Here is a 113,097-nt window from a genome sequence, read left to right as displayed (position 1 = left end):
GCTCATGGCTGCTGATAGTGGCCGGGGACGTTGTCGCCTTCGTCGAGCCTGATGCGTTTCTGCACCTGGACGTCGCTCAGTGAAGCGGCCTTCAATTCGGGAAAAGCGGTCTTGACCAGCGTTTCAGCGAGACCCGGATCAAGGGTGTCGCCATCGTGGATCAGCGTGCGGCTTTGCGGCTGGTTGTCGACGATGAAACTGATGAGGTAGCGGTGCTCATGGGACATGGCTGAAATCCTTGGGTGCATGGCAGCAAAAATTGCAGTACATGCACCTTTGATGAACACCGCTGGCAAGCATTCAAATAAACGCCTTGAAGGGCGACAAACGGTGCCGGTTTGCAGATGAACCGGACGTCGCTCAAATTTCCTTGATTGGCGTCTCGTCCTGTACGGCTTTGATCAGGTTGATCACGTGCAGGCAATCAGCCTTGTTCACATACGATTCGCCACTGGCCACTGTCTCGTGGTTGCGCGCGCGCAGACGCCAGCGCCACTGGCCTTTGCCTGTGCTTGGGGTGCCTCGGGTTTGTCGGTAGATTTCGAAATACATGGGGTTCGCTCCCTGCGATAGAAAGGTGCGCCAACCAGTGTGGCGCATCGACGCAAGCCTAGCGCAGCGGGTTTTTTTGGCTATCGGGGATTTGTTTCCAATCGTTCGCGGATGTTTCTCAAAGACGCTGGCCAGAGCGCCGCGACTGCCCGGCGAATTGGCCGATATGACGCCGTGTCATGCTTGCACGTGCGTGCCTGCTACTGCTTAATACGGGACGGCTCATGGCCTCGAAATACTTTCGATGACCGACAAACCATAAAAAGAGCACTCCTTTGACTGAGCACGGAACGCAACAGGCCGGGCAGGTGACGTTGTCGCTGGTGATCCCCGTTTTCAATGAGGCCGACAGCCTCGACAGCTTTCTTTCGCGCATCGACGATGTCTTTCAGGCGCAGGCGCTGATCGATCTTGAACTGGTCTTCATCAACGATGGCAGCACCGACACGACCCTTGAGCGCTTGCTTGAACGGCAACGGCAGGATTCGCGTCTGCGCATCGTTGATCTGAGTCGCAACTTCGGCAAGGAAGCGGCGTTGTCGGCCGGTCTGCAAATGGCCACCGGGCAGATCGTAGTGCCGATCGACGCCGATCTGCAGGACCCGCCGGAAGTCATCTTGCAGATGATCGAGCGCTGGCGCGAAGGTTACGAAGTGGTGCTGGGGCATCGCGTCAGCCGCCGCAGCGACACTTGGGCCAAATCGACCTCGGCCCACTGGTTCTATCGCCTGCACAACCGCATCGCCGAACAGCCGTTACCGGAAAATGTCGGCGACTTCCGCTTGATGGACCGCTGCGTGGTCGATGCCTTGCTGACCCTGCCCGAGTCGCGCCGCTTCATGAAAGGTCTGTTCGCCTGGGTCGGTTTCCGCACCACGCATGTCGACTACGAGCGCCCCGAGCGCGTGGCCGGACAGAGCAAGTTCAATGGCTGGCGCCTGTGGAATTTCGCTCTGGAGGGCATCACCAGTTTCAGCACCGAACCGCTGCGAGTCTGGACTTACCTGGGAGCGACGGTTTCGCTGGTGTCGTTTGCCTTCGCGATGTTCATTGTCTTGCGCACGCTGATCCACGGTATCGATCTGCCCGGTTATGCGTCTTTAATGGTCGCGGTCACGTTTCTCGGCGGTCTGCAATTGATCGGCATCGGCGTACTTGGCGAATACCTCGGCCGCACTTATATCGAATCCAAACGCCGGCCGGTTTTTCTGGTGCGTCGCGTCTACGACCCCAAGGACTGACAGATGGATCTCAAGGAAACCGACATCCTCGGCGACAGCATCGATGAGCATTGGTATTACTGCTCAAAAGCGGCGGCGACCCGGCAATTGCTGGGTGACATGCCGATCCGACGAATACTCGATGTCGGTGCCGGCTCGGGGTTTTTCTCGCATCATCTGCTGACCCACACCGACGCGCATGAGGCGTGGTGCGTCGACATCAGTTACCCCGCCGATTCAAGCGCCACCACTGCGGGCAAACCGGTGCATTACCGACGCAACATCGACAGCATTGATGCCGATCTGGTGTTACTGATGGATGTGCTCGAGCATGTCGACGACGACCTCGGCCTGCTCAAAAGCTACGTCGATAAAGTGCCTTCGGGCAGTCGTTTTCTGCTGACGGTGCCGGCGTTTCAGTTTCTCTGGAGCGGTCACGACGATTTCCTCGAGCACAAGCGCCGCTACACCCTCGCGCAATTCGAAACCCTGGCGGGCGATGCCGGTTTGACCGTGCAGCGCGGCGCCTACTATTTCGGTGCGGTGTTTCCTATCGCCGCTGCGTTGCGCCTGATGCCTCAAGGTTCGCAAACCGCAGAGCCGCAGTCGCAACTCAAGCGTCATCACCCGTGGGTGAACAGTGTGCTCAAGACCCTGTGCCGCCTTGAGCTGCCGTTGATGAGGAGAAACCGGCTGGCCGGTTTGAGCGTTTTCGTGCTGGCGCAGAAACCGTGATCGCCGGCGACAAATCTGCGCTTGTCCGGCGCGGTCTGCGCTTTGCCGTAACCGGGCTGTTCGTCACCGCGTTGCATGCGCTGGTGGCTGTGCTGTTCATCCGCTTCATCGCGCCCGAACCGCCGCTGGCCAATGGTTTAGCCTTTGCCGTGGCGACTGTGGTTTCTTATGTGATCAATACCGCCTGGAGCTTCTCCGCGCGTCTGCATGGACGCACGTTGCTGCGCTTTCTGACGGTGTCGGCGGGTGGTTTTCTGCTGGCGATGCTGGTGGCCTGGGCTGCGCAGATGGCCGGGTTGAATTATCTGTTCGGCATCGGTGCAGTGGCCCTGACGATTCCGGCGTTCACTTTCGTTTTGCATAATTTCTGGACGTATCGATGAAGCCCTGGAACAGATCTTCAGCGTTGACGATTCTGCCGTTGCTGTTGGGCGTGCTTGCTTTTTTCATGGTGATCGGTCCGCGCGCACTCGATCCGCAGAACATTGCCTGGCTCAGCGAGGGCGATCCGGCTACGCATTATCTGGGCTGGGTTTTTTTCCGCCAGTCACCGTGGACTTTTCCCCTCGGGCTCAACCCGTCCTACGGCATGGAGTTGGGCAGTGCGATCATCTTTTCTGACTCCAATCCGCTGCTGGCACTGCTGTTCAAACCGTTCAACGCCTGGCTGCCAGAAACGTTCCAGTATTTTGGCTTGTGGTTGCTCATCTGTTTCGTACTGCAAGCGTGGTTCGGCTGGAAGCTGCTCGGCTTGATCACGGATAACGTCGTAATCCGGCTTCTGGCCACGGGACTGTTGCTGTTTTCCCCGCCGATGTTTGTTCGTGCCGGAGGACATCTGTCTCTGGCCGGGCACTTTCTGCTACTGGCGGCACTTTACCTGGCGCTGCATCCTGCGTTGCAACGGCGGCGGCTGGCCTGGGGCTGTCTGCTGGCGGCGACAGCGCTGGTGCATGCGTATCTGTTGGTCATGGTGGCGTTGATCTGGTTTGCCGATCTGCTCGGCAAAGTCATTTTTGACCGATTGACTCGCCGTCAGGGGCTGATCGAGTTCGGCGGTCTGTTCGCACTGGTCAGCGTGTGTTGCTGGCAGGCCGGATACTTCAGCATTGCCGACGGCGCTGGCAGTGGGGGGTTCGGTTTTTACCGGATGAATCTGCTGGCGCCATTCGATTCGGATGGCTGGTCGCAGGTATTGCCGGACATCCGCACGGGCGGCGGCGATTATGAAGGCTTCAATTATTTCGGCCTCGGTGTGCTGATGCTGTTACCGCTGGCGGCGGTGGCAGGGTTGCGCGGCGGGATTTCGCCGAGGGCTGCGCTGGGCGAGCGAGGGTGGCTGGTGTTCGCAATGATCGGCCTGACCCTGTTCGCGTTGTCCCATCACATCGGTGTTGGGACGCAGACTTTCAACTATCCGTTGCCGACATTCATCGAGCGGCTGGCCAGTATTTTTCGCGCTTCGGGGCGCATGTTCTGGCCGGTGTTTTATGCAATCGAACTGTTCCTCGTGTACCTGCTTGTGCGGGGCTTTCGCGCGCCAGTTGCCATGGGGTTACTCGCCTTGGCGCTGGTGGTGCAGGTGGCAGATACGCACAACGGCTGGGCGGGGCTGCGCGCATCAAGGATGGTAGCCCCCGCATCGGACTGGGTCAGTCCGATGCGCGACCCCTTCTGGAACAGCGCGGCCGGGCACTACAGGAATGTTCGCGGGTTGCTGCCGCAAAACCAGCCCGAACGCTGGCAAGCGATCGCTGATTTCGCTGGAACACATGGACTGAAAACCGACGCGGTGTACATGGGGCGCATGAGCATTTCGGCGCTCGACAAGGCGCAGCGCGTGGCTCGGCATCGGCTGCAAACCGGAGAGTACGAAGCCGATTCTCTATATATCCTGGACGATGAAGCGCAGGCTCTGGCGGCCAAAAGCGTTCACAGCGATAGCGATCTGCTGACCCGGGTCGATGACTTCGTTGTGCTTGCACCAGGCTGGAAGCGTTGTCAGCAATGTCTGCCGATGATCGATGAGGGGCGGGCGCTGGCATCCATCGCGCTGAGCCGTCCTGGCGTTGTCTACACATTCGATCGCAAGAGTCGACAACTGATCAAAGGCTGGGGAGCGCCGGAAGCGTGGGGCACCTGGAGTGAGGGCCATGACGCGGAAATGGCGCTGCGCGTGCCAGCGCAAGCCAAATCGATTTCGATCCAGGCGCTGGCGTTCGTCATGCCGCCAACTCTTGCTCAGCGAGTCATCGTCAGGCTCAACGGCGTTGAAGTTCTTTCGACTCGGCTGACAGCCTTTCAGGGCAATTCTCTGGAAATCCCGTTGAATGAACAGGTCAGGCAAACCCTGCCGGAGGATGGCGCGCTGAGACTTGAACTGCATTTGCCCGACGCCGTCAGCCCGCGCAGTCTCGGAATGAGCGATGACGCACGCATCATGGGCCTGGGCGTGAAATCCGTGAGTGTGCAGTAAACCGCGTAACCGTTGATGGACGCCGGGTCCCGGGCTTTTCTACACTGCCGCTATTCCGGGGGAGCAGGGGGCAATGGATGAACCGCAATGAACTACGCAAGGCCGACATCAACCTGATGGTGGTCTTCGAGACCCTGATGCTCGAACGCAACGTGACTCGCGCGGCGGAGAAGCTGTTTCTTGGCCAGCCGACCATCAGTTCGGCGCTCAACCGTTTGCGCACGATGCTCAACGACCCGCTGTTCATCCGCGTCGGCCATCGGATGGAGCCGACGGCCCGCGCCGAAGACATTTACCGCCATCTCAAACCGGCACTGGATTCACTCTCGGCGGCGCTGAGCCTGACCCGCGATTTCGATCCCGCCACCAGCACCATGACCTTTCGCATCGGTCTGTCCGACGACGTCGAATTCGGCCTGCTGCCGCCGCTGTTGCGCGCGCTGCGCCAAGAGGCGCCGAGCGTGGTGTTCGTGGTGCAGCATGTCGATTACTGGCGCATTCCCGACCTGCTCGCTGCCGGCGATATCACCGTCGGCATCAGCCAGACCCGCGGCCTGCCGGCCAACGCCAAACGCAAACTGCTGCGGCACATCCAGCCGAGCATCCTGCGTGCCGATGCCTCTGATACGCCGCTGACCCTCGACGAATATTGCGCTCGCCCGCATGTATTGGTGTCGCACACGGCCAATGTCAGTGGCTACGCCGATGAGTGGCTGGCGGAACTCGGTCGCACGCGGCAGGTGGTGCTGTCGGTGCCGCAGTACAGCGCACTGCCGGCGCTGCTGGCGGGCACTGATCTGATTGCCAGCCTGCCGGATTACACCGCAGCGGCCATGGCGGCGTCAGGGTTGTTGTTCCAGGAACCGTTCCCGTTCAAGACGCCGACGCTGGACCTGTCGATGGTCTGGCTCAGCCACGTCGACAGTGACCCGGCCGAACGCTGGCTGCGCTCGCGGCTCGAAGCGTTCATGAGTGAAAGGTCGCTGATTCCGTCCTGACAAGCACCACACAACCCTGTGGGAGCGAGCCTGCTCGCGAAGCGGTTCGGCAGGCGCGGATGTGCAAACTGAAAGGACGCTTTCGCGAGCAGGCTCGCTCCCACAAATGACGCTGTGTGATTGTGGTATATGTACGCCCCCCGCATCCGTCGACTGGAGATCCGCAATGCCACACCTGCACATGGAATACACCGCCAACCTGACGCAGTTGAACGCCGACATCGCCCTGATCCGGCTCAACAACACGCTGGTCGGTTCCGGTCAGTTCGGCGCAGAGTTCGATATCAAGAGCCGCGCGATCAAGATCGACAACTTCAAGGTCGGCACGGCGCAAGGCGAGCGTGCCTTCGTCCATGTGAAGCTGGCCTTGCTCAGCGGGCGCTCGGCGGAGATCAAGAAGCAGCTCTCGCAAAGTCTGCTGGCAGTGTTGCAGGAACTCTGCGAATGGCCGGCCGGGCTCGAAGTGCAACTGTGTGTCGAACTGCTCGACATCGATCGCGAGTCCTACAGCAAAGCCGCGATCGGCGTCTGACGCTCAGGCGTTTTCCAGCTCGCTGCACACTTGAATCACCTGTTCGCGCAGCCAGACGTTGGCGCTGTCCTGATCGGCGTTCTGGCTCCACTGCATGTCGAGGGTGAAACCCGGCAAGCCATTGGGCGCCTCGCAGTGGTTGAACACCGCGTCGTTGGTCAGCAAACGCTGGATACGCCGGGGCAGGGTGAGGATGAAATCGGTGCCGGTGATCATCTTCAACGCGGCGCTGTAGCTATTCGAGCGCGCGACGATCTGGCGTTTCTGCGCCTGCCGCGCCAGCCAGCCATCGACCATGTTGGTGCTCGAGGTCCACGGCGTCGGGAACACATGCCGACGTTCGGTGAATGCTTGCAGGCTCAAACGCGGTTCCAGTGGCGTGGCGCGTTTGTCGAAGACGCAGACCAGGTCATCTTCCAGCAGCATCCGTGATTTCAGATCCGCATGCTGGCGGTGAAAGTGCGGGCCGAAACTGATCACCAGATCGAGGCTGCCGTCGCGCAACTCTTCGGCCGGAACGTCGGTTTCAAACTTGTGCATGTTGACCATCACCGGCAAATCGTCGAAGTCGAAGCGCTTCAACAGTCGCGGCAGAATCAGTTGCTCGAAGTATTCCGGTGCGCAAATGTTGAAAGTCACCGCCTGCCGGCTCGGGTCGAAGGCCGGGGCACCGGCGTGGCAGAGGTTGATGCTTTCGAGGATTTTCTGCACATGGCCGTACATGCTGCAGGCCTTGTAGGTCGGGCGCATGCCGGTGCGGGTGTTGATGAACAGTTCGTCTTCGAAACTGGTGCGCAGTTTCTTCAGGCAATAACTGACGGTGGACTGGCTGACGAACAAAGTTTCCGAGACATCGGTGACACTGCTCTGCTCGTACACGGCCACAAATACCATCAAGTCCTGCATGTCGAGCTTGCGAAGCAAATTACTGTTCAGCATGAGTTCCGTCTCGCTGTGCCCCCTTGCGCAGATTTCGCGCAAACGTGTGCGTACGATCCTAACGGAACGATGGTGCCAGGAGAAACCCTTGTAGGACATTTCACGGACACATGTGGGACAGAAACTTTTAGTAACACGACGTTGCCAATCTCGTGCGCAAAAGATGGCCAGAGGCCTCTAGCCCGGGCGAGGCAAGTGGCGTGCGTAGTGGCGAGGGTCGAAGCGCATCACCATCAACAGCATGATCACCATCACCGCCGTCAGCGCCCACCACGCGCCTTCGAAACTGCCCAGTCGATCGCGGATCATCCCTGCCAACAGCGGCGACAGGCCTGCGATCAGATAACCGATCCCCTGCACAAACGCGGTCAGGCCACCGGCGCGCTGCGGCTCGTCGCAGTGATCAAGCGCTACGATCAGGCTCATCGGAAACAGACCGCCAATCCCCAGGCCCAACAGACAAGGCCACAGCAGGGCCAAATATTGCGGGACGAGTATCAGCCCGCAGAAACCGCCGATGATCAGCAACAGCAGAATCGCCACTATCCCACGTCGATCACGGCTGCGATTGGCGATCGCAGGCACTGCCAGGCCGGAAATGACCTCCATCGCTGTAAGAAAACCCAACAGCAGCCCGGCGCTCTGTTCACTCCAGCCTTTTTCCACGTAATACGGGGCGAGCCAGGCGAGGACACAGGTGTAGGACGCAGTGCCTAGGCCAAAGAAAATCGCCAGCAACCAGGCGCGACGGCGGGTGATGAAAGACTCCCGCTTGGTCACTGTCGATATGGCTGGCGCGGGCTGCAAGCACCAGACCAGCAAGGCGACTAAAGCCAGCCCCGCCCAAATGGCCAGCCCCATGCGCCAACTGCCGGTTCGCGTCATCACCAGCGGCGCGAACGATGCGGCAATCGCAGCGCCGCCCATGATCGAAGTCACGTAGACGCCCATGTACAACGCCACGTTGTCAGCAAAGCGCGTCTTGATCAGCGCCGGCATCAATGCCTGAATCAGCGCGATGCCGATGCCAGCCACGATCGCGCTGACGATCAGTTCGACCGCCGAATCGATAAACAGCCGTGACAACGTCGCCAGCCCGATGATCAGCAATGACAGCAGGACCGTGCGCTGCTCGCCCAGGCGCCGGCTGAGGCCCAGGCCGAAAAACATCGCCAGCCCCATGGCCATCACCGGCAGCATCGTCAGCAGTGAGGCGAGGCTGAAGCTCAACGGTGTATCGCCACGGATCGCCGACAGCAGCGGCCCGATGGCTGCCATTGATGGGCGCAGATTAAGTGCGACAAGAATGATTGCGAGCATCAGCCAAGCGGCGGGGCGGGAGTGATTCATCAGCGGGCCTTCAAATGCAGGGGCTGAAGATTAGGCGTCGCGACGCGCGCATCGGCAAATCAGAAAACCCCGGGCCAGACCTAAAAACTCGATAACACCCTGTCCCGATGTGGGAGCGAGCCTGCTCGCGAATGCGTTCCTCCAGACAGACATTCATTTTGCTGACACTGCGCTTTCTCGAGCAGGCTCGCTCCCACAGAGGACATTGCGAAGTGCCTGAAACTGAATAAAACCTGAACCATTCTCAAATACTCGCAAACTTTCACGTTCGTACTCCGAAGCAACTAATCATTAGCATCTTTTTCACGAAAAATTGATCCATGGCTGCCTAAAGTTTGGCATGCCTCGGTGAATGAAATTTTCACAATCGACGAGGCTCTTCTTTCAGGAACAGTCACTCATCATGTTGAAGTTAAAAGCCGTGCGCCCGGAATGGGTGACGTTGTTTGCCAGCGCCTTTTTATTGCTCGGTTTCAATCTGGTGCTTTGGCAACATCTGTTCGAGATCACCGCCGCCGATGGCAAGGGCATCGCCATGCGCGTGGCGTTCGGCGTGATGATCTTCGCCGCGTTCAACATAGTCCTGACGTTATTCGCTTTCCGGCCACTGCTTAAACCACTATTGACCCTGTTGTTTTTAGTCAGCGCCGGCGTGGCTTATTTCATGAGCCAATATGGCGTGATGATCGATGCCGGCATGTTGCGCAACTTTGCCGAGACCAACGTCACGGAAGTGCGCGATCTGCTCTCGTTGAAGTTGTTTGCTTATATTCTCTTGCTGGGTATTTTGCCGTGTTTGTTGTTGTGGAAAGTACCGGTCAATTATCGCCGCTGGCATCGTGAGTTGTTCAGCAAAGTTATTGTCAGTGTTGCCTCGGCGGCGGTGATCGGCGTTGTGGCATTGGCCAACTATCAAGGCTTGTCGTCGCTGTTTCGCAATCACCACGAAATTCGCCTGATGCTGGTGCCGAGCAATTACATCGGCGCATCCATTGGTTATCTGCAAGAGCAAGTGGTCTCGGCGCAGCAGCCGTTCATCAAGATCGGCGAAGATGCCCAGCGCAACCCCGACTTGCAGTTACAGCCACGCAAATCCCTCACGGTGCTGGTGGTGGGGGAGAGTGCGCGGGCGCAGAACTTCGGCATTCTCGGTTACGACCGAGACACCACCCCGCAACTGGACAAGGAAGCGGGGCTGATCGCTTTCACTGACGTGCATTCCTGCGGCACGGAAACCGCAGTCTCGGTACCGTGCATGTTCTCCAACATGGGCCGCAAGGATTACAACGCCAGCAAGGCCAGGAATGAAGAAGGCTTGCTCGATGTGCTCAAGCGTGCCGGCATCGATGTGATCTGGCGCGATAACCAGTCCGGCTGCAAAGGCACTTGCGACCGCGTCACGGTGCAGGATGTCAGCAAGTTGCAGGATCCGGCGTTGTGCGCCAACAGCGAATGCCGCGATGAAATCCTCCTGCAAGGTCTGCAAGGTTTTATCGATCACCTGGACAAGGACACCGTGCTGGTTCTGCATCAGATGGGCAGTCATGGCCCGGATTACTTCAAGCGGTATCCCAAGGAGTACGAACACTTCACTCCGGTCTGTGAAAGTAACGCGCTGAACAATTGCAGCCGCGAAAGTATCGTCAACGGTTACGACAATACGCTGGTGTACACCGACCATGTGCTGGCGAGCCTGATCGATGTGCTGCGCAGCAATCAGGACAAAGTCGACACCGCCATGCTTTATCTGTCGGACCACGGCGAATCGCTGGGCGAGTACAACCTGTTTCTGCACGGCACGCCGTACATGCTGGCGCCCGAGCAACAAAAGCATGTAGCGATGCTGGCGTGGTTCTCCGACAGCTATCAGAAGGCCTACTCGGTCGACACCCATTGCCTGCAACTGAGCCGTGACAAACCGCTGAGCCAGGACAATCTGTTTCACTCGATGCTCGGCCTGCTGGAAGTGCGCAGCAGCGTGTATCAGCCGGCGCTGGACATGTTTGCCGGTTGTCGCGGCGCGGTGATCGACGGCGTGTTGGCCAAGCAGTGAAGTGTTTCCTGCCCGTCGCGCCAATGCGACGGGCTTTTCTGTTTCTGCTGTCAGACTATTCTTGCTGACAGGCAAGACATTTCCTTACAGCTCTTGCCCTTCAAAGGCGCGTAAATCGCCGGTGGCGATATATACTGCGCGCCATTCTTCAAGGGAGAGCCGTGTGGCTATCGATATTCACTGGATTCGCGACAACGAAAGCCTCGCGCAGTTTTGCGCCGAGTGGCAGCAGCTGCCGTTCGTTGCCCTCGACACCGAATTCATGCGGGTCGACACCTTCTACCCGATTGCCGGCCTGTTGCAGATCGGCGATGGCAAACGCGCCTACCTGATCGATCCGCTGACCATCAACGCCTGGCAACCGCTGGCCGCGTTGCTGGAGAACCCGGCGGTGCTGAAAGTCCTGCACGCCTGCAGCGAAGACCTCGAAGTGCTGTTGCGCCTGACCGGCAGCCTGCCGGCGCCGCTGTTCGACACGCAACTGGCCGCCGCTTACCTGAACCTCGGCTTTTCGATGGGCTACTCGCGACTGGTGCAGGAAGTACTCGGCATCGACCTGCCCAAGGGCGAAACCCGCTCCGACTGGTTGCAGCGCCCGCTGTCCGAAACCCAGATCAGCTACGCCGCCGAAGACGCCGTGCATCTGGCCGAGGTGTTCGTCGAGTTGCGTCCCAAGCTATCCGCCGACAAGTTCGCCTGGGTGCTGGAGGATGGCGCCGAACTGGTTGCCAACCTGCGCCGCGAAACCGATCCGTACGAGGTCTATCGCGAGGCGAAACTGGCGTGGAAGCTGTCCCGGGCGCAACTCGCCGTGCTGCGTGAACTGTGCGCCTGGCGCGAAAAAGAAGCCCGCGCCCGCGATCTGCCGCGCAACCGCATCGTCCGGGAACACTCGCTGTGGCCCTTGGCCCGCACGCAGCCGGATAACCTCGCAGCGCTGGGCAAGATCGAAGACATGCACCCGCGTACCGTACGTCAGGACGGTCAGTTTCTGCTTGATCTGATCAAGCGCTCTGGCAGTGTGGGGCCGGATCAATGGCCGCCGGCAGTGCCGGAGCCGTTGCCGATCGAAGCCGCTGCGTTGATCAAACAATTGCGCGCGCTGGGTCAGGCCGAGGCCGAACGCCTCGGGATCGCCCCGGAACTGATGCTGCGCAAGAAAACCCTCGAAGCTCTGATCAAGAGCGGCTTCCCCGAGGGTCCTTACCAATTGCCCGATTCGCTGCGTGGCTGGCGCCGCGAATTGCTCGGCCAGAAGCTGCTCGACAGCCTGGCCACCGCCGGAGAACAGCCTTGAAACGTATTTGCTCCATCTACCAAAGCTCCAAGCGCAGCGGCATGTATCTCTACGTGCTCAAGAGCGATGCGCTCGAGCGCGTGCCGGATGCGCTGATGACGGCTTTCGGCAAAGCGAAGCATTCCTTCGATCTGGTGCTGTCGCCCGAGCGCAAACTGGCCAGCGAAGACATCACCGTGGTCCTGGAAAACCTCGACAAGCAGGGCTATCACCTGCAAATGCCGCCGGCCGAGGACGAGTACATCGAGCACCTGCCCGAAGAGTTGCTGCGACGCAACGACCCGGTCTGACCCGCGAGGCCCTGTCCTGGGCCTCGGTTAACCCTGGAACTGTTTTTACCGCGATGGCCGGCCCCAACCCGGCGGCCGTCTGCACGGTTTGCGAAAGGTTTGAAGATGCGCGTTCTGATTGCTGAACACGACCACGCGATATACGCCCGCCTGCTGCGTCAGGCACTCCCCGAGCTTGACGTCCTGACCAGCGGCGACTCCGCCGAACTGGCGCGGCAGGCCGCCGATTGCCCGGTGTGGCTGGGCCAGCCGGATCTGCTCGCGACCCTGCTGCGCCAGGGCCATCAACCGCAATGGCTGCAATCGACCTGGGCCGGCATCACGCCGCTGCTCGCCGACGGCCTGCGCCGCGACTATCGCCTGACCCGCGCCGTGGGGATTTTCGGTCAGGTCATGGCCGAATACGTGCTGACCTACATCCTCGGCCACGAACGCGAAGTGCTGGCGCGGCTGGTCAGCCAGGTCGAGCGCAAGTGGGACAACCGCAGCGGCCAGAGTCTGGTAGGGCGCAAGGTGCTGATCGTCGGCACCGGTGACATCGGCCAGAGCGTTGCGCAGTTTCTGCGGCCGTTCGGCGTCGAACTGTACGGCATCGCCAGCAGCGCCCGCGAACAGGCGCCGTTTGTCGAAGTCGGCGCGCTGGCGGATCTTCCGCGATTGGTGGGCGAGGTGGACTACGTGGTCAATCTGCTGCCGAACACCGAACACACCCACGATATCTACGACGCGGCACTGTTCAAGCAATTCAAGCCGACCGGCTTGTTCATCAATGCCGGGCGTGGTGTCGCGGTGGTTGATGCCGATCTGGTCGAAGCTTTGAAAGAAGGGCACCTGGCCGGCGCGGTAATCGACGTCTGCCGTCAGGAACCATTGCCGCAACGTCACCCGTTCTGGACCGCGTGGGGCTTGCTGCTGACCGGGCACAGCTCGGCACCGACCTCGCCGGCGCTGATGGTGGATTTGTTTGTGCAGAACCTGAAGGCGTATGAGACGGGTGAAGCGTTGCGTGGCGAGGTGGATTTCAGCCGCGGATATTGAGGTGTCATCAAAAGATCGCAGCCTTCGGCAGCTCCTACATTTGGAATGCAGTCCCATGTAGGAGCTGCCGAAGGCTGCGATCTTTTGCTTTCAAAGGGTGAAATCGCCCTCAGCCACCAGCTCGCTCAGCGGGCGACGCGGGCTCGGCATTTCGCGGGCTTGCAGGTACTCGGCCAGGGTGGCCTTGTCACCGAGTTTGCCCACCGCCACTGCCGCGTGCAGGGCGTATTCCTCAGGAATGTTCAGTTCCTTGCGGGTCAACTCCTGATCGAAGCCGGCCATGCCGTGGGTGTGCCAGCCGCTGAGGCTCGCTTGCAACGCCAGATGGCCCCACGCCGAACCGGTATCGAAGGTGTGCCACAGGGCAGGGGATTCTTCCGTCGCACCCGGTGCAGTGAACGTGGTCTTGGAAATAACGATCACCAGCGCCGAAGCGTGCTGTGCCCAGCTGCGGTTGAATTCGTTGAGCAGGCCCAGATAACGCTCCCAGTTCGGTGTATCGCGACGTGCATAGAGGAAGCGCCACGGTTGCGAGTTGTACGCCGACGGCGCCCAGCGCGCGGCTTCGAAAAAGCTCAGCAGGGTTTCTTCAGCAATCGCTTCGCCGGTGAAGGCGCGGGGCGACCAGCGCTCGGTGAACTGCGGGTGAATGGCGTAATCGGCAACGCGAGGGTTGGCACTCATGCAGGATTCCTTGCAACGGAGGGGGAAGAAGTTCGCTGCAAAACCCTACTGGGCGGCGCTGGGGCTGACAAGCGGATTTACCGACAGTCGCCAGCGCTTGGCCCCCGCGCCTGCTGGCACTAGACTGGCGGCCTTTTCACCACCTTGATGTTGATGCTTGAGCCATGGCCGCGATAGTCGAACCGTTCTGGAAACGCAAAACCCTCGATCAACTCGATCATGAGGAATGGGAATCGCTGTGCGACGGCTGCGGTCTGTGCTGCCTGCAAAAGCTCGAGGACGAAGAAGACAACAGCGTCTATTACACGCGCATCGCCTGCAAACTGCTGGATCTGAAGACCTGCCAGTGCAGCGATTATCCGAACCGGATCAAGTTTGTCCCCGACTGCATTCAGCTAACGCCAGGGCAGGCGGAAGAATTCAAATGGCTGCCGCCAACCTGCGGTTATCGGCTGGTCAGCGAGGGCAAGGATCTGCCGTTATGGCATCACCTGGTGTGTGGCGACCGCGACGCGGTGCACCATGAGCGGATTTCCCAGTCCGGGCGCATGCTCGCCGAAGGCAGCGTGCCGGAGGATGACTGGGAAGATCATCTGATTTTTCGCGCGGGCTGATGAAGTGGTGGGTTCTTGAACCCGTAAAGATCAAAAGATCGCAGCCTTCGGCAGCTCCTACCATGGAAAACGTGATTCCGTGTAAAAGCTGCCGGAGGCTGCGATCTTTTGCTTTAAAACCTCAAACCCCAGCCTTCGGCGAGGTCAGCGAATCATTGCCGGTAACGGTCGCCGTTTCGGTGGCCACCTCGGCATTGGTTTTCAGCTTGCTCAGTTCTTCCCCGGCGCGTTCGATCTTCGCCCGCACGTTGCTCATGTCCTGACGGCCTTTTTCCAGCAGGCTTTTCGCCGAGCAGTGCCCGGTAATGCCACGGGCCACGGCCATGCCGCCGAGCGCCACTTGAATCAGGCCGAACACGCCGCCACGGCGCAGGCCCTTGCCGACCATCAGGACGCCGCCGGTCAACGAGCCGACGCGCTCCCAGCCGTGCACATTTTTATGCGAAGGCGACTGGAACGGGGTGGATTCGATGCGTTCTACGCGTTTGAGCTCGCTCATGATCTATCTCCAGGCAGGGTGCGATTGATAGATAAGCTGACTGCCACGGCGGTCAGCTTGTTCCATCGAATGTGCGACGCTTCAGCGGAATTTCGGCCCGGAGCGGGTGTTCAAGCCTTTGGCCATACGATCGTAGAGCACGACGTTGACCGTGGCGGCGAGGTTCATGCAGCCGGTGGTCGGGATGTACACGACGTCTTCGCACCAGTCGCGAATCTCTTTATCCAGCGAACCGTCTTCCGGGCCGAAGATGTACAGGGCGCGGTCGGGGTGGGTGTATTCCGGCAATGGGCGGGCGCCTTCGACCAGTTCCACGGCGACGGGCACGCAGTTGAGCGGGAGAATTTTTTTCAGGTCGTCGATGCCGATCAGCGGGATGTCGTAGTGCACGCGTTTGGTGTCGGTGACGAAGTCGGCGGCGCGTTCATAACGCTTGCCTGTGTAGAACACCGACGCCACGCCATAACAGCCTGCGGCGCGCATCACCGAACCGACGTTCTCCGGAGATTTGGGGTTGTACAAACCAATGCAGCTGTACCGTTTGTCTGCCACGAGCGGGGTGCCTTCGGAAAAAGAGGGCGATTATACGGGGATTGGGGGAGGGCGGGCAGATTCGAGATTTGTGATGTCTGGCCGGCCGCTTTCGCGAGCAGGCTCGCTCCCACATCCCCTGTGGGAGCGAGCCTGCTCGCGAAAGGGCCAGCTCAGGCGATGAAGATCTTCAGTCTTCTTTTTTCATCAAGCCAGCGAGGGCCGCAAACGGATTATGCGTGGCCTTGGCGATTTTTGGTGTGCTCAGCGAGCCGTCGCCGAAATACTGCTGATCGGTGTAACGCGAGTGTTCGTTGTCGTGGCAATACAGGCACAACAGCTCCCAGTTCGAGCCGTCCTGCGGGTTGTTGTCGTGGTTGTGGTCGCGGTGGTGCACGGTCAGTTCGCTCAGGCGCTTGCCGGAAAACTCACGGGCGCAGCGGCCGCAGACGTGCGGGTACATCTTCAGGGCCTTGTCGCGGTAGCCCATTTCCTTGTCGCGCTGGTTGTCGGCGAGGATGCGGTCCAGCTTCGACGTGTTGGTGGGGGTGGACGAACTCATGGGTTCACCTTTGCAGAAAGACTGATGACGGTTATGCGCAGAGTTTAGCTCAGCCCTTAAGCTTCTCGGCAATCCAGATCGTGTGGCGGGTGCCCTTGTTGCCGTGGGCGAAGACCTGGACTTCTTCGGCCTTGAAGCCGGCCTTCTTCAATTTGTCGGAAAACTGCCGGTCAGCGCTGGCCGACCACACCGCGAGCACGCCTTTGGGGCGCAGGGCCTTGGCGCAGGCATTCAGACCAGCAGCCGAATACAACCAACTGTTGGCCTTTTGAGTCAGGCCTTCAGGGCCGTTGTCGACGTCGAGCATGATCGCGTCGAAACCGTTCGGCTCGCTTTGCAGCACCTTGGCCACATCTTCCATGCGGATCACCGTTCGCGGATCGAGCAATGGGCGACCGGATTTTTCCCCGAGCGGGCCGCGATTCCACTCGACTACGCCGGGCACCAGCTCAGCGACCACCACTTCGGCGGACTTACCCAGATGCTTGAGTGCCGAGGCGAGGGTGAAGCCCATGCCCAGGCCGCCGATCAACACGCGCGAATTCGGCCGGCCGGCGACCTTGCGGCAGGGAATCTCGGCCAGTGCGTCTTCTGAACCGTGCATGCGCGTGTTCATCAACTGCCCGCCGTCGCCGCCCTGGATCTTGATGACGAAGTCCTCGCCATACTCGAACAGGCACAGGGCACCGCCATTTTCTGGGATCGGGGTGGTGTCGAGCAGAACGAAACGTTTCATGGAAATCTCTACAAGGGGGAAGGCAAGCAGGCGCGTTGGGAGTAGCCTGAGCACAGACTAAAGGCCAAACGGAGCCCTTGATGAAGCGCACCATTCTAACGGTCATTACCCTGGCCGCGCTCGCGATTACTGCAGTGCAGGCCCAGCAGAGCGTTCCGGTCAGCCCGACGCCGCAGCCCGGTTCGCCCGGCACCGCGACGCCGACGCCGTATCCGCAGATCACCCCGATCACCCTGCCCAAGTCCGGCGCCGGCAGCGGCAGCCCGCCGCTGGTGCCGATCGAAATGCCCAGCCCGCCGAGCAAGGATCAACCGGTGCCGGGCATCGAGCCGAACGGCAACAAGGTCAAGTCCCCCGGCGGTTAAACCTGTTGCGCGGCGAGTTGGCCGTCGGCCATGCGCAGGCGTTTGGACAGCGAGACGGCGAGGGCGCGGATGATTTTTGCGGCGATTTTCGGTGCGTCGTTGAGCATTTTTTCCAGCGAGTCCTTGCCCAGGTTGAGCAACTGACAGTTGCTCGCCGCGATGCACGTGGCCGAGCGGCGTTCGCCGTCGAGCACGGCCATTTCACCGAAGGCGCGGCCGCTGCGCAGGGTGGCCATGGTGATGACCTGGCCGTCGGCGCCGGTTTTCTGCACGGCGACCTGGCCGGTGTGGATGATGCACATGAAACTGCCGGCATCGCCCTCGCGGAAAATCGCCTCGCCCTCAGCCACGGTGCTGATGCTGAAGTAACCGGAAGCGGCCGCAAAGTCGGCCAGCTGCAATTGATCGAACAGGCCACAGTCCATCAGCCAGTCGCGGATTTCGTTGTTCAGAAAGGTCGGTTCAGACATGTCGATGCGGTCTTTTTGTTATCACTGTTTCCAAGGAGCACACGGTCCCCATGTAGGAGCTGCCGAAGGCTGCGATCTTTTGATCTTGTTGTTCAAAACAAGGACCAAAAGATCGCAGCCTTCGGCAGCTCCTACACAGGGAATCGGTGGAGGCTTTGGGTCTGCTGTTAAGACCCAAGCCACCCTCAGAGTTCCTCAGGCAATCTGCAAAACCTTGAACACAAATGCATATTCGAGCGCTACGTCACGTAATCCCTGATAGCGCCCGCTCATGCCGCCATGCCCGGCGCCCAGTTCGGTCTTGAGCAGCAGCACGTTGTCATCGGTCTTGGTTGCGCGCAATTTCGCCACCCACTTGGCCGCCTCCCAATACTGCACACGGCTGTCGTTGTAGCCGGCGATCACCAGCAGCGGCGGATACGCCTGCGCGGTGACGTTTTCGTACGGCGCGTAAGCCTTGATCCGATCATAGACGTCCGGTTCTTCCGGGTTGCCCCATTCGTCGTATTCAGTGACAGTCAGCGGCAGATCCGGGTCGAGCATGGTGTTGAGCACGTCGACGAACGGCACTTCGGCAATCGCCACGCCGAACAGGTCCGAGCGCTGGTTGAGCACCGCGCCGATCAACAGGCCACCGGCGCTACCGCCACTGATTGCCAGTTTTTCTGCAGTGGTGATGCCGTTGAGGATCAGGAATTCGGCGCAGGCGATAAAGTCGCTGAAGGTGTTGTGTTTGTGTTCCTGCTTGCCGGCGCGATACCAGGCTTCGCCCAGCTCACCACCACCGCGTACGTGAGCGATGGCGAAGGCCATGCCGCGGTCCAGCAGGCTCAGGCGCGCGTGAGAAAACCACGGATCGAGGCTGGAACCGTAAGCGCCGTAACCGTACAGATACAGCGGCACCGGTTTACCGACCATCTCGCGCTTCATCACCAGACTGATCGGCACCTGCGTGCCGTCCGGGGCGGTGGCCCATAGACGTTGGCTGACATAGGCGTCGGCATCAAATTGGCCGAGTACCGGAGTTTCCTTGAGCACCGTTTGCTCGCCGCTGGCGAGGATCAACTGGCGCACCTGGGCCGGGCGATTCAACGCTTCGTAGCGCAAGCGAATGCGATCGCTCTCGAATTCCAGGCTGTTTTGCACATGCAGACTGTAGGCCGCATCGGGCAACTGCACGCGATACGGCGCCGAGCCCTGCGGGTGAACCTCGATGATCGGCAGACCACCTTCGCGCAGGCTCAAGGTCATTGCCTCTGCGTTGAGGCTGACGCCGTCGAGCATCACGTCATTGTTGTGCGGGATCAGGTTCTGCCAGTCGGCCTCGCTTGGCGGCACGCCAGTGTCCGGGGCCTGATACAGGGCGAAGTTGATGCCGTCGCGGTTGGTGCGGATAAACCAGGTCCAGACGCCGTCGAGCAGGCCGTGGTCGACGTCGTATTCGTGTTCTTCGACCCGTGGCGCCAGGCAACTGAATGGCAGATGTGGCTGATTGGCGTCCAGCGCCCAGACTTCACTGGTGGTCTTGCTGCCCAGCGACAGCAGCAATTGCTGCTCGGAGCTGGAGCGGTAGCAATGCAGGAAGAAACGCCCGTCCGGCTCGTGGAAGACTTCTTCGGCGGCAGTGCCATCGAGGCGATAGCGGAACAGTTTATGCGGGCGATGGGTGTCGTCGAGCACGCCGAAGAACAGGGTCAGGCTGTCGTTGGCCCAGGTCATGCTGCCGTCGCAGTCCTCGAATTCGAGTTCGCTGACTCGGTCGTTGGAAAGCTCCTTGACGAACAACGTGTAGATCTCGTCGCCCGAGGTGTCGACGCTGTAGGCCAGGCGCTGGTGATCGGGGCTGATGCTGAAAGCGCCCAGCGAGAAGAAGCCGCCATTGGCCAGCGCGTTCGGATCGAGCAGCAGTTGCTCGCGGCTTTCATCCAGCGTCAGGCTGTCGTCCGCCGGACGCGGGCAGCGGTAGTGCCGGGCGTATTCATCACCGGCAGTGGTGCGCGTGTAATACAGATACGGGCCCCAAGGTGAGGGCAAGGACAGGTCGGTCTCGAGAATCCGGCCCTTGATCTCGTTGAACAGGCTTTCACGCAGCTCGGCCTGATCGGCGGTTTGCGCTTCCTGATAAGCGTTTTCAGCCTTGAGGTAGTCGAGCACCGCGTCGGTGTCGCGCTCCTGCAGCCAGGCATACGGGTCGGCGCCGGGCGCCCGCTGGGCAATCGGGGCAGTGATGGCAATGGCGGATTCGGGCATGGAAGGCTCTCGGACAATATTCGGAATTGGGTTTTTCGCGGGTCTTGAAAGCGCCGCAGCCCTTGTGGGAGCGAGCCTGCTCGCGAAAGCGGTGTGTCAGGCATAGCTATTGCAACTGACAGTCCGTATTCGCGAGCAGGCTCGCTCCCACAGGGGCGGCTGCTGGCCGTCTGGTATTGGGACAAGCCGCATGGGCGAAAAGTCGTTACTATAAGCGCCTATTTGCCTGCCTTGCCATGGACACCATGACCGAGAACGACTATCTGATCGCCTGGGGCCTTTACGCCTTTGCCGCCGTGGGCTGCCTGTTGGTATGGATGCGCCTGACCACCTGGATGTGGCGCTGGCTGCGCGAGCCGCTGCGTGTGCTGATGGCGGTGTTGCTGTTCAGCCCGACCATCGTCGATCCGGTGAAAGCCAAAGTTGCACCGGCCATCGCCATCACCGCCCTGGACATGCTGTTCAAGGTCGGCAACAACGCCTGGCGCGCGGTTTCCGATCTGTTCATGTACGGCATGATCGCCTTCGGGGTGTATCTGGTTTTCGTCTTGATCCGCCTGCCGATCGAGCGCGCCTCGACAGCGCGGCGTGAACGCGCCGAGGCCGCCAAGGCCGCCGCCCGTGCCGAAGAGCGCGACGATGATCAACCGTTCGGCGGCGCCGGTGATGACCGCTACGGTCGCCCGCCAGTGCCGAACAATCCGCAGCGCATGCGGGTCGAGCCGCGTCTGTAACCCGAGAGTCCGCACATGTGTGAATTACTGGGCATGAGTGCCAACGTGCCGACCGACATCGTGTTCAGCTTCACCGGCCTGATGCAGCGCGGCGGCCGCACCGGCCCGCACCGCGACGGCTGGGGCATCGCTTTCTATGAAGGGCGCGGCTTGCGTCTGTTTCAGGACCCGGCAGCGAGCAGCGAGTCGGAAGTGGCCAACCTGGTGCAGCGCTATCCGATCAAGAGCGAGGTGGTCATCGGCCACATCCGCCAAGCCAACGTCGGCAAGGTCTGCCTGTCCAACACCCACCCGTTCGTCCGCGAATTGTGGGGGCGCAACTGGTGCTTCGCGCACAACGGCCAGCTCGCCGACTTCATTCCGATCAAAAGCTTCTACCGCCCGGTCGGCGATACCGACAGCGAAGCGGCATTCTGCGACCTGCTCAACCGGGTACGCGCAGCCTTCCCCGAGCCGGTCGATATCGAAGTGCTGCTGCCGGATCTGGTCGCGGCTTGCGCTGAATATCGCAGTAAGGGCGTGTTGAATTGCCTGCTCAGCGACGGCGACTGGCTGTTCTGTTACTGCTCGACCAAACTGGCTCAGATCACCCGCCGCGCACCGTTCGGCCCGGCGCGGCTCAAGGATGTCGATGTGATTGTCGACTTCCAGGCCGAAACCACGCCCAACGATGTGGTCACGGTGATTGCCACCGAGCCTCTGACCGAAAACGAAACCTGGACCCGCTACGAACCGGGCCAATGGAGCCTGTGGCGACGCGGCGAATGCGTCAGCCAGGGCAAGACCGAATAAGGATTTGCATCCATGTTGCTCAGTTATCTACGGCTGGTGTTGTTTGCGGCGGGTCTGTTGATCGGTGTCCAGGTGCCGGGGTTCATCAACGATTACGCCCAGCGTGTAGAAGCGCATCTGATCGAAGCGCAGACCGGCCTGCGTGGTTTCCAAGGCACGGCCGACCAGTTTTTCAAAGGCGACATGCAGGCGCTGGTCGCGCATTACCGGGCCAGCGAAGACCCGATTTTCCGCAGCGATGCCGACAGCCTGAACACTTTGCTCACTCGACAGGTGGCGCTGGATAAACAATTCCAGGCGATGCAAGGGCCGTGGTATGTGCGCTTCCTGCAAGTGGTCCTGGCCGCCGATCCGGACATTCGCAAGGAAACCTGGAACGGCTACAGCTATCAGATCCTGCTGACACCAGAGGCAATGATCTGGGGCATGAGCGGCGCGTTGCTGCTGTCGTTCGGTGTCGAATGCCTGTTCCGCCTGATCGACTGGGTAGTGCTCGGCGGCCGCCGCCTGCGCCAGAGCCGACCGATCGAAGATCGCGACGTCCGCGGCCTCTAAGGGCTCCAGAGCAAAAGATCGCAGCCTGCGGCAGCTCCTACAGGGGAATGTGAACACCTGGAGCTGCCGAAGGCTGCGATCTTTTGCTTTTCAAGTACACAACACGATGTAGGTTCCACCCACTCTGTGCGCATACCCCGCCAGCACCTGCTGACACAACGTCACAATCTCCTCGACCCACTCAACCCCGACCCGCCACGACACCACCACTGGCAGATTCGCCGGCCGCTGGTCAATGTCGAGCAAGATCAATTCGCCGCGCGCCAGTTCTTCGGCGACCAGCACCGGCGGCAGCGCGCCGATACCAAAGCCGTCACGCAACAAACGGGTAATCGCCGACACCGAATTCACGCAATTCAACCGTGGCGCCAGCACGCCGTTGGCCTGCATCAGGGCGACGATATCCTGATGCGGTCGCGAGTTTTTCGAGTAAGTGATGATCCGCTCCTGCGCCAGTTCGGCGAGGTCGGCGTAGTTGCGGTTGTAGATCGAATTGCTGGCGACGATCCAGCCCAGCGGATGGCTGGCCAACTCCAGGCTGCGCACGCTTTCGTGGCGGATCAGATCGGTTTGCAACACCAGATCGAGAAAACCTTTTTGCAGCTGATCGCAAAGGTTCAGCGCGGTATCCGCGACCAACTCGATCTCCACCCGTGGATACAGATCGGTCATCTGCGCCACCAGCGGGCTCAGCCACGTATGAATCACCGTGTCCATCACGCCGATACGCACCCGCCCGACCTTGCTCGAACGGGTCTCGATCGACTGTTTCAGCGCCGCCATGGTCTCGAGCATCTGCTCGGCGTAGTCGAGTACTTTCAAGCCTTCCGGGGTCAGGCTGACGCCGCGTGAATCGCGCAGAAACAGCCTCACGCCCAGTTCGCCTTCGAGCACGGCAATGCGGCTGGAAATGGACGCCTGGGTGGTGAACAGCTTGTCAGCGGTCAGGCGAAAACTCTTCAGGCGCGCGACCCAGACAAAGGTCTCGAGAAACTTCAGATTCATGGACAAGGCTCGGCTGACAAATTTTTCTTATGCCTAAGGCGGGTTTTTATTCGTTGGACGGCGCAGGGCAGGGCGACGAAAAATCGGCGCATCCGGTTCCCACGATAGGCGTCGTCGGAGCTTCGAACAAGACCAATAAAAGCCCTGCGGAGATTTGCCATGAGTGCTCCCGACACCCTCCCGTTATCCAAGCCTGTGACGCGCCCCGGGCCGTTCGACTGGTATCGCAACATCAACCAGCAGGAGCGCCGCACGTTCTGGAGCTGCAAGATCGGTTACGGTCTGGACGGCATGGACACGCAGATGCTCAGCTTCGTCGTGCCGACGCTGATCGCGATGTGGGGCATCACCACTGGCGAAGCGGGGCTGATTCACACCAGCACACTGATCGCTTCGGCCATCGGCGGTTGGGTCGCCGGGATCCTCTCCGACCGCATCGGCCGCGTGCGAACGCTGCAACTGACGGTGCTGTGGTTCGCCTTCTTCACCTTCCTCTGCGGCTTCGCGCAAAACTACGAACAATTACTGATCGCGCGCACCCTGATGGGCTTCGGTTTCGGCGGTGAATGGACCGCCGGCGCGGTGCTGATCGGTGAAGTGATCCGCGCCAAGGACCGCGGCAAAGCGGTGGGCATGGTGCAATCCGGCTGGGCGCTGGGCTGGGGCCTGACGGCGATTTTGTATGCGCTGCTGTTCTCGGTTTTGCCAGCGGAAGATGCCTGGCGCGCGCTGTTCATCCTCGGCATCGTGCCGGCGATATTCGTGATTTTTGTCCGTCGCCTGGTGAAGGATCCTGAGATTTATCGCGAAGCCAAAGCCGCGCAAACCCCGGAAAACCCGGCCAGGTTCTACGAGATCTTTGCCCCTGGCATGCTCTTCACCACGTTTCGCGCTTCCTTGCTGACCACCGGTGCGCTGGGCGGCTACTACGCGATCACCTCCTGGCTGCCGACCTTCCTCAAGAACGAGCGCGGTCTGAGCGTGCTCGGCACCGGCGGTTATCTGGCGATGGTGATCGTCGGTTCCTACGTTGGCTATGTAATCAGTGCTTATCTGACCGACCTGCTCGGGCGGAAAAAGAATTTCATCTTGTTCGCGGTCGGCTCGTTCACCATCGTTCTGCTCTACACGCAGATGCCGGTCAGTAACGGCGTGATGCTGTGGCTGGGCTTTCCGCTGGGCTTCTTCGCCTCGGGGATTTTCAGCGGCATGGGCGCGTTTCTCACCGAATTGTTCCCCACACGGATTCGCGGCTCGGGCCAGGGTTTCTGCTACAACATCGGCCGCGCACTGGCGGCGTTGTTCCCGCTGTTGATCGGCCTGCTCAGCCAGAAAGTGCCGCTGAGCATGGGCATCGGCGCCTTCGCGGCGGTTTCTTACGGCGTGGTGATTCTCGCGGCGCTGAGCCTGCCGGAAACCCGTGGCAAGCAACTCGACGCGCAGTAACTGATACCCTGCGCAGAAGTCTCCTACAGATAAAAAGACCAGCAGCTACAGGAGTGTTCACCGTGAGCCGCCTGCTATTGAATTGCGACATTGGCGAGAGCTTCGGCAGCTGGACCATGGGTCTGGACGCCGAAGTCATGCCCTTCATCGATTGCGCCAACGTTGCCTGTGGTTTCCATGCCGGCGACCCGAGCATCATGCGCAAAACCGTGGCGCTGGCCCTCGAACACGGCGTGCAGATTGGCGCGCACCCGGCCTATCAGGATCTGGTCGGATTCGGCCGGCGCTCCATGGCGTATTCCGCGCAAGAGCTGCAGGACATCCTGCATTACCAGATCGGCGCCCTCGACGGCATCTGCAAGGCGCAGGGCGGGCGTGTGAGTTACGTCAAACCCCACGGCGCGATGTACAACGACATGATGGCCAACCCGGCGCAGTTGCGCGCAGTGGTGCAGGCCGTGGCCGCTTATGACCGCAGCTTGCCGCTGATGTTGATGGCGACCCGAGACAACGCTGCGGCGCAGCAGATCGGCGATGAATACGGCGTAACTCTTTGGTTTGAAGCGTTCGCCGACCGTGCCTACGACAGCGCTGGCCGGCTGGTTTCGCGGCAGTTGCCGGGCGCCGTGCATCACGATCCGCAGACAATCATCGAGCAAGCATTGACCATCGCCCGTGGCGGCGAGCTTATTGCCAGCGATGGCAGCGCGTTGATCCTGCGCGCCAACACCCTGTGCGTCCACGGCGACAACGCCAGTTCCGTGGCCGCCGTGCAGCGCATTCGTCAGGCCATGCAGCAGTCGAGTGCGTCATGAATCCACGGATTGAAGTGGTGGCGCTCGATTGCCTGATGCTGCGTCTGTTCGATGAAATTGCCGAAGCCAACACGCCGTGGATGCTCGCCGCCAGCGAGCGCTTGCGTGCGGCATTCGGCGCGCAGCTGATCGATCTGGTGCCGTCCTATACGACGCTGATGGTGCATTACGATCTGACGCTGTTGAGTCCGGCGCAGGCGCGCGAATTGATCGCCGAGGCGTTGGTTGACCTGTCGCCAAATGCGCGAAGCGCTGGGCAGTGTCATGTCTTGCCGGTCTGGTATGACTTGAGTGTCGGCCCGGATCTGAGCCTGTTGGCCGAACGCAGCGGCCTCGCGGTGAAGGAGGTGATTCGTCGCCACAGCGCACGGGAATATCAGGTGTTCGCTCTTGGCTTTGCGCCGGGTTTTGCCTTCATGGGCCTGGTCGAAGAAATGCTCGCCGCGCCGCGCTTGAGCACACCGCGCAAGAAAGTCGCCGCCGGCAGCGTCGGTATCGCCGAGCGGCAGACCGCAGCGTATCCGGTGGTCTCACCCGGTGGCTGGAACCTGATCGGGCGCACCCCAGCGAAACTCTTCGATCGCCACCGCGACGGCTACAGCCTGATGCAACCGGGCGACACGGTGCGCTTCGAAGCGGTCGACCACGCCGAATTCATACGCTTGGGCGGCGATGACACACCACTGGAGGCGTTGGCGTGAGTCGATTGACGATCGAAGCCAGCACACCGCTGTGCCTGTTGCAGGACGCCGGGCGGTTTGGCGTGCGACATCTGGGCGTGACGCAGGGCGGCGCGGCGGATTGGTGCTCGATGAGCTGGGCCAATTGGCTGTTGGGTAATGAACTGGATGCGGCGGTGGTTGAAATCACCCTCGGCGGGTTTGCCGTGGTGGCTGAGGAGGATTGCCTGTTGGCGCTGGCAGGAGCGGATCTCGGCGCGCAGATCGACGGCCAACCGCTGGCGCCGTGGCGCAGCTTCCGGTTGGCGAAAGGGCAGACATTGCGCTTCACCCAGCCGTTGCTCGGCGCCCGGGCTTATTTGGCCGCAGCCGGTGGTTTCACTGCGCCGAAGGTATTGGGCAGCAGTGCCACGGTGCTGCGCGAAGAATTGGGCGGGCTTGATGGCATGGGCTTTCCGCTCGCCAAAGGGGCGGTGCTCGGTTACAGCGGCGAAGCGTTGGCAGTACGGGAAATGCCTTCGGCGCTGCGGCCGGATTTCAAAACGCATGCGCCTTTGGACTTGGTGCTCGGCGCACAGATCGGCCAGTTCAGCGGGCAGAGCCTGTTCGATGTCTTCAACAGCGCCTGGACCATCGACAGTCGCGCCGACCGCATGGGCATCCGCCTGCTCGGCGCGGCGTTGCAATATCAGGGCGCGCCGATGATCTCCGAGGGGATTCCGTTGGGCGCGGTTCAGGTGCCGCCGGACGGGCAGCCGATTGTGTTGCTCAATGATCGGCAGACCATTGGTGGCTATCCGCGCCTGGGCGCGTTGACACCGCTGGCGCTGGCACGATTGGCGCAGTGCCTGCCGGGAGCGAAGGTAAGATTGAGGCCGGTAGTGCAGGACGTCGCGCACCGCGAGCATGTCGAATATTTGCAGCGCTTCAAAGATCGCTAAAAGCTTCGCGAGCAGGCTCGCTCCCACAGGTAAAAGCATTCCAATGTGGGAGCGAGCCTGCTCGCGAAGGCGTTCGTCGAGTTAACGATTATTTGGAAAGAAACCGCATCCCTTCCTCAAGCCCGCGCAGCGTTAGCGGATACATCTGATCCTCGATCAGATCGCGGACGATGTTGGTCGACGAGGTATAGCCCCACGTGTCCTTCGGATACGGGTTGATCCAGATGAGCTTCTTGTATTTCTCCATGAAGCGCTGCATCCACACGTAACCCGGCTCTTCGTTCCAGTGCTCGACGCTGCCACCGGCCTGGGTGATTTCGTAAGGCGCCATCGCGGCGTCACCGATGAAGATCACTTTGTAGTCGGCGCCGTATTTGTGCAGCAGATCCTGGGTCGAGGTGCGTTCGGAAGTGCGGCGCATGTTGTTCTTCCACACTGATTCATAAATGAAGTTGTGGAAGTAGAAGTACTCCAGGTGCTTGAACTCGGTCTTGCAGGCCGAGAACAATTCCTCGCAGATCTTTACGTGCGCGTCCATCGAGCCGCCGATGTCGAACAACAGCAACAGCTTCACCGTGTTGCGGCGTTCCGGGCGCATCTGGATATTCAGCAGGCCGGCGTCCTTGGCGGTGTGGTCGATGGTGCCGTCGATGTCGAGTTCTTCCGCCGCACCCTGGCGGGCGAACTTGCGCAGACGACGCAGAGCGACCTTGATGTTGCGCGTGCCCAGTTCCACCGAATCGTCGAGGTTCTTGTACTCGCGCTGGTCCCAGACCTTGACCGCTTTGCCCTGACGCTCGCCGGCATCGCCAACCCGGATGCCCTCCGGGTTGAAACCACCGGAGCCGAACGGACTGGTGCCACCGGTGCCGATCCATTTGTTGCCGCCGGCGTGGCGTTCCTTCTGTTCTTCCAGACGCTTCTTGAACTCTTCGATGAGCTTGTCCAGCCCACCGAGGGACTGGATCTGCGCGCGTTCTTCGTCGCTCAGCGAACGCTCGAATTCCTTGCGCAGCCAGTCTTCGGGAATCAGCGCCTGCAAGTGATCGTCGAGTTTTTCCAGGCCGTTGAAATAGGCGCCGAACGCGCGGTCGAACTTGTCGAAATGGCGTTCGTCCTTCACCAGGATCGCCCGCGACAAGAAATAGAACTCGTCCATGTCGGCGAAGGTCACGCGCTGTTTCAGCGCGTTGATCAGGTCCAGCAGCTCGCGCACCGAGACCGGTACCTTGGCTGCACGCATTTCGTTGAACAGGTTGAGCAACATGGCAGCAGCCTCTTAGCGGGTGCCGCGCCGGCTCATGAACGCCAGGCGCTCAAGCAGTTGCACGTCCTGTTCGTTCTTCACCAGCGCGCCAGCCAGTGGCGGGATGGCCTTGGTCGGATCGCGCTCGCGCAGCACCGCTTCGCCGATGTTGTCGGCCATCAGCAGTTTCAGCCAGTCGACAAGCTCGGACGTCGAAGGTTTTTTCTTCAGGCCCGGTACCTTGCGCACGTCGAAGAACACGTCGAGCGCTTCGCTGACCAGATCCTTCTTGATGTCCGGGTAGTGCACGTCGACGATTTTCTGCAGGGTAGTGCGGTCGGGGAAGGCGATGTAGTGGAAGAAGCAGCGGCGCAGGAAGGCGTCCGGCAGCTCTTTCTCGTTGTTGGAAGTAATGATGATGATCGGGCGCTTCTTGGCCTTGATGGTCTCGTCGATCTCGTAAACGTAGAACTCCATCTTGTCGAGTTCTTGCAACAGGTCGTTGGGGAACTCAATGTCGGCCTTGTCGATTTCGTCGATCAGCAGAATCACCCGCTCCTCGGACTCGAAGGCTTCCCAAAGCTTGCCTTTCTTCAGGTAATTGCGCACATCGTGGACTTTTTCATTGCCCAGTTGCGAATCCCGCAGGCGGCTGACGGCATCGTATTCATACAGACCCTGATGGGCCTTGGTCGTGGACTTGATGTGCCAGGTGATCAATTTGGCGCCGAACGATTCGGCCAGTTGCTCGGCGAGCATGGTCTTGCCGGTGCCCGGTTCGCCCTTGACCAGCAGAGGCCGCTCCAAGGTGATAGCGGCGTTGACCGCCAGCTTCAGGTCATCGGTGGCGACATAGGCCTGGGTGCCTTCGAACTTCATCTGCAGATCCTCGAACGGTAACGCCGACCTTACGGGCAGGGCGGGGCGAAATAATCGGATGCCCGACTATAACGCGCACGCCGGTCGACTGTGAACGCAGACGGCTTATTCAGTCTCTGAATGGAGCGTCACATGTTGACTCAGTCTCGGCGGATGGCCAGTATTCCGGTATCGCCGATTTGGCGATAGCCTTTCCTACTCGGTTAGTAAAAAGGCAGAAAATCGATGTTACCCATGAAACGGCCGCGTCTGCGATCTGCGCACGTCGTGTCGGATTTCAGGTTGGCGCTGGCATTTATCAATGGTCAGGAACTGACAGTTGATTTGGGGATGGATATTCATACTTATCCAGGTCTGCGGCCACTGCTTGATCGCGAAGTCTTTGCGACTGCCGTAGTCGGGGACGAGGGTTGGATCGTTGAATGGGTTGAACCCGACGTACAGATCGGTGCAGACACCTTGTATATGGATGCGCTAGCGCAAAATGCCCAGGATGAGAACACGCGCATTTTTATCGATTGGCGCGCCCGTACCGGACTTTCTCTCAATGATGCGGCCGAAGCGCTCGGTGTGAGCGCTCGCAGCATCAGCCGTTACAGCAATGGGCGTGAAGCAGTGCCACGTTCTTTGGCCTTGGCCTGTCTGGGCTGGGATTCGCTGCAACAGCGTTCATCGATAGCGGCCGAAGACACAGGTCGATATGTCGTCAACCGCAAAAATTAACCCTCATCCGGCTTCGGCCGCTCATATCGCGCATTGAATGCCTGGATGAAGCCATTGCGCAAAATCTGCAAAAACGCTTCGAAGGCGTTGACGTTCTGCTGGTGAACATTGCCGCTGAGTTCGACGCGGGTGGCGAACTGGTTTTTGTTCTGGTTCTTCAGCACGGTCTCGGTGCCGCCGACCAATGCTTCCCAGATTGAGCGGAACAGGCCTTTGTTCTTGTTTTCGACGTCTTGCTGCCAGTTGAATACGTCGACGTCGCGCAGCAGGGGTTTGATGTAGCCGGTGAGTCGGGCTTTCTCTGCCTTGGCTTCGATGACCACATCGCCGTGGCCGGCGTTGAAGTCGAATTTGCCGTAGGCGGCGGCAAAGTCGTTCATGCGTTTGAGCTCGATGTCACGGGCGCGCAGGCGGAATTCGAAGTCTTCGAAGTTGCTCAGTGGATCGAAGGTGGCGGTGGTTTCCAGCGGCGCGTGGCCCAGCAGCAACGCCTTGCCTTCAAAGCGCGCGTCGCGTTTGCCTTCCTTGTCGACCACATTGGTCAGGTTGTAGATGCTGGCGTTGACGTTGCTGGCGTTCATGTTCACCGGCGGCTTGGAATTGAAATTACGGAAAGTAATACGGCCGTCGTTGATCTGTACTTCATCGAGGGTGATCGGCAGCAGCTTGCCCAATTGTTCACGCCAGTCGGTGCCCTGACCGGTCTGCGAGTTCTGCTTATTGGGGCCACCGTCGACAAAGTTGATTTCGGGGTTGAGAAATTGCACCTGCGCGACCACGGCATGGTCGTACCACAACGAATGCCAGCTCACCGACAGGTCGATCAACGGCGCATCGACGAACGGCACCGGCACTTTGCCGTCGACCTTGACGATCTTCAGGCCGTTAATTTTGTAGGCGCCGCGCCACAGCGCGAGGTCGACATCGGTGATCTGGCCACGGTAATCGCCCATGTCCGCGAGCTTGTCATTGAGGTAGTCGCGTACCAGATAGGGCAGGGCGAAATGCAGGGCGACCAGCAGCACCACGACACCCGCCAGGGTCCAGAGCGGCCAGCTGTAACGACGTTTCATGCCATTGTTCCTTCAAGAGTGTGGCTTGACGATTCAATGCGATTGACTCCGCGCGTTTGCAGACGTTCGACCCGACTGGACTGTGATCGGCAACGGGCTTACCTTGGAAGGCTGAATTCAACGCTGCATAAGGACCCAGCCATGAGCCGTATTTACGCTGACAACGCCCATTCCATCGGTAATACGCCGCTGGTCCAGATCAACCGCATCGCGCCGCGCGGGGTCACGATCCTGGCCAAGATCGAGGGGCGCAACCCCGGTTATTCGGTCAAATGCCGAATCGGCGCCAACATGATCTGGGACGCCGAAAGCAGCGGCAGACTCAAGCCGGGCATGACCATTGTCGAGCCGACTTCCGGTAATACCGGTATCGGTCTGGCCTTCGTTGCCGCTGCGCGTGGCTATAAATTGATGCTGACCATGCCGGCGTCGATGAGCATCGAGCGCCGCAAGGTTCTGAAAGCCCTGGGCGCGGAACTGGTGTTGACCGAGCCGGCCAAGGGCATGAAGGGCGCCATCGAGAAAGCTGCGGAAATCGTCGCCAGCGATGCCGACAAATACTTCATGCCAGCGCAGTTCGATAACCCGGCCAACCCGGCGATTCATGAGAAGACCACCGGCCCGGAAATCTGGAACGACACCGACGGTGCCGTGGATGTGCTGGTGGCTGGAGTAGGTACCGGCGGAACCATTACCGGTGTCTCGCGGTATATCAAGAACACCGCCGGTAAACCGATTCTGTCGGTGGCCGTCGAGCCAGCGTCTTCGCCGGTGATTACACAAGCGTTGGCCGGTGCCGAGATCAAGCCGAGCCCGCACAAGATTCAGGGCATCGGTGCCGGTTTTGTGCCGAAGAACCTTGATCTGTCGATGGTCGATCGTGTCGAGCAGGTGACTGACGAAGAATCCAAGGCCATGGCTTTGCGCCTGATGCAGGAAGAGGGGATTTTGTGCGGCATCTCCTGCGGCGCTGCCATGGCGGTGGCGGTGCGTCTGGCGGAGAAACCAGAGATGCAGGGGAAAACCATCGTCGTGGTGCTGCCGGATTCGGGTGAGCGTTATCTGTCGAGCATGTTGTTCAGTGACCTGTTCACCGAGCAGGAGAACCAGCAGTAAGCCTGTTGATTCATGTCAGCCAGGGTTCAGGCGCCGCATGTTAATAAAGGCTTTGTTGCGTAATGCTTAACACTGAATCTTGTGGCAGGCGGGTTTTTCCCGGAGCCGGTAGTGTTTATCATGGCCGGCTGCCATGCCGGGTAAAGGGCATTGCGCAGCGTTGTCTTTATTCAAGGAGTTGTTGATGAGCGTTTCGTTTGCCGCCAAGGCGTTTGTGCTGTTGCTGTTTCTGGGCAGCACGCTCTATGTGCATTTGCGCGGCAAGGCGCGTTTGCCGGTGCTGCGTCAGTTCGTCAACCATTCGGCGCTGTTCGCCCCATATAACGCTTTGATGTACCTGTTTTCCGCAGTGCCATCCAGACCGTATCTGGATCGCAGCAAGTTTCCGGAGCTGGATGTACTGCGCGACAACTGGGAAACCATCCGCGACGAAGCCATGCACCTGTTTGACGAGGGCTACATTCGCGCCGCCGAGAAGAACAACGACGCCGGTTTCGGTTCGTTCTTCAAAAAAGGCTGGAAGCGTTTCTATCTGAAGTGGTACGACAAACCGCTGCCATCGGCCGAAGCCCTGTGCCCGAAAACTGTAGCGCTGGTCAGTGCCATTCCCAACGTCAAGGGCGCGATGTTTGCACTGCTGCCGGGCGGCAGTCATCTCAACCCGCACCGCGATCCGTTCGCCGGCTCGCTGCGCTATCACCTCGGCCTGTCGACACCCAACTCCGACGATTGCCGGATCTTCGTCGACGGTCAGGTTTACGCCTGGCGCGACGGCGATGACGTGATGTTCGACGAGACCTACGTGCACTGGGTCAAGAATGAAACCGCTCAGACTCGCGTCATTCTGTTCTGTGACATCGAACGCCCGCTGAGCAGCCGCCTGATGACCCGGATCAACCGCTTCATCAGCGGCTGGCTCGGCCGCGCCACCGCGCCGCAGAATCTGGACGACGAACGGGTTGGCGGCATCAACCAGGCTTATGCCTGGAGCAAGAACTTCAGCGACCGTTTCAGCGGCGTGGTCAAGCAGTGGAAGCGCCGGCATCCCAAGGCCTACAGGGTAATGCGCCCGGTGCTGGCGGTGTTGGTGCTGACGTTGCTGGGGTATTGGTTGTTTGGTTGAGCCTGGAACAGAAATAAAAAACCGCTCCTCAGGAGCGGTTTTTTCACAATCGGCCAGCGGCCAGCACCGAGGGCTCATCTTCGATACCGGTGATCAGCAGTTGCAACAGACGCCGTTGATTAGCGGTCAATTCGTGATCAGCCAGTCTTTTGGTTTTCAGCGATCTGACCAGCGCTTCGGGAGGTCTCTGTTTCGCTTTTTTCATGTCGCCTCCCGGTTCGATCAGTAATTGATTGGTTTTCACAGTACTGGATTCTCCAAGGTTTTGACAAGGCGGCCTTCGATGTCGTAGCTGAAACCCAGCTTCTGATAAACGGGTATCGCACCGTCCAGCGGCTCTTGTATTTCGATAACATCGCAGCCAACGAAATGCGCGTATTGCTCAATTACCATCATCGCTAGTAGTCCGATCCGATTTTTCAAAGGATGTGTTCCGCCAGGGCGCCCTTCCAGTCTCACAACTCGTAATCTTCGTCGACTATTGTTCGGGTTCGCAAAACACAGGCCGCAGAGCTGCCCGTCGAACCAGATAGAGATGTCCAGTGCGCGTGGTTCACGTGATTTCCACGCGATGACTTCATGCCAGAAAAAGCAGGGTTCTTCCCATGTTTCAAAAGCATTCAGCGCATGCCTGTTTATCGGTTCGAACCGAATCAGAGATAAATCCATAATCGAAGCGTCGGCCGCCTTGAGTTGGCCCTGTAAGCCGGCAATCTGCGAAGCGGCCCGCTTCCTCGCCTCTGACCGATAAACCTGATACCGCAAATACGTCCGTTCCCTTGGCATATGATCTCTTGCATTCCATGTCTCCTGACAATCCGTTGCCACGCCAATAACCCTAACCACCCGGCGCCAGACTGTCGCTACCGGCCCTTCGCCCAAGTCATTGCAATCTGTGTCCCGGGCTGGTTATAGTCAGCCCGCGAGCCGCCTGGCTCGCGCGTTCATTTCCTCAATAAAGATCAGCATTCATGCCTGCATCCTTCATCAACGCGGTAGTCGATTCAGCGGTCAACGCTGGCGTCGTGCCGTGCGGGAATCAGCAGCCTGTGCAGATCAGTCATTACCCTCCACCTGTCAGTAGCACGCCGGTGTGCGCAGTCGTATCGCCGCCGGGCGTTGGCGTTCGGGGCTGATCGGCAGTTTCTGCTGCCCCCGCGCCCGCCAGAAAAACCTACTGAATTTCAGCTTCGGCTGAGTTGGCTTCTTGCCTGACTACAGGTGGTATTCATGTTTGTCCTTTCGAAACAATCCTCGCTCGCGGCGGCGTCCACGAGCCTGTTCGTTCTGCTGTGGAGCAGCGGGGCGATTTTCTCCAAATGGGGCCTCGCCCATGCTTCGCCCTTTGCCTTTCTGCTGATTCGCTTCGCCATCGCCCTGTGCGGGCTGGTCTTGCTGGCGCCGCTGCTGAGATTGAAGTTGCCCAAGGGTGGCAAGCCGATGCTGTTCGCGATCGCCACGGGACTGGTGTTGCTCGGGGCCTATCAGATCTTTTATCTGCTGGCGCTGGACTGCAAAGTCACGCCGGGGGTGATGGCGACGATCATGGGCGTTCAGCCGATCCTTACCGTGGTCTTGATGGAACGGCAGCGTTCGGCGAGCCGCCTGTTCGGCCTGGCGCTGGGCCTGGCCGGGCTGATCATGGTGGTTTATCAAGGGATCGGTCTGGCTGGAATGTCCTGGGCTGGCATGCTGTTCGGTTTGCTGGCGCTGGCGAGCATGACGCTTGGCTCGATCATGCAGAAACGCATCACCGACAATCCGCTCGGTACGCTGCCAGTGCAGTATCTGGCCGGGCTGTTGTTGTGCGCGGTGTTCGTACCGTTCCAGCCGTTTCACTTCGAGCACAGCGCAGGCTTCATTGTCCCGGTGTTATGGATGGGCCTGGTGGTTTCAGTGCTGGCGACGCTGTTGCTGTATCGGCTGATTGCGCGGGGAAATCTGGTGAACGTCACCAGCCTGTTCTATCTGGTGCCGGCGGTGACGGCGGCGATGGATTACCTGATTTTCGGTAATCGGCTGGCGGCGTTGAGTGTGCTGGGGATGCTGCTGATCATTGTTGGGTTGGTATTTGTGTTCCGTAAAACCGGATAGCCGATAGGCAGGTGGCGCTTGTTGCGCCGCCTTTCGCGAGCAGGCTCGCTCCCACATTGGAATGTATTCTTCTGTAGGGGCGAGCCTGCTCGCGAATATCTGCGGCAGAAAATCTAACGGACTGACGCGTTTGCAGGCTTAACCACCGCCGGCTTTAACACCAGCCACAACGCCGCCGCAATCAACACTCCGCCATAAATGTGCGCCATCGACAACGGCTCATCCAGCAACAACGCCCCCCACAACACGCCGAACGGCGGGATCATGAAGGTCACGGTCATCGATTTCACCGGGCCGATCGAGCTGAGCAGGCGGAAATAGATGATGTAGGCAAACGCCGTGCAACCCAGGCCCAAGCCGAGCAGCGACAGCCAGACCTGCCAGCCGCCCCAACTGACCGGCGGCGCAGTGATGGTGCTGTAGGCGAACAGCGGCAGCAAAAACAACGTCGCCCCGAGCATGCTGCCCAATGCCGACAAACGGCTGTCCAGCCCACCGGCCTGATCCAGCCAGCGCCGCGCGAGGAAACCGGCAAAGCCGTAGCAAGTGGTCGCAAGCAGGCAGGCCACCGCGCCCATCAGCAGCTGCAGATCGAAGGCCACCGGACCTGCGCGTGTCAGCACGCCGACGCCGAACAGGCCGAGGAACACGCCGCTGAGCTTGGCCGCTGTGAGTTTTTCGCTGAAAAACAGGCCGCCAATCAACACGCCCATCAGCGGCGTGGTCGCATTGAAGATCGCCGAATAGCCGGCCGGCAAAACCTGGGCGGCAACCGAATACAGCGTCGCCGGAATCCCCGAGTTGATTACGCCCAGCAGCATCACGGTTTTCAGCTTGCCCTTGAAGTCCCAACTGATGCGCATCAGCCCAAGGATCACCAGCAGACCGGCCGCCGCGATCGACACGCGAAAGAACCCGGTGGGGATCGTGCCGATCACCGGGGCAATGATGCGCATGAACAGAAAACTCGCGCCCCAGATAGCGGCCAGCGACAACATGCGGAAAATATCGACAGGGCTCACGGCGGGCTCCTTCCTTGATCGGGACGAGAGTGTTGCCGAGCGTCCGGATCATGGCAACCGCTATTCGGGCTTTTAATTTTGCCTGCCGATGCATCGGCTCGAGAAAGCGCATCAACGGTCAGCCCTGTATCGGTTTTGGCAGAAATTGCGCTTTTCCTGCGAGCGTTTCCGTGACTAAGCTCAAACGAATCGATTTCCCGCCGAGGTTCATTTATGTCGCAGCAATGGCCAGCCACCGAGATCGCCCGGATGATCCTCGCCGGCTTCGACGATTATCGCGAGCATTTCCGCCGCATCACCGACGGCGCGCGTGAGCGTTTCGAACAGGCGCGCTGGCAGGAGGCACAGGCCGCCTCGGCGGCGCGGATCAATCTGTACGAAGAAAAGGTCGGCGAAACCGTTGCTCGGCTGCGCGAGTATTTCGACGAAGAAACGCTGATGAACGTCAGCTGCTGGCCGCTGGTGAAAAGCGCCTACATCAGTGTGATCGACCTGCGCTTCGACGATGAGCTGTCCGAAACCTGGTACAACTCGATTTTCTGCGGGCTGTTCAGCCACGACCTGATCAGCGACGGCTGCATGTTCATCCACACCACGCGCCCAAGCCTGCGCCGTGCCCGCGCCGCGCAAACCCGTACGTACAAGCCGCAGGGCCAGTTGTCCGGGATGCTCGCCAGCATCTTCTCCGATTACCGCTTCAGCGAGGATTACGCTGATTTGCCCGGCGACTTGCTGCGGCTCGAAGCGCAATTGCGCGAGAACCTGCCGGACTGGGTGTGCAAAGACCCGGAGCTGAGTGTCGAGCTGTTTTCCTCGGTGCTCTACCGCAACAAAGGCGCGTATCTGGTCGGACGCATCTACACCCGCGACGAACAATGGCCGCTGGTGATTCCGCTGCTGCACCGTGAAGGTCGTGGCATTCAGATCGATGCGTTGATCACCGACGAAGCCGATGTGTCGATCATCTTCTCGTTTACCCGCTCGTATTTCATGGTCGATGTACCGGTGCCGGCGGAGTTCATCGGTTTTCTGCGACGCATTCTGCCGGGCAAGCACATCGCCGAGCTGTACACCTCGATCGGCTTCTACAAGCACGGCAAGTCGGAGTTCTACCGCGCGCTGATCAATCACCTGGCCAACACTGACGATCAGTTCATCATGGCCCCGGGCGTGCGCGGCATGGTCATGAGCGTGTTCACCCTGCCGGGTTTCAACACCGTGTTCAAAATCATCAAGGACCGTTTTTCGCCGTCGAAAAACGTCGACCGCGCCACGGTAATCGAAAAGTACCGGCTGGTGAAAAGCGTTGATCGGGTCGGGCGCATGGCCGATACCCAGGAGTTTGCCGACTTTCGTTTTCCGCTGAGCAAGTTCGATCCGGCGTGTCTCGAAGAGCTGCTTGAAGTGGCGCCGTCGACGGTGTCGGTCGAAGGCGAAACCGTGCTGATCCGCCACTGCTGGACCGAACGCCGGATGACTCCGCTCAACCTCTACCTGGAAAACGCCAACGACGCCCAGGTACGTGAAGCGCTGGAAGATTACGGTCTGGCGATCAAGCAATTGGCGGCGGCGAATATTTTTCCCGGCGATATGCTGCTGAAAAACTTCGGGGTCACCCGTCACGGGCGAGTGGTGTTTTACGACTACGACGAAATCTGCTTCCTGACCGAAGCCAACTTCCGCCACATCCCGCAACCGCGCACGCCGGAGGACGAAATGGCCTCCGAACCGTGGTACTCGATCGGCCCGCTGGACGTGTTTCCCGAAGAATTCCCGCCGTTCCTGTTTGCCGATGCCGGGCAGCGCAAGTTGTTCGATCAGTTGCATGGCGAGTTGTACAACGCCGATTACTGGAAGGGCTTGCAGGAAGCGATTCGGGCGGGGAAGGTGATCGACGTCTTCCCATACCGGCGCAAGGGCCTCGACAACGAATAACAAGACGCAGCTGCAAGTGGCAAGCTTCAAGCTGCAAGTTGAAAGCCGCAGTGACTTGCGACTTGTAGCTTGGCGCTTGCAGCTGCTTTTCTGCGACAATCCGCCCCCTGCATAAATAGACGACCGAATTGCCTACCCGATGACCGACGAATCGCCCTCCATCGACAAACTGCTGAAAAACCTCGATCACGCCATGCTCGCCGACCGTCACCGGCTGCGGCGGCAGTTGCTTGAGCTGCGCAAGAAACCCGACGAGGCCAAACTGGCCCAGTGGGTGACGCGCATGCAGGCGTCCTGTGATCAGGTGCTGGCGCGCCGTGCCAGCCTGCCGGTGATTCGTTATGACGACAGTTTGCCGATCGCGGCCAAGCGCGACGAGATCAAAAAGGCCCTGGAGCAACATCAGGTGCTGATCATCGCCGGCGAAACCGGCTCGGGCAAAACCACCCAGTTGCCGAAAATCTGTCTGGAAATCGGGCGCGGCCAGCACGGTCTGATCGGCCACACCCAGCCGCGTCGGATCGCTGCGCGCAGCGTCGCCAGCCGTGTCGCCGAAGAACTCGGCACGCCGCTCGGTGCGCTGGTCGGCTATCAGGTGCGCTTTGAAGATCAGAGCGATGCCAACACCCTGATCAAGCTGATGACCGACGGCATTCTGCTGGCGGAAACCCAGAACGATCGTTATCTGGAACGCTACGACACGATCATCGTCGACGAAGCCCACGAACGCAGCCTCAACATCGATTTCCTCCTCGGCTACCTGAAAACCCTGCTGCCACGCCGTCCCGACCTGAAGGTCATCATTACTTCGGCGACCATCGATCTGGAGCGCTTCTCCAAGCACTTCGATAACGCGCCGATCGTCGAAGTATCGGGCCGTACCTTCCCGGTGGAAACCTGGTATCGACCGCTGACGCTGGAGCAGGACGAAGAGGGCAACCGGGTCGAGGACGACCTCACCGTCGATCAGGCGATCCTCGCCACCCTCGACGAAATCGCCGCCTACGAGCGCAGCGAACGGCGCAGCCCCGGCGATGTGCTGGTGTTCCTGCCCGGCGAGCGCGAGATTCGCGACGCCGCCGATATGCTGCGCAAGGCCCAGCTCAAGCACACCGAAATCCTGCCGCTGTACGCGCGCCTGTCGCCGGCTGAACAGCAGCGGATTTTCCAATCGCACCCGGGCCGCCGCGTGGTGCTGGCGACCAACGTCGCCGAAACCTCGCTGACCGTACCGGGCATTCGCTATGTGATTGACAGCGGCACCGCGCGCATCAGCCGCTACAGCTATCGGGCCAAGGTCCAGCGTTTGCCGATCGAAGCGATTTCCCAGGCCAGCGCCAATCAGCGTAAAGGTCGGTGCGGGCGGGTCGAGCCGGGTATCTGCGTGCGTTTGTACAGTGAAGAGGACTTCCTTGGGCGCCCGGAATTTACCGATCCGGAAATTCTGCGCACCAACCTCGCCGCCGTTATTTTGCAGATGCTCCATCTGCGCCTCGGTGAAATCACCGCGTTCCCGTTTATCGAGCCGCCGGACGGCAAGGCAATCAGCGACGGTTTCAACCTGCTGCAAGAGCTGTCGGCGGTAGATCGCAACAGTCAGCTGACACCACTCGGTCGCCAGTTGGCGCGCTTGCCGGTCGACCCGCGCATGGGCCGCATGCTGCTGGAAGCGGCCAAGCTCGGCAGCTTGCAGGAAGTGCTGATCGTTGCCAGTGCGATGTCGATTCAGGACCCGCGCGAGCGTCCACCGGAGCGTCAGCAAGCGGCGGATCAGGCCCATGCGCAATGGAAGGATCCGGATTCCGACTTCGCCGGGCTCGTCAATCTGTGGCGCGGTTTCGAAGAGCAGCGCCAGGCGCTCACTGCCAACCCGCTGCGTAACTGGTGCCGGAAGAACTTCCTCAATTACCTGCGTTTGCGCGAGTGGCGTGATTCCCATCGTCAGTTGAGCCTGATCTGCCGCGACATGCAGCTGAGCCTGAACAAAGAGCCGGCGGATTATCCGAAGCTGCACAAAGCGGTACTGGTCGGATTGCTCAGCCAGATCGGCCAGAAAACCGAAGACGGCGATTACCTCGGCGCGCGGCAGCGGCGCTTCTGGATTCACCCGTCGTCGGGCATCGGCAAGAAGCGCCCGCAGTGGCTGATGACCGCCGAACTGGTGGAAACCACCAAGCTTTACGCGCGCATGGTCGCCAAGATCGACGCCGACTGGATCGAACCGCTGGCCGGGCACCTGATCAAGAAAAACCATTTCGAGCCGCATTGGGAGAAGAAGCGCGGCCAGGTCGTAGCCTATGAGCAGATCACCCTGTTCGGCCTGATCGTGGTCGGTCGCCGCCCGGTGCATTACGGCCCGGTCGATCCGGTGGTGTCGCGTGAGCTGTTTATCCGCGAAGGTCTGGTGCGCGGCGAGATTCAGTCGCGGGCCAAATGCCTGAGCGCCAATCAGAAACTGCTCGAGCAGCTCGACGAACTGGAGGCCAAGGCGCGCCGGCGCGACATTCTCGCCGACGAAGAAACCCTCTACGCCTTCTATGATGCGCGGTTGCCGGCGGAAATCCACCAGACCGCGACCTTCGACAGTTGGTACAAGGTCAACAGCCAGAAAGACCCGCAGCTGCTGATCATGCGCGAAGAAGACGTACTGGCTCGCGAGGCCAGTGAAGTCACCGCCCGTGATTACCCGGACACCCTGCACATCGGCGATCTGGAACTGGCGCTGACTTATCATTTCGAGCCCAATCACCCGCGCGACGGCGTGACCTTGCGCGTGCCAGCGCCATTGCTGCCGATGTTGCCGCCGGAGCGTCTGGAGTGGCTGGTGCCGGGCCTGATCGAGGCCAAGTGCATTGCGCTGGTACGTAATCTGCCCAAGGCCCTGCGCAAGAACTTCGTGCCAGTGCCGGACTTCATCAAGGCCGCGTTGCAGCGCATGACTTTCGCCGAAGGTTCGCTGCCGCAAGCGCTCGGTCGCGAGCTGCTGCGCATGACCGGCGCGCGGGTCAGCGATGAAGCGTGGGCAGAAGCGGCGCAGCAGGTTGAGAGCCATCTGCGCATGAACCTGGAAATCGTCGATGGCCAGGGCAAGTTCCTTGGCGAAGGCCGCGATTTGGCTGAGTTGACCGCGCGCTTCGCCGAAGCCAGCCAGGCCGCGCTGGCGGTGCCGCAGAGTGCGAAAAGTCAGCAACCGGTCGAGGCGAAAGTATTTGCGCCGGTGGCGGAAAAGACCCAGCAGAAGATCGCCGGGCTGTCGATGACGGTGTACCCGGCGCTGGTGGAAGAGGGCGGCACGGTCAAGGAGGGACGCTTCTCCACCCCCGCCGAAGCCGAGTTCCAGCATCGTCGTGCCCTGCAGCGCTTGTTGATGCAGCAACTGGCCGAACCGGCCAAGTTCCTCCGGGGCAAGTTGCCAGGGCAGACTGAGCTGGGCCTGTTGTATCGCGAACTGGGCCGGGTCGATGCGCTGGTCGAAGACATTCTGCTGGCCAGCCTCGACAGCTGCATTCTCGAAGGCGAAGACCCATTGCCCCGTGATGGCGCCGGGTTGGCGGCATTGGCCGAGCGCAAACGCGGCAACTGGACCGAGCACGCCGAGCGGGTTGCGCGGCTGACGCTGGAAATCCTGAAGATGTGGCACGGTCTGCAAAAACGCTTCAAGGGCAAGATCGATCTTGCCCAGGCGGTGGCGTTGAACGACATCAAGCAGCAGATCGGCAATCTGGTCTATCCGGGTTTCGTCCGCGAAACGCCGATGCAGTGGCTCAAGGAGTTGCCGCGTTATCTGAAAGCGGTCGAGCAACGTTTCGAGAAACTCGGCGCACAGGTGCAGAAGGATCGGGTCTGGAGCGGCGAACTCGCTGGCCTGTGGGCGCAATACCAGGCCCGCGCGGCCAAGCATGCGCAGGAAGGCAAGCGTGATCCGCAGCTGGAGTTGTACCGCTGGTGGCTGGAGGAATACCGCGTATCGCTGTTCGCCCAACAGTTGGGCACCAAAGTGCCGATCTCCGACAAGCGCCTGAGCAAACAGTGGAGCCAGGTCGAGCCCTGACCCTGCAGCCATACACAATTCCCCGTGGAATTGGTCTTTGTGGCGAGGGGATTTATCCCCGCTGGGTGGCGAAGCCGCCCCAAAACCTACGCCTCGGTTCATCAGATACCGAGCGTAGTGGGTTGGCGACTGCTTCGCAGTCGAACGGGGATAAATCCCCTCGCCACAGAGTTGAGTTCATGGAGTGAATGGCAGTTGTGCTTGAGAACGGCGCCAAAACCTCGGGTTTATGGCAAACTTCGCCACCATAACCCGCCGTTTCGCGACCCAGAGCCTTCGGCCGTGTCGCGCTGCGGAATAAAACGATGCCAGGTTTGCGTCCCCCGGATGGGAATAGACCCCTTTGCGTGTTGGTACGACGGTTCCAGCACTTTCTGCCTGAACAGATTAGAGAAACGACCATGCATAACGTCGTCATCAGCGGCACCGGCCTGTACACACCGGCCAACAGCATCTCCAACGAAGAGCTGGTGCAGTCTTTCAATACCTACGTCGCCCAGTTCAACGCCGATAACGCCGAGGCCATTGCCAGCGGCGAAGTCCAGGCCCTGACCGAATCCAGCGCCGCGTTCATCGAAAAGGCCTCGGGCATCAAGAGCCGCTTTGTCATGGACAAAGACGGCATCCTCGATCCGCAACGCATGGCCCCGCGCCTGCCCGAGCGTTCCAACGATGAATGGTCGGTGCTCTGCCAAATGGCTGTCGGCGCGGCTGAACAAGCCCTGCAACGAGCCGGCAAAACCGCCGCCGACATCGACGGCGTGATCGTCGCCTGTTCGAACCTGCAACGCGCCTACCCGGCCATCGCCATCGAAGTCCAGGAAGCGCTGGGCATCGAAGGTTTCGGTTTCGACATGAACGTGGCGTGTTCTTCCGCCACCTTCGGCATCCAGGCCGCCGCCAACAGCGTACAGCTTGGCCAGGCGCGGGCGATCCTGATGGTCAACCCGGAGGTCTGCACCGGGCACCTGAACTTCCGTGATCGCGACAGCCATTTCATCTTCGGCGATGCCGCGACTGCGGTGATCATCGAGCGCGCGGATCTGGCGACGTCCAAGTACCAGTTCGACGTGGTCAGCACCAAACTGCTGACCAAGTTCTCCAACAATATCCGCAACAACTTCGGCTTCCTCAACCGTGCGGCGGAAGAGGGCATCGGTGCCCGCGACAAGCTGTTCGTGCAGGAAGGCCGCAAGGTGTTCAAGGATGTCTGTCCGATGGTCGCCGAACTGATTGGCGAGCACCTGGAAGAGAACCAGCTCAACGTCGGCGACGTGAAGCGTTTCTGGCTGCACCAGGCCAATCTGAGCATGAACCACCTGATCGTGCGCAAGCTGCTCGGCCGCGAAGCTACCGAAGAAGAAGCCCCGGTGATTCTCGACAGTTACGCCAACACCAGCTCGGCCGGTTCGGTCATTGCCTTCCACAAATACCAGGATGATCTGGCCTCGGGTTCGCTGGCGGTGCTCAGTTCGTTTGGTGCCGGTTATTCGATCGGTAGCGTGTTGCTGCGCAAGCGCTGATATAGGTTAATTTCCCCTTAATCGCGTCGATCTTTCCTACATTCGAAGCGGCTGAAACGCTGTAATTTTTCGGACGTCGCGGCAGGTGAACACCTGCCGCGTTCATTTTCGAAGTCCGGACAAGGGGATTGATGGATGGCGGCTGACGACACCCAACTGCTCACGCGCCTGCTGGCGGGGGAGCAAAAGGCTTTCAAGGAACTGGTCACCACGTATCAGAGCGCCATGCGTGCGGTGGCTTACGCGATTGTCGGCCAGCGTCATGTCGAGGAAGTGGTGCAGGATGCCTGGCTGTCGGTGGTGCGCCATCTGGCCAGCTTCGAAGGCCGTTCCAGCCTCAAGACTTGGTTGCTGACCATTACCGCCAATTCGGCCAAGAGTCGCTACAAGCTCAATCGCCGCGAAGTCCTGCTCGACGACCTGCCATCGCCCCACGGCACCATCGGTGACGATCGATTTTCCTCGAGCGACGGTCATTGGCTGGTCGCGCCATTTGCCTGGCATCAGGACACCCCCGAAGCGCTGCTGACTGAAAACGAACTGCGTGAATGCCTCGAACACACGTTGCTGAGTCTGTCCGAGTTGCAGAGCAGTGTCCTGCTGTTGCGCGAACGCCAGGGCCTGGAGCTGGAAGAGATCTGTAATCTTCTGGAGATCTCGCTCTCCAATGTCCGCGTGCTGCTGCACCGGGCACGCTTGAAGGTCTTTGCGACCGTGGAACATTTTGAGGAGACAGGAGAATGTTGACCTGCAAGGAGCAAGTGGCACGATCCAGCGATTATCTCGACGGCCAACTGAGCTTTCGCGAGACGCTGATGGTGCGTCATCACCTGTTGTTCTGCCCCAACTGCCGGCGCTTCATGCGGCAGATGCGCGTGATGCAGGCGACGCTAAAGGCGTTGCCGGAACGAGCGGACGAGAATGTCGATGCGCTGGCCAAGCGCTTGGCCGAGCAACGACGAAAAGACAATCCCCTGTAGGAGCTGACGAGTGAAACGAGGCTGCGATCTTTTGATCTTGTTTTCAGGATCAAGATCAAAAGATCGCAGCCTTCGGCAGCTCCTACAGGGGCAGCTTCAAGCTTCAAGCCTCAAGCTGCAAGTAAAGGCATTCACTCGCAACTCTTGGCTTGCAGCTTGCAGCTTGCAGCTGTTTTCCTAGAACTTCGCTTCAGCATCCAGCTGCAGGGTGTTGGCATCTGCATCGCGCTGGCTACGGCTGGCGAAGTCGGCCTTGGTCAGGAAGTACGTGGCGCCGACGGCGAAGTTCTTGTCGATGTCGTAACCGACCTTGAACTTGTGCCCGCGCGAACCGGTGGTGCCGTTGGCGAAGTCGGAGTCGGTGAAAGCGCCGACCACGGCGTTGCGCTGCACGTCGCGGTAGTTGTAGTCAAGGTTGAAGCCGAAGACTTTCGACTTGGCGCCGAGCAACCATGCGGTGTCCTGATCGGTCACGGCATCGTTGTTCTTCACGTACTGGCCGTAGAACGACAGCGGCATTGGCAGGCCGCCGATGTCGATCTGGCTGAACCCTTCATACAGACGGAATTCGTTGTCAGCCGAGTTGCCGTTGACTGCCAATGCGCACGGGGTCGAGGTGCCGGTGCAGCGGCTGTCTTCGTCGTTCTGGTAGGCGTAGACACTGCCGCCGACGGTCATTTTCAGGTTGTCGGTGATGTTGAAGCGGCTGCCCAACTGGCCAGCGGTCAGGCGCAGGTCGTGGCGAAATTGCACGCCGTCGCCGTCAACGTTGTCCTTGAGGTTGTAGTTACCCAGGCTGCCGAACAGTTCGGCGCTGCCGCCCAGTGGGTATTTGTAGGTAACGGCCAGACCTTCCGGGTTGATGTCGCTGTCCCAGATCACATCGCCCATGCTCACCCACGGTTGCAGCATCTTGCCGCCAATAACGTGCAGGTTCTTGATCTGATCCGGGTGATAGTCGATGTAGCCGAGGTCGAGCCAGATCTGCTTCTTGTCGAAGTAGTTGTCCTGATCCTGGTTGGTCGAGCGCGCGTCGTCACCGCCGCCAGTGGCGATACGGATACCGGTGTCGACTTGCGGATTGATCTCGGTATAGGCGCCCAGTCGCGCACGGATGCGCTGGCGGTCCTTGTCGCGGCCGCCGTTGTTCGGCTCGCCGTCGATCTTGATGGTTTCCTGACGGATACGTACGTCGCCCTTGAACTGGGTCTTGGCCGCCCAGGCCAGTTTCTGATCGAACAGGCTCTGTTCGTTGGTCTTCTTCGCGACCGCCGCCACTTGTTCGTTGGTTTCCTGCTGCGCCTGTTGGGCGATTTGCTGAGCCTTCTGATCCTTGGCCAGTTCTGTTTGCAGCTCGATGTACTGCGCCTGGGAAATCGACCCGTTGGCCTTGAGCATGTCGAGCAGTTTGGCGTCGACTGCAGCACTGGCCGGAACGCTCATGGCCAGCAACAAGCCGCCGCACAGGGCCGCTGCAGTTTTCGTGGAAGCAAGACGCATAGCAATCTCCGAAGATGAAGGGGATGGCTGAACCATCCTGGGCACAACCGGCCTGGAGGCCGGAAAACTGTCTCCGGGTTAGAACCCGGCGCTCTAAAAACAGGCGCCAGTATCGCGATGGTTTATGACAGAGCGGTGGCACAGTGATGGCAGGTTGATGACGATACATATCAGGCGTGAACTATCGACCTAGAGCGCTGTCGGCCGATTGAGCGTGTGCAACCGGGCCGCGATCAGCGATACTCGCCGGGCTTTGTCGCCAAGCTGTGGAGTGCCAGTGAATGCCGTTGCAACGCCTGCAAGACCTGTCAGAAATCGCCCCGGCAAGCTGGGATGCGCTGGTGCCGGACAACCAGCCGTTCCTGCGTCACGCCTTCCTCAGCGCGCTGGAAGACAGCGGCAGTGTCGGCCCGCATTCAGGCTGGCAGCCCGAGCATTTGCTGCACATCGAAGATGATCGACTGATCGCCGCACTGCCCAGTTATCGCAAGTGGCATTCCTACGGCGAGTACGTTTTCGATCACGGCTGGGCCGACGCCTGCGCCCGCGCCGGCATCGATTACTACCCCAAACTGTTGACAGCCGTGCCGTTCAGCCCGGTCAGCGGCCCGCGCTTGCTGGCGGCGAAGGTCGAAGACGGTTTCGAACTGCTGAAAAGCCTGCCGGGCTATTTGCAGATCGAAGAACTGTCCAGCGCGCATATCAACTTCACCGATCCGTTTACCGATGCGGCGATGGCCGAGCAACCGGGCTGGCTGCAGCGCATCGGCTGTCAATATCACTGGCAGAACCGTGAATACCGCGACTTTCAGGACTTCCTCGACGCCCTCAGCTCACGCAAGCGCAAGCAGATGCGCAAGGAACGCGAGCAGGTGGCGGGGCAGGGCTTTGAGTTCGAGTGGTTGGAGGGGCGTGAGCTGGGCGAGGCGCAGTGGGATTTCGTGTACGCCTGCTATGCCAACACCTACGCGGTGCGGCGTCAGGCGCCATATCTGACGCGGGAGTTCTTCAGCCTGCTGGCTGAACGCATGCCCGAGGCGATTCGCGTGGTCCTGGCCAAGCAGGGCTCACGGCCGGTGGCGATGGCGTTCAGCCTGGTCGGTGGCGACAGTTTCTACGGGCGTTATTGGGGCTGCCTGGCCGAGTTTGATCGGCTGCATTTCGAGACGTGTTTCTATCAGGGCATGGATTACGCGATCGCCCATGGCATCCAGCGTTTCGATGCCGGGGCGCAGGGCGAGCACAAATTGATTCGCGGCTTTGAACCGGTGATCACCCATTCCTGGCATTACCTGCGCCATCCGGGGTTGAAGGCGGCGGTGAAGGATTTTCTTCAGCAGGAGCACGCCGGGGTTCTGGCCTATGCCGAAGAGGCCCGCACCGCGTTGCCCTATCGCCAAACCTAGTTCCAGATCCCCTGTGGGAGCGAGCCTGCTCGCGAAAGCGTCGGGTCAGTTGACGAATTTGTCGCTGATCCATCGCATTCGCGAGCAGGCTCGCTCCCACAGTTTTTTCACCGCACCGCCAGGCATCAATCGATGCCGACAAACCCTCCGGTCTGGTGCGCCCACAACCGTGCATACAAACCACGATGCGCAAGCAGTTCGGCGTGGGTGCCGCTCTCGGCGATCTTGCCGTTTTCCAGCACCACCAGACGGTCCATGCGCGCGATGGTCGAGAGACGGTGGGCGATGGCGATCACGGTTTTGCCCTGCATCAAGGTCTCGAGGCTTTCCTGAATCGCTGCTTCGACTTCCGAATCCAGTGCCGAGGTCGCTTCGTCCATGATCAGGATCGGCGCGTCCTTGAGCAGCACCCGCGCAATCGCGATGCGCTGGCGCTGACCGCCCGACAATTTCACCCCGCGCTCGCCGACATGCGCATCGAAACCGCTGCGGCCTTCAGCGTCGGACAGCAGTGGAATGAACTCGTCAGCGCGAGCCTTGTGCACCGCCTCCCACAGCTCGGCATCGGTCGCATCCGGTTTGCCGTAAAGCAAGTTGTCGCGGATCGAGCGGTGCAGCAGCGAGGTGTCCTGAGTGATCATGCCGATCCGCGCGCGCAGGCTTTCCTGGCCGACTTCGGCGATGTTCTGCCCGTCGATCAGGATGCGCCCGCCCTCGACGTCGTACAGGCGCAGCAACAGGTTGACCAAGGTTGATTTGCCGGCGCCGGATGGGCCGATCAAGCCGATTTTCTCCCCCGGTTTTATCGTCAGATTGAGGTCGCCGATGATGCCTCTCTTCTTGCCGTAGTGAAAATCCACGTGCTCGAAGCGCACCTCGCCCGAGGCCACGGCCAGCGGTTTGGCCTGCTCGCGGTCGGTGACGCTGACCGGTTGAGAGATGGTGCGCAGACCGTCCTGGACCATGCCGATGTTTTCGAAAATGCCGGTGACTACCCACATGATCCAGCCGGACATGTTGACGATACGAATCACCAGGCCGGTGGCCAGGGCAATCGCGCCGACGGTGATCAGCGACTGCGTCCACAGCCACAACGCCAGCGCCGTGGTGCCGACGATCAGCAGGCCGTTCATGGTAGTGATCGCCACGTCCATGCTGGTCACCACGCGACCGGCCATTTGCGCTTTGACGGTCTGTTCTTCGATGGCTTCCTTGGCGTAGTGCTGTTCGAAGTTGGTGTGAGCGAACAGTTTCAGCGTGGCGATGTTGGTGTAGCCATCGACGATGCGCCCCATCAGTTTCGAGCGCGCGTCAGAGGCTTCCACGGAGCGCTCCTTCACCCGTGGCACGAAGTAATACAGCGCGCCGATGTAAGCGACGATCCAGGTCAGCAAAGGGATCATCAGGCGCCAGTCGGCCTCGGCGAACAGCACCAGCGAGCTGATCGCATAGATCACCACGTGCCACAGCGCGTCGACCGCTTGCACGGCAGAATCGCGCAGCGAGTTGCCGGTCTGCATGATGCGCTGGGCGATGCGCCCGGCGAAGTCGTTCTGGAAGAAATTCAGGCTCTGCTTGAGCACGTAACTGTGGTTCTGCCAGCGGATCATGCTGGTCATGCCGGGGCTCAGGGTCTGATGCACCAGCAGGTCGTGCAGGGCAAAGAAGATCGGTCGCAGCACCAGAGCGACCACCAGCATCCAGGTCAATTCGAGGGCGTGGTCGCTGAAGAAATTCGGGTTGGGCGTGCCTTGCGCCAGATCGATGATGCGGCTCAGGTAGCTGAACAACGCTACTTCGATCAACGAGGCAAACAGGCCGATGACGAGCAGGGCAGCGAAACTTGGCCAGACCTGCTTCAGGTAATAGACGTAGAAGGGCCAGACGCGGTCCGGCGGGGACGCCGTCGGGGCGTCGCGGAAGATATCGATCAGTTGTTCGAAACGGCGATAGAGCATCAGATAACCGCCCGGAATCCGGGCTCTCCTTTTATCAGTGCGAGCGGCGCAGGCTCAGCCCCACGCCGCTCGATATGCCCGGCGAAACTCAGTCGATGCGCTTGGCTGACTTGATGATCACAGGGTCGACAGGCACGTTCTGCATGCCTTGTTTGGTGGTGGTCTGAGAGTTGACGATGATGTCCACGACATCCATGCCCTTGACCACTTTGGCGAACACCGCGTAACCGGCGTCACGGCCCGGATCGAGGAATGCGTTGTCGGCAACGTTGATGAAGAACTGGCTGGTCGCCGAATCAGGGTTGGAAGTACGCGCCATCGACAGGGTGCCACGAACGTTGTGCAGGCCGTTGCTGGCCTCGTTCTTGATCGGCGCCTTGGTTTCTTTCTGTTGCATCTGCTGGGTGAAGCCGCCGCCCTGAGCCATGAAGCCCGGGATCACACGGTGGAAAATGGTGTTGTTGTAGAAGCCGCTGTCGACGTATTCAAGGAAGTTCTTCGTGCTGATCGGCGCCTTGACCGGGTCCAGTTCGATTTCGATCTGGCCGTTGGTGGTGTCCAGCAGCACGTGGGGCGCCTTGGCCGGGGTAGCAGCCATCAGGTTGGCGGCAAACAGTACGGAGCCGGCGGCGAGGGCGAGTTTTTTCAGCATGGGTCAGTGATCCTGAGAGTGAAGGTCGGCTGTGGCGAGAAAATCCAGCAGCGTGTGATTGAAGCGTTCGGGTTGATCGAGCGGGGTGGCATGGCGCGAGTCGTCAATGACCACCAGCCGCGCATCCGGCAACAGTTTTACATAGGTTTCCTTTAACGCCACCGGTGTGTAGTCACGGTCGGCGCTGATGACGAGCGTTGGACAGGACACCCGTGAAAGTCGTTCCTGAACGCCCCAGCCCACGATCGCATCGAAGCTGGCGAGATAAGCACGTTTGTCGTTTTTTGCCCAGCGTTCGGCCATTTTCCGTCGCAGATCGGCCTGTTCCGGCTTGGGGAAAAGTTTGCTGCCGAGGGCTTTGCCGATGGTTTCCAGGCTGAGCAGGCGCATCAGGCTCCAGCGTTTGAACCACTGCCAATAATCATCGCGGCTGCGCAATTTGACCTGTGGTGCGCTGTTGACGATGGTCAGGCTCTTGAGTGCTTGCGGCTGATCGACGGCCAGCTGAAAGCCGATCATTGCGCCCATCGACAGCCCGACGTAGTGCACCGGGCCGAGGCGCAGGTGTTCAATCAAGGCCAGCAGGTCGGCGCTGAACCCGGCGATGCTGTAGCGCTCGCGGGGTTTGTCCGAGCGCCCGTGGCCGCGAATGTCCGGGACGATCACCCGGTAGTGCGCGGCCAGCGCGGGGATCTGCATTTCCCAGTCCAGGGTGCTCGAGCCGAGCCCGTGAACCAGTAGCAACGGCGTGCCGTGGCCATATTCCTCGTAGTGCAGGTTGCAACCTTCATGCTCGAAATACGCCATCGGTGAACTCCGTGTCAGGCTTGTTCAGGTGCGGCAAACGGTGCGTCCAGCGGCAAGGTGTCGAAGGTGCGCAACAATTCAATAAGGATTTGCGTGGCCGGGCCCAGGGGTTTGTCCTTGTTCGAATACAGATAGAAACTCGAATTGCGGCTGCCGCCTCGGTCCAACGGTAGCAGCTTGAGCGAACCATCCTTGAGTTCGCGGTCGATCATGTGCCGCGGTAGCCAGGCAAAGCCCAGGCCGCTGCTGACAAAGGTCGCGGCGGTGGCGAGGCTGCCGACGGTCCAGCGCTGTTCGGCGCCGAGCCAGCCGACATCGCGCGGCTGCTGGCGGCCTGAGTCGCGGATCACCACTTGCATCTGGGTTTCCAGATCCTGAAAGCTCAACTCGCGGTTGAGCCGATGCAGCGGGTGATCAGGGTGGGCAACGGCGACAAACTCGACATCGCTCAACTCCGCACCCAGGTAGCCCGGAATGCTCAGGCCGGTGATGGCCAGATCCGCCACGCCTTCGAGCAGAACTTCCTCGACCCCCGACAACACTTCCTCGCGCAGGCGCACGCGGCAGCCGCGACTCTGCGGCATGAACGCGGTCAGGGCGCGGACGATCCGCGCGCTCGGGTAGGCCGCATCGACCACCAGCCGCACTTCCGCTTCCCAGCCTTGCTCCATGTGATGGGCAAGGTCTTCGAGTTGGCTGGCCTGTTTGACCAATTGCCGCGAACGGCGCAGCAATACCCCGCCGGCCTCGGTGAGCACGGCTTTGCGCCCGTCGATGCGCAGCAACGGCACGCCGAGCTGATCCTGCATGCGGGCGACGGTGTAGCTCACCGACGATTGCGAGCGGTGCAGGGCCTCGGCGGCCTGGGCGAATCCGCCGTGGTCGACCACGGCCTGCAACGTTCGCCATTGATCAAGGGTCACGCGGGGCGCTTTCATCAATAGCTCCTCTTGTCCTAAGCTGGCCGTCCCTCATGGAGACTGCCGAATGAAAAAATTCTGTTGTGTGGTGCTGGCGCTGCTGCCGTTGACCGCGTTTGCCTATCCGATCGATGTGCAAAAGGATCTCAACGGCATGAAGATCGACTACGAGACGTACGACACGGACAATGACATCGGCTCGATCCGTGTGGCCAATTACGGTGATGTCGACGCGACCTGCCGTGCGGTGTTCAGCAACGGCCCGGAAGCACCGCGCACGCGCAGCATCGATGTGCCGGCCGGCAAGCATAAAAACGCCACGGCCAAGTTCACCCGCGAGATCATCAAGCTGCGCATCAAACTGACCTGCACCCCGAAATAACGCTATTTCCCTGTGGGAGCGAGCCTGCTCGCGAAGACGGAGCGTTATCCAGAGATGATGTGACTGAACATTCCGCTTTCGCGAGCAGGCTCGCTCCCACAGGGGATATGGGTTTAGCTTATAAACGAATTTATCGATGGATTACAGCGGATATTTGCGCTTTTTCATCGATTCAACTCTGTTTAACCTTCACTCCATCGACTTACAACAATCTCGGATGGAGGCTACACACCATGTCCCGCGTTCTGATCATCGAAAGCAGTGCCCGCCAGCAAGACTCGGTTTCCCGTCAACTGACCCAGACCTTCATCGCTCAGTGGAAAGCCGCGCACCCTGCCGATCAGATCACCGTGCGTGACCTCGCCGCGAACCCGGTGCCGCATCTGGACGCCAACTTGCTCGGTGGCTGGATGAAGCCCGCCGAACAGCGCAACGACAGCGAACAGGCGTCCCTGGACCGCTCCAACCAATTGACTGATGAGCTGCTCGCCGCCGACGTGCTGGTGATGGCTGCACCGATGTACAACTTTGCGATCCCGAGCACGCTCAAGGCCTGGCTTGACCATGTGCTGCGCGCCGGGGTGACCTTCAAGTACACCGAAACCGGTCCGCAAGGTCTGCTCGGCGGCAAGCGCGCCTTTGTCCTGACTGCTCGCGGTGGTGTGTATGCCGGTGGCCCGGCGGATCATCAGGAACCGTACCTGCGTCAGGTGATGGGTTTCATCGGCATCAACGACGTGACCTTTATCCATGCTGAGGGCATGAACCTGGGCGGTGACTTCCAGGAGAAGGGCCTGAATCAGGCCAACGCCAAACTGTCTCAGGTCGCTTGATCGGTTAATCGCCAGATAATCGCCGATTGTTTAAGTGACCTGGCGCAACCCCTTCAAGGTTCCACGCGCATCGAACCTCCCTTTGCACTTTTGCTCCTGAGTGCTGTAGCCCGATTGAACGCTTTAGCGAGATCGGGCTTTTTTTTGTCTGCGATTTGACGAACAACACATGACTCCTTGTGGGAGCGAGCCTGCTCGCGAAAGCGGTGTCTCAGAAAAGTATCTGCCGTCTGACACGCTGCCTTCGCGAGCAGGCTCGCTCCCACCGGTTATTTGTGTTTCCGGCTATTCGCAGTGAGCGGCAAAACCCGCTATCGTCGCCGCCATTCGATTTTCGAGGCGAGCATGGGCTATCTACTTTTTGTCACGCTGATCCAGGCGTTTTCCTTCAGTCTGATCGGCGAATACCTGGCCGGGCATGTCGACAGTTACTTTGCGGTGCTGGTCCGTGTGGTGTTGGCCGGGCTGGTGTTCATTCCGCTGACCCGCTGGCGTTCGGTGGAGCCGGCGTTCATGCGTGGCATGTTGCTGATCGGCGCGTTGCAGTTCGGTGTGACTTACGTCTGCCTTTACCTGAGCTTCCGTGTGCTGACGGTGCCGGAGGTGTTGCTGTTCACGATTCTCACGCCGCTGCACGTGACGTTGATCGAAGACGCGCTGAACCGTCGCTTTAATCCGTGGGCATTGGTTGCTGCGCTGGTGGCGGTCGGCGGTGCGGCGGTGATTCGCTTCGACAGCATCAGTCCCGACTTCTTCATGGGCTTCCTGCTGCTGCAACTGGCCAACTTCACCTACGCCGCCGGGCAGGTCCTGTACAAGCATCTGGTGGCGAAGCATCCGAGTGATCTGCCGCATTACCGCCGTTTCGGTTATTTCTACCTGGGCGCATTGGCGGTTGTGCTGCCAGCGTTCCTGTTGTTCGGCAAGTCGAACTTCCTGCCGGAAGCGCCGCTGCAATGGGCGGTTTTATTGTTTCTCGGGCTGGTGTCGACGGCGCTGGGCCTGTACTGGTGGAACAAGGGCGCGTGCATGGTCAACGGCGGCACACTGGCGGTGATGAACAACCTGCATGTGCCGGTGGGGTTGCTGTTGAATTTGCTGATCTGGAATCAACATGAGGAACTGGGGAGATTGTTCCTTGGCGGGGGTGTGATTCTGGCGGCTGTGTGGATCAGTCGGTTGGGCATCCGCAAATCCCCGGGCGCCGCATAACCCCTGTGGGAGCGAGCCTGCTCGCGAAGGCGTTGGGTCAGATAAGTATGGGGCGACTGACACATTGCATTCGCGAGCAGGCTCGCTCCCACATTTGATCTTTGGGTTACATCAGGTGTTTTTCCGGCTCCGGAATACTCGCCGAGCCCAACACCGCTGGCAGCAAGCCTGCGCGCAAATCCCCGCCACTCGGCTGTTGATACAGGCTCAACCCGAACTCCGGCAGCACCGCCAGCAGGTAATCGAAAATATCGCCCTGAATCCGCTCGTAATCGGCCCACACCGTGGTGCGGGTGAAGCAGTAGATTTCCAGCGGAATGCCCTGCGCGGTGGTCTGCATCTGCCGGACCATGCAGGTCATGTTCGGCTGAATCTCCGGATGACTCTTCAGATACGCCAGCGCGTAGGCGCGGAAGGTGCCGATGTTGGTCATGCGGCGGCGGTTGGCCGACATTGCCGCGACATTGCCCTGGGCCTCATTCCAGGCCTTGAGCTCGGCTTTCTTGCGGCCCATGTAGTCGGTCAGCAGGTGCACCTGGGAAAGCTTTTCTTCCTCGTCGTCGCGGATGAAGCGCACGCCGCTGGCATCGATGAACAGGCTGCGTTTGATCCGCCGACCGCCGGACTGCTGCATGCCGCGCCAGTTCTTGAACGACTCGGACATCAGCCGCCAGGTCGGGATCGAGACGATCGTCTTGTCGAAGTTCTGCACCTTGACCGTGTGCAGCGTGATGTCGACCACGTCGCCATCGGCACCGACTTGCGGCATCTCGATCCAGTCGCCGACCCGCAGCATGTCGTTGCTGGTCAGCTGCACGCTGGCGACGAACGACAGCAGCGTGTCCTTGTAGACCAACAGAATCACCGCTGACATCGCACCCAGGCCCGACAGCAGCAACAGCGGCGAACGGTCGATCAATGTAGCGACGATGATGATCGCGCCGAACACGTACAAAACCATTTTCGCCAGTTGCACGTAGCCTTTGATCGAGCGTGTACGCGCATGCTCGGTGCGCGCGTAGATGTCGAGCAGGGCGTTGAGCAGGGCGCTGACCGCCAGCAGCAGGAACAGGATGGTGAACGCCAGCGCGACGTTGCCGAGAAAATTCATCGCGGTTTTGCTCAGCTCCGGCACCAGGTGCAGGCCGAACTGGATCACCAGCGACGGCGTCATCTGCGCCAGTCGTTGAAACACCTTGTTGTGGCGAAAATCGTTGATCCAGTGCAGCGCCGGTTGGCGGCCGAGCATGCGGCTGGCGTGCAGGATCAGGTAACGCGCCACCCGTCCGAGCACCAGCGCAATGACCAGCAGCACCAGCAGCGCCAGTCCCGATTGCAGAAGTGGGTGCTCTTCGAGCGTGCCCCAGAGGCCTTGGGCTTTGAGCCAGAGCTGTTTGATATCCATAAGCGGAACATTTCTTCTGTAAGACGCGAGGGCCGATTAGAGCATTTAAGACGCTGTGTATTGCAGCGAGTGACAAATCGGGCAACAAAAAAACCACTGATTGTCGCCGTTTGCACAAAGAAACTCGGCCTGAGCGCTCGAAACCGGTAACCTATGCAGCTGTTTTTTTGCATATCTTCGAGGTAGCACCCGTGTTTTCCCAATTCGCCCTGCACGAACGCCTGCTCAAAGCCGTGGCCGAGCTGAAATTTGTCGAGCCAACGCCAGTGCAAGCCGCGGCCATCCCGCTGGCGCTCCAGGGGCGTGATCTGCGGGTGACGGCGCAAACCGGTAGCGGCAAAACCGCCGCTTTCGTCCTGCCGATCCTCAATCGCCTGATCGGCCCGGCGAAGATCCGCGTCAGCATCAAGACGCTGATCCTGCTGCCGACCCGTGAACTGGCCCAGCAGACCTTGAAGGAAGTCGAACGCTTCTCGCAGTTCACTTTCATCAAGTCCGGCCTGATCACTGGCGGCGAAGACTTCAAAGTCCAGGCCGCCATGTTGCGCAAAGTGCCGGACATCCTCATCGGCACCCCGGGGCGGATGATCGAGCAACTCAATGCCGGCAACCTCGACCTGAAAGAAGTCGAAGTGCTGGTGCTCGACGAAGCCGACCGCATGCTCGACATGGGTTTCGCCGAAGACGTGCAGCGTCTGGTCGATGAGTGCCCGAACCGTCAGCAGACCATGCTGTTCTCCGCCACCACCGGCGGTTCCGGTTTGCGCGAAATGATCGCCAAGGTCCTGAACAACCCGGAGCACTTGCAACTCAACGCGGTCAGCCAGCTCAACTCGACGACTCGTCAGCAAATCATCACCGCCGACCACAATCAGCACAAAGAGCAGATTGTGAACTGGCTGCTGGCCAACGAGACCTACCAGAAGGCCATCGTCTTCACCAACACCCGCGCCATGGCCGACCGTATCTACGGCCGCCTCGTGGCTCAGGAATACAAAGCGTTCGTGCTGCACGGTGAGAAAGACCAGAAGGATCGCAAACTGGCGATCGATCGTCTGAAGCAGGGCGGTGTGAAAATCCTCGTCGCGACCGACGTTGCGGCACGTGGTCTGGATGTAGATGGTCTGGATCTGGTGATCAACTTCGATATGCCACGCAGCGGCGACGAATACGTACACCGCATCGGTCGTACCGGCCGCGCCGGCAACGACGGTCTGGCGATCTCGCTGATCTGCCACGGCGACTGGAACCTGATGTCGAGCATCGAGCGCTACCTGAAGCAGAGCTTCGAGCGCCGCACCATCAAGGAAGTCAAAGGCACCTACGGCGGACCGAAAAAGGTCAAGGCCTCGGGCAAAGCCGTCGGCGTGAAAAAGAAAAAGACTGACGCCAAGGGCGACAAAAAGAAAACCGCCGCCAAGACGCCGACCAAGCGCAAGAGCGTGAACCGGCCGAAGCCGGATTCCCTTGTCAGCAGCGACGGCATGGCCCCGCTCAAGCGCCGCAAGCCAGCCGAGCCAGCGGCTGAATAACGCGTTCTAAACGCATAAAAAAACCGGACATTGTCCGGTTTTTTTTCGTCTCAATTGTCGGCTTTCTTCTCCGCCGACCCCAGTTCCTTCAAACGCTGATCGATCAGCTGGCACTTGTCCGGCAGATCCGCGCTGGCCGTGTCCAGATCCATTTTCTGCAACTCGGCGTTGATCTCCTTGGCCTTTTCCGGATTCTGCTCGGTGAGCCTGGAGACTTCCTTGGCCAGTTGTTCGCGTTTGATCGTCGCCTCTTCCGGCGTGCAGGCCCAGACGGGCAGGGCGCAGGCAAGGGTGGCGGCGAGGGACAGCTTGATCAGGGTTTTCATGGGCAGGCCTCAGTTCCGGTTAAGGCGGGTTAACCGGTTGAGGGCTGAAGCCTGGTAAAAGTTCAGAAACTGTGGGGCCAGGATTGTCCTCAATCGGCGTGACAGCAACCCGACTTCGGCGCACCGTCATACCGATCATGATGCCGCCCCCATTCCATGATCTCGTCTTCATTCCTGCCCTTGGGCGTCAGATCAAGGTAGTGGTAAGCACCAACCAGCATGTCCAGGCCGCGCGCGTATGTGGAATAGGTGTGGAAAATCTCGCCTTCGTCATTGCGATAAAACACGCTCAGCCCCGGCATTTCTTCCTCGGCGCTGTCGGTTTTTTCGTAATTGTAGGTAGCCTTTCCCGCCGCGACATCCTCAGCCCGGGCGCAGACGCCGAAGTCGTAATTGAAATCGCAACCTTCTGACGAGACCCAGTCGAATTTCCAGCCCATGCGTTGTTTGAACGTCTGAAACTCGCGCAACGGCGCGTGGGAAACGGCGACGACCGCAACATCGTGATGGGCCAGGTGCTGGTTGGCGCCGTCGATGTGATCGCTGAGGAACGAGCAGCCCCGGCAGCCTTCCTCCCAGCCTTTGGCAAACATGAAATGGTAGATGATCAACTGGCTGTTGTTGCAAAACAGGTCGTTGAGCTTGAGCTCGCCGTTCGGCCCTTGAAAGTGATAGTCCTTGTCGACTTTTACCCACGGCAGGGCGCGGCGCTCGGAGCTGAGGCGATCGCGTTCCCGGGTGAAGGCTTTTTCGTGGGCCAGATGCTGCTGGCGGGCGGCGAGCCATTCTTCGCGTGATACCACCGGATGGTTTGCAACGTTCATGACGATGTCTCCTGCGGGTTGAACCGGCTGTTTCAGCCTAGTCGTTCAACGTGCGAGGTAATCGACAGCCGTCGGTCGGTCGGGGCCGGAAATACTGCTGAACGGCTGCGCAGCGCTTCGGTCACAACCTTGAACGCGGCACAAAATCACCCGCACCGGAGGTTGGATCAGGATGACGACTTATAACTGGGATTTGATTGAACGTTTGCTGCATGAAGTGCAGAACAGCGCAGGCCATAGCTTCGCTCCCCGCGCTTATGCCGAAGACCATGCGGCCGAGAAAGCGAGCGCCGGCGAGCCGATCGACAATCTCGATCACTTGAAAACCCTGGCCTGTGATTATGAAAAGCTTTTGCTGGAGCGCGGATTCATCGAGCCACGGCCGGATCATGAAGGCAGCACCGGCAATAATTTCATCCTGACGCCACGGGGTTCGAGCCTGTTGAGCCTGATCGACAGCAGCATCCCCGGCAATGACCATCCGCGTCAGGTGCTGGATGAGCAGGAGGATGCGCTGGATGAAGTGACGTTTGATGAGGTCGCCTCAAAGGCTCAAATCGCCTGAGCCAGCGAAATCCGCCCTGTGGGAGCGAGCCTGCTCGCGAATACGGTCTGTCGGTGACATTGAACTGTCTGATACACCGCTTTCGCGAGCAGGCTCGCTCCCACAATGGGCCATCGGTTTATTCAAGGTTTCTGCGCGGCCTTCAGGCACTTGAGGTCATTGAAGTCCTTGCGCACGGCCTCGATTTTCTTCAACAACCGCTGACGCTGTTGCGGTGTGCTCTCGGCCATCAAGTCGACAAACAGCGAGCGGGCCTGGGCTTCGGTGTTGGCGTAGGCCTTGCGGTAATTCGCTGTCCACAACCGCTCGCGATTGACCAGAAGTGTCTCGATGCGTTGTGGGAATTCCGCGCTTTTGCGTTGCGCAACCGCGGCGCTGAACTGTTGCTGCCAATGCGCACGGTTGGCGATCCATTGGGTGTTCTGGTCGCCCAAGGCGTTGGTCCAGGCCACGACGCGTTGTTTCTGCGTGTCACTGAGCGGGCCTAGCCAATCGTTCAGGCGTTTTTCCATGCGCTCACCGCGTTCCTTGATTTGCTGGGCCAGCGGCGGTTTCACGTATTCCTGCTGACGTTTGCGCAAATCCTTGGCAAACGCGTCGTTCATTTCCGCGACCTGCTTATCGTCCAGGCCTTGCAACAGTTCGATGGCCGAAGGGGTGATTTCCCGGGCGGTTTCGGCGATGGCCTGTTTGGCTTCGGCGGTGCGTTCCTGCAGGGCGGCGTCCGTGACCTGATTGCTTTCGACCATGGCCTGTAAACGGTCCAGCCAATCAAGGTAGCCCGGCAATTGTGTGGTGCAGTGCCAGCTCAAGTGTTCCTTGAGCCGGTCGTTGAACCAGTCTTTCTGCTCCCCATTCATGTCCACGTAGTCGCTCAGCGACCACGGGATGATCACGTCGAGGTTGCGGTAGGCCAAGCCCACGCGGCTGCAAGCGCCGAGGGCGAGGGTGAAGATCAGCAGGGCGGCAATCTGTTTGAACCAGCGAGACATGGGCAAATCCTTGCGAGAGCCTGGCGTCGGAAATCTGATTCTTATGTGATGCAGGATGCGCGCGGCAGTTCAGCCGATCAATAGAACGTGCGTACGGCCTTGAGGGTGACGAGGCCGTCGCACTCGCTGTTGTGGCCGGAATAGGCCGAGCAATCGTTGCCGCTGAGGCTGGAATTGCTGTAGATCAGATCGAGATCGACACCCATGAACGGCCGCGACAGTTTCACCGACCAATCGGTGAAACTGCTGACATAACCACCGTCGACCGCCACCGGCGTGTTCAGTTGGTGAGTGGTGTACTTCATGCTCACGCCAATGCCGAACGGTTGATTGCCAGTGAGGTCGGCAAACAAGGTGTTGTTCTGTTTATCCGGGTCGTTGCTCAGGGCAATGCCGAAGCGACTGCCGAGCAGGGTCAGGCCACCAAACAGCTCCTGGCTGTCGAGGGTGTCCACGCGGGGATAGCTGTAATGGATCATCCCGACTTCGTAGCCGAGCACCTGATCGAACGGCTGCTTGAAGCCGACGTAGGAATCGATCTCGAGGTTCTTGCCCGGTGTGATGCCCATGCTCGGCGCGTACTGGCCGAAATACACGCCGCTGTCGTGGCTCAGGTCGAGGCCGCCATGGAATGAACCGACCGCCGCCGGTTTGACCAGACCCTGGGCCATGCTGCGGCTAGGCGTGGTGCCAAGCTTGAGATCGAAGTCACCCAGTTCACCCTGAAAAACCTGCGCGTGCGCGGTCGCGCCTGACAGCAGGCTGACAAACAATAAACAGGGAAATGGGCGCATGCGTCACTCCATGAACCGCGAGCGCAGGGCGAGGGCCTGCTGAAACGCTTGATCTAGACGCGTGCAAGGATACCGGCGAATACCCGGCATTGATGGCCGTTCGTCGATTTTCAGGAATTTTTGTTTAAAGCGAAGGGGTGTGGCGCGGTGCCAGTCCAGGCGCTTCGAAGCTCAAAGCGCCTCTGGACGGGGTGAAACCGGTATTACTTCTTGCCCAGGCTGATCTGCTTGGACGGGCCGAATGTCTGGCCACTGACGCCTTTGGCAATTTGCTGGATCTCGCCGCCGGACTTGAGGAATGCTGCGATCTGATCGTTGATCGATTCGCTGGTTTCAACGGCTGGAGCTGGCTTTGCTTTGCTGGTGGATGCTTTTACACGCATGGCGGCCATTAACCTTTAGAAAAGTAACTCGGCCAGGCATCGTACAGGAATAACTTGACAATAGCTTGGTAAATATCCCCCGGATTAACCAACCGTAACGCTGCATTATTGCCGGCCCGCCACTTGTATTCAGCAGCTAACCTGCTGTTTTAAATGAGAACATTTAATTGAAATGAGGCCAATCAGCGCAGCTGTGAAGCGTCGGGCCGGACTGACGAGCGGCACCCCGCAGGGCAGTGATCAAGCAAAATCAACAGGTTGACGCAGATTTTCCGCAGCGAGGATCTGTCGCCCGACGTTGGCGGCAAAAACGGGTAGAATGCCGCCCACGTATTGAGGGTTTCGGAAATGGCTTTAGTCGGGCGTTACAACAGTTTGCAAGTGGTTAAACACACTAACTTCGGTTTATATCTGGACGGCGGTGCCGACGGCGAAATTCTTTTGCCCAACCGTTATATCCCTAAAGATATTCCCAGCGAAGATGAAGACTGGCTCAACGTATTCATCTATCTGGACAGCGAAGATAAACTTCTCGCCACCACGGAAAAACCGAAAGTTCAGGTCGGCGAATTTGCCAGCCTGAAAGTGGTTGAAGTCAACAGCATCGGCGTGTTCCTCGATTGGGGCCTGCCGAAAGATCTGTTGCTGCCGTACTCGGAAGAAAAGCGCCAGATGACCGCTGGCGAGTACTGCGTAGTGCACGTCTACCTCGACAAACACACGCGCCGCATCACCGCCACCGCGCGCCTCGATCGTTACCTGGACAAGACCCCGGCTACTTACAGCCCGGGCCAGGAAGTTGATCTGCTGGTGGCTGAAGCCACCGACATGGGCTTCAAGGCGATCATCAACAACAAGCACTGGGGCCTGATCCACAAGAACGAGATCTTCAAGTTCATGCGTTCGGGCATGCGCGAGAAAGGCTTCATCAAGGAAGTGCGCGCCGACGGCAAGATCAGCCTGAGCCTGCAACCGGTTGGTCAGGAAGCGGCGAGCAGTCTGAGTTCGAAGATCCTCGGCAAGTTGCGCGAAAACGACGGCACCCTGGCGGTCAGTGACAAGAGTGATCCGGCACTGATCAGCAGCCTGTTCGGCGTCAGCAAGGGCAACTTCAAGAAAGCCATCGGTTCGCTGTACAAGGAAGGCAAGATCGTCATTCACGCCGATCGCATTGAACTAACCTGACTCCCCGCAGGCCCATGGTAGGAGCTGCCGAAGGCTGCGATCTGTTGATCTTGATCTTGAAAAAACAGATCAAAAGATCGCAGCCTCCGGCAGCTCTTACATTAGAAGGAAGGGCAAATGAAAAAGGCGCTGATCGCTTACGTCGCTACGTTGCTGACGTTTCTGCTGCTCGATGGCATCTGGCTCGGGCTGCTGATGGCGCCGACCTATCGCGAACTGCTCGGTTCGCTGATGCTGGATAAACCGCTGCTGTTGCCCGCAGCGGTTTTTTATTGCCTGTACGTTATTGGCTGCGTGGTGTTTGTCGTGTTGCCGGCGCTGAGCTGGCAGAGGGCGGCGAAGCTGGGCGCGCTGTTGGGGCTGGTGGCGTACGGCACTTATGACCTGACCAATTGGGCGACCTTGCGCGACTGGTCGGTGCAGGTGAGTTTGATGGATTGGGCGTGGGGGACAGTGGCGACGGCGGTTGCCTGCACGGTGGGTTATTTAATGGCGAAGCGATTCACGTGAGCTGATTCGGCAGTTGTGTTGGCAATGCTGGCCTCTTCGCGAGCAGGCTCGCTCCCACGTATTCACCGAACCCTCTGTGGGAGCGAGCCTGCTCGCGAATGACGGCGCAGCCGTCAACCATTCAGCGCTGACGCCACTGACCAACTTAATGTCTTTTCCAGACGGCTTTTTCCGCGCGACTGATTGATAATCCCCGACACTGTTTTCTGACCATTGGATGGCCTGCCATGTTGTGTGTGTTCGAGGTGTTGCGGTGAGTGCCGAGCGGCGCAATGCCGACGGTTTTGCCCTGCAAGTGATGATCGGCCTGTGCCTGATCTGGGGTGTGCAGCAAGTTCTGATCAAGTGGGCGGCAACGGACATCGCGCCGGTGATGCAAGCGGCGGGGCGCTCGGGGATTTCTGCGTTGCTGGTCGGTTTGCTGATCTGCTGGAAGGGCGGTTGGGATCAGGTCGGCAGCACCTGGCGCGGCGGTTTGCTGGCCGGTGCACTGTTTGGTCTGGAATTCCTGTTCATCGCCGAAGGTCTGCAACTGACCACCGCCGCGCATATGTCGGTGTTCTTGTATACCGCGCCGATCTTCACCGCACTCGGCGTGCATTTCCTGCTCGCCAGCGAGCGTTTGCGCCCGTTGCAATGGCTGGGGATTCTGCTGGCGTTCATCGGCATCGCGATTGCCTTCGCCGGCGGTGTGTCGTGGGACAACCTCGACCGCCGCATGCTGCTGGGCGATGCCCTCGGCGTATTGGCCGGCGCCTGTTGGGGCGCGACCACCGTGGTGGTGCGGGCCTCGCGACTGTCGGAAGCGCCGGTGACATTGACCCTGTTTTATCAGCTGATGGTCGGTTTCATCGGTCTGCTGTTGATCGCGTTGTTCAGCGGCCAGATCACCCACGTCAGCCTGACTACCGTGGCGGTGGCCAGTGTGCTGTTCCAGGGCCTGGTGGTGTCGTTCTTCAGCTACCTGGTGTGGTTCTGGCTGCTGCGCCGTTATCTGGCGGCCAACCTTGCGGTCTTCTCGTTCATGACGCCGTTGTTCGGCGTGACCTTCGGCGTGCTGCTGCTCGGCGAACAGTTGAGCCTGAACTTCGTCATTGGCGCCGTACTGGTGCTGCTCGGCATCACTTTCGTCAGCGCCGAACAGTGGCTGCGTCGCCGTTTGCGCAAGGCGCTGGGCCAGTAGCCTTGGCCTGCATCGCCAGCGCGCCGGCTAGTAACAGGCCGGCGCCGGCGATCAGCAGCGCTGGCTGCAAACCGCCGCTGAAATGGCTGCTCAGCGCCGCCAGCAGCGGGCCGCTCAGCTGGCCGACAGCGAAGCACGCCGTGAGCATCCCGGCGTTGCGCTGAGTGGCGTGGGGCGCCAGCTCTCGCGAACGCTGCATGACCAGTTGCATGCAGGCCAGAAACGGCGTGCCGCAGAGGATCACCCCCAGCGCCAGACCGAGGCCGCTGCCCAGCAGACAGGCGAACACACCGGCCGCTTGCAGCCACAACGTCGCCATCAGCCAGTGCCGCGTGGTCTCGGGATCATGTCGGCGCAGACTCACCAACCACACCCCGATTGCCGCGCCGAGGCCAAAGCACGGCCAGAACAGATCCGCCTGCCACTGGCCGTGAAACTGCGCGTTGGCCATCTGCGACAGGAACGTTGCCGGAATGATGTAGCCGATGCCGTACAGCGCATATACCAGCGCCAGCTGGGCAATGCCGCGATTCGCTGGGTTCACATGGGTTATTGCTGGCCTCGCTACCACCGTGGGCTGCGGCAACAACCGCCAGACGCCGAGCATCATCAGCAACGCGGCGGCCGCGTAAATCAGCCACAGGGTTGCCGATGTCTGCTGCAAGCGATGTGAGACCAGCGCCAGCAACCCTGTGAGAAAAATCCCCAGACCCGGTCCGGCAAAGACCAGGGCACCCCAGCGCGGGCGACCTGCTGCCGCCGCCAGCGGCTGACTAAGCGAAGTAATCATCACCAGCACCCAGGCACTCGCCACGCCGGTACCAAAGCGCAACAGCAAGTGCGACCAGAAACCGTTGGCCCAGAACGACGCCAGGGTCAGCAGCACGCACAGCCATAGCCCGCCATGCAGGCGATGCTGCACCTGCTGCGGCCGCTGGGCGAACATCGCATCCACGGCACCGAGCAGATAGCCGAAGTAGTTGGCGGCTGCAATCAGACCGGCGGCGGTGAGGTCGATCTGCCCTTCGCTGAGCAGGTGCGGCATCTGAGGTGTCAGGGCGAAACGGCCAATGCCCATGGCCATCATCAGGGCAACGAAACAGGCGGATAAACGTATCAGTGGCGACATGGTCGGGCTTCCTTCAAAGCAGCAATGACCGTCAGGCTAGGATCGATTGACTTTCTTTAAAATTGAATAATAGTGAGTAACTTGTTCTGTTCAGGAGAAGGTAGTGGAATTCAGCCAGCTGCGGATATTTCAGGCGGTCGCCGAGGAAGGCTCGATCACCCGCGCCGCCGAGCGCCTGCATCGCGTGCCATCAAATCTGTCGACGCGGCTGAAACAGCTTGAGGAGCAACTGGGCGTTGAGCTGTTCGTCCGCGAACGGCAGCGCTTGCAGTTGTCGCCGGCGGGCAAGGTCCTGCTCGACTACACCGGCAAACTGTTTGCCCTGCGCGATCAGGCCAGTGCCGCGGTGATGGGCGGGCAACCGGCCGGAGATTTCGTCCTCGGCACTATGTACAGCACGGCGGCGATCCATCTGCCGGCGCTGCTGGCGCGTTATCACAAGCAATACCCGATGGTGAATTTGCAGGTGCAATCGGCGCCGACCGGCGAACTGCTCGAAGGGTTGCTCACCGGCCGCCTCGACGCGGCGTTGGTCGACGGACCGCTGGAGTTGGCCGGGCTCGATGGCGTGCCGCTGTGCGAAGAACGCCTGGTGCTGATCACCGAAATCGACCATCCACCGGTGCACAGCGCGCGGGATGTCGAGGGGCGCTCGGTATTCACCTTCCGTCAGGGCTGTTCCTATCGCATGCGTCTGGAAGCGTGGTTCTCTCACTACCACGCGGCGATGGGCCGGCCGATGGAGATCGAGTCGTATCAGGGCATGCTCGCCTGTGTGATTGCCGGCAGTGGTGTGGCGTTGATGGCCGAGTCGATGCTGGCCAGCCTGCCGGGTCGTGAAAGCGTCGCCGTGCATCCGTTGGCCGAGCCGTTCGCGGGTGCGACAACATGGCTCATGTGGCGCAAGGGCATGGCCGGGGCCAACCTGAATGCCTGGATCGACGTGCAGCAAGCGGTCTATCCCGTGGCTTTGCATGAAGTGCGTGAAACAGCGTGAACCAATCGCAACAGATTCTGTTCAATTCAGTAACAGATCATTGCGGATTTGACCGAGCATTGCGTAGGACTTCGGACTATTATCAGTGCGAAGCGGCCTCAGAATTCCGGCCGCTCAGCACCACCCTGAAGGGGGCATGACGATGAAAGAGAAAATCCAGAACTGGCTGCACGATTTGGGAGTTGCCCTCGGTTTGATCGAACCGCCTCTGCAACCGGTACCGATTCGCACGGACGACGAACAGCGCCGACGCCAGCCACGTCGCCGTTAATACCTGCGATCAGAGATTTCAAGATCGCAGCCGTCGGCAGTTTCTACAAAGTGTAGGAGCTGCCGAAGGCTGCGATCTTTTGCTTTTCGCCAAGCGAAAAAAACGGGTGTGGCCACCGACGCCACACCCGCTGAAGAAAACGTCAAGTCGTTACAGCCGATTCACACCGCCGTTGCCACGGTTGCCGGGCGCGGCGAGAACAGGCTGACCAGTACAAAGCTCACCAGACTGACACCCAGGCTGTAATAGATCGGCGAGTTCGCGTCCATGCCGTCCTTGACCATGAACACCAGCGCCGTGATAAAGCCCAGCGTCATCGCGCTGATCGCCCCGGCGGTAGTCGCACGCTTCCAGAAAATCGCGCCCATCAGCGGAATCAGCATGCCGCCGACCAAGAGGTTGTAAGCCAGGGTCAGCGCGCTGATCACGTCATTGACGACCAGAGCAATACCCAGCACCGCGATCCCCGTCAGCAGGGTAAACAGGCGGCTGACCGCGACGTTGGACTGTTTGCCGCCGCGCAGTTTCGGCAGCAGGTCTTCGGTCAGTGTGGTGGACGCGGCGAGCAGGCCGGCGCTGGCGGTGGACATCATTGCCGCCAGTGCGGCAGCGATCACCAGGCCACGGATGCCGTCAGGCAGCGAGACTTTGACGATGGCGGCAAAGGCGTTGTTGACGTTGTCCAGATCCGGAATCAGCACATGCGCAGCCATGCCGATCAAGGCGCAGACCAGGCCGTAAATGATGCAGTAGATCCCCGCTGAAGTGCCGGCGTACTTGGCGACTTTTTCGCTTTTGGCGGTGAACACCCGCTGCCAGATGTCCTGGCCGATCAGGATGCCGAAGAAGTAGATCATGAAGTAGGTGATGATCGTGTCCCAGCCGATGCTGGTGAAGTTGAAGCTGGCCGCCGGCAGTTGCGCGACCAGTTGATCCCAGCCGCCTACGCGGTACAGGCAGATCGGCAACAACACGAACATCAGGCCCACTGTCTGAATGCCGAACTGGACGATGTCCGTCAGGGTCAGCGACCACATGCCGCCGATGGTTGAGTAAATCACCACGATACCGCCGCCGAGCAGTACGGAAATCCAGAAGGGCAGACCGAACAACACTTGCAGCACGGTGCCGATCGCCAGGATCGAGGTCACGCCGATCATCAGCGCGTAAGCGAGCATGATCGTCGCACTGGCGGTGCGCGCCATCGGGTTGTAGCGCTTCTCCAGGACCTGGGTGACGGTGAATACCTTGAGTTTCAGCAAGGGCTTGGCGAGGAACAGGTTCAGCGCGACGATGCCGCAGCCCAATGCCGCGCACAGCCAGAAACCGGAAATGCCATGCACATAGCCCAGACGCACAGTGCCGACGGTGGACGCACCACCGAGGACGGTTGCTGCCATGGTGCCCATGTACAGCGACGGCCCCAGATTACGCCCGGCAACCAGATAGTCTTCGTGGGTCTTGGCCTTGCGCATGCCGTAGTAGCCGAGAATCAGCATCGCAGCGGCATAAATGAGTACGACGAATAAATCCAAAGCCATGATGGCGTGTCTCCGATTGTCTTTTTTATGGTCAAGCAAATGGGGTCTGCAAGGCTTCCTGTGGGAGCGAGCCTGCTCGCGAAGGCGGTCTGTCAGTCACATCAACGTTGGATGTGCTGAAGTCTTCGCGAGCAGGCTCGCTCCCACAGGGTTTTGCGTTTATTCAGGCGGCCTGACGTAGTTCGGGTTTTATGGCGGCTTCGCTGCGCACATCCGTTGGCCCAAACACTTCCCTAGGTTCGGGGAACAGGCGCAGCAGCGTCAGATACACCACCGACGCCAGGCCCAATGTCACCGGCAAGCTGATGTCGATGCCACCGGCCAGTTCGCCCAGCGGGCCGACGAACTGCCCCGGCAGGTTGACGAAGCACAGGCCGACCAGCGCACTCGGAATCCATGCACCGAGACCGCGCCAGTTCCAGCCGTGGTTGAACCAGTAGCGTCCGCCCTGTTCGCCGCGGGTGAACACTTGCAGGTCATCCGGGCAGTAGAAGCCGCGCCGTACTAGCAGGCCGATGATCATGATCACCATCCACGGGGTGGTGCAGGTGATGATCAGCACGGCGAAGGTCGACACGCTCTGCACCAGGTTCGCCGCAAAACGGCCGATGAAGATGAAGGCGATCGACAGCACGCCGATCAGCAGGGTCGCCTTGACTCGGGAGAGCACGCGCGGAAACACGCTGGACATGTCCAGCCCGGTGCCATACAGCGACGTGGTGCCGGTGGACATGCCGCCGATTACCGCAATCAGGCACACCGGCAGGAAGAACCAGCTCGGCGACACGGCCAGCAAGCCGCCGACATAGTTGTTTGCGGCGATGTAGTCCGGTGCCTTGATCGCGACGATGGTCGCGGTGGCGAGGCCGAACAGGAACGGGATCAACGTTGCCAGTTGCGCGGCGATCACCGCCAGCATGATCCGGCCCTTTGGCGTCTCACGCGGGATGTAGCGCGACCAGTCGCCCAGGAACGCACCGAAGGAAATCGGGTTGCTCATCGCCACCAGCGCTGCGCCGATGAATGCCGCCCAGAACCCGGCCTGACCCAGCGCCACGCTGCCGGCGTACTGGCTGTCAAATGCAGGGGCGAAGGCGAAGATACCGAGCAGGAACAACAGGCTCGCGGCCCACACGGCGATGCGGTTGACCCACAGCATGATGCGGAAACCGTAGATGCACACGGTCAGCACCAGCAGCGCGAACAGACCGTAGGCCAGGCCCAGGGTCAGGTCGGTTTCCGGCAGATCAACGAGGCGTTTGGCACCGCCGACCAGCGCATCACCCGAGCTCCACACTGACAGCGAGAAAAACGCGATCGCCGTCAGCAACGACAGGAATGACCCGACAATCCGCCCGTGCACGCCGAAGTGCGCACCGGAAGACACGGCGTTGTTGGTGCCGTTGAGCGGGCCGAACAGGCCCATCGGTGCGAGGATCAGCGCACCGACCACCACACCCAGCACAATCGCCCAGACACCGGCCTGAAACGACAGGCCGAACAGCACCGGGAAACTGCCGAGCACAGCGGTGGCAAACGTATTGGCGCCGCCGAAGATCAAGCGAAACAAGTCGCTGGGTCGGGCGTCGCGCTCATGATCCGGGATCTGTTCGACCCCGTTTGTTTCGATGCTGCTAAGGCTTTTTTCGTTGTTGTTGTTATTCATGATCTGCTCCGATCATCAGGCGCGCTCATCGTGCGTGAGCGTCACCATTGGCTAAGGGGGTGGCAGCCCTTCCGGCATTGCGGACAAATGTTCGTGACAGGCCAGCCATAGGCCTTGTTGTTCTAGGCTCGACGTTTGTCTTCTGAAAACAATCGTCTCGCGCTCCTGGCTGAAGTGTTGCTCCCCTTGCATGCGCAGCTCGGTGGCCACGTCATGGATGAAAACCGCCACGTCACCCTGCAGGCTGACAAAGGCGTTGCTCGAGGTGCACGACAGCACCTCGAAACCCTCCTCGGCGCGCCAGCGGTCCCACAACGCCTGATAGGCATCGCGCGACAGCAACGGCTGGTCGAGGGTGTAGAAAACGAAGCTGGCATCGGTGCTGAATGCGCCGAAGTAAGCTTCGCGATCGTTACGCGCAAACGCGGCGACCAACTCGGCGGCCGCGTGCAAAACCTGATCACGTGCGTGCATGACCCGACCCTCAGCGATGAACCACGCCAGGCAGTACGCAGAGCATTTCGTACAGCAGGTTGGCGGCCAGCAGCGAGGTGTTGCCGGTGGTGTCGTAAGCGGGCGAGACTTCTACCAGATCGCAACCGATCAGGTCGAGGCCCTGACAGCCACGGACGATTTCGATCGCCTGAATGGTGGTCAGGCCGCCTATTTCCGGGGTGCCGGTGCCGGGCGCCCAGGCCGGGTCGATGCCGTCGATGTCGAAACTCAGATACACCGGACCGCCACCGACCTTCTCGCGCACTTCCGCCATCAACGGCGCCAGCGACTTGTGCCAGCACTCTTCGGCTTGAACGACGCGGAAGCCCTGATCGCGGCTCCAGTTGAAGTCGTCGGCGGTGTAACCCTGGGCACGCAAACCGATCTGCACCACGCGGTCGCAATCGAGCAGACCTTCTTCGACGGCACGGCGGAACGTGGTGCCGTGGGCGATCTTCTCGCCGAACATGTGATCGTTGACGTCAGCGTGGGCATCGATGTGCACCAGGCCAACCTTGCCGTGCTTTTTATGGATTGCGCGCAGGATCGGCAGGGTGATGGTGTGGTCGCCGCCCAGGGTCATCGGGATGACGTTGTGCTCGAGGATGTTGTCGTAGGCTTCTTCGATGATGCGCACGGCGTCGAGCAGGTTGAAGGTGTTGATCGCCACGTCACCGATGTCGGCGACCGACAGCGAGTCGAACGGCGCGGCGCCGGTGGCCATGTTGTACGGGCGGATCATCACCGATTCGGTGCGGATATCGCGCGGCCCGAAGCGGGTGCCGGGGCGCAGCGAAGTGCCGATGTCCAGCGGCACGCCCACGAAGGCAGCGTCGAGGCCGGCAGCGGTCGGTACATGGGGAAGTCGGAGCATGGTGGCGATGCCGCCGAAGCGCGGCATTTCATTGCCGCCCAGTGGTTGGTGAAGAATCTTGTCCACGGGTAGGGCCTCATCGTCTTTGTTTTATTTATCCCGGCGCGCCGTGGAGCACAGGTTCGGACGCCGCTGTTGGGCCGATCATGCGAAATGTAGTGACGGGGAAGAATCGCTACGGGCAAAAACTTAGTTCAGATTTTTCTAAACTAATGCCAGACTTCCACACCTGATCGTTCCCATGCTCTGCGTGGGAATGCATCCACGGACGCTCCGCGTCCAGCCGTACTCGCAAGTGACGCAGAGCGTCACGGGCTGCATTCCCACGCAGAGCGTGGGAACGATCCTTGGGAGCAGAAATGGCCAACGCTTTACCCGACCTGAAACTCCTGCGCATCTTCGTCAGCGTCGTGCGCCATCAGGGTTTCGCCAATGCGCAGCAGGAACTCAACCTGTCGACCTCGGCGATCAGCACCTACATGAGCCAGCTCGAAGCCGCGCTCGGTCTGGTGCTGTGCCATCGCGGGCGCGGTGGCTTCAGCCTGACCAGCAAGGGCGAGCTGTTCCATCAGGAAACCCTGCGCCTGCTCGCCGAGCTTGAAGGCTTCGAACAGTACGCCGCCGCGCTCAAGGGCGAACTGCGCGGCACGCTCAATCTCGGGGTGATCGATTCCACGGTCAGCGACAAGGCCCTGCCGTTTGCTGAAGCCATCGGCGCCTACAGCCAGGAACACCCGGCAGTGCATCTGCACCTGTCGGTGATGAGCCCTTACGAATTGCAGCTCGGCGTGCAGGACAATCGCCTTGACCTGGCCATCGGTGCGTTTTCCACGCGCATGAGCGGTCTGGTCTACATGCCGTTGTACCGCGAACAGCACTGGCTGTATTGCAGCAGTCGCCATCCACTGTTCAACGAACGGCGCATCCCCGAGCAAGTCATCACCCAGCAACGGATGGTCGGGCGCGGGTACTGGAGTCAGGCGGAACTGGCCCGGCACGGTTTCAAACACAGCGCCGCGACTGTGGAAAGTATGGAAGCGCAGCTGATTCTGGTGCTCTCCGGCGCGTACATCGGTTATCTGCCGGAGCACTACGCGCAGGCCTGGGCCGACAAGGGCGATCTGCGCGTTCTGCTGCCGGCAACCTTCGGTTATCAGGCGCCGTTTTCGATGATCATGCGCAGGGGCCGCAGCCGCGAGCCGCTGATCCAGACCTTCCGCGATTTGCTCAAAGCGCAATTGAATCAGGCGTAACCCACCATGTCCCGAGCCCAATGCCCGCGCTGCCTGCGCCCCCAGACCCATTGCCTGTGCCCATTGATTCCGCATCTTGATAGCCGCACCCGAGTCTTGCTGCTGCAGCATCCGAGCGAGGTCAGTCACGCGCTCAATACCGCGCGTCTGGCGGCGCTGGGGCTGAGCAATGCCGAGCTGATTGTTGGTGAGGTATTCGAGGATTTGCCGAAACTGTTGAACCGGCCGGGCTATCAGGCGCGCTTGCTGTTCCCGGCTGAGGATGCGCAGCCGTTGCAGGTTTATGCTCCAACCGAGGAACCGCTGTTGCTGGTGGTGCCGGACGGCACATGGCGCAAGGCGCGCAAGATGCTGCACCTCAATCCGCTGCTGGCGGCGCTGCCACGGGTGACCCTGACCGAGGGCGGCGTGTCGCGCTATCGCTTGCGCAAGGCACCGGGGCCGGGGGCGCTATCGACGATCGAGGCGATCGTCCAGGCGCTGGAAACCCTCGAAGCGCCGACGACGTTTGCGCCGTTGCTCAAGCCGTTTGAAGCGCTGATCGAAGGGCAGATTGCGGCGATGGGGGAGGAGGTTTTTCAGCGTAACCATGGCGACAGATGACCATTGTCTGTGCGGGCCTCTTCGCGAGCGGGCTCGCTCCCACAGGGGAACGCATTCCAATTGTGGGAGCGAGCCTGCTCGCGAAAGCGCCAGATCAATCACCGCAATTCAAAGATCACTAGCGCTCGCGCATCGCCTCGGTCCGCGCTTTCAACACCGGTTTAAGCAAGTAATCCAAGACGCTTTTCTCACCGGTGATAATGTCTACTGTCGCCACCATCCCTGGGATGATCAGCAGCGGTTTCACATCGCCGCCCAGGTGATTCTTGTCGGTGCGCACCTGAATCAGATAGAAGCTGTTGCCCTTGTCATCGGTGATCGTATCGGCGCCGATCAGCTCGAGCTTGGCGCTCAGCCCGCCGTAAATTGTGTAATCGTAGGCACTGAACTTGACCATGGCTTTCTGGCCCGGATGCAGGAACGCGACGTCTTGCGGGCGGACCTTGGCTTCGATCAGCAGGTTGTCCTCCAGCGGCACGATTTCGACCATGTCGCTGCCCGGCTGGACCACGCCGCCGATGGTGTTGACCTTCATCTGCTTGATCACGCCACGCACCGGCGAAGTCACCGTGGTACGGCTGACGCGATCGTCGATGGCGATGCTCGACGCGGTGATTTTCGACAGGTCGGTGCGTTTCTCATTCAGCTCTTTGGCGGCCTCGGAGCGGAAGGTCTGCTCGGATTCGTCGATCTTGCTGCGGATCTCGGCGATGGCCGATTCGGCGCGGGGAATCGCCAGCGTGGTGGCGTTCAGCGAACCACGGATCTCCACCGCACTGCGTCTGAGGCGGAGGATTTCCACTGGTGACACGGCACCGGTTTTCACCAGCGGTTCGGACATGTTCATCTCTTGCTGCAACAACGCGAGGCTGGAACTGAACTGGCCTTGCTTGGAGCGAAACTCCGCCAGTTCCTGGGTTTTCTGCCGCAATTGTTCGCTGAGGGTGCGCTGTTCGCTCGCCAAGCGGCGTTGGCGTTGCTCGTAAAGTGAGCGTTCGTCCTCGGCGACTTGCGGCGCCTTGGCGATGACTTCAGCGGAGAGTTTGAAGGGGCGCCCCTCGGCCTCCGCCGATAGCCGTTCTACCTGGGCTGTCAGCGCATATCGGTCGGCCTCGCTTTCGCCCTTGTTCGAGCGAAAGCGCGTGTCATCCAGACGCAGCAGGGTGTCGCCCTTGCCGACCATCTGGCCTTCGCGAACGAAAATCTCGGTGACGATGCCGCCCTCGAGGTTCTGGATCACCTGAACCTTGCTCGACGGAATCGCCTTGCCTTCGCCCATGGTCACTTCTTCGAGCACGGCGAATTTGGCCCAGACCAGGGCGGCGATCAGCAGCGCTGCCGCCAGCCACACGGTGATCCGCGATTTGCGCGGCGAATCCTGCAACGCCGCGCCGGCGGTTTCCGGCATGAACTCGGCTTCGGCGCTTTTGCCGAAGCTGTCGAAGTAGCCGCGTGATTTGCTATCGGAGGAAGCAGGCATGGCGTAACTCCTAGACCGCCGCCGAGCCGACACGGCCCTTGCGCAGTGCATCGATGACCGCTTCTTTCGGGCCGTCAGCGACGACCCGGCCGTTGTCCAGCACCAGCAACCGGTCCACCAGGCTCAGCATCGAGGTGCGGTGAGTGACCAGCAGCAGGGTCTTGCCTTGCACCCAGCCATGCAGTTTCTGCCGCAGCGCGTCCTCGCTGCTGTTGTCCATGGCGCTGGTGGGTTCGTCGAGCAGCATGATCGGCGGATCGAGCAACAGCGCCCGCGCCAGCAACACCGCCTGGCGCTGGCCGCCGGAAAGCAGTTGCCCGCGTTCGCCCACCGGTCGGTCGAAGCCTTGCGGGTGTTGTCGGGCCAGTTCGGTGACGCCAGTCAGTTCGGCGACTTCGAGCATGCGCGAGTCGCTGATGTAGCGCGCGCCCAAAGTCAGATTGTCGCGCAGGCTGCCGGCGAGCAGTGGCAGGTCGTGGGCGACATAGCCGATCTGCTGACGCAGGTCGGCCACGTCCAGTTGGCGCAGATCAAGGCCGTCGAGCAGCAACTGACCTTCCTCCGCTTCATAGAAACCCATGACCAGCCGCGCCAAGGTGCTTTTGCCCGAACCGCTGCGGCCGATGATGCCGACCCGCTCGCCGGGTTTCAGGCTGAAGCTGACCTCGCTCAGCGCCGGTGCGTTCTGGCCGTTGTAGTGAAACGTCACGCCGCTGACGTCGAGGGCACCTTGCAGCTGCGTACGTTCCAGTGGCCGTTGTTTGCCGTCGCGTTCCTGCGGCAGCGCCATCAGTGCGTCGGTGCTTTTCATGGTCAGTTGCGCTTGCTGGTAGCGGGTGATCAGCCCGGCGATCTGGCCGAGCGGGGCGAGCACACGACTGCCGAGCATGTAAGTGGCGACCAGCGCGCCGACACTGAGGTTGCCGGCGATGATGCTGTAGACCCCGGCCACAATCGTCGCCATCCCGGAAAACTGCTGGATGAACAGGGTGCCGTTGGTGGCCAGCGCCGACAGGTTGCGCGCATGGCTGTCGAGGCGGGTGAGGGCGCCGTGGGTGCTTTCCCATTTGTGCTGACGCTCGCTTTCGGCGCCGCAGGCCTTGAGGGTTTCCAGGCCGCCGAGGGTTTCGATCAGCACGGCCTGACGCTCGGCGCCAAGGCTCAGGCTTTTCTGCACGGTGTCACGCAGGCGCACCTGAATCACCATGGCGAAAATGATCGTGATCGGAAACGCCAGCAGCGGAATCACCACCAGCCAGCCACCGAGCAGGCCGATCACCACCAGCATCAACACCACGAAGGGCAAGTCGATCAGGCTGGTCAGGGTCACGGCGGTGAGAAACTCACGCAGGCCCTGGAAGTCGTGAATGCTTTGGGCAAAGCCGCCGATGGTCGCCGGCCGCGCTTTCATCGACATGCCGGTGATGCGCTCGAACAAGGTTGCCGAGAGGATTACATCGGTTTTTTTTCCGGCGGTGTCGAGCAGGTGTGCACGCACCACGCGCAGCACCAGTTCGAAACCGGTGCCGATCAACAGGCCGATCGACAGCACCCACAGCGTCGAGGTCGCCTGATTCGGCACCACGCGGTCATAGGTCTGCATGACGAACAACGGCACCATCAGGCCCAACAGGTTGATCAGGAAACTGGCGAGGATCGCATCGCTGTACAGCCATTTCGACAGTTTAAGGGTGTCGCGAAACCACGCATTAACCCGTGGCACCAGCGGCGCGCGCAGGTCTTCGAGTTCGTGGCGCGGACGGGCGAACAAGGCCTGGCCGCTGTAGTGTTCGCTGAGCTCTTCGCGACTGACCCATTGCTCGCCGCCGTCGGCTTCGCTGGGCAGCAGCAGGGCTTTGCCATCTTCGCCAAACCGTCGCAGTACGGCGGTGCGGCCGTCGTTGAGCAGCAGCAGGATCGGCAGGTTCAGCGGCGAAATGTCTTTCAGGTCACGGCGCAACAACCGCGCCTGCAATCCGGCCCGCGCGGCTGCACGGGGCAGCAGATCGAGGCTCAGGCGTTGTTTGTTCAGGGGCAGCCCGGCGCTCAGGCTGGCACGACTGACCGTGGCGCCATGCAGTTTGCAGAGGATCAGCAGGCCGTCGAGTAACGGGTCGTCGAAGCTCAGGCGCGGATCGACCCCGGTGGCGCCGGGTTCCATGCTGGTCATAGTGATTGCCTCTGTTGAACGGGCTCGGTTATCGGATCGTTCCCACGCTCTGCGTGGGAATGCAGCCCGTGACGCTCCGCGTCACTGGACGCGGAGCGTCCCTTGAGGCATTCCTTTGCTGCGCGTGGGAACGATCAGGGCAAAGTCAGTTCCTGCACCGTTTATTTCAGTTCCGGCAGGCGCGCCTGGTTTTTCACTTCGGTCGTGGCAATCGCATCAGCCGGCAGCACCACGCGCTGTTTGCTCAGCAACTGGCCCATGTTCGCCAGCACGCGGTACATCGAGTATTCCTCGGTGTAGCGGATTTCGGTGTAGCGGCGGTTGGCGTTGTACAGCTCGTTTTCGCTGTCGAGCAGGTCGAGCAGGGTGCGTTGGCCGAGGCCGAACTGGTCCTGATAAGCGGCGCGCACGCGTTTGGTGGTTTCTGCGTACTCGCGAGCGGTCGGCGTCTGCTTCTTGGCATTTTCCATGGCGTTCCAGGCCAGACGAATGTTCTCGTTGAGCTGACGCAGGGCGTTGTTGCGGATGTCCATCGCCTGGTTGATGTCGTGGGCGTTTGCCGCCAGACGTGCCTTGTCGCTGCCGCCACGGAACAGGTTGTAGTTCATCACCACACCGACACGCCATTCGTTGTCGTGGCCTTCATCACCCTGCACGTTGTTGTTCGCGCCGACTGCTGCTTCGGCATCGAAGCGCGGGTAGAACGGCGACTTGGCCACTTCGTACTGGCTCTCGGCGGACTGCACGTCAGCCTGGGCCGATTTCAGGTAAGGGTTGTTGTCGACCATGCTCTGCTGCGCTTCACGCAGGTCCGGCGGCATCTCACCGCGAGTCGAGGCCGGGGTTTCCAGCTCATCGGGCATGCGTCCGACCACGCTGTAGAAATTCGATTCGGCGTCGGCCAGATCGACTTCGGCGGTGTCGAGGTTGTTCTGCGCCAGTGCACGACGGGCAACCGATTGATCGGAGTCGGCGGTACTGCCGATGCCGCGCTCGGTGCGCAGGCCGATCTGATCGTTGACGCGCAAGTGCGCCTGCAAATTGTTCTTGGCCAGCGTCACCAGTTCACGCCGCTTGAGCACTTCGAGGTAGACCTCAATGGTGCGCAGGGCCAGATCCTGTGCGGTGCCTTGCGCGTAGTAGGCGCGCGAATTGGACACGCCCTTGGTGCGCTCGACCTCGTTGGCGGTGTTGAAGCCGTCGAAGATCATCTGCCGCAGACGCAGCTCGGACTGGGTGTAATTGAGGATTTCGGTGTTGTGATTACCGAAGGCGCGGGTGTTGGTGTTGTCGCTGTAGCCGCGCCCGTAGGCAGCGTTCAGATCGACCGACGGATAAAACCCGCCTTTTGCCACTTTCACCTGTTCATCCGCAGACAAGCGGGCGTCCACGCGCGAAGCCAGTTCCGGGTGGGTAGCGATGGTGCTCTGAATCGCCTCGGTGAGGTTCATCGCCTGGGCTTGGGAAGTGCAAGCCATGGCCAGCAAAACCGCGCTGCAGAGGGGGGTTAAAACGCGCATGGGTGCATCTCCCTGGATCTCAATGTTGTGTTACTGTCGCCAAATATTTGACGTAAATTTAGGGTGTAAGCGTTTCACTCTTGTAACAACAGAGCTAAGAACATCCTAGAGCGTAGCTAAGAAAAAATTTTCATAAGACTTATTCCAAAAAAAACTTATGCGGTTTTTCAAAAGCAGCACATTGTTCAGCTCGAAAGCCTTTGTTTTATGCGCTTTAGGGAGCTCGAAAAGGCTTGAGGAAAGTTCCATTCACTTTGCAAGACACTGCGAAGTACCGCTGAAGGGGAGGGACGCGTAACGGCGATTGAGCGACAGATTTTTGTCGCTTGGGTGATTCACCACCGTTACGTAGCGCTAGTGGGTCGATGGATTGAACAGGGTTGGCAAGTGCTTGATGGCGCTGACAATTCGTTTCAAACCGGGCCTGCGAAACGAACTGTCGAGGGTGCGAGCGTCGCCCCCGGCAACCCGATTGAGCCATGGGCTGCTTCGCGAACCTGTGCCGACGGTGGTCGGCAGCGGAGGATTTCACATGGCAGCGCTCATCGGTACGGTCACAAAAGTCATTGGTCAGGTGTTCGCTCAGGCGAGCGACGGCATCAAGCGTCCGCTGTTCGAAGGCGATCGTTTGTACGCCGGCGATCAACTGATCACCGGCGCGGAAGGCGCGGTGGCAGTGAAACTGCAAAACGGCGAGGAGTTGACCCTCGGCCGGGGCAGCAGCATCACCATGACCGGGCAATTGCTGGCCGACCAGGCTGTCCCGGTGAACGTCGACGAAGCGCAGACCCCGAGCCATGCGCAACTGACCGATGTCGAGCAGATCCAGCAAGCCATCGCCGCCGGTGAAGACCCGAGCAAAACCGCCGAAGCCACCGCGGCTGGCCCCAACGCGCCCACCGGCAATACCGGTGAACTTGGCGGCGGGCACAGTTTCGTTCTGCTCACCGAAGTCGGCGGCCGAGTCGATCCGATCATTGGTTTCCCCACCGCTGGCTTCAACGGTATTCCCGAATTTCCCGAGTATCGTCGCGATGCGGACATCGACAATGGCGACGACACGCCAGCGCCAGTCGTGGTGCCACCGCCACCGGTGAACAATCCGGTTATCCTCAACGGCCTCAATGGAGCGGATGGCGAACTCAACCTCAATGAAGCCAATCTGCCTGACGGTACAGCGGCCAATCCAGGCGCGCTGACGCAAAGCGGCAACTTCACGGTCTCGGCAGCGGATGGTTTGAACAGCCTGAGCATCGGCGGCATCAACGTGATTGTTGGCGGCGTGCCGATCGGCTTTCCCCAGTCGATCACCACGCAACTGGGCAACACCCTGACCATCACCGGTTATAACGCGGCGACCGGCACGGTCAGCTACAGCTACACCCTCAACGGCAACGAAACCCACGCGGCTGGCGACGGCGTGAACAACCTCAGCGAACAGTTCACAGTGATCGCCACCGACAGCAACGGCGACAGCGCCACTGGCACGCTGGATGTGAATATCACCGACGACGTGCCTAAAGCGTTTGACGACGCCAACGGCATTGCCTCGGAAACCTTGCTGACCCTGACCGGCAACGTCCTCACCAACGACATCCAAGGCGCCGACCGCGTACCCACCGGACCGGTCACGCCGGGTACTTTCACCGGTACTTACGGCACGTTGGTGCTGAACGCCGACGGCACATACACCTACACCCTGAATACCAGCGACGCCGACTTCAAAGCCTTGACCGGCGGCGGTAACGGAACCGAAACCTTCGCCTACACCATCACTGATGCCGACGGCGATAGCAGCAGCGCCAATCTGGTTCTGCAGATCCACAACAACGACGATCCAGTCACCATCGATGGCCTGAACGTCGCCGGTGGCGAGCTGACGATCTACGAAAAAAACCTCAGCGACGGCAGCGCCCCGGATGCTGGCGCGCTGACGCAAAACGGCACGTTCACCATCACCGCACTGGACGGCGTCACAACGCTGACCGTCGGTGGAATTGCCGTGGTGAACAATGGCGTCGCCGCAGGTTTCCCGCAATCGATCACCACGCCGCTGGGCAGCACGCTGACGATTACTGGTTTCAACGCTGTAACTGGCGTGGTCAGTTACAGCTACACCCTGGCCGACAACGAAGCACATCCGAACGCCAACGGCGCGAATGATCTGCCTGAGCAATTCGCGGTCACGGTAGTCGATGACAACGGCACCACCGCCACCGGCACGCTGGACGTGAACATCGTCGACGACCTGCCGAAAGCCAACGATGACAGCAACGGTACCGCCTCGGAAAGCCAACTGACCCTGACCGGCAACGTCCTGACCAACGACGTGCAAGGTGCCGACCGCGTGCCTACCGGCCCGGTTACTCCGGGCACTTTCACCGGCACGTTCGGGACGTTGGTTTTGAACGCCGACGGCACTTATACCTACACGCTCAATACCAGCGATGTCGATTTCAAAGCCTTGACCGGCGGTGGCAACGGCACAGAGACCTTCGCCTACACCGTCACTGATGCCGACGGCGATTCCAGCACTGCCAATCTCGTTTTGCAGATTCACAACAACGATGATCCAGTAATCATCGATGGCCTTAACGTCGCCGGTGGCGAGCTCACGGTTTACGAAAAAAACCTCAGCGACGGCAGCGCCCCGGACACTGGCGCGCTGACACAAAACGGCACCTTCACCATCACCGCACTGGACGGCGTGACCACGCTGACAGTCGGCGGCATCGCCGTGGTGACCAATGGCGTCGCCGCAGGCTTCCCGCAATCGATCACCACGCCACTGGGCAGCACGCTGACGATTACTGGTTTCAACGCTGCCACCGGCGTGGTCAGCTACAGCTACACCCTGGCCGACAACGAAGCACATCCGAACGCCAACGGCGCCAATAATCTGCCCGAGCAGTTCGCAGTCACGGTAGTCGATGACAACGGCACGATAGCCAACAGCACTCTCGATGTGAACATCGTCGACGACCTGCCGAAAGCCAACGATGACAGCAACGGCACCGCGTCAGAAACTCAATTGACGCTGACCGGCAATGTCCTGACCAACGACGTGCAAGGCGCCGATCGCGTACCAACAGGCCCAGTCACGCCGGGTACTTTCACCGGTACTTACGGCACGTTGGTGCTGAACACCGACGGCACCTACACCTACACCCTGAATACCAGCGATGCCGATTTCAAAGCCTTGACCGGCGGCGGTAACGGCACGGAAACCTTTGCCTACACGATCACCGATGCCGACGGCGATTCCAGCACTGCCAATCTGGTTCTGCAGATTCACAACAACGACGACCCGGTGCTGCTCAACGGCCTCGACGTCAACGGTGGCGAACTCACCGTCTACGAAAAAAATCTCAGCGACGGCACCAGCCCCAACACCCCGGCGCTGACCCAGAACGGCACTTTCACCGTCAGCGCTCTCGATGGTCTGCAGACCCTCACAGTCGGCGGCATCGCCGTGATCACCAATGGCGTGGCCGCAGGCTTCCCGCAATCAATTGTCACCCCGCTGGGCAGCACCTTGACCATCAGCGGTTATGACCCGACGACCGGCGTGGTCAGCTACAGCTACACCCTGGCCGACAACGAAGCTCATCCAACCGCCAACGGCGCCAACAGCCTCACCGAGAACTTCGACGTCGTCGCGACTGACACCGACGGCAGCACCGCCAGCGGTCAGATCAACGTCAACATCGTCGACGATTTGCCGACCGCCCACGCGGACGCGGCTTCGGTGGCTGAGGGCGGCACCGTCAGCGGCAACGTACTCAACAACGATATCGGCGGCGCGGATGGTCCTGCGGTTACCGGTGCAGTGGTCGGCGTGCGTGCCGGTGCCGACACCTCGACTTCGGCCATTGGCGGACTCAATTCGCAGATCAACGGCACCTACGGCTACCTCACGCTTGATGCCAACGGCAACGCCATTTATCACAGCAATCCGAACACGGTGAACGGCCCGGGCGCGGTGGATGTGTTCACCTACACCGTGCGCGATGCCGACGGTGACGAAAGCACCACGACCATCACCATCGACGTCTACAACAGCTGCCTGAAAGCCGTCAGCGACACTGACGTCACCGTCTACGAAAAGGCCCTCGACCTGAACAAGGATGGCCTGGATCTGGCGGCGGGCAGCGTGGTCGGCAGCGATCCGAACAGCCCTGGCGAAACCGCTTCCGGCACCTTGGTCGGCTCGGTCACCGGTGCGGTCGGCGCGATCAGTTATGCGCTGGTCGGCAGCGCCACCGGCACTTATGGGCAGATCGTCCTCAACGCCAATGGCACTTACACCTACACGCTGACTTCGCCAGCGACCACCACGCCGCACGCCGACGATGGCGCCAACAGCCTGAGCGAAACCTTCACCTATCAGGCCACCGATTCGCTTGGCAATGTCGTCACCAGCAGCATCGTTGTCAGCATCGTCGATGACGTGCCGAAAGCGCTGAATGACAGCAATGCCGACAACGCGACCGAAGCCCAGCTGACCCTGACCGGCAACGTTCTCGACAATGATGTGCAAGGCGCCGACCGCGTCGCTAGCGGCCCGGTGACTGCCGGTACTTTCACTGGCACTTACGGCACGCTGGTGCTCAACGCCAACGGCACTTACACCTACTCGCTGGACGCCAATGACGCCGACTTCAAAAACCTCCACGGCGGCGGCAACGGCACTGAAACCTTCACCTACACCATCACCGATGCCGACGGCGACACCAGCACCGCCAACCTGGTGCTGAACATCCATAACAACGACGATCCGGTGTGCCTCGACGGCCTCGATGTGAAGGGCGGCGAGATCACCGTCTACGAGAAAAACCTCAGCGACGGCAGCAGCCCCGACACCTCGGCGCTGACCCAGAGCGGCAGCTTCACCGTCACTGCGCTTGATGGCCTGCAAACCCTCACGGTCGGCGGCATTGCGGTGATCAGCAATAGCGTCGCCGCCGGTTTGCCGCAATCGGTGGTCTCGCCACTGGGCAGCACCTTCACCATCACCGGTTACGATCCGGCCTCCGGCGTGGTCAGCTACAGCTACACCCTGGTCGACAATGAAGCTCATCCGAACGCCAACGGTGCCAACAGCCTCAGCGAGAGCTTCGACGTGGTCGCCACTGATACCGATGGCAGTACCGCCAGCGGTCAGATCAACGTCAATATCGTCGATGACCTGCCGAGCGCCAATCCGGATGCGGCTTCGGTCGCGGAAGGCGGCACCGTCAGTGGCAACGTCTTCGCTAACGATAGTGGCGGCGCTGACGGTCCGGCGGTTTCCGGTGCCGTGATCGGCGTGCGTGCCGGTGCCGATACCTCCACTTCAGCCGTCGGCGGTTTGAATTCGCAGATCAATGGTACCTACGGCTACCTCACCCTCGATGCCAACGGCAACGCCGTCTATCACAGCAATCCGAACGTGGTGAACGGCCCGGGCGCGGTGGATGTATTCACCTACACCGTGCGCGATTCCGACGGCGATGAAAGCACCACCACCATCACCATCGATGTGCATGACAGCTGCCTGGTCGCCGTCAGCGACACCGACGTCACCGTCTATGAAAAAGCCCTCGACCTGAGCAAGGATGGCACTGACCTGGCCCCCGGCACAGTCACCGGCAGCGATCCGGGCAATACCGGCGAAACCGCCAGCGGCACGCTGGTCGGTTCGGTCAGTGGCGGCAGCGGCGCGATCACTTACACCCTGGTCGGCAACGCCACCGGCAGCTACGGACAACTGCAGCTAAACGCCGACGGCACCTACACCTACACGCTGACGTCGGCAGCGAAAACCGCGCCGAGCGCCAACGACGGGCCGAACACCCTGAGCGAAACGTTCACCTACAAAGCCACCGATGCACTGGGCAACAGCACCACCAGCACCCTCGTGGTGAACATCGTCGACGACGTGCCGAAAGCCGTTGCCTCGGATCGCTCGGTTACCGCAGTGGAGATCGATTCGAACATCCTCATCGTCCTCGACATCTCCGGCAGCATGGCCGATCCCTCTGGGGTGCCGGGCCTGTCGCGGCTGGCACTGGCCAAGCAGGCCATTGGCGCCTTGCTCGACAAGTACGATGATCTGGGCGATGTGAAAGTGCAGTTGGTGACGTTCAGCAGCAATGCCGCCGACCGCACCACGGTGTGGGTCGATGTCGCTACTGCCAAGACATTGCTCGCCGGCCTCAACGCCGGCGGCGGCACCAACTACGATGCCGCCGTGGCGGTGATGCAGACCGCGTTCAACACCTCCGGCAAACTCACCGGGGCACAGAACGTCGGCTACTTCTTCTCCGACGGCAAGCCCAACGAGGGCGACATCGGCACGGCTGACGAGGCCGCTCTGAAAAACTTCCTCGATGCCAACAACATCAAGAACTACGCCATCGGCCTGGGTGACGGCGTAAGCAATGCCTACCTCGATCCGCTGGCCTACGATGGCATCAGCCACACCAACACCAACGCCGTGGTGGTCACCGATCTCAACCAGCTCAACTCGGTGCTGTCCGGCACTGTTCAAGGCGCGCCGGTCACCGGTTCGCTGCTGGGTGACGGTGGTTCGTTCGGCGCTGATGGCGGTTTTATCAAGTCGATCATGGTCGACGGCACCACCTACACCTACGATCCGAAAGCCCTCAGCGGCCAGGGTTCGTTGACCGCGAGCGGCGGCGCCAACCACGGCACCTTCAATACCGCCAACAACTCCGTAAGCATCGCCACCAACAACAGCGGCACGCTGGTGGTCAATCTCGACACTGGTGAATACAGCTACACCTCGCAGAAAACCACCGCAGTGGTGATCACCGAAAACATCGGCTTCACCGTGAGCGACAACGACGGCGATCTGGCCAGCTCAACGTTGACCGTGAAAGTGATTCCCAACGCGCCGCCAGTAGCGATGGACGATCACGTCATCACCAACGTGCTGTCGGGCAACATCGTGGTGCCAGGTGAGCTGTTGCTGGCCAACGACACCGATCCGAACGGCGACAGTCTCAGCGCCACGCCAACCAGTTTCAACACCGGATGGGTGTCGAAAGCGGCGGACTTCACCGGCAGCGGCCTGATCGGCTTCACTAACCAGAGCAACAGCGCGGCCAATCAGAACCTGGCCAACGTGCGCAGCGCCTTCAGCGCCAATGCTGCGACCATGACTGCCGTGCTGGTGGTCAGCGGTTATCTCGGCATGGTGAGCAACAGCAATGCCAACGATGAAGACCGCATTACCGTGAACCTGCGCCAGGGCGAAACCCTCAACCTTGATCACAATCTGGACGCCGGTCGGATCAGCATGGAGTACTCGCTCAACGGCGGCGCCTACACCGCGCTGGCGGACGGGCAAACGCTTACCGCCTCGGCGGACGGCGTCTACCAGATCCACATCACCAATATTGGTAACAGCGGCGGCAACCCCAACGCCGCGGAAAACTACCAACTGACCATGACCCTCAACTACGCCGGGGCCCATGACATCACACCGGACTACCACGGCACTTACACCGCCAACGACAACCACGGCGGCAGCGACACGGCCAACGTCAGCATCAGCTATCAGGACGGCCACACCCTGACCGGCACTGCTGGCGACGATGTGCTGGTGGCAGGCAGCGGCAACAACGTGATCAACGCCGGCGAAGGCAACGACGTGCTCACCGCAGGCTCTGGCAACAACGAAATGCACGGCGACGGCGGTAACGACTTGCTCTACAGCGGTGCCGGCAATGACCTGCTCGACGGCGGCACTGGCAGCGACACCGCCAGCTACGCCCACGCCACGGCCGCCGTCACCGTCAACCTCGGCCTGCTCGGTGCGCAAAACACCCTCGGCGCCGGCACCGACACGTTGACCGGTATCGAAAACCTGATCGGCTCGAACTTCAACGACAGCCTCATCGGCGACGGCAACAACAGCGTGATCAACGGTGGCCTCGGCAACGACTTCCTCAATGGCGGCGCTGGCGATGACTTGCTGATCGGTGGCATGGGCAACAACACGATGACCGGCGGGGCAGGGGCCGACACCTTCCAGTGGCTCAAGGGCAACAGCGGCCACGACCTGATCACCGACTTCACCCCCGGCACCGACAAACTCGACCTGTCGCAACTGCTGCAAGGCGAAAACGCCAGCACCGCGTCGCTGGACGACTACCTGCACTTCACCGTCAGCGGCAGCGGCGCCTCGGTGATGACCAGCATCGACGTCAGCGCCATGGCCGGCGCCACGCCGAACCAGACCATCGACCTCGCCGGCGTTAACCTCGCCAGCCACTACGGCGTGACACCGGAGGCGGGCGGCATGGTGGCTGGGGGGCATGACACGGCGACGATCATCAGCGGGATGCTTAATGATCATTCGTTGAAGGTGGATACGGTTTGACCTGATGTCTGAAACGACAAAACCCGCCGCCCCGGTTGTTTCGGGGGCGGCGGGTTTTTGTGTCTGTACAGATGTGTTGGCTGTGAGTCCGCCTTCGCGGGCAAGCCCGCTCCCACAGGGTTCTTCAGTGGATGCAGAATATGTGTCCGACCAGGATCAATTGTGGGAGCGAGCTTGCTCGCGAAGAGGCCGGGTTGATCACCAAGTAACTCAGCAGACCAACATCACCCCGGCAACTCCAGATTATCCAGCACCCGACTCACTGCCAGTTCGCCAAGCATGATCAACTGGGAGGTATCAAGTTTTGCGCAACGTCTTCTGCCGCAAAATATAGACCGTCACCAGCACCGCACTGGTCAACATGAACCCCCGCGCCCAAACCAGCGGCACCAGATAGCACGAGAACAGAATGCTCACCCACATCAGCCCGATCGCGTAGACCTTGCCTTTGAGCGGAATGCCGTTGCCTTCGAGGTAGTCGCGAATCCAGGGCCCCAGTCGTGGATGTTCGACCAGCCAGCGATAGAAGCGTGGAGAGCTGCGCGCGAAGCAGGCTGCGGCGAGCAGGAGGAAGGGGGTGGTGGGCAGGACCGGCAGGAAGATGCCGATCACCCCCAATGCGACGCTGAGCCAGCCGATGGCCAGCAGGACGTAGCGCAACATCAGGGGGCGGTTGCCTATGGGATTGTCCATAGGCCGGTTCTTAGTGATGACGAGGCTTGAGGATCGCCGGTTTTTCGTCAGGGGCCTGGCACAGCAGGTACAGCGCGGTCAGGGCTTCCGGGATCTGCACGATCATGTCGTCCATCAGATTGGCGTCCTTGGCGATGTCTTCGAACTCAGGCTGTTCGTCGAACAGGCCGGAGCCGACCATGATCGGCAGGAGCATTTCGCTGACTTCTTCTTCGGCGGTTTCGAACCAGGCCGCTTCGCGCAGGAACACGCCTTCCATGAAGCCGATGCACCAGCCACGCAGTTCGGAGTCGTCCGGCTCTTCGCCCAGATCCAGTTCGCACGGCAATTCGAATTCTTCATCCGAGGCCAGTTGGCGAGCGATGTGCGCTTTGAGGCCGATCAGTGTGGCTTCGATTTCGGCACGCTGGGCTTCGTCGGTGTAATGCGGCTCTTCGGCAAACAGAGCGTCGATCCACTCGCGCTCCGGAACGTCTTCGGAGCAGATCGACAGCGCGGTCAGGTAACCGTGGGCGGCGACGTAATCCAGCGCCTCGTCGTGCAGCTCGTCGGCGTCGAGGAAGACTTGCAGGCGGGTCAGTTGCTCAGCGAAGGACATTACGGGGCTACCTTGGGGAATAAACAATGCGGGAATTCTAGGCCTTCTTGCGCGCTCTAGCCAGCCGCTTGGCAGATTTGCCCGAATTACCGGCCTTACTGGAAAGATGAATAACCCTGTGGGAGCGAGCCTGCTCGCGAAGGCGGTGTATCAGGCACTTTTGCATCGACTGACAGGTCGCTTTCGCGAGCAGGCTCGCTCCCACAGGGTTTTGTGTGTGGCAGGTTTACCAGTGTCTTCTCAGCGGCACCCTCTGCGGCGAAGGCCTCGGGTATACTGCCGCGTTTTGCGATCCCTGCTGGCGCTGCGCTGGTCATGCAATGTGTTCTTACGTTTTGTTTAAGCAGCCGAAGCTGCTCTGAACCAGCCTGAGCAGGGATGTATCGGTAGATTTTTGGAGTTTTTATGCTCGAACAGGCTCAACGCGTCCTCAAGGACATCTTCGGCTACGACAGTTTCCGTGGCCGTCAGGGTGCGATCATTGAGCGCGTGGCCAGCGGCGGTGATGCGCTGGTGCTGATGCCTACCGGTGGCGGCAAGTCGTTGTGCTTCCAGGTGCCGGCGCTGTTGCGTGAAGGTCTGGCGGTGGTCGTGTCGCCATTGATCGCGCTGATGGACGATCAGGTCGCCACCCTTGAAGAACTGGGCGTTGCCGCCGCTGCACTGAACTCCACACTGAGCGCCGAGCAACAGCGCGACCTCGCTCTGCGGATCAAACGCGGCGAAGTGAAAATGCTCTATCTCGCACCGGAGCGTCTGGTCCAGCCGCGCATGCTGGCGTTCCTGCAAAGCCTGGAAATCGCCCTGTTCGCCATCGACGAAGCGCATTGCGTTTCGCAATGGGGCCACGATTTCCGCCGCGAATACCTGCAACTGGGTCAATTGGCCGAGCTGTTCCCCAACGTTCCGCGCATCGCTCTCACCGCGACCGCCGACAAGCGCACCCGCGAAGAAATTGTCGATCGCCTGCACCTGCAGAACGCCGAACGCTTCCTGTCGAGTTTCGATCGCCCAAACATCTTTTATCGCATCGTGCCCAAGGAACAGCCGCGCAAACAGTTGCTGGCGTTCCTCGCCGAGCGGCGCAGCGATGCCGGCATCGTGTATTGCCTGTCGCGCAAGAAGGTCGAAGAAGTTGCGGCGTTCCTCAGCGAACAGGGTTTCCCGGCGCTGCCGTATCACGCCGGTCTGCCCAATGATCTGCGCGCCTATCACCAGAAACGCTTCCTCAATGAGGAAGGCCTGATCATGGTCGCGACCGTGGCGTTCGGCATGGGCATCGACAAGCCCAACGTACGCTTCGTCGCGCACCTCGATCTGCCGAAATCCCTTGAGGCTTATTACCAGGAAACCGGGCGCGGCGGCCGTGACGGGCTGCCGGCGGATGCGTGGATGGCTTACGGTCTGCAAGACGTGGTGATGCTCAAGCAGATGCTGCAGAACTCAGAAGGCGACGAACGGCATAAACGTCTGGAGCAGCACAAGCTCGACGCCATGCTGTCGCTGTGTGAAGAGACCCGCTGCCGGCGTCAGGCGTTGCTGGCCTATTTCGATGAGGACATGCCTGAGCCGTGCGGGCATTGCGACAACTGTGTTGACGACGTGCAGACCTGGGACGCCACCGAACCTGCTCGTCAGGCCTTGTCGGCGATTTTCCGCACCGGCCAGCGTTATGGCGTCGGGCATCTGGTCGACGTGTTGCTGGGCAAGGACAACGAAAAAGTGCGCAGCTTCGGCCATCAGCATTTGTCGGTGTTTGGCGTGGGCAAGGCGTTGAGCGAGAGCGAGTGGCGCTCGCTGTTCCGCCAGTTGGTGGCGCGTGGCTTGGCCGATGTCGATCACGAGGGTTATGGCGGTCTGCGCTTGAATGACAGTTGCCGGCCTTTGCTCAAAGGCGAAGTGAAGCTGGAACTGCGCCGCGACCTGAAACCGCAAGTCACCGCCAAGACCGGCAGCAAGAGCCAGGCCAGCCAACTGGTGCGCGGCGAAGAACGCGAACAGTGGGAAGCCTTGCGCGCACTGCGTCGCAAATTGGCCGAAGAACACGGCGTGCCACCGTACGTCATTTTTCCCGACTCGACGCTGCTGGAAATGCTCCGCAGCCAGCCGACCTCGCTGGCGGAGATGGCCCGGGTCAGCGGCGTCGGCGCACGCAAGCTGGAACGTTACGGCGAAGCCTTCCTCGAAGTGCTCGGCGGCGAGGCCGAGGCGCCGAAGGTGGTCGCCGATGTCCGTCACGAGTTGATCACCCTGGCCCGCGCCGGCATGACCCCGCTGCAGATCGCCGGGCAGTTGCAGTGCTCGGAGAAGAACGTCTACGCCATGCTCGCCGAAGCCATCGGCAAGCAGCAGTTGTCGCTGGAGCAGGCGCTGGACTTGCCTGAGGAACTGATGGGTGAAGTGCAGGACGCGTTCCTCGATGGTGAGGGCGAGTTGCCGTCGGTCGCTGAAGTGGCTGAGCTGTTTGCCGGGCGTGTGCCTGAAGGCGTGCTGTATTGCGTGCGGGCGGCGTTGCAGTCTGAATTCGAGATGTAATCTGGCCCGACCCCTCATCGGAACGCCGCCCGCCCAGCCCTCTCCCCGAGGAGAGGGAGCCGACCGCGGTGTCTGGCGGCAGACATCGACCTGCAAGACCGAGTCGATTATGGATTCAGCGAGCGCTGTCAGGTCGGCGAATTTTCAGAGCATCCCCACTCAGTTCCCTCTCCCTCTGGGAGAGGGCCAAGGTGAGGGGCTTTTGATCTTCGCGCAGTTGTAACGATTCAGTACAGAGCGACTCTTGCCTATAACTGCCGCCCATGCTTAGCTGACTAATAATTAGATTTTCCGTATTTTCAGTCTAACCGTGAGTGTTTTATGCCGTTAACCGATCAACATCGCTTTGGTATGCAACTGGCCCAGATGTCTCGTGGCTGGCGTGCCGAACTGGATCGTCGTCTCGCCGGGCTGGGCCTTTCACAGGCGCGCTGGCTGGTGCTGCTGCATCTGGCGCGTTTTGAAGAGGCGCCGACCCAACGCGAACTGGCGCAGAGTGTCGGCGTCGAAGGCCCGACCCTGGCGCGCTTGCTCGATAGTCTGGAGAACCAGGGACTGGTGCAACGCCAATCCGTGATGGAAGACCGTCGGGCGAAAAAAATCGTTCTCTGCGCACCTGCGCTGCCCCTGATCGAACAGATCGAAACCATTGCCACGCAGCTGCGCCACGAATTGTTCGAAGGCGTCGACGAGGCGGATTTGAAGGTGTGCATGCGCGTGCACGGGCACATTCTGGCCAACCTGGAAAAATCTTGAGGCACATCCCGGCAGCGATTTTTTGAGAGATCGCGCTGAGCGGACTATAAGAACTACTGGGCAATATCGTGTTCGTACCGGATGTGCGAACGCATAGAAACCGGTTTTGCTTATTTAAGGGATGCTCATGCTCGCAAGTCGGCACGTGCTGCGCGGGGGCGCCAAATGGCTGCTGCTCGCTGGCGTATTCAGCTATTCGACCTGGTCGATGGCGTTGGGGTTGGGCGAAATCACTGTTCACTCAGGCCTCAATCAGCCGTTCAAGGCCGACATCGCGCTGGTCGATGTCGGCACTTTGACGCAAAACGATCTCTCGGCCAGCCTGGCCTCGGCCGATGAATTCGGCCGGGCCGGCGTCGAGCGGGTGTTCTTTCTCAACGATCTCAAGTTCACTCCGATCCTGCGCGGCAGCCGCCAGATGATCCGGGTGACCTCGGATAAGCCGGTCAACGAACCCTTCCTGAATTTCCTCGTGCAACTCGATCAGCCCAACGGCCGTCTGCTGCGCGAGTACACCGTGCTGATCGATCCGCCGGGCTCGCCTGGCATCGTGCCCGCCACCGACGAGCCGGATCCTCGCCCGCAATCTTCTGAATTTCCAACCGTCGAACCGGTTATCGCGCCGCCCCAGGCTGCCCAGGGCAAACGCACTGCCGCGCCTGCGCCGCCAACGCCAGCGGCAGTTGCCAACGATGCGCAGGCCGAGCAACTGGCCGCCAGCGTGCTGCTGACCCAGCAACTGCAAAAGACCATCGACGAACAGAACCTCAGGCTGCAAGAGCAGCAAGTGCAGATTGCCGACGGCAAGAAGCAGATCGACGAATTGCAAACCCGCTTGGCCGAAGTGCAGAAAGCACCGCCACCGCCCGTGGTCGCGCCGGTTCCGGTCGCTGTTTCAGCTCCGGTCGAGTCAACAGACGAGGGGCTGAACTGGCCATTGCTCGGTGGACTGATATTGCTGCTGGGGGTGCTGGCAGCGTTGCTCATACGCCGCCGTCAGCAACGTTCGACAGCAGATGGCACGGCGCTGCCGCTATTGCCGGTGAGCGCCGAAGACGACGTCGATGAGCCCGAACTGCAACAATCCGTCGGGTCGCACGCGGGCGCCGATCATCGCGACGAACCCGGTGCCGGCGACGTGCTGGAGGCCGTGGGCATCTATCTGGCCTACGGCCGCCTCAGCGAAGCCGCCGGCATGTTGCGCGATGCCTTGCACAAGGAACCGGAGCGCACCGATCTTGGTTTGCAGCTCCTTGAAGTACTGGGGCGGCAGGGCGACAGCGACGCTTATGAACAGCAGGAAAAACATCTGCGTGCCCTCGGTGTTGATGACCGCGAACTGGTCGAAGCACGCGCTCGCCATCCAAGACTGGCGGGCGCCGCATCGGCGTTTGCAACACCGCCAGTGGCGCCCGAGCTGCCCGTGGCCACGGCAGCGACCGTCGGTGCGCCGCTCGCATCGACGCTCAGCCCCGCGGAGGATGATTTCGAATTGAATCTGGGCGAGCTGTCGATGGATTCAAATTGGGATCTCAACGACAGCCGCGTCGATTCCGCCGCACCGCCGATCGATGATCCGGAACTGGGCACCAGCCTGTCAGTGCTGCCTGTCGATTTTGAACTGCCACAGGCTGCATCTGGCGAAGAAGCCGAACTTGAATGGATCCCCGAGCCCCACGCCCAGCCGCTCGACGATGACTTCCTCAATGAGTTCGGCGATCCCGAGACGTCGCTGGTGCTGGAACCTCTGGATCTGCAATTACCCGAGTCCACCGAAACCGAAACCGAAACCGAAACCGACACCGAAGCCGCCGGCAAGCTCGAACAGGCGCAAACCTGTATCGACGACGGCGACATCGACAGTGCGATCGCGCTGCTCAATGAGTTGCTCAGGGAAGGGGACGAGCCGTTGAAGCAGACGGCAAGGACGTTGTTGGCGGGGATTCGCTGAGCGCCAACGGATTCGGGTTCATCCTGGACCGCTTTCGCGAGCAGGCTCGCTCCCACAATGGAATGCGCTCTCCCTGTGGGAGCGAGCCTGCTCGCGAAGGCGTCAGATCGGCCAACACCGTCTCACGTCAGAACGTCTGCCCCAGATTCAGATAAACCGCCTGCTCATCCGCATCATTCAAGCCATAAGTAAAATTCAACGGCCCCAGCGGCGTGTCGAAGCCGATAAACACACTCGCGGCATTGATGTAGCCGCTGTCGAATTCATTGTCGTTGTTCCACGCCCGACCGCGCTCCAGCGAGGCGCCGGCGTACAGCGGGAAGTCCAGTGGCAGGTATGAGCGCGGCGTCAGGCGACGGTAATACACAGCGCGCATCAGGCTGACGTTCTGCCCGGACAGCGCATCCTCACGGAACCCCGACAACTGCCGCGCGCCGCCGAGCAGGAAGCTCGAAGTCACCACGTTGGCATCGTCCAGCGTCCGACCGTAGCGCCCGCCGAGTATCAGCGTATCCGGCCCGTGGCTCATGGCCTTGTCGAAATTCACTTCCCATTGACGATAGCGCGTGTCCGAGCTCAGTCCCGGTTCGAATTGCGTAAAGGTCAGGCTGACGTCCTTGCCCTCGTGTGGAAAGTAGACGTTGTCCAGAGAGTCGTAGGAATACTTCACGGTGTAGAAGCCTTCGTTGAAACTTTCGCTCGGCAGATCCTGATCACCGATGCGCACGTCAGCCTTGCCCCAGGCCTGCCCAATGCCGAGTCGCACTTCACCGTTGTTGCCGATCTGCCGCCCAAGGTTGAGGCCGAAGCCGTAACGCTCGACGCGATACTGCGCGATCGGATCGTTATCCAGCACCGAGTCAACGTTCTGCGCCTCGAACGACCCATAGGGCGCGACGAAGTAGCGAGAGCCGACGTCCAGCGGCTGATAGAACTCGCTGTACAGCTCCTGCTTGTCGCCGATCTGCGCCCGGGTCAGCCATTCCGCGCCGAGGCGGTTGATGCCGTTGACGCGGTAACTGGCGCCGAGGTTGAAAGCACTGTCGCCGCGCATGTCGTCCGACAGGTTGAGGCCGACCCGCAAATAATCGGTACCGCTGCGCTTGCCGCTGGCACTGATGACCAGGGTGTGATCCTGGCCTTTGTGCACCACGCGGTAACGCACTTGATCGAAGTAATCGAGACCGTACAACGTGCCCATGTCCGAATGCAGACGGCCGAGGTCGAGCGGCGCGCCGATCGGCTGGCGGATGTAATAGCGAATCACGTCATCGTCTACTTTCGAGTCATTCTCGACACGAATGGCCGTGATGATCGGCGTGCGCTGTCCGGGCTGGCGGGCGGCGTTGAGCTCGGCGTCCTGGGTTTCAGCGGGCTTGAGTTGCGCCAGGCGTGCGTCGAGGATGCGCGTGGCGCGGTAGCCGGCATCGATCATCTCCTGAGCCTTGCCGAAATCGGTCACGCCGAACGCGGCCAGCGCAGGCTGAATCAGCACGTCGTTGGCGTGCAGAGTCGCCAGTTGTTCTTCGGAGTTGCGCCGGGTCATCAGGGTGATCGACTGATTGAGCACATCCACCACCGTGGTCAGTTGCTTGCGATTGCGCAGCGGTGTGCCGATATCGACGACGATGGCGATGTCGACGCCCATCTCCCGCGCGACATCGAGCGGGATGTTGTCGGTCATGCCGCCGTCGACCAGCAGGCGCCCGTCGAGCTCGACCGGGGCGAACACCGCCGGGATCGACATGCTCGCGCGGATCACTTGCGGCAGGTGGCCTTTGCGAAACACCACTTTTTCGCCATTGGCGATGTCCGTGGTCACGGCGCGAAACGGGATCGGCAGCTTGTCGAAGTCGCGGGTGTCGCTGGTGTGGGCCAACAGGCTTTCCAGCAGCAGTGCGAGGTTTTGCCCCTGAATCACTCCCAGTGGCAGGCCGAGGCTGCCGTCGTCGCGAAAACTGAGTTTCTGCTTCACCAGAAAGTCGCGGTCGTCCTGCTTGCGGCGAAATGGCACGTCCTCACGCGGCGGGGCGTCGGACAGAGCCGCTTGCCAGTCGATGCTCAGGGCGAGTTTTTCCAACTCGTCAATCTTGTAACCCGAGGCATACAGGCCGCCGACCACCGCGCCCATGCTGGTACCGGCAATCGCATCGATTTTGATGCCTTGTTCTTCCAGTGCCTTGAGCACGCCGATGTGCGCCAGCCCGCGTGCAGCGCCGCCGGACAGCACCAGGCCGACTTTCGGTCGTGGCGCTTCACTGGCGTGAACCAGCAGGGGAAGGAAACCAAGCAGCAGGCAGAGCAGCAAACGGCGCATTGTGAGTCTCGGGGCAAGCGGTAAAGCCGGCTATTATAGCGGCGCCCTCTGTCTCAGGAGTTTCAGCGATCATGACCGTCGCCAAAGCCGAAGTTGTCATCACTTATTGCACCCAATGCCAGTGGCTGCTGCGCGCGGCGTGGCTGGCCCAGGAGCTGCTCAGCACCTTCGCTGACGACCTGGGCAAAGTGTCATTGGTGCCGGGCACCGGCGGGGTGTTTCACATCACCTGCGCGGGCGTGCAGATCTGGGAGCGCAAGGCCGACGGTGGTTTCCCCGAGGCCAAGGTGTTGAAACAGCGGGTGCGCGATCAGATCGATCCCGACCGCGACCTCGGTCACAACGACCGCACTCAGTGAGAGGCGGCCTCGGCGGCGACGGTTTTCTTGTCGGCCGAGCCTGACATCCGCGCCGACACCACGATCGCGACGATGATCAGCGCGCCGCCGATGAGCATGCGCAGGGTCGGGGTTTCACTGAACAGCAGCCAGGCGATGGTGATGCCGTAGACCGGCTCCATGGCGAACACCACCGCCGCCGTGCGCGCTTTGATCACCGCCAGACTGGCGACGAACAGGCTGTGTGCCACGCCCGTGCAGAACACCCCGAGCAGGGCGATCCACAACCAGTCCAGCGCTCGAACCTGACTCAACTGCGGCGCCGCGACCGGCAACAGACACAAGGCCACGACGACGTTCTGGCACAACGCTGCCTGCACCGCCGGGATGCGTCCGGAGCTGGCGCGGTTGGTCAGCGACAGAAGAGAAAACAGCAGGCCGGACAGTACCGCCCAGAGCAGGCCGACGGTGGCGCCGCTGGCCAGATCGAACGCCGGGGTTACCAGCACCAGACCGACGCTGACCAATACCACCAGGAGAATTTCATTGGCGCGGATGCGTTCGCGGAAGATCAGCCCTTCGAGAATAACCGTGAACGCCGGGAAACTGGCGAAGCCCAAGGTGGCAATGGCTACCCCGGCGATCTTCACCGAAACAAAAAAACTCACCCAGTGCCCGGCCAGCAACACACCACTCAGCGCCAGGCGTCGCCAGTCCACTGCTTGCAGCTTTTGCCAGCCGCTCTGGCTGGCGAATCGAGCGAAGAAGGCCAGGGCAAGCACGGCGAAAGCAGCGCGGCCGAACACGATGACCGCCGGCGATGCGGCAGCGAGTTTGCCGAACACACCGGTCAGGCCGAACATCAAAGCGCCGATATGCAGGGCGCCGAGGGCGGTACGCGGAGTCATTGCAATCCTTAATCCAGACACAGTTTTGATCGTTCCCACGCAGGAGCGTGGGAACACTCATCAAAAGAGCGCCAGTCTAAAGCGCTGTCGCCGTCGCGTCTGTCATCCGATTCCTCAATTTTTCAACGATGTGCGCTGTCATACGACTGACTCGCGCCTGTCACGGGCGATTAACGGCGCGCGCGCAAGCTGGCGAAAACATCGCAGAGGGTTGCCCATGACCAGCGCCGAGCTCGCCCGACCCAGTCGCAAACAACGGGTGCGAACCCTGTGGATCTCCGATGTGCATCTGGGCACCCGGGATTGTCAGGCCGAGCACTTGTCGCAATTTCTCAAGGGCTACCACGCCGACAAGGTCTATCTGGTCGGTGACATCATCGACGGCTGGAAACTGCGCAGCGGCATGTACTGGCCGCAAGCGCACACCAACGTCATCCGCCGATTGCTTACCATGAGCAAGCGCGGTACCGAGGTAATCTACGTCACCGGCAACCATGACGAATTCCTGCGGCGCTATTCGAATCTGATTCTGGGCAATATCCAGTTGGTCGACGAAGCTGTGCATGTCACCGCCGATGGCCGGCATTTGCTGGTGATTCACGGCGATCAGTTCGACGTGATCACCCGTTATCACCGCTGGCTGGCGTTTCTTGGCGACTCCGCCTACGAATTCACCCTGACGCTCAACCGCTGGCTCAATCACTGGCGCGCCCGTTATGGCTACGGTTACTGGTCGCTGTCGGCCTACCTGAAACACAAGGTCAAGACAGCGGTGAGTTTCATCAGCGACTTTGAAGAAGCCATCGCCCACGAATGCGTGAAGCGCGAACTGCATGGCGTGGTTTGCGGACATATCCACCATGCCGAGATTCGCAAGGTGGGGGAGGTGGACTACCTCAACTGCGGCGACTGGGTCGAGTCGTGCACGGCGCTGATCGAGCATTGGGACGGCACGATCGAGCTGTATCGATTGGCGGATGCGCAGGCGCGGGAGGCGGAGCTCAAGGCTGCCAAAGTCGCCGAAATCGCCTGAGCGAAAAAGTACCCTGTGGGAGCGAGCCTGCTCGCGAAGGCGTAGCGTCAGACGAAACTTCTGTGCCTGATACCGCGCTTTCGCGAGCAGGCTCGCTCCCACATGTGTTCTCAGGCCGGGCTGTGTTCTTGCATCGCAGCCTTGTAAATCGAGTTCTTCGGTTGCGCAAACAGCCTTTCCATCATCGGCTCGAAGAAACTCAGCGGCAGCGTGTCATACGCCGGATCAAACGCCGCCGCGTCGTACTTGGCGCAAAATTCGGCAGTGGCGTGGAACTGCGGATGGTCCTTGAATTGCTCGCGCAAATGCCGATCCATGCCCAGATGATGAAAGAAGTAATAGCCCTGAAAGATTCCGTGCTTCTCCACCATCCACAGATTCTCCGCACTCACGAACGGCTTGAGAATCGCCGCGGCGATATCCGGATGATTGTACGAACCGAGGGTGTCGCCAATGTCGTGCAACAGCGCGCAGACCACGTATTCCTCGTCACGCCCGTCGCGAAAGGCGCGGGTCGCGGTTTGCAACGAGTGGGTCAGGCGATCCACGGGGAAACCGCCGAAGTCGCCCTCAAGCAGCTTCAGATGCGCGAGGATCCGCGATGGCAGTTGTCTGGCATAGGCACTGAAATCAGCGGCGATGATCGCCCAGTCTTTCTCGGTGCCGTCCTTCATATGGGTGAAGCGAGCATGGGCATTCATGGGCAGACCCTCATTCAGAACGCCACGCGACCGAGAATCATGTCGCGGTACATGACGAAATCGCCGAGCAGGCTGTACAGCGGATGCTGAAACGTCGCCGGGCGGTTTTTTTCGAAAAAGAAGTGGCCGATCCAGGCAAAGCTGTAACCCGCCAGAGGCAGGGCCAGCAACAGCAGCCAGGCGCTTTTGGCGATGCTGAGCGCGAGAATGAAGATGACCAGAGACGTGCCGATGAAATGCAGACGACGGCAGGTACTGTTGCTGTGCTCGGCGAGGTAATACGGGTAGAACTCGGCGAAGCTGTTGAACTGCTTGATGTTTTCCACGACCGCGCTCTCTGTGGTGATTGTTCTGGCGACAAGTTGTGCGTCGGGTAGCTTATTTGAGTCTAGAGTGATCATTGGCGTGGGCCAGTGACAATCGGCGCCACTTTAGTATCCTTCGCAAATAGGGCGGTTATCTGCAGCCCGTCATGTAAAAGAATAACAACCATGAGCGAACGAACGACTTCTGCAAGCTGGGCGATGGGGATTGTCAAAGCACTGGAGATGGACGGCCTGGATTGCCGGGTTCTGTTCAAGCAACTGGGGCTGGACTTCAGTGCCCTCGAAGATCCGGATGCGCGTTTCCCGCAGGATTCCATGACCCGGCTCTGGCAGCGCGCGGTGGAGGTTTCCGGCAACCCGGCGATCGGCCTGAACATGGGCAAAGTGGTGCGCCCGGCATCGTTTCACGTTGCCGGCTATGCGCTGATGTCGAGCAATACCCTGGCTGAAGGCTTCCAGCGTCTGGTGCGCTATCAACGCATCATTGCCGAAAGCGCTGACCTGAGCTTTCGCCTGCTCGACGAAGGCTACGCGCTGATACTCACCGTGCACGGCGATCATCTACCGCCGACCCGGCAAAGTGCCGAAGCGTCGCTGGCCTGCGCACTGGCGCTGTGCGGCTGGCTGACCGGGCGTCCGCTGCACCCGGTCAAAGTGCTGGTTCAGGGCGATCAGCCGACAAATCTGCAACCTTATAAAGAAGCCTTCCACGCACCGCTGGTGTTCAACGCGCCTTACGATGCGTTGATCTTTGAACGGGCCGATATGGAAGCACCGCTGCCGACGGCCAACGAAGCAATGGCGCTGCTGCATGACCGTTTTGCCGGGGAATATCTGGCGCGGTTTTCCGAGAGTCGCGTGACGCACCGGGCACGGCAGGTGCTGTGTCGTTTGCTGCCCCAGGGCGAACCCAAGCGCGACACCGTGGCGCAGACGCTGCACCTGTCGCAGCGCACTTTGCAGCGACGCTTGCAGGAGGAGGGCACCAGTTTTCAGCAGTTGCTCGACGACACCCGGCGCGAGCTGGCCGAGCAATATCTGGCGCAACCGAGCATGACCTTGCTGGAAATCGCTTACCTGTTGGGCTTTGCCGACCCGAGCAACTTCTTCCGCGCGTTTCGCCGCTGGTTCGACACCACACCCGGCGAATACCGCTTGCGCCTGACGCAGGTGCCGGACGCGGTCAATGACGCCAGAACGCCGGAATACACAGCACAAACACCGTAATGATCTCCAGTCGGCCGAGCAGCATGCCGAACGACAGAATCCATTTCGCCGCATCCGGCAGGGTCGCGAAGTTGCCGGCCGGGCCGATGGTTTCGCCCAGACCCGGGCCAACGCCGGACACGGTGCTGGCGGCGCCGGTCAGTGCGGTCATCCAGTCGACTCCGAGCAGCGACAGCAGCAGGGCGATCACGCAGATGGTGATGGCGAAGAAGAACGAGAAGGTCAGGATCGAACGGACAATTTCTTCGTCGAGGCGGTGACCGTTGTACTTCTGCTTGATCACCGCGCGCGGGTGGATCAGCTGATTGAGGTTGGCCTTGAGCAGGATGTAGGCGACCTGGAAACGGAAAATCTTGATGCCGCCCGCCGTCGAACCTGAGCAACCGCCGACAAAGCCCAGGTAGAAAAACAGCATCAGCGAGAAGTTGCCCCACAGGCTGTAGTCGCCGAGGGCGAAACCGGTGGTAGTGACTACCGAGGTCACGTTCAGCGCCACATGCCGCAGCGCTTCCAGCCAATGCAGCTTGGTGGTCCACCAATACCAGGTGCCGAGCACCAGCCAGGTCACCAGCAACATCGCCAGCAAACCCTGCACCTGTTGATCCTTGATCAACGCCCGGCGGTTGCCGCGCAGCGTCGCCACGTACAGGGTGAACGGCAGACTGCCGAGGATCATGATGACGATGGCCACCCAGTGCACCGCCGGTTGCGTCCATTTGGCCAGCGACTGGTCGGAGGTCGAGAAACCACCGGTGGAAATCGCCGACATCGCGTGGTTGATCGCATCGAACGGGCTCATCCCCGCCCACCAGAACGCCAGGCTGCCGAGAATGGTGATGCCGACGTAGGCCGCCACGATCAGCCTCGCCACCATGTGCGAGCGCGGCATGACCTTTTCCGAGCGGTCCGAGGATTCGGTCTGGAACAGGCGCATGCCACCGATGCGCAGCAGCGGCAGAATCGCCACCGCCATGCCGATAAAGCCGATGCCGCCGATCCAGTGCAGCAGCGACCGCCACATCAGAATCCCCGGCGACATGTTGTCCAGGCCGTTGAGCACGGTGGAACCGGTGGCGGTGATGCCGGACATGCTTTCGAAGAACGAGTCGGTGTAGCTGATGTGCTGGGTCAGCAGAAACGGCAGCGCGGCGAAGATGCACACCACCAGCCAGCTGCTGACCGTCAGCAGATACATGTCGCGCGGGCGCAGGTGGATGTGTTCGGGTCTGCCGGGTATCACCAGAGCGAGGCCGGCGACAAAGGTGATCATGCTCGCCCAGAGGAACGACGGCAGGTCGCTGGTGCGCTCGAAAATCACCAGCGTGGCCATCGGCACGACCATGGCCACAGCCAGGGTGATCAGGAAGATGCCGATGATGAAACCAATGATCCGTAAGGTCGGCAACGCCATGAAATCCGCTCGGGCTGGTGGGAGAAGGGCGCCATTCTACCTGCGGGGCAAGGCATGTAAACCGGCAGGCGCTGCGCAGATGAAGCTAGAATAGCCGCACATTTTTCAAAGGAGGTGGCCGATGCAGGCTCTCGACGCGTTGCTCAACCGTGTTTCCGTTCCCCGACTGGTCGAACCGGCCCCCACTGCCGAGCAGCGCGAAGCCCTGTTCGGCGCGGCCCTGCGTGCCCCGGATCACGGGCATTTGCAGCCGTACCGCTTTTTGACCGTCGAAGGCGCAGCGCGTGAGCAAATGGGCGAGTTGCTGGCCGAGGCGGCCCGCCAGCAGAGCGGCGAAGTCACCGAAGCGATGATCGACAAGGCCCGCAACGGCCCACTGCGCGCGCCGCTGGTGGTTGTGGTCATCGCGAAATTGCAGGAACACGTGAAATACCCGAAGGCCGAACAACTGCTCACGGCGGGCTGTGCGGCCCACGGGATCTTGCTGGCGGCGTACGCGCAGGGGATTGGCGCCGTGTGGCGCACCGGGGATCTGGCGTACTCGAAGCATGTGGCTGAAGGTTTGGGGCTGGTGGAAGGCGAGGAAGTGGTCGCGTTTCTCTATCTCGGCACGCCGCAGAAAGAACCGCGGGTAGCGGAGAAGGTTGATCTGGCTGAATTCGTCAGAGCCTGGCCCGCTAAAGCCTGAAGATTAAAAGCCCCTCACCCTAACCCTCTCCCAGAGGGAGAGGGGACTGATTGGGGGATGCTTTGGAATTACAGCGACCTGAGCGACCTTCGCTGAATCCAGAGTCGGGATACCGGACGTCTAGTTTCTGCGAATCCATAAGGTCGATGCACAACGGCAGACACCTCGGTCAGCTCCCTCTCCCTCGGGGAGAGGGCTGGGGTGAGGGGCTTTTCAGGGCTGGACGATAACTCCCGGCACAAACGGCAATTCCAGACTCGCCACAAAGCCGCCCTGCGGATGATTGGCCAGTGTCAGCGTGCCGCCATGCCGTTCTGCCGCCCGTTTGGCAATCGCCAGCCCCAGGCCATGCCCGGCAGCGGTCTGCCCCGGCGCCCGGTAGAACGGTTCGCCCAACTGACTCAGATGTTCGGTCTGCACCCCTGGCCCATGGTCGCGCACGCTGATGACAATCCGCTCTCCCTGCCGCGCAGCCTGCAATTCGATCGGCTGATCGCTCGGGTTGAAGCGCTGGGCGTTGCGCAGCAGGTTATCCACGGCGCGTTCGATCATCGTCGGCCAGCCTTTGAGATTCAGCTGCGGCTCGGCTTGCAGGCGTACGGTCTGCTCGGGCGAGCTGAGCTGCGCATCCTTTTGCAGCGCGGCGAGCAACGCATTCAGGTCCACTTCTTCAGCGCTGGCGTTGTCGGCATCGACTCGTGCCAGTACCAGAATTTCACTGATCAACGCCTCCAACCGGTCGCATTCGCGGGTCAGCCGTGGCCACAGTTTCTCGCGCTCTTCAGGGTTGGCACGCTCGGCCAAAGCCAACGCGATGCGCAGGCGCGCCAGTGGTGAGCGCAGTTCGTGGGAGACATCGCGCAGCAACTGGCGCTGACTGCCGATGAGGCTTTGCAGGCGCGCGCCCATGCGGTTGAAATCGGTGGCCAGCACGCCGAATTCGTCACGGCGGTTGGCCAGTTTCGCCAAGCTGTTCTGCTGATAAGTCGTCTGCCCCAAATCATGCACCGCGCCGCGCAAGCGACTCAGTGGGCGGGTGATGGAGAAAGTCACGAGCAAACTGAACAGGGTCAGCACCACCAGCGCGATGCCCAGCGCACTCAGCGGCCAGAGCAGGCTTTCGCGGTGCCAGGCGTCGAGTTCCGGGTGTGGGATGCGGTAGATGAACAGGTAGGTGTCACCGGTTTTTTCGCTGGTGATTTCGTCGGTCAGACGCCGCCACGGCAAGCGGCGGTCATCGTTGTTCTGCCGCGCTTCGAATGCTGCGGCGCGGCGCGGGAAGGTACCGCGCACCACCGGATCGCCGGTTTCGTTGAGCACTTGAACGTCGATGTGATACTGGCGTTTGCGTTGTTCGAGAATGTCCTGCGCGGCTTCTTCGCCTTGGGTTTCGTAAGTCTGCGTCCATTCCGCCGCCAGCGTGTTGAGGCCGGGATGGCGGCTGAGAATCCACGCGTCCTGATTGAGCATGTGCCCGAGCAGAATCGACAGCCCGGCTACCAGAGCGATGGCCAGCCAGAAGCTCGCAAGAATCCGCCAGAACAGTGAACGCACAGAAACTCCTCGAAAATCACACCGTTCAAATGTGGGAGCGAGCCTGCTCGCGAAGGCGTAGTGTCAGTCAAACCATTGCTGGCTGACACACCGCCTTCGCGAGCAGGCTCGCTCCCACATTCGATTTGAATGGAACAGGCCCGACGAGGTGAGTCGTCGGGCCCAGGGTCAAGCCATTATTGCGCCTTTTGTGCCTGCTGCGCTTTCCAGGCCTTGAACTCGGCCCATTCGGCACGGCGTTCGGCGCGTTTCTTCTGGATTTCGTCGAATTGCTTTTGTTGCTCAGGTTTCAGCAATGCACGGACATCGGACTCGGCTTTCTTGTGGTTGGCCGCGATCTCGTCCTTCATGGCTTTCTGGTCGGCCGGCGAGAGTTTCTCCAGGTACTTGTCGACCACCTGCTTACGCTCGTGCATCTGCTCGCCCATGATCTTGCGAATCTGCTCGCGCTGTTCGCGGGTCAGATCGAGCTGGCTGTACGGGCCTTTGCCGTGCATGCCGCCGTGCATCTGACCACCGTGGCGCGGGCCATCCAGCGGACCACCCAGCGGACCGCCATCCTGCGGCATGGCCATGGCCACGGTTGGCAGAGCGGCAGCGAACATCAGAGCGATAAGAGTCTTGCGCATGGTGTATCTCCTTGTCTCGTTCCCGGTACGTTCCGGATGAGTGCAGATTACGCAGATCAAGGTCAGCGGCGGTCAGCGCAGCGTAAAGCTTCGGTAAAGACGCTTCGTGCCCGGCCTTACACATACCCAGTGCAGGTGATGCTGAAGGCTGCGATCTTTTGGATAATGCACGGGCCGAGGCTGTGATCGCTCATTTAGACGGTACTCGCTCAGCATAAGAGCAACGGCTGCGTGCCTTAACAAAGCAAATACCGAGATCCCCATGACAAATAAAACGTTTACCAGGCAAGTCGGCCCATGGCTGATGGCAGCTTTATCGGTCAATGCGATTTTTTTGGCATTCTTGATTTTTGATCATGGTTCGCAGGGGCACGATAAGAAGATGATCAAAACTAAAGAACCGTTGCTGATCGAGGTTCCAAACGGCGACGAGAATTACTACGTGCTGCCGCAGGGTACTACGCTATATCACGATAAAAGCTTTCCTGAAGGGCATGATCGTTATGTGGTGTATCTCAACCATAAGGGTACGATTGCCCACGAAGAAGTACCGATGACGCCTGAGTACGGCGGTTCTTTCATTGATCCGCTCTGGCTGGCAAATGTTGATGCGAATACTTTGCAACAAATTTTCAAGCGTTTTCCACTTTCCAAAAAAGACATTGCCGCTGCCATTAAGGCCAACGAGATAACCAAGGACGATTTGGCCGACATTATTCGTTCGATGCCCGATTAACCGATTATGAGGCACCGAAGGCACCGAAGGCACCGAAGGCAGCGATCTTCAGGCTGTGGGACGCGAAACTTCCCAGGCCGCATTCCTTTGCTGCGCGTGGGAACGATCAGACACCACAAATCCAAAGCCAACCACCCGCTCCTAACCACTCAACAATGAGCGTTAGCTCGAGTGCCCTTGATCTTGCCTAACCGGCGACATCGGAAGGCTGAGTGGAGGGATTGATCCGGGCGTGGGAGCGTAGCGACCGTCTGGCGCAGCCAGACACAGCGGAAGTAGGTGCAGCGAAGCAAACCGGAGCCGCTGCGCCCGGATCGATCCCGCAGCGAAGGAACCCGAGCCTGCGAGGGCCGAACGTAGGAGCAAGCCTTTTGGGTTACCTTTTTGGCGTTTGAAAAAGGTGACCCGCTGTAAGAGCGGAACCTTAAGTAGCCGTTACCGCAGCAACGGATATACACGCAAAAAACCCGACCAAACAAACACCATCGCCAGCCGGCCCGCACAGGATAAGTGCGCTGGTTCAGAGGCTGTAGTAGTAACCACGGCTACGCAGCGCAACGATGCGCGGGCGGCCGTCGGGGTGGGGGCCGATTTTTTTGCGCAGGTTGCTGACGTGCATGTCGAGGCTGCGGTCGTACAGGGTCAGCTTGCGGCCGAGGGCCAGTTGCGCCAGTTCCTGTTTGTCCAGCGGCTCGCCCGGCTGTTTGAGCAGGGCTTCGAGCAGGCGGCTTTCGGAGACGGTCAGGGTCAGTTCTTTTTCGTCGATGCTGACCACGCCGCGCACCGGGCTGAAACTCAGGTCGCCCAGCTCAAGTTGCGTTGACACAGCGGCGGGATGGCTGCGCCGCAACACGGCGCGCAGGCGCGCGGTCAGTTCGCGGGGGTCGCAGGGTTTGGCCAGGTAATCGTCGGCGCCCAGTTCGAGGCCGAGGATGCGGTCCAGCGGTTCGCCACGCGCTGACAGCATCAGCACCGGCAGGTCGGCGTGGTCGTTGCGCAATTGCTTGAGCAGTTCCAGACCGCTGCCGTCGGGCAGCATCACGTCCAGCACCACCGCCGCCGGGGCGGTTTCGGCCAACGCCTTGCGGGCGCTCTGGCCGTCGTGGCAGGCGCGCACCTGGAAGCCTTCCTGGCTCAACCAGCTACTCAGGAGTTCGCACAACTCCTGGTCATCATCAATCAGTAACAGCTCGCTCATGACTCACTCAATTTAGCCATTGCCGACGTTTTCGGCTTGCACCACTGGCAAAGATACCGCAGAGCAGCGCCAATAGCGCTACCCCGGCGCCAGTGACGAACCACTGCTGTTGATCGGTCAGCAAACGCGGCAGCGGGCTGGCCTGGGCTTCCTTGAGTTGCAGCTTCAGACGCTGGTTCTCCTGGCGCAGCCGGGCGAGCTGGGCGCTTTCGCGAGTGTTGTCGGCATTTTGCAGTTGTTTGTTCAGTTCTTCACGCTGCTGTTCACTGGCCTTGAGCCGCTGTTGCAGTTCGGTGATCTGGCTGCCGGCGCTCAGCGACAATGGCGTGGAGCTGCCGCTTTCGGTGGTTTCCTCACCATGGGCGGGGGCCATGATCGACAACGTGAGCAACATCAGACACAACGGACCCTTGCGCATCGCGACACCTGTTTCCAAATGGATATTGGGCAGGTTGTCGGCAGGCAAACGAGAATAATGAGCGATTGTGGCGAGGGGATTTATCCCCGTTCGGCTGCGCAGCAGTCGTGAGTTATTGAACGCGGTGTGTCAGACATTCCGCGTTGGATGGGTTTGGGGCGGCTTCGCCACCCAGCGGGGCGGTGCGACGTTTCGCTAAATCCCCTCGCCACATAAATCCCCTCGGCATTTCAACACCGGATTACGGCAGGACTTGCTTGAACGGCTTGACGATCACGTTGGCGTAGACGCCGGCGGCAATGTACGGATCGGCATCGGCCCAGGCCTGTGCGGCGCTCAGGGAGTCGAACTCGGCGACGATCAGGCTGCCGGTGAAACCCGCTGCGCCCGGATCATTGCTGTCGACGGCCGGGTGCGGGCCGGCCAGCACGATGCGGCCTTCGCCCTTGAGCGCTTGCAGGCGTTCCAGATGAGCGGGGCGTGCGGCCAGGCGAGCTTCCAGCGAGTTCGCAGCGTCGGTGGCAATGATGGCGTAGAGCATGTCAGTCCTCGGTTTTTGGCGTTGTGGTATCGGTGTCATGCAAGTGGCGCGACAGGTAGATGCCCTGTGCGACCAGGAACAGCACGGTCATGCCCAGGCTGCCGAACACCTTGAAGTCGACCCAGATGCTCTGGAAGGTGAAGGCGACGAACAGGTTGGCTGCGCCGCAGAACAGGAAGAACGCGATCCAGGCGATGTTCAGGCGCGTCCAGACCGGGTCCGGCAGGGTCAGCGCGTGGCCCATGATGCGTTTGATCAGCAGGCGATCGCCGATGAAATGGCTACCGATGAACGCCGCAGCGAACAGCCAGTTGACCACCGGCGCTTTCCATTTCAGGAAGGTTTCGCTGTGAAAGGCCAGCGTCAGGCTGCCGAATACCAGGCAGGCGATCAGCGTCAGCCATTGGCTCTTTTCCAGCTTGCGCTGCTTGATGAACAGCGCGCCGTACACCACCAGGGAGCTGATGATCAGCATCGCCGTGGCGCTGTAGATACCGCCTACGGTCACTTGCTGGCCGGCAATGTCGACGACCCGTGGATCAAGTTTGTAAACGATGAAGAACAGCAGAAGCGGGATGAAATCGATGAATTGTTTCACAGTGAGAGCCAGAAGCTGGATGTGGCGGCATAATAACAAACATATGGGCGCGCGATAGCGCCAGCTGATTTGAGGTTACAACTCCCCGTGAATGTTGATTTGCACTGCCACAGCACGGCCTCCGACGGCGCCCTGGCGCCTGCGGTTCTGGTTGCGCGAGCGTTCGAAAACGGCGTGCGAGTCCTGGCGTTGACCGACCACGACACCCTTGAGGGGCTCGCCGAGGCGCGTACTGCCGCCACCGAGTTGGGCATGCAACTGGTCAACGGCGTCGAATTGTCCTGCACCTGGGGCGGGGCGACTATTCACGTGCTGGGCTACGGTTTCGACGTCAACGCCGCGCCGTTGGTCGAAGCGATCGCCAAATTGCACGATGGCCGCTGGCTGCGGTCGGAAGAAATAAGCCGCAAGCTCGCTCTCAAGGGCATGCCCGGTGCTCTCGACGGCGCCCGGCAGATCCAGCAGGAACTGGGCGACAGCGGCAACGCACCGGCCCGGCCGCATTTCGCTGACTGGATGGTGCGTGAAGGTTACGTAAAGGATCGCGCCGAGGCGTTTCGCAAATGGCTCGGCGCTGGCAAGCTCGGCGACGTCAAGCTGCACTGGCCGACCCTCGAAGACACCGTCGGCACCCTGCGCGCCGCCGGTGCCTGGGTCAGCCTGGCGCATCCCTGGCACTACGATTTCACCCGTAGCAAGCGCCGAAAGCTGATTGCCGACTATATTCAAGCAGGCGGGCATGCTATCGAGGTGGTCAATGGCCATCAGCCCGCAGAGCAGGTGGGCAGCCTGGCGATCCTTGCCCGTGAGTTCGGTCTGCTGGTCAGCGCCGGCAGTGACTTCCATGGCCCTGGCGGCTGGTCCGAGATCGGCCAGTACCGGCCGGTTCCCGAGGACCTTCCACCCCTGTGGTGTCGGTTCAAACATGACACAGATATTGCCGCCGTCTGAACAGGTAGAGAATGTGAGTCAATTTTTCCAGATACATCCGGAAAACCCGCAAGCGCGCCTGATCAAACAGGCGGTCGAGATCATCCGCAAGGGCGGGGTGGTGATTTATCCCACGGACTCGTCCTACGCCATCGGTTGCCAGATCGGCGACAAGACCGCCATCGAGCGTGTGCGCCGGCTGCGTCAGCTCGATGAAAAGCACAACTTCGCGCTGATCTGCAGCGACCTGTCGCAACTGGGCAATTACGCCAAGATCGACACCGGCACTTTCCGCATTCTCAAGGCGCACCTGCCGGGGCCTTACACCTTTATTCTCAACGCCACCCGCGAAGTGCCGCGCCTGTTGCTGCATCCGAAGAAACGCACCATCGGCCTGCGCGTGCCAAGCCATCCGATCGCGCTGGCGCTGCTGGCCGAACTCGGCGAGCCGCTGATGAGTGTGACGCTGATCATGCCCGGCGACGAAGACCCGCTCAGCGATCCCTACGAAATGCGCCAGTTGCTTGAGCATCAGGTCGATCTGATCATCGACGGCGGTTTTGGCGGCATCAAGGCCTCGACGGTGATTGACCTGACCGGCGACGACCCGGAAGTGGTCCGTGTCGGTTGCGGCGATCCAACGCCGTTCATGGTCGAGGCCTGAATGTCCGCAGTGGAAACCGTGGTCGATCCCCAGGCCGGCGCCCAGCAGGAACTGCCGTTCGCGATGGTCTATGGCCAGGCGGTCATGGAAATGCCGCTGGATCTGTATATCCCGCCGGATGCGCTGGAAGTCTTTCTTGAAGCCTTCGAAGGCCCGCTCGACCTGCTGCTGTATCTGATCCGCAAACAGAACATCAATATCCTCGACATCCCGGTGGCGGAAATCACCCGCCAGTACATGGGCTACGTCGAGTTGATGCAATCGGTGCGTCTGGAACTGGCTGCCGAATATCTGGTGATGGCGGCGATGCTCGCCGAGATCAAATCGCGCATGCTTCTGCCGCGCGCCGAAACCGTTGAAGATGAAGAAGACGACCCGCGCGCTGAACTGATCCGCCGCTTGCAGGAATACGAGCGCTTCAAGGCCGCTGCCGAAGGTATTGATGGTCTGAGCCGGGTCGGTCGCGATGTGATCGTGCCCAAGCTCGACGCCCCGGAAGCGCGGGCGCGCAAGCTGTTGCCCGACGTCGCGCTGGAAGAGATTCTGATGTGCATGGCCGAAGTTCTGCGCCGTGGCGACATGTTCGAAAGCCACCAGGTCAGCCGTGAAGCGCTGTCCACCCGCGAGCGCATGAGCGATGTGCTGGAACGGCTCAAGGGCGGCGGTTTCGTGCCGTTTGTCGAGCTGTTCACCGCTGAAGAAGGTCGCCTGGGTGTGGTGGTGACCTTCATGGCGATCCTTGAACTGGTCAAGGAATCCTTGGTCGAGCTGGTGCAGAATGAGCCGTTCGCCGCGATCCACGTGCGAGCCCGAGCCGAATAACGAGTCCCTGTATGAACCTGACTGAACCCCGCGAGCTGGCGTCCCTGCTTGAAGCCTTTCTGTTGGCCTCGGGAAAGCCGCAATCCCTTGAGCGCCTGTTTGAACTGTTCGAAGAAGGCGAGCGGCCGGAGCCGGCGGTCTTCAAGAAAGCCCTGACCCTGCTCGGCAAGTCCTGCGAGGGCCGCGCCTTTGAGCTCAAGGAAGTCTCGTCGGGCTATCGCTTGCAGATCCGCGAGAAGTTCTCGCCGTGGGTCGGGCGACTCTGGGAAGAGCGCCCGCAACGCTATTCCCGTGCGTTGCTGGAAACCATCGCGTTGATCGCCTATCGCCAGCCGATCACTCGTGGCGAAATCGAAGATGTGCGTGGCGTGGCGGTGAACAGTAACATCGTCAAAACCTTGCTTGAGCGTGAGTGGATTCGCGTCGTCGGCTATCGCGACGTGCCGGGCAAACCGGCGATGTTCGCCACGACCAAGGCGTTTCTCGACCACTTCAACCTGAAAAACCTCGAAGACCTGCCGCCGCTGGCCGAACTGCGCGAGATGGAAGCCGAACCGGTGCTCGACTTCGACGACGCGCCGGTGCCGCAGAGTCTGCAGGAGCTGGCCGACGCCAGCGCTGAGCCGGAGGAGGAAAAGGAAGAAACCAGTTTCCATTCCCTGCTGCTGGAGCTGGACAGCATGGAAGAGGGCATCAAAACCGACTTCGACGACTTGCTGCGCGATGCGGTGGATGGCGAAGCGCCGGTGCCGGAGCCTGAGATTATCGCGCCGGTTGTTGAAGCTGAAGCTGAAGTTGAACTTGAAGCGGCGCCTGACGCCGAACCGGAAGAAGATATTCTCGGCGTCGCCGAGGCCCGCGAGAAGCTCCTGGCCGCTGTCGCCGCCCTCGAACAGCCGGAACCGGAACTCAGCGAAGAAGAAGCCGAAGCCCGCGCACTGGCTGAGGCAATCGAAGCCGAACGGCGCGAGTTCGAAGAATGACGCCTATTGAGAAACCAATGTAGACCCTTGTGGGAGCGAGCCTGCTCGCGAAGGCGGTGTGTCAGATACATCGATACTGAATGAGACTGCGCCTTCGCGAGCAGGCTCGCTCCCACAGGGTGAAATGTCGTTCTGGAGATTGCGATGAGCTCAACCAAAGACCCCTGCATCAGCCTCTGCAAATTCTCTGACGACATCTGCCTGGGTTGCGGTCGCAGCAAGCGCGAGATCAAGGCGTGGAAGAAACTCGACAAGGACGACAAACGCACGGTGCTGGCCGAAGCCGCGCTGCGTCTGATCAAACTCGGTGGTGCCGGTCGGCGGAAAAAGAAATAACCGGCAATCGATCAGCTAGTCTCTGATGCGCGATGGCGCACATCCGCGTATGATTCGCGACCCTTCGCCGATCCCTTCGGCCGAACACCAGTTTCCAATGTTTCAGGCGCCGCCTGAACAGACCACACCGGGAGGTGCCCAGATGAGTGACATCAATCAGAAAGACGACCAGGAAATCGGCCCAGCAGGCGAAAAGCTGCAGAAAGTCCTCGCCCGTATCGGCGTCGGCTCGCGCCGTGACGTCGAAGCCTGGATCAGCCAGGGCCGGATCAAGGTCAATGGCAAAGACGCCACCCTCGGCCTGCGCGTTGACATGCACGACGCCATTACCATCGATGGCAAAGTGATCAAACGCGAAGAGGCCGCCGAATCGGTGCGTCGCGTGATCATGTACAACAAGCCTGACGGCGAAATCTGCACCCGTGACGACCCGGAAGGCCGTCCGACCGTATTCGACAAGCTGCCGCGTCCGAAAGAAGGCCGCTGGATCAACATCGGCCGTCTCGACATCAACACCACCGGTCTGCTGATGTTCACCACCGACGGTGAACTGGCCAACCGCTTGATGCACCCGTCCTACGAGATGGACCGCGAGTACGCCGTGCGTGTACGCGGTGAAGTCGATGACGAGATGATCGAACGCCTCAAGGCAGGCGTGGTGCTGGAAGACGGTCCGGCGCGTTTCACCGACATTCAACAGGCGCCGGGCGGTGAAGGCTTCAACCACTGGTACCACTGCGTGGTCATGGAAGGGCGCAACCGTGAAGTGCGTCGTCTGTGGGAATCGCAGGGCCTGGTGGTCAGCCGTCTGAAGCGCGTGCGTTTCGGTCCGGTGTTCCTCAACTCCGATCTGCCGATGGGCCGCTGGCGCGAAATGAGCCAATACGAAGTCGACGTGCTCAGCGCCGAAGTCGGCCTGACGCCAGTGGCGATGCCGCAGCTGAACGCCAAGAGCAAGGACAAGCTCGAACGCATGCAGCGCAAATCGTCGCGGCCGATGGCCAAGACCGAGCGCGTGCGCACCTTGCGTCCAGCCGCCGGCGCACCGACCGGTCCACGCCCGGGCCGCGAGCCGCAGATCGAAGGCGAGCGTCCAGGTCGCAAGCCAGTCGCCCGTGACGGCGAGCGCGCACCGCGTCCGGCCAATGGCCGTACTGAGCGTGGCGAACGCGGCGCTCCTGCCGGTCGCGGTACGCCAGTGGCGGATCGTCCAGCCGACACCACCAACAAGCGCCCGGCCAAACCAGCGCCGAAGCGTCCGGGGATCAAACTGGTCGAAGGCGACAAGCCCTCGGGCAAGCGTCGCGGCGCACCGGCCGGTTCCGGTCAGCGCCCGGGGTTTGGACGCAAGAAGCCGGAATAAGGCAGCTGTGAGTTACTAGCTGCAAGCTGCAAGCCGCAAGCTACAAGCTACAAGCTACAAGCTACAAGCTACAAGCTACAAGCTGAAGCAAAAACGCCAACCTCAGGGTTGGCGTTTTTTTTCGTCTGGCGCCCACCGATCGTTCCCACGCTCTGCGTGGGA

General features: G+C 60.5%; 106 protein-coding genes. 56 read left to right on the top strand and 50 right to left on the bottom strand.

What is annotated here, in order from left to right:
• Nucleotides 1-2 precede the first annotated feature (2 nt).
• Together ND528_RS15345 and ND528_RS15340 are read right to left on the bottom strand one after the other, a co-directional pair.
• Entirely contained in the window at nt 3-227 is a 225-nt protein-coding gene (locus tag ND528_RS15345) for a hypothetical protein (protein WP_263470646.1), read from the bottom strand.
• A 133-nt stretch (nt 228-360) separates the two neighbouring features.
• On the bottom strand, nt 361-552 hold the full coding sequence (locus tag ND528_RS15340; protein WP_137215420.1) for a YegP family protein: 192 nt from the start codon (nt 550-552) through the stop codon (nt 361-363).
• A 275-nt stretch (nt 553-827) separates the two neighbouring features.
• Here ND528_RS15340 and ND528_RS15335 point away from each other — a divergent pair, with 275 nt between their 5' ends.
• The 6 genes from ND528_RS15335 to ND528_RS15310 all read left to right on the top strand — a co-directional run bounded on the left by ND528_RS15335 (nt 828) and on the right by ND528_RS15310 (nt 6,513).
• Nucleotides 828-1,793: a glycosyltransferase family 2 protein gene (locus ND528_RS15335; RefSeq protein ID WP_130909612.1), complete on the top strand. Its 966-nt coding sequence runs from the start codon at nt 828-830 to the stop codon at nt 1,791-1,793.
• Between the two features lie 3 nt (nt 1,794-1,796).
• On the top strand, nt 1,797-2,507 hold the full coding sequence (locus ND528_RS15330) for a class I SAM-dependent methyltransferase (protein ID WP_263470645.1): 711 nt from the start codon (nt 1,797-1,799) through the stop codon (nt 2,505-2,507).
• Nucleotides 2,504-2,890, top strand: a complete 387-nt coding sequence (locus ND528_RS15325; RefSeq protein WP_263470644.1) for a GtrA family protein — start codon at nt 2,504-2,506, stop codon at nt 2,888-2,890. The genes ND528_RS15330 and ND528_RS15325 overlap by 4 nt, the downstream gene beginning before the upstream one ends.
• The gene (locus ND528_RS15320) at nt 2,887-4,983 is read left to right on the top strand and encodes a DUF6311 domain-containing protein (RefSeq protein WP_263470643.1); all 2,097 of its coding nucleotides are present in this window, start codon (nt 2,887-2,889) and stop codon (nt 4,981-4,983) included. Before ND528_RS15325 ends, ND528_RS15320 begins: the two co-directional genes overlap by 4 nt.
• 77 nt (nt 4,984-5,060) lie before the next feature.
• Nucleotides 5,061-5,981: a LysR substrate-binding domain-containing protein gene (locus tag ND528_RS15315; RefSeq protein ID WP_263470642.1), complete on the top strand. Its 921-nt coding sequence runs from the start codon at nt 5,061-5,063 to the stop codon at nt 5,979-5,981.
• Between the two features lie 166 nt (nt 5,982-6,147).
• On the top strand, nt 6,148-6,513 hold the full coding sequence (locus ND528_RS15310) for a 5-carboxymethyl-2-hydroxymuconate Delta-isomerase (protein ID WP_016771238.1): 366 nt from the start codon (nt 6,148-6,150) through the stop codon (nt 6,511-6,513).
• Between the two features lie 3 nt (nt 6,514-6,516).
• On the opposite strand, the gene ND528_RS15305 is transcribed toward ND528_RS15310, so the two are convergent.
• Entirely contained in the window at nt 6,517-7,452 is a 936-nt protein-coding gene (locus tag ND528_RS15305) for a LysR family transcriptional regulator (protein WP_024012014.1), read from the bottom strand.
• Nucleotides 7,453-7,629: 177 nt separating this feature from the next.
• Entirely contained in the window at nt 7,630-8,802 is a 1,173-nt protein-coding gene (locus ND528_RS15300; protein WP_263470641.1) for a cyanate transporter, read from the bottom strand.
• 403 nt (nt 8,803-9,205) lie between these two features.
• Here ND528_RS15300 and ND528_RS15295 point away from each other — a divergent pair, with 403 nt between their 5' ends.
• The 4 genes from ND528_RS15295 (at nt 9,206) to ND528_RS15280 (ending at nt 13,480) form a co-directional block, all read left to right on the top strand.
• On the top strand, nt 9,206-10,855 hold the full coding sequence (locus ND528_RS15295) for a phosphoethanolamine transferase (protein WP_263470640.1): 1,650 nt from the start codon (nt 9,206-9,208) through the stop codon (nt 10,853-10,855).
• A 163-nt stretch (nt 10,856-11,018) separates the two neighbouring features.
• Nucleotides 11,019-12,152 carry a ribonuclease D gene (gene rnd / locus ND528_RS15290; RefSeq protein ID WP_263470639.1) on the top strand — a complete coding sequence of 378 codons (1,134 nt, stop codon included), beginning with the start codon at nt 11,019-11,021 and terminating at the stop codon, nt 12,150-12,152.
• Nucleotides 12,149-12,442: a YcgL domain-containing protein gene (locus ND528_RS15285; RefSeq protein ID WP_016771234.1), complete on the top strand. Its 294-nt coding sequence runs from the start codon at nt 12,149-12,151 to the stop codon at nt 12,440-12,442. The genes rnd and ND528_RS15285 overlap by 4 nt, the downstream gene beginning before the upstream one ends.
• A gap of 105 nt (nt 12,443-12,547) precedes the next feature.
• Entirely contained in the window at nt 12,548-13,480 is a 933-nt protein-coding gene (locus ND528_RS15280; protein WP_263470638.1) for a D-2-hydroxyacid dehydrogenase, read from the top strand.
• Between the two features lie 90 nt (nt 13,481-13,570).
• Here ND528_RS15280 and ND528_RS15275 read toward each other — a convergent pair whose 3' ends face one another.
• Nucleotides 13,571-14,164 carry a nitroreductase family protein gene (locus ND528_RS15275; RefSeq protein WP_130909620.1) on the bottom strand — a complete coding sequence of 198 codons (594 nt, stop codon included), beginning with the start codon at nt 14,162-14,164 and terminating at the stop codon, nt 13,571-13,573.
• Nucleotides 14,165-14,328: 164 nt separating this feature from the next.
• Here ND528_RS15275 and ND528_RS15270 point away from each other — a divergent pair, with 164 nt between their 5' ends.
• Nucleotides 14,329-14,778, top strand: coding sequence for a YcgN family cysteine cluster protein (locus ND528_RS15270; RefSeq protein WP_016771232.1), 450 nt, complete (start codon nt 14,329-14,331; stop codon nt 14,776-14,778).
• Nucleotides 14,779-14,899: 121 nt separating this feature from the next.
• Here ND528_RS15270 and ND528_RS15265 read toward each other — a convergent pair whose 3' ends face one another.
• From ND528_RS15265 to ND528_RS15250, 4 genes are all read right to left on the bottom strand, one after another.
• Entirely contained in the window at nt 14,900-15,277 is a 378-nt protein-coding gene (locus ND528_RS15265; RefSeq protein WP_110645006.1) for a YgaP family membrane protein, read from the bottom strand.
• An 81-nt stretch (nt 15,278-15,358) separates the two neighbouring features.
• Nucleotides 15,359-15,829, bottom strand: coding sequence for an RNA methyltransferase (locus tag ND528_RS15260; protein ID WP_007911337.1), 471 nt, complete (start codon nt 15,827-15,829; stop codon nt 15,359-15,361).
• Between the two features lie 169 nt (nt 15,830-15,998).
• Nucleotides 15,999-16,370 (bottom strand): YajD family HNH nuclease, encoded by a 372-nt coding sequence (locus tag ND528_RS15255; RefSeq protein WP_003222612.1) that lies wholly within the window; start codon nt 16,368-16,370, stop codon nt 15,999-16,001.
• 49 nt (nt 16,371-16,419) lie between these two features.
• Complete coding sequence (locus ND528_RS15250; protein WP_024012020.1) at nt 16,420-17,106, bottom strand: spermidine synthase; 687 nt, start codon at nt 17,104-17,106, stop codon at nt 16,420-16,422.
• An 80-nt stretch (nt 17,107-17,186) separates the two neighbouring features.
• Here ND528_RS15250 and ND528_RS15245 point away from each other — a divergent pair, with 80 nt between their 5' ends.
• Entirely contained in the window at nt 17,187-17,471 is a 285-nt protein-coding gene (locus ND528_RS15245) for a hypothetical protein (RefSeq protein ID WP_016771228.1), read from the top strand.
• Here the strand turns inward: ND528_RS15245 and ND528_RS15240 are convergent.
• Nucleotides 17,468-17,941, bottom strand: a complete 474-nt coding sequence (locus tag ND528_RS15240; RefSeq protein WP_016771227.1) for a cyclic nucleotide-binding domain-containing protein — start codon at nt 17,939-17,941, stop codon at nt 17,468-17,470. The two genes, ND528_RS15245 and ND528_RS15240, sit on opposite strands and share 4 nt — an antisense overlap.
• Nucleotides 17,942-18,136: 195 nt before the next feature.
• Nucleotides 18,137-20,191, bottom strand: coding sequence for a S9 family peptidase (locus ND528_RS15235; RefSeq protein ID WP_263470636.1), 2,055 nt, complete (start codon nt 20,189-20,191; stop codon nt 18,137-18,139).
• A gap of 236 nt (nt 20,192-20,427) precedes the next feature.
• Here ND528_RS15235 and ND528_RS15230 point away from each other — a divergent pair, with 236 nt between their 5' ends.
• Genes ND528_RS15230 through ND528_RS15220 form a run of 3 tightly spaced genes read left to right on the top strand, consistent with a single transcriptional unit; the run spans nt 20,428 to nt 22,272 of the window.
• The gene (locus ND528_RS15230) at nt 20,428-20,925 is read left to right on the top strand and encodes a hypothetical protein (protein ID WP_016771225.1); all 498 of its coding nucleotides are present in this window, start codon (nt 20,428-20,430) and stop codon (nt 20,923-20,925) included.
• A 15-nt stretch (nt 20,926-20,940) separates the two neighbouring features.
• A complete protein-coding gene (locus tag ND528_RS15225) occupies nt 20,941-21,717 on the top strand; it encodes a class II glutamine amidotransferase (protein ID WP_263470635.1) in 777 nt (258 codons plus the stop codon).
• Between the two features lie 12 nt (nt 21,718-21,729).
• Nucleotides 21,730-22,272, top strand: a complete 543-nt coding sequence (locus ND528_RS15220) for a DUF2937 family protein (RefSeq protein ID WP_024012023.1) — start codon at nt 21,730-21,732, stop codon at nt 22,270-22,272.
• A gap of 90 nt (nt 22,273-22,362) precedes the next feature.
• Here ND528_RS15220 and ND528_RS15215 read toward each other — a convergent pair whose 3' ends face one another.
• Entirely contained in the window at nt 22,363-23,277 is a 915-nt protein-coding gene (locus ND528_RS15215; RefSeq protein WP_263470634.1) for a LysR family transcriptional regulator, read from the bottom strand.
• Nucleotides 23,278-23,436: 159 nt separating this feature from the next.
• On the opposite strand from ND528_RS15215, the gene ND528_RS15210 reads away from it, so the two are divergent.
• From ND528_RS15210 to ND528_RS15195, 4 genes are all read left to right on the top strand, one after another.
• On the top strand, nt 23,437-24,723 hold the full coding sequence (locus ND528_RS15210) for an MFS transporter (protein WP_137216222.1): 1,287 nt from the start codon (nt 23,437-23,439) through the stop codon (nt 24,721-24,723).
• A 62-nt stretch (nt 24,724-24,785) separates the two neighbouring features.
• A complete protein-coding gene (locus tag ND528_RS15205; RefSeq protein ID WP_263470633.1) occupies nt 24,786-25,538 on the top strand; it encodes a 5-oxoprolinase subunit PxpA in 753 nt (250 codons plus the stop codon).
• Nucleotides 25,535-26,239 (top strand): 5-oxoprolinase subunit PxpB, encoded by a 705-nt coding sequence (pxpB, locus tag ND528_RS15200; RefSeq protein WP_263470632.1) that lies wholly within the window; start codon nt 25,535-25,537, stop codon nt 26,237-26,239. Before ND528_RS15205 ends, pxpB begins: the two co-directional genes overlap by 4 nt.
• On the top strand, nt 26,236-27,159 hold the full coding sequence (locus ND528_RS15195) for a 5-oxoprolinase subunit C family protein (protein WP_263470631.1): 924 nt from the start codon (nt 26,236-26,238) through the stop codon (nt 27,157-27,159). The genes pxpB and ND528_RS15195 overlap by 4 nt, the downstream gene beginning before the upstream one ends.
• An 88-nt stretch (nt 27,160-27,247) precedes the next feature.
• Here ND528_RS15195 and ND528_RS15190 read toward each other — a convergent pair whose 3' ends face one another.
• Both ND528_RS15190 and ND528_RS15185 read right to left on the bottom strand, forming a co-directional pair.
• Nucleotides 27,248-28,426: a vWA domain-containing protein gene (locus ND528_RS15190; RefSeq protein ID WP_263470630.1), complete on the bottom strand. Its 1,179-nt coding sequence runs from the start codon at nt 28,424-28,426 to the stop codon at nt 27,248-27,250.
• A 12-nt stretch (nt 28,427-28,438) separates the two neighbouring features.
• Entirely contained in the window at nt 28,439-29,284 is an 846-nt protein-coding gene (locus tag ND528_RS15185; protein WP_007911294.1) for an AAA family ATPase, read from the bottom strand.
• A gap of 225 nt (nt 29,285-29,509) precedes the next feature.
• Between ND528_RS15185 and ND528_RS15180 the strand changes: the two genes are divergently transcribed.
• Nucleotides 29,510-30,007: a helix-turn-helix domain-containing protein gene (locus ND528_RS15180; RefSeq protein ID WP_263470629.1), complete on the top strand. Its 498-nt coding sequence runs from the start codon at nt 29,510-29,512 to the stop codon at nt 30,005-30,007.
• Here the strand turns inward: ND528_RS15180 and ND528_RS15175 are convergent.
• Nucleotides 30,004-31,080: a DUF748 domain-containing protein gene (locus ND528_RS15175; protein ID WP_056783605.1), complete on the bottom strand. Its 1,077-nt coding sequence runs from the start codon at nt 31,078-31,080 to the stop codon at nt 30,004-30,006. The genes ND528_RS15180 and ND528_RS15175 overlap by 4 nt on opposite strands.
• A gap of 141 nt (nt 31,081-31,221) precedes the next feature.
• Between ND528_RS15175 and cysK the strand changes: the two genes are divergently transcribed.
• On the top strand, nt 31,222-32,196 hold the full coding sequence (gene cysK / locus ND528_RS15170; protein WP_016771214.1) for a cysteine synthase A: 975 nt from the start codon (nt 31,222-31,224) through the stop codon (nt 32,194-32,196).
• A gap of 184 nt (nt 32,197-32,380) precedes the next feature.
• The gene (locus ND528_RS15165) at nt 32,381-33,319 is read left to right on the top strand and encodes an aspartyl/asparaginyl beta-hydroxylase domain-containing protein (RefSeq protein WP_212615536.1); all 939 of its coding nucleotides are present in this window, start codon (nt 32,381-32,383) and stop codon (nt 33,317-33,319) included.
• A gap of 43 nt (nt 33,320-33,362) precedes the next feature.
• Here the strand turns inward: ND528_RS15165 and ND528_RS15160 are convergent, their stop codons facing one another.
• A complete protein-coding gene (locus tag ND528_RS15160) occupies nt 33,363-33,524 on the bottom strand; it encodes a hypothetical protein (protein ID WP_178083760.1) in 162 nt (53 codons plus the stop codon).
• Between the two features lie 35 nt (nt 33,525-33,559).
• The gene (locus ND528_RS15155; protein ID WP_212615537.1) at nt 33,560-34,105 is read right to left on the bottom strand and encodes a hypothetical protein; all 546 of its coding nucleotides are present in this window, start codon (nt 34,103-34,105) and stop codon (nt 33,560-33,562) included.
• Nucleotides 34,106-34,549: 444 nt separating this feature from the next.
• On the opposite strand from ND528_RS15155, the gene ND528_RS15150 reads away from it, so the two are divergent.
• Nucleotides 34,550-35,413, top strand: coding sequence for a DMT family transporter (locus ND528_RS15150; RefSeq protein WP_263470628.1), 864 nt, complete (start codon nt 34,550-34,552; stop codon nt 35,411-35,413).
• Between the two features lie 113 nt (nt 35,414-35,526).
• On the opposite strand, the gene ND528_RS15145 is transcribed toward ND528_RS15150, so the two are convergent.
• Nucleotides 35,527-36,435, bottom strand: a complete 909-nt coding sequence (locus ND528_RS15145; RefSeq protein ID WP_122505875.1) for a DMT family transporter — start codon at nt 36,433-36,435, stop codon at nt 35,527-35,529.
• Nucleotides 36,436-36,648: 213 nt separating this feature from the next.
• Between ND528_RS15145 and aceK the strand changes: the two genes are divergently transcribed.
• The 5 genes from aceK to ND528_RS15120 all read left to right on the top strand — a co-directional run bounded on the left by aceK (nt 36,649) and on the right by ND528_RS15120 (nt 44,924).
• Nucleotides 36,649-38,370 (top strand): bifunctional isocitrate dehydrogenase kinase/phosphatase, encoded by a 1,722-nt coding sequence (gene aceK / locus ND528_RS15140; RefSeq protein ID WP_212615539.1) that lies wholly within the window; start codon nt 36,649-36,651, stop codon nt 38,368-38,370.
• Nucleotides 38,371-38,509: 139 nt separating this feature from the next.
• Nucleotides 38,510-42,421 carry an ATP-dependent RNA helicase HrpA gene (gene hrpA, locus ND528_RS15135; RefSeq protein ID WP_263470627.1) on the top strand — a complete coding sequence of 1,304 codons (3,912 nt, stop codon included), beginning with the start codon at nt 38,510-38,512 and terminating at the stop codon, nt 42,419-42,421.
• Nucleotides 42,422-42,822: 401 nt separating this feature from the next.
• On the top strand, nt 42,823-43,944 hold the full coding sequence (locus ND528_RS15130; protein WP_130909987.1) for a beta-ketoacyl-ACP synthase III: 1,122 nt from the start codon (nt 42,823-42,825) through the stop codon (nt 43,942-43,944).
• Nucleotides 43,945-44,079: 135 nt separating this feature from the next.
• On the top strand, nt 44,080-44,691 hold the full coding sequence (locus ND528_RS15125) for an RNA polymerase sigma factor (protein ID WP_041478829.1): 612 nt from the start codon (nt 44,080-44,082) through the stop codon (nt 44,689-44,691).
• Entirely contained in the window at nt 44,685-44,924 is a 240-nt protein-coding gene (locus ND528_RS15120; protein WP_263470626.1) for an anti-sigma factor family protein, read from the top strand. The genes ND528_RS15125 and ND528_RS15120 overlap by 7 nt, the downstream gene beginning before the upstream one ends.
• Before the next feature lie 177 nt (nt 44,925-45,101).
• Here ND528_RS15120 and ND528_RS15115 read toward each other — a convergent pair whose 3' ends face one another.
• Entirely contained in the window at nt 45,102-46,424 is a 1,323-nt protein-coding gene (locus tag ND528_RS15115; RefSeq protein ID WP_125917795.1) for a putative porin, read from the bottom strand.
• Between the two features lie 281 nt (nt 46,425-46,705).
• Between ND528_RS15115 and ND528_RS15110 the strand changes: the two genes are divergently transcribed.
• A complete protein-coding gene (locus ND528_RS15110; protein ID WP_263470625.1) occupies nt 46,706-47,830 on the top strand; it encodes a GNAT family N-acetyltransferase in 1,125 nt (374 codons plus the stop codon).
• 125 nt (nt 47,831-47,955) lie between these two features.
• On the opposite strand, the gene ND528_RS15105 is transcribed toward ND528_RS15110, so the two are convergent.
• The 4 genes from ND528_RS15105 to ND528_RS15090 all read right to left on the bottom strand — a co-directional run bounded on the left by ND528_RS15105 (nt 47,956) and on the right by ND528_RS15090 (nt 52,185).
• Nucleotides 47,956-49,788 carry an ABC transporter ATP-binding protein gene (locus ND528_RS15105; protein WP_071174707.1) on the bottom strand — a complete coding sequence of 611 codons (1,833 nt, stop codon included), beginning with the start codon at nt 49,786-49,788 and terminating at the stop codon, nt 47,956-47,958.
• Nucleotides 49,789-49,876: 88 nt separating this feature from the next.
• On the bottom strand, nt 49,877-50,440 hold the full coding sequence (locus ND528_RS15100) for a peptidylprolyl isomerase (protein WP_016771201.1): 564 nt from the start codon (nt 50,438-50,440) through the stop codon (nt 49,877-49,879).
• A 3-nt stretch (nt 50,441-50,443) separates the two neighbouring features.
• Entirely contained in the window at nt 50,444-51,247 is an 804-nt protein-coding gene (locus tag ND528_RS15095; RefSeq protein ID WP_263470624.1) for an alpha/beta fold hydrolase, read from the bottom strand.
• 14 nt (nt 51,248-51,261) lie between these two features.
• The gene (locus ND528_RS15090; protein WP_016771199.1) at nt 51,262-52,185 is read right to left on the bottom strand and encodes a LysR family transcriptional regulator; all 924 of its coding nucleotides are present in this window, start codon (nt 52,183-52,185) and stop codon (nt 51,262-51,264) included.
• Nucleotides 52,186-52,234: 49 nt separating this feature from the next.
• Between ND528_RS15090 and ND528_RS15085 the strand changes: the two genes are divergently transcribed.
• The 3 genes from ND528_RS15085 (at nt 52,235) to ND528_RS15075 (ending at nt 54,594) form a co-directional block, all read left to right on the top strand.
• Complete coding sequence (locus tag ND528_RS15085; RefSeq protein WP_016771198.1) at nt 52,235-52,549, top strand: hypothetical protein; 315 nt, start codon at nt 52,235-52,237, stop codon at nt 52,547-52,549.
• A gap of 233 nt (nt 52,550-52,782) precedes the next feature.
• A complete protein-coding gene (locus ND528_RS15080) occupies nt 52,783-53,382 on the top strand; it encodes an FMN-dependent NADH-azoreductase (protein ID WP_130929391.1) in 600 nt (199 codons plus the stop codon).
• Between the two features lie 345 nt (nt 53,383-53,727).
• Nucleotides 53,728-54,594: a carboxylate/amino acid/amine transporter gene (locus ND528_RS15075; RefSeq protein ID WP_263470790.1), complete on the top strand. Its 867-nt coding sequence runs from the start codon at nt 53,728-53,730 to the stop codon at nt 54,592-54,594.
• 106 nt (nt 54,595-54,700) lie between these two features.
• Here ND528_RS15075 and ND528_RS15070 read toward each other — a convergent pair whose 3' ends face one another.
• Nucleotides 54,701-55,999 (bottom strand): mechanosensitive ion channel family protein, encoded by a 1,299-nt coding sequence (locus ND528_RS15070; RefSeq protein WP_056783642.1) that lies wholly within the window; start codon nt 55,997-55,999, stop codon nt 54,701-54,703.
• 191 nt (nt 56,000-56,190) lie between these two features.
• Here ND528_RS15070 and ND528_RS15065 point away from each other — a divergent pair, with 191 nt between their 5' ends.
• Nucleotides 56,191-57,531: a DEAD/DEAH box helicase gene (locus ND528_RS15065; protein WP_024012040.1), complete on the top strand. Its 1,341-nt coding sequence runs from the start codon at nt 56,191-56,193 to the stop codon at nt 57,529-57,531.
• 50 nt (nt 57,532-57,581) lie between these two features.
• Here the strand turns inward: ND528_RS15065 and ND528_RS15060 are convergent, their stop codons facing one another.
• Together ND528_RS15060 and ND528_RS15055 are read right to left on the bottom strand one after the other, a co-directional pair.
• Nucleotides 57,582-57,857 carry a hypothetical protein gene (locus ND528_RS15060; protein ID WP_056783644.1) on the bottom strand — a complete coding sequence of 92 codons (276 nt, stop codon included), beginning with the start codon at nt 57,855-57,857 and terminating at the stop codon, nt 57,582-57,584.
• Between the two features lie 89 nt (nt 57,858-57,946).
• Nucleotides 57,947-58,681, bottom strand: a complete 735-nt coding sequence (locus ND528_RS15055) for a DUF899 domain-containing protein (RefSeq protein ID WP_263470623.1) — start codon at nt 58,679-58,681, stop codon at nt 57,947-57,949.
• Between the two features lie 172 nt (nt 58,682-58,853).
• On the opposite strand from ND528_RS15055, the gene ND528_RS15050 reads away from it, so the two are divergent.
• Nucleotides 58,854-59,246 (top strand): hypothetical protein, encoded by a 393-nt coding sequence (locus ND528_RS15050; protein WP_056783658.1) that lies wholly within the window; start codon nt 58,854-58,856, stop codon nt 59,244-59,246.
• A 122-nt stretch (nt 59,247-59,368) separates the two neighbouring features.
• Here ND528_RS15050 and ND528_RS15045 read toward each other — a convergent pair whose 3' ends face one another.
• The 3 genes from ND528_RS15045 to ND528_RS15035 all read right to left on the bottom strand — a co-directional run bounded on the left by ND528_RS15045 (nt 59,369) and on the right by ND528_RS15035 (nt 61,424).
• Nucleotides 59,369-60,238 carry a DUF6279 family lipoprotein gene (locus ND528_RS15045; protein ID WP_263470622.1) on the bottom strand — a complete coding sequence of 290 codons (870 nt, stop codon included), beginning with the start codon at nt 60,236-60,238 and terminating at the stop codon, nt 59,369-59,371.
• 77 nt (nt 60,239-60,315) lie between these two features.
• On the bottom strand, nt 60,316-61,032 hold the full coding sequence (locus ND528_RS15040; RefSeq protein WP_263470621.1) for a TorF family putative porin: 717 nt from the start codon (nt 61,030-61,032) through the stop codon (nt 60,316-60,318).
• A gap of 203 nt (nt 61,033-61,235) precedes the next feature.
• Nucleotides 61,236-61,424, bottom strand: coding sequence for a hypothetical protein (locus ND528_RS15035; RefSeq protein WP_016985943.1), 189 nt, complete (start codon nt 61,422-61,424; stop codon nt 61,236-61,238).
• 339 nt (nt 61,425-61,763) lie between these two features.
• Here ND528_RS15035 and ND528_RS15030 point away from each other — a divergent pair, with 339 nt between their 5' ends.
• The 3 genes from ND528_RS15030 (at nt 61,764) to ND528_RS15020 (ending at nt 64,293) form a co-directional block, all read left to right on the top strand.
• Nucleotides 61,764-62,600, top strand: a complete 837-nt coding sequence (locus tag ND528_RS15030) for a CvfB family protein (protein WP_016771157.1) — start codon at nt 61,764-61,766, stop codon at nt 62,598-62,600.
• Nucleotides 62,601-62,717: 117 nt separating this feature from the next.
• Nucleotides 62,718-63,110: a DUF2177 family protein gene (locus ND528_RS15025; RefSeq protein ID WP_263470620.1), complete on the top strand. Its 393-nt coding sequence runs from the start codon at nt 62,718-62,720 to the stop codon at nt 63,108-63,110.
• A 253-nt stretch (nt 63,111-63,363) separates the two neighbouring features.
• Complete coding sequence (locus tag ND528_RS15020; RefSeq protein ID WP_130912059.1) at nt 63,364-64,293, top strand: DMT family transporter; 930 nt, start codon at nt 63,364-63,366, stop codon at nt 64,291-64,293.
• Here ND528_RS15020 and ND528_RS15015 read toward each other — a convergent pair.
• Nucleotides 64,241-65,422 carry an MFS transporter gene (locus ND528_RS15015; protein ID WP_263470619.1) on the bottom strand — a complete coding sequence of 394 codons (1,182 nt, stop codon included), beginning with the start codon at nt 65,420-65,422 and terminating at the stop codon, nt 64,241-64,243. The genes ND528_RS15020 and ND528_RS15015 overlap by 53 nt on opposite strands.
• Nucleotides 65,423-65,525: 103 nt before the next feature.
• Here ND528_RS15015 and ptrR point away from each other — a divergent pair, with 103 nt between their 5' ends.
• Entirely contained in the window at nt 65,526-66,419 is an 894-nt protein-coding gene (gene ptrR / locus ND528_RS15010) for a putrescine utilization regulator PtrR (RefSeq protein WP_076566500.1), read from the top strand.
• Between the two features lie 142 nt (nt 66,420-66,561).
• On the top strand, nt 66,562-66,690 hold the full coding sequence (locus ND528_RS15005) for a PA1414 family protein (RefSeq protein WP_003184145.1): 129 nt from the start codon (nt 66,562-66,564) through the stop codon (nt 66,688-66,690).
• Nucleotides 66,691-66,851: 161 nt separating this feature from the next.
• Here the strand turns inward: ND528_RS15005 and ND528_RS15000 are convergent, their stop codons facing one another.
• From ND528_RS15000 to speB, 4 genes are all read right to left on the bottom strand, one after another.
• The gene (locus ND528_RS15000) at nt 66,852-68,231 is read right to left on the bottom strand and encodes a sodium:solute symporter (RefSeq protein ID WP_217864041.1); all 1,380 of its coding nucleotides are present in this window, start codon (nt 68,229-68,231) and stop codon (nt 66,852-66,854) included.
• A gap of 163 nt (nt 68,232-68,394) precedes the next feature.
• Nucleotides 68,395-69,897 carry a purine-cytosine permease family protein gene (locus ND528_RS14995; protein ID WP_076566505.1) on the bottom strand — a complete coding sequence of 501 codons (1,503 nt, stop codon included), beginning with the start codon at nt 69,895-69,897 and terminating at the stop codon, nt 68,395-68,397.
• Nucleotides 69,898-69,948: 51 nt separating this feature from the next.
• A complete protein-coding gene (locus tag ND528_RS14990) occupies nt 69,949-70,371 on the bottom strand; it encodes a YybH family protein (protein WP_130912062.1) in 423 nt (140 codons plus the stop codon).
• 10 nt (nt 70,372-70,381) lie between these two features.
• Nucleotides 70,382-71,332, bottom strand: coding sequence for an agmatinase (speB, locus tag ND528_RS14985; RefSeq protein WP_003222717.1), 951 nt, complete (start codon nt 71,330-71,332; stop codon nt 70,382-70,384).
• A 293-nt stretch (nt 71,333-71,625) separates the two neighbouring features.
• On the opposite strand from speB, the gene ND528_RS14980 reads away from it, so the two are divergent.
• A complete protein-coding gene (locus ND528_RS14980; RefSeq protein WP_007956593.1) occupies nt 71,626-72,519 on the top strand; it encodes a LysR family transcriptional regulator in 894 nt (297 codons plus the stop codon).
• A gap of 6 nt (nt 72,520-72,525) precedes the next feature.
• On the top strand, nt 72,526-73,122 hold the full coding sequence (locus tag ND528_RS14975; protein ID WP_263470618.1) for a tRNA-uridine aminocarboxypropyltransferase: 597 nt from the start codon (nt 72,526-72,528) through the stop codon (nt 73,120-73,122).
• A gap of 118 nt (nt 73,123-73,240) precedes the next feature.
• Here ND528_RS14975 and ND528_RS14970 read toward each other — a convergent pair whose 3' ends face one another.
• The 3 genes from ND528_RS14970 to ND528_RS14960 all read right to left on the bottom strand — a co-directional run bounded on the left by ND528_RS14970 (nt 73,241) and on the right by ND528_RS14960 (nt 78,292).
• Complete coding sequence (locus ND528_RS14970; protein WP_137216241.1) at nt 73,241-74,602, bottom strand: HlyD family type I secretion periplasmic adaptor subunit; 1,362 nt, start codon at nt 74,600-74,602, stop codon at nt 73,241-73,243.
• 10 nt (nt 74,603-74,612) lie between these two features.
• The gene (locus ND528_RS14965; RefSeq protein ID WP_263470617.1) at nt 74,613-76,772 is read right to left on the bottom strand and encodes a type I secretion system permease/ATPase; all 2,160 of its coding nucleotides are present in this window, start codon (nt 76,770-76,772) and stop codon (nt 74,613-74,615) included.
• A 161-nt stretch (nt 76,773-76,933) separates the two neighbouring features.
• Complete coding sequence (locus ND528_RS14960; protein ID WP_016771146.1) at nt 76,934-78,292, bottom strand: TolC family outer membrane protein; 1,359 nt, start codon at nt 78,290-78,292, stop codon at nt 76,934-76,936.
• A 532-nt stretch (nt 78,293-78,824) separates the two neighbouring features.
• Here ND528_RS14960 and ND528_RS14955 point away from each other — a divergent pair.
• Nucleotides 78,825-86,681, top strand: coding sequence for a retention module-containing protein (locus ND528_RS14955; RefSeq protein WP_263470616.1), 7,857 nt, complete (start codon nt 78,825-78,827; stop codon nt 86,679-86,681).
• Nucleotides 86,682-86,978: 297 nt separating this feature from the next.
• On the opposite strand, the gene ND528_RS14950 is transcribed toward ND528_RS14955, so the two are convergent.
• On the bottom strand, nt 86,979-87,374 hold the full coding sequence (locus ND528_RS14950; RefSeq protein WP_024012057.1) for a YbaN family protein: 396 nt from the start codon (nt 87,372-87,374) through the stop codon (nt 86,979-86,981).
• 10 nt (nt 87,375-87,384) lie between these two features.
• Nucleotides 87,385-87,972 carry a UPF0149 family protein gene (locus ND528_RS14945; protein WP_016771143.1) on the bottom strand — a complete coding sequence of 196 codons (588 nt, stop codon included), beginning with the start codon at nt 87,970-87,972 and terminating at the stop codon, nt 87,385-87,387.
• A gap of 405 nt (nt 87,973-88,377) precedes the next feature.
• Here ND528_RS14945 and recQ point away from each other — a divergent pair, with 405 nt between their 5' ends.
• The 3 genes from recQ (at nt 88,378) to ND528_RS14930 (ending at nt 93,214) form a co-directional block, all read left to right on the top strand.
• A complete protein-coding gene (gene recQ / locus ND528_RS14940) occupies nt 88,378-90,507 on the top strand; it encodes a DNA helicase RecQ (protein ID WP_263470615.1) in 2,130 nt (709 codons plus the stop codon).
• A gap of 321 nt (nt 90,508-90,828) precedes the next feature.
• A complete protein-coding gene (locus ND528_RS14935; RefSeq protein WP_016771142.1) occupies nt 90,829-91,263 on the top strand; it encodes a MarR family transcriptional regulator in 435 nt (144 codons plus the stop codon).
• 127 nt (nt 91,264-91,390) lie between these two features.
• Nucleotides 91,391-93,214, top strand: coding sequence for a FimV/HubP family polar landmark protein (locus ND528_RS14930; RefSeq protein WP_263470614.1), 1,824 nt, complete (start codon nt 91,391-91,393; stop codon nt 93,212-93,214).
• Nucleotides 93,215-93,341: 127 nt separating this feature from the next.
• Here ND528_RS14930 and ND528_RS14925 read toward each other — a convergent pair whose 3' ends face one another.
• Entirely contained in the window at nt 93,342-95,531 is a 2,190-nt protein-coding gene (locus ND528_RS14925; RefSeq protein ID WP_263470613.1) for a patatin-like phospholipase family protein, read from the bottom strand.
• Between the two features lie 71 nt (nt 95,532-95,602).
• Here ND528_RS14925 and ND528_RS14920 point away from each other — a divergent pair, with 71 nt between their 5' ends.
• Nucleotides 95,603-95,890: a SelT/SelW/SelH family protein gene (locus ND528_RS14920; RefSeq protein WP_016771139.1), complete on the top strand. Its 288-nt coding sequence runs from the start codon at nt 95,603-95,605 to the stop codon at nt 95,888-95,890.
• Here ND528_RS14920 and ND528_RS14915 read toward each other — a convergent pair.
• Nucleotides 95,884-96,777: a DMT family transporter gene (locus ND528_RS14915; protein WP_263470612.1), complete on the bottom strand. Its 894-nt coding sequence runs from the start codon at nt 96,775-96,777 to the stop codon at nt 95,884-95,886. The two genes, ND528_RS14920 and ND528_RS14915, sit on opposite strands and share 7 nt — an antisense overlap.
• A 217-nt stretch (nt 96,778-96,994) precedes the next feature.
• Here ND528_RS14915 and ND528_RS14910 point away from each other — a divergent pair, with 217 nt between their 5' ends.
• A complete protein-coding gene (locus ND528_RS14910) occupies nt 96,995-97,810 on the top strand; it encodes a UDP-2,3-diacylglucosamine diphosphatase (protein WP_263470611.1) in 816 nt (271 codons plus the stop codon).
• Nucleotides 97,811-97,920: 110 nt separating this feature from the next.
• Here ND528_RS14910 and ND528_RS14905 read toward each other — a convergent pair whose 3' ends face one another.
• Together ND528_RS14905 and ND528_RS14900 are read right to left on the bottom strand one after the other, a co-directional pair.
• Nucleotides 97,921-98,511 (bottom strand): HD domain-containing protein, encoded by a 591-nt coding sequence (locus ND528_RS14905; RefSeq protein ID WP_130910814.1) that lies wholly within the window; start codon nt 98,509-98,511, stop codon nt 97,921-97,923.
• A gap of 14 nt (nt 98,512-98,525) precedes the next feature.
• A complete protein-coding gene (locus ND528_RS14900) occupies nt 98,526-98,837 on the bottom strand; it encodes a DUF962 domain-containing protein (RefSeq protein WP_130910813.1) in 312 nt (103 codons plus the stop codon).
• A gap of 165 nt (nt 98,838-99,002) precedes the next feature.
• Between ND528_RS14900 and ND528_RS14895 the strand changes: the two genes are divergently transcribed.
• Nucleotides 99,003-100,064: an AraC family transcriptional regulator gene (locus ND528_RS14895; protein WP_202883387.1), complete on the top strand. Its 1,062-nt coding sequence runs from the start codon at nt 99,003-99,005 to the stop codon at nt 100,062-100,064.
• On the opposite strand, the gene ND528_RS14890 is transcribed toward ND528_RS14895, so the two are convergent.
• A complete protein-coding gene (locus ND528_RS14890; RefSeq protein ID WP_038363735.1) occupies nt 100,021-101,475 on the bottom strand; it encodes a TrkH family potassium uptake protein in 1,455 nt (484 codons plus the stop codon). The genes ND528_RS14895 and ND528_RS14890 overlap by 44 nt on opposite strands.
• A 121-nt stretch (nt 101,476-101,596) precedes the next feature.
• Between ND528_RS14890 and ND528_RS14885 the strand changes: the two genes are divergently transcribed.
• Nucleotides 101,597-102,163: a nitroreductase family protein gene (locus ND528_RS14885; protein WP_263470610.1), complete on the top strand. Its 567-nt coding sequence runs from the start codon at nt 101,597-101,599 to the stop codon at nt 102,161-102,163.
• A gap of 213 nt (nt 102,164-102,376) precedes the next feature.
• Here ND528_RS14885 and ND528_RS14880 read toward each other — a convergent pair whose 3' ends face one another.
• Nucleotides 102,377-103,717: a sensor histidine kinase gene (locus ND528_RS14880; RefSeq protein WP_263470609.1), complete on the bottom strand. Its 1,341-nt coding sequence runs from the start codon at nt 103,715-103,717 to the stop codon at nt 102,377-102,379.
• Between the two features lie 176 nt (nt 103,718-103,893).
• Complete coding sequence (locus tag ND528_RS14875) at nt 103,894-104,346, bottom strand: Spy/CpxP family protein refolding chaperone (RefSeq protein WP_042607494.1); 453 nt, start codon at nt 104,344-104,346, stop codon at nt 103,894-103,896.
• 262 nt (nt 104,347-104,608) lie between these two features.
• Here ND528_RS14875 and ND528_RS14870 point away from each other — a divergent pair, with 262 nt between their 5' ends.
• Nucleotides 104,609-105,082, top strand: coding sequence for a hypothetical protein (locus ND528_RS14870; RefSeq protein WP_263470608.1), 474 nt, complete (start codon nt 104,609-104,611; stop codon nt 105,080-105,082).
• Between the two features lie 520 nt (nt 105,083-105,602).
• Here ND528_RS14870 and ND528_RS14865 read toward each other — a convergent pair.
• From ND528_RS14865 to ND528_RS14850, 4 genes are all read right to left on the bottom strand, one after another.
• The gene (locus tag ND528_RS14865) at nt 105,603-106,280 is read right to left on the bottom strand and encodes a response regulator transcription factor (RefSeq protein WP_016771129.1); all 678 of its coding nucleotides are present in this window, start codon (nt 106,278-106,280) and stop codon (nt 105,603-105,605) included.
• A gap of 7 nt (nt 106,281-106,287) precedes the next feature.
• Nucleotides 106,288-106,698 carry a translation initiation factor 2 gene (locus tag ND528_RS14860; RefSeq protein ID WP_016771128.1) on the bottom strand — a complete coding sequence of 137 codons (411 nt, stop codon included), beginning with the start codon at nt 106,696-106,698 and terminating at the stop codon, nt 106,288-106,290.
• 241 nt (nt 106,699-106,939) lie between these two features.
• The gene (locus ND528_RS14855; protein WP_137216252.1) at nt 106,940-107,239 is read right to left on the bottom strand and encodes a YciI family protein; all 300 of its coding nucleotides are present in this window, start codon (nt 107,237-107,239) and stop codon (nt 106,940-106,942) included.
• Between the two features lies 1 nt (nt 107,240).
• Nucleotides 107,241-107,837, bottom strand: coding sequence for a septation protein A (locus tag ND528_RS14850; protein ID WP_042607495.1), 597 nt, complete (start codon nt 107,835-107,837; stop codon nt 107,241-107,243).
• A gap of 87 nt (nt 107,838-107,924) precedes the next feature.
• On the opposite strand from ND528_RS14850, the gene ND528_RS14845 reads away from it, so the two are divergent.
• From ND528_RS14845 to rluB, 6 genes are all read left to right on the top strand, one after another.
• The gene (locus ND528_RS14845) at nt 107,925-108,788 is read left to right on the top strand and encodes a PHP domain-containing protein (RefSeq protein WP_039761090.1); all 864 of its coding nucleotides are present in this window, start codon (nt 107,925-107,927) and stop codon (nt 108,786-108,788) included.
• A 13-nt stretch (nt 108,789-108,801) separates the two neighbouring features.
• A complete protein-coding gene (locus ND528_RS14840; RefSeq protein ID WP_016771124.1) occupies nt 108,802-109,431 on the top strand; it encodes an L-threonylcarbamoyladenylate synthase in 630 nt (209 codons plus the stop codon).
• Nucleotides 109,432-109,554: 123 nt separating this feature from the next.
• Nucleotides 109,555-110,253 (top strand): segregation and condensation protein A, encoded by a 699-nt coding sequence (locus tag ND528_RS14835; protein ID WP_172828192.1) that lies wholly within the window; start codon nt 109,555-109,557, stop codon nt 110,251-110,253.
• An 11-nt stretch (nt 110,254-110,264) separates the two neighbouring features.
• Entirely contained in the window at nt 110,265-111,236 is a 972-nt protein-coding gene (gene scpB / locus ND528_RS14830) for an SMC-Scp complex subunit ScpB (protein WP_137216251.1), read from the top strand.
• Nucleotides 111,237-111,380: 144 nt separating this feature from the next.
• Nucleotides 111,381-111,572: a DUF1289 domain-containing protein gene (locus ND528_RS14825; protein WP_016771121.1), complete on the top strand. Its 192-nt coding sequence runs from the start codon at nt 111,381-111,383 to the stop codon at nt 111,570-111,572.
• 142 nt (nt 111,573-111,714) lie between these two features.
• A complete protein-coding gene (rluB, locus tag ND528_RS14820; protein WP_263470607.1) occupies nt 111,715-112,935 on the top strand; it encodes a 23S rRNA pseudouridine(2605) synthase RluB in 1,221 nt (406 codons plus the stop codon).
• Nucleotides 112,936-113,097: the final 162 nt, after the last annotated feature.

Origin of the sequence: Pseudomonas mercuritolerans (assembly GCF_025706525.1) — a bacterium.
GTDB classification, from domain to species: domain Bacteria; phylum Pseudomonadota; class Gammaproteobacteria; order Pseudomonadales; family Pseudomonadaceae; genus Aquipseudomonas; species Aquipseudomonas mercuritolerans.
Note: the sequence above shows the minus strand (reverse complement) of the source record. Positions and strands in the feature narration are given on the sequence as shown.

What these genes read in the sequence shown, in the direction of transcription:
- ND528_RS15190 (WP_263470630.1), bottom strand. Translation starts at nt 28,426, where the DNA reads ATGTTGCTCAACCTGTTCAACGAAATGCGTGCAGCCAAGGTACCGGTC.
- ND528_RS15245 (WP_016771228.1), top strand. Translation starts at nt 17,187, where the DNA reads ATGAAGCGCACCATTCTAACGGTCATTACCCTGGCCGCGCTCGCGATT.
- ND528_RS15310 (WP_016771238.1), top strand. Translation starts at nt 6,148, where the DNA reads ATGCCACACCTGCACATGGAATACACCGCCAACCTGACGCAGTTGAAC.
- ND528_RS15075 (WP_263470790.1), top strand. Translation starts at nt 53,728, where the DNA reads ATGGGCTATCTACTTTTTGTCACGCTGATCCAGGCGTTTTCCTTCAGT.
- ND528_RS15040 (WP_263470621.1), bottom strand. Translation starts at nt 61,032, where the DNA reads ATGCGCCCATTTCCCTGTTTATTGTTTGTCAGCCTGCTGTCAGGCGCG.
- ND528_RS14950 (WP_024012057.1), bottom strand. Translation starts at nt 87,374, where the DNA reads ATGGACAATCCCATAGGCAACCGCCCCCTGATGTTGCGCTACGTCCTG.
- ND528_RS15315 (WP_263470642.1), top strand. Translation starts at nt 5,061, where the DNA reads ATGAACCGCAATGAACTACGCAAGGCCGACATCAACCTGATGGTGGTC.
- ND528_RS15095 (WP_263470624.1), bottom strand. Translation starts at nt 51,247, where the DNA reads ATGGCGTATTTCGAGCATGAAGGTTGCAACCTGCACTACGAGGAATAT.
- ND528_RS14935 (WP_016771142.1), top strand. Translation starts at nt 90,829, where the DNA reads ATGCCGTTAACCGATCAACATCGCTTTGGTATGCAACTGGCCCAGATG.
- ND528_RS15080 (WP_130929391.1), top strand. Translation starts at nt 52,783, where the DNA reads ATGTCCCGCGTTCTGATCATCGAAAGCAGTGCCCGCCAGCAAGACTCG.
- ND528_RS15180 (WP_263470629.1), top strand. Translation starts at nt 29,510, where the DNA reads ATGTTACCCATGAAACGGCCGCGTCTGCGATCTGCGCACGTCGTGTCG.
- ND528_RS15100 (WP_016771201.1), bottom strand. Translation starts at nt 50,440, where the DNA reads ATGCTGAAAAAACTCGCCCTCGCCGCCGGCTCCGTACTGTTTGCCGCC.
- ND528_RS15340 (WP_137215420.1), bottom strand. Translation starts at nt 552, where the DNA reads ATGTATTTCGAAATCTACCGACAAACCCGAGGCACCCCAAGCACAGGC.
- ND528_RS15235 (WP_263470636.1), bottom strand. Translation starts at nt 20,191, where the DNA reads ATGCCCGAATCCGCCATTGCCATCACTGCCCCGATTGCCCAGCGGGCG.
- ND528_RS15005 (WP_003184145.1), top strand. Translation starts at nt 66,562, where the DNA reads ATGAAAGAGAAAATCCAGAACTGGCTGCACGATTTGGGAGTTGCCCTC.
- ND528_RS15085 (WP_016771198.1), top strand. Translation starts at nt 52,235, where the DNA reads ATGAAAAAATTCTGTTGTGTGGTGCTGGCGCTGCTGCCGTTGACCGCG.
- ND528_RS15050 (WP_056783658.1), top strand. Translation starts at nt 58,854, where the DNA reads ATGACGACTTATAACTGGGATTTGATTGAACGTTTGCTGCATGAAGTG.
- ND528_RS14980 (WP_007956593.1), top strand. Translation starts at nt 71,626, where the DNA reads ATGGCCAACGCTTTACCCGACCTGAAACTCCTGCGCATCTTCGTCAGC.
- ND528_RS14870 (WP_263470608.1), top strand. Translation starts at nt 104,609, where the DNA reads ATGACAAATAAAACGTTTACCAGGCAAGTCGGCCCATGGCTGATGGCA.
- ND528_RS15300 (WP_263470641.1), bottom strand. Translation starts at nt 8,802, where the DNA reads ATGAATCACTCCCGCCCCGCCGCTTGGCTGATGCTCGCAATCATTCTT.
- ND528_RS14970 (WP_137216241.1), bottom strand. Translation starts at nt 74,602, where the DNA reads ATGCCTGCTTCCTCCGATAGCAAATCACGCGGCTACTTCGACAGCTTC.
- ND528_RS15345 (WP_263470646.1), bottom strand. Translation starts at nt 227, where the DNA reads ATGTCCCATGAGCACCGCTACCTCATCAGTTTCATCGTCGACAACCAG.
- ND528_RS15015 (WP_263470619.1), bottom strand. Translation starts at nt 65,422, where the DNA reads ATGTCGCCACTGATACGTTTATCCGCCTGTTTCGTTGCCCTGATGATG.
- ND528_RS14905 (WP_130910814.1), bottom strand. Translation starts at nt 98,511, where the DNA reads ATGAATGCCCATGCTCGCTTCACCCATATGAAGGACGGCACCGAGAAA.
- ND528_RS15330 (WP_263470645.1), top strand. Translation starts at nt 1,797, where the DNA reads ATGGATCTCAAGGAAACCGACATCCTCGGCGACAGCATCGATGAGCAT.
- ND528_RS14855 (WP_137216252.1), bottom strand. Translation starts at nt 107,239, where the DNA reads ATGCTCTACGCCATCATTGCCACCGACGCTGCGAACTCGCTGGAAGCT.
- ND528_RS14925 (WP_263470613.1), bottom strand. Translation starts at nt 95,531, where the DNA reads ATGCGCCGTTTGCTGCTCTGCCTGCTGCTTGGTTTCCTTCCCCTGCTG.
- ND528_RS15125 (WP_041478829.1), top strand. Translation starts at nt 44,080, where the DNA reads ATGGCGGCTGACGACACCCAACTGCTCACGCGCCTGCTGGCGGGGGAG.
- ND528_RS15055 (WP_263470623.1), bottom strand. Translation starts at nt 58,681, where the DNA reads ATGAACGTTGCAAACCATCCGGTGGTATCACGCGAAGAATGGCTCGCC.
- ND528_RS15150 (WP_263470628.1), top strand. Translation starts at nt 34,550, where the DNA reads ATGTTTGTCCTTTCGAAACAATCCTCGCTCGCGGCGGCGTCCACGAGC.
- ND528_RS15215 (WP_263470634.1), bottom strand. Translation starts at nt 23,277, where the DNA reads ATGAATCTGAAGTTTCTCGAGACCTTTGTCTGGGTCGCGCGCCTGAAG.
- ND528_RS15280 (WP_263470638.1), top strand. Translation starts at nt 12,548, where the DNA reads ATGCGCGTTCTGATTGCTGAACACGACCACGCGATATACGCCCGCCTG.
- ND528_RS15035 (WP_016985943.1), bottom strand. Translation starts at nt 61,424, where the DNA reads ATGGCCGCCATGCGTGTAAAAGCATCCACCAGCAAAGCAAAGCCAGCT.
- ND528_RS14995 (WP_076566505.1), bottom strand. Translation starts at nt 69,897, where the DNA reads ATGAATAACAACAACAACGAAAAAAGCCTTAGCAGCATCGAAACAAAC.
- rluB (WP_263470607.1), top strand. Translation starts at nt 111,715, where the DNA reads ATGAGTGACATCAATCAGAAAGACGACCAGGAAATCGGCCCAGCAGGC.
- ND528_RS15105 (WP_071174707.1), bottom strand. Translation starts at nt 49,788, where the DNA reads ATGCTCTATCGCCGTTTCGAACAACTGATCGATATCTTCCGCGACGCC.
- scpB (WP_137216251.1), top strand. Translation starts at nt 110,265, where the DNA reads ATGAACCTGACTGAACCCCGCGAGCTGGCGTCCCTGCTTGAAGCCTTT.
- ND528_RS15210 (WP_137216222.1), top strand. Translation starts at nt 23,437, where the DNA reads ATGAGTGCTCCCGACACCCTCCCGTTATCCAAGCCTGTGACGCGCCCC.
- ND528_RS15070 (WP_056783642.1), bottom strand. Translation starts at nt 55,999, where the DNA reads ATGGATATCAAACAGCTCTGGCTCAAAGCCCAAGGCCTCTGGGGCACG.
- ND528_RS15160 (WP_178083760.1), bottom strand. Translation starts at nt 33,524, where the DNA reads ATGAAAAAAGCGAAACAGAGACCTCCCGAAGCGCTGGTCAGATCGCTG.
- ND528_RS15250 (WP_024012020.1), bottom strand. Translation starts at nt 17,106, where the DNA reads ATGAAACGTTTCGTTCTGCTCGACACCACCCCGATCCCAGAAAATGGC.
- cysK (WP_016771214.1), top strand. Translation starts at nt 31,222, where the DNA reads ATGAGCCGTATTTACGCTGACAACGCCCATTCCATCGGTAATACGCCG.
- pxpB (WP_263470632.1), top strand. Translation starts at nt 25,535, where the DNA reads ATGAATCCACGGATTGAAGTGGTGGCGCTCGATTGCCTGATGCTGCGT.
- ND528_RS14875 (WP_042607494.1), bottom strand. Translation starts at nt 104,346, where the DNA reads ATGCGCAAGACTCTTATCGCTCTGATGTTCGCTGCCGCTCTGCCAACC.
- ND528_RS15165 (WP_212615536.1), top strand. Translation starts at nt 32,381, where the DNA reads ATGAGCGTTTCGTTTGCCGCCAAGGCGTTTGTGCTGTTGCTGTTTCTG.
- ND528_RS14920 (WP_016771139.1), top strand. Translation starts at nt 95,603, where the DNA reads ATGACCGTCGCCAAAGCCGAAGTTGTCATCACTTATTGCACCCAATGC.
- ND528_RS15240 (WP_016771227.1), bottom strand. Translation starts at nt 17,941, where the DNA reads ATGTCTGAACCGACCTTTCTGAACAACGAAATCCGCGACTGGCTGATG.
- ND528_RS15060 (WP_056783644.1), bottom strand. Translation starts at nt 57,857, where the DNA reads ATGAAAACCCTGATCAAGCTGTCCCTCGCCGCCACCCTTGCCTGCGCC.
- ND528_RS14945 (WP_016771143.1), bottom strand. Translation starts at nt 87,972, where the DNA reads ATGTCCTTCGCTGAGCAACTGACCCGCCTGCAAGTCTTCCTCGACGCC.
- ND528_RS15230 (WP_016771225.1), top strand. Translation starts at nt 20,428, where the DNA reads ATGGACACCATGACCGAGAACGACTATCTGATCGCCTGGGGCCTTTAC.
- ND528_RS14930 (WP_263470614.1), top strand. Translation starts at nt 91,391, where the DNA reads ATGCTCGCAAGTCGGCACGTGCTGCGCGGGGGCGCCAAATGGCTGCTG.
- ND528_RS15120 (WP_263470626.1), top strand. Translation starts at nt 44,685, where the DNA reads ATGTTGACCTGCAAGGAGCAAGTGGCACGATCCAGCGATTATCTCGAC.
- ND528_RS15115 (WP_125917795.1), bottom strand. Translation starts at nt 46,424, where the DNA reads ATGCGTCTTGCTTCCACGAAAACTGCAGCGGCCCTGTGCGGCGGCTTG.
- ND528_RS14915 (WP_263470612.1), bottom strand. Translation starts at nt 96,777, where the DNA reads ATGACTCCGCGTACCGCCCTCGGCGCCCTGCATATCGGCGCTTTGATG.
- ND528_RS15185 (WP_007911294.1), bottom strand. Translation starts at nt 29,284, where the DNA reads ATGAAGTTCGAAGGCACCCAGGCCTATGTCGCCACCGATGACCTGAAG.
- ND528_RS15275 (WP_130909620.1), bottom strand. Translation starts at nt 14,164, where the DNA reads ATGAGTGCCAACCCTCGCGTTGCCGATTACGCCATTCACCCGCAGTTC.
- ND528_RS15320 (WP_263470643.1), top strand. Translation starts at nt 2,887, where the DNA reads ATGAAGCCCTGGAACAGATCTTCAGCGTTGACGATTCTGCCGTTGCTG.
- ND528_RS15295 (WP_263470640.1), top strand. Translation starts at nt 9,206, where the DNA reads ATGTTGAAGTTAAAAGCCGTGCGCCCGGAATGGGTGACGTTGTTTGCC.
- ND528_RS14975 (WP_263470618.1), top strand. Translation starts at nt 72,526, where the DNA reads ATGTCCCGAGCCCAATGCCCGCGCTGCCTGCGCCCCCAGACCCATTGC.
- ND528_RS15130 (WP_130909987.1), top strand. Translation starts at nt 42,823, where the DNA reads ATGCATAACGTCGTCATCAGCGGCACCGGCCTGTACACACCGGCCAAC.
- ND528_RS14825 (WP_016771121.1), top strand. Translation starts at nt 111,381, where the DNA reads ATGAGCTCAACCAAAGACCCCTGCATCAGCCTCTGCAAATTCTCTGAC.
- ND528_RS14865 (WP_016771129.1), bottom strand. Translation starts at nt 106,280, where the DNA reads ATGAGCGAGCTGTTACTGATTGATGATGACCAGGAGTTGTGCGAACTC.
- ND528_RS14885 (WP_263470610.1), top strand. Translation starts at nt 101,597, where the DNA reads ATGCAGGCTCTCGACGCGTTGCTCAACCGTGTTTCCGTTCCCCGACTG.
- ND528_RS15045 (WP_263470622.1), bottom strand. Translation starts at nt 60,238, where the DNA reads ATGTCTCGCTGGTTCAAACAGATTGCCGCCCTGCTGATCTTCACCCTC.
- ND528_RS15220 (WP_024012023.1), top strand. Translation starts at nt 21,730, where the DNA reads ATGTTGCTCAGTTATCTACGGCTGGTGTTGTTTGCGGCGGGTCTGTTG.
- ND528_RS14910 (WP_263470611.1), top strand. Translation starts at nt 96,995, where the DNA reads ATGACCAGCGCCGAGCTCGCCCGACCCAGTCGCAAACAACGGGTGCGA.
- ND528_RS15225 (WP_263470635.1), top strand. Translation starts at nt 20,941, where the DNA reads ATGTGTGAATTACTGGGCATGAGTGCCAACGTGCCGACCGACATCGTG.
- ND528_RS15110 (WP_263470625.1), top strand. Translation starts at nt 46,706, where the DNA reads ATGCCGTTGCAACGCCTGCAAGACCTGTCAGAAATCGCCCCGGCAAGC.
- ND528_RS15000 (WP_217864041.1), bottom strand. Translation starts at nt 68,231, where the DNA reads ATGGCTTTGGATTTATTCGTCGTACTCATTTATGCCGCTGCGATGCTG.
- ND528_RS14960 (WP_016771146.1), bottom strand. Translation starts at nt 78,292, where the DNA reads ATGCGCGTTTTAACCCCCCTCTGCAGCGCGGTTTTGCTGGCCATGGCT.
- ND528_RS14955 (WP_263470616.1), top strand. Translation starts at nt 78,825, where the DNA reads ATGGCAGCGCTCATCGGTACGGTCACAAAAGTCATTGGTCAGGTGTTC.
- ND528_RS15255 (WP_003222612.1), bottom strand. Translation starts at nt 16,370, where the DNA reads ATGAGTTCGTCCACCCCCACCAACACGTCGAAGCTGGACCGCATCCTC.
- ND528_RS14890 (WP_038363735.1), bottom strand. Translation starts at nt 101,475, where the DNA reads ATGGCGTTGCCGACCTTACGGATCATTGGTTTCATCATCGGCATCTTC.
- ND528_RS14860 (WP_016771128.1), bottom strand. Translation starts at nt 106,698, where the DNA reads ATGCGCAAGGGTCCGTTGTGTCTGATGTTGCTCACGTTGTCGATCATG.
- ND528_RS15305 (WP_024012014.1), bottom strand. Translation starts at nt 7,452, where the DNA reads ATGCTGAACAGTAATTTGCTTCGCAAGCTCGACATGCAGGACTTGATG.
- ND528_RS15025 (WP_263470620.1), top strand. Translation starts at nt 62,718, where the DNA reads ATGAAAAAGGCGCTGATCGCTTACGTCGCTACGTTGCTGACGTTTCTG.
- ND528_RS14965 (WP_263470617.1), bottom strand. Translation starts at nt 76,772, where the DNA reads ATGACCAGCATGGAACCCGGCGCCACCGGGGTCGATCCGCGCCTGAGC.
- hrpA (WP_263470627.1), top strand. Translation starts at nt 38,510, where the DNA reads ATGACCGACGAATCGCCCTCCATCGACAAACTGCTGAAAAACCTCGAT.
- ND528_RS15090 (WP_016771199.1), bottom strand. Translation starts at nt 52,185, where the DNA reads ATGAAAGCGCCCCGCGTGACCCTTGATCAATGGCGAACGTTGCAGGCC.
- ND528_RS15265 (WP_110645006.1), bottom strand. Translation starts at nt 15,277, where the DNA reads ATGAGCGAGCTCAAACGCGTAGAACGCATCGAATCCACCCCGTTCCAG.
- ND528_RS15155 (WP_212615537.1), bottom strand. Translation starts at nt 34,105, where the DNA reads ATGCCAAGGGAACGGACGTATTTGCGGTATCAGGTTTATCGGTCAGAG.
- ND528_RS14990 (WP_130912062.1), bottom strand. Translation starts at nt 70,371, where the DNA reads ATGCACGCACGTGATCAGGTTTTGCACGCGGCCGCCGAGTTGGTCGCC.
- ND528_RS14895 (WP_202883387.1), top strand. Translation starts at nt 99,003, where the DNA reads ATGAGCGAACGAACGACTTCTGCAAGCTGGGCGATGGGGATTGTCAAA.
- recQ (WP_263470615.1), top strand. Translation starts at nt 88,378, where the DNA reads ATGCTCGAACAGGCTCAACGCGTCCTCAAGGACATCTTCGGCTACGAC.
- ND528_RS15175 (WP_056783605.1), bottom strand. Translation starts at nt 31,080, where the DNA reads ATGAAACGTCGTTACAGCTGGCCGCTCTGGACCCTGGCGGGTGTCGTG.
- ND528_RS15030 (WP_016771157.1), top strand. Translation starts at nt 61,764, where the DNA reads ATGGCTTTAGTCGGGCGTTACAACAGTTTGCAAGTGGTTAAACACACT.
- ND528_RS15270 (WP_016771232.1), top strand. Translation starts at nt 14,329, where the DNA reads ATGGCCGCGATAGTCGAACCGTTCTGGAAACGCAAAACCCTCGATCAA.
- aceK (WP_212615539.1), top strand. Translation starts at nt 36,649, where the DNA reads ATGTCGCAGCAATGGCCAGCCACCGAGATCGCCCGGATGATCCTCGCC.